Annotated in this window: 97 protein-coding genes and 3 pseudogenes; 28 read left to right on the forward strand and 72 right to left on the reverse strand. The window is 70.6% G+C overall.

Translation table 11 applies throughout. The features are described 5' to 3' along the window. Both GJQ66_RS08930 and GJQ66_RS14690 read right to left on the reverse strand, forming a co-directional pair. The coding region (locus tag GJQ66_RS08930; protein ID WP_368732827.1) for an IS3 family transposase at positions 1-407 on the reverse strand (407 nt) is incomplete at its 3' end. After that, positions 404-709, reverse strand: coding sequence for a transposase (locus GJQ66_RS14690; protein ID WP_230379493.1), 306 nt, complete (start codon positions 707-709; stop codon positions 404-406). The genes GJQ66_RS08930 and GJQ66_RS14690, both read right to left, overlap by 4 nt. A gap of 180 nt (positions 710-889) precedes the next feature. Here GJQ66_RS14690 and GJQ66_RS08940 point away from each other — a divergent pair, with 180 nt between their 5' ends. Continuing rightward, the gene (locus GJQ66_RS08940; protein WP_155048994.1) at positions 890-1,432 is read left to right on the forward strand and encodes a hypothetical protein; all 543 of its coding nucleotides are present in this window, start codon (positions 890-892) and stop codon (positions 1,430-1,432) included. Positions 1,433-1,568: 136 nt separating this feature from the next. On the opposite strand, the pseudogene GJQ66_RS08945 reads toward GJQ66_RS08940, so the two are convergent. The 5 genes and pseudogenes from GJQ66_RS08945 to GJQ66_RS08965 form a co-directional block, all read right to left on the reverse strand. Next, positions 1,569-1,859, reverse strand: a pseudogene (locus tag GJQ66_RS08945) (IS3 family transposase); the annotation flags it as partial. 4 nt (positions 1,860-1,863) lie between these two features. Then, a pseudogene (locus GJQ66_RS08950) lies at positions 1,864-3,063 on the reverse strand (IS30 family transposase). Between the two features lie 89 nt (positions 3,064-3,152). Beyond that, the gene (locus GJQ66_RS08955) at positions 3,153-3,923 is read right to left on the reverse strand and encodes a DDE-type integrase/transposase/recombinase (RefSeq protein ID WP_155048995.1); all 771 of its coding nucleotides are present in this window, start codon (positions 3,921-3,923) and stop codon (positions 3,153-3,155) included. Continuing rightward, entirely contained in the window at positions 3,920-4,228 is a 309-nt protein-coding gene (locus GJQ66_RS14100; RefSeq protein WP_230379494.1) for a transposase, read from the reverse strand. The genes GJQ66_RS08955 and GJQ66_RS14100 overlap by 4 nt, the downstream gene beginning before the upstream one ends. A gap of 387 nt (positions 4,229-4,615) precedes the next feature. Continuing rightward, positions 4,616-5,650, reverse strand: coding sequence for a hypothetical protein (locus tag GJQ66_RS08965; RefSeq protein ID WP_155048996.1), 1,035 nt, complete (start codon positions 5,648-5,650; stop codon positions 4,616-4,618). Positions 5,651-6,014: 364 nt separating this feature from the next. Between GJQ66_RS08965 and GJQ66_RS08970 the strand changes: the two genes are divergently transcribed. Further along, positions 6,015-6,458 (forward strand): hypothetical protein, encoded by a 444-nt coding sequence (locus tag GJQ66_RS08970; RefSeq protein ID WP_155048997.1) that lies wholly within the window; start codon positions 6,015-6,017, stop codon positions 6,456-6,458. Between the two features lie 365 nt (positions 6,459-6,823). On the opposite strand, the gene GJQ66_RS08975 is transcribed toward GJQ66_RS08970, so the two are convergent. The 3 genes from GJQ66_RS08975 to ychF form a co-directional block, all read right to left on the reverse strand. Then, the gene (locus GJQ66_RS08975; protein ID WP_368732828.1) at positions 6,824-7,081 is read right to left on the reverse strand and encodes a type II toxin-antitoxin system RelE/ParE family toxin; all 258 of its coding nucleotides are present in this window, start codon (positions 7,079-7,081) and stop codon (positions 6,824-6,826) included. Next, positions 7,078-7,320, reverse strand: coding sequence for a type II toxin-antitoxin system Phd/YefM family antitoxin (locus GJQ66_RS08980; RefSeq protein WP_155048998.1), 243 nt, complete (start codon positions 7,318-7,320; stop codon positions 7,078-7,080). The genes GJQ66_RS08975 and GJQ66_RS08980 overlap by 4 nt, the downstream gene beginning before the upstream one ends. Before the next feature lie 82 nt (positions 7,321-7,402). Beyond that, on the reverse strand, positions 7,403-8,476 hold the full coding sequence (gene ychF, locus GJQ66_RS08985) for a redox-regulated ATPase YchF (RefSeq protein ID WP_368732829.1): 1,074 nt from the start codon (positions 8,474-8,476) through the stop codon (positions 7,403-7,405). A gap of 73 nt (positions 8,477-8,549) precedes the next feature. On the opposite strand from ychF, the gene GJQ66_RS08990 reads away from it, so the two are divergent. Further along, complete coding sequence (locus tag GJQ66_RS08990; protein WP_155049000.1) at positions 8,550-9,773, forward strand: DNA recombination protein RmuC; 1,224 nt, start codon at positions 8,550-8,552, stop codon at positions 9,771-9,773. Here the strand turns inward: GJQ66_RS08990 and GJQ66_RS08995 are convergent. Both GJQ66_RS08995 and glpX read right to left on the reverse strand, forming a co-directional pair. Further along, positions 9,754-9,954, reverse strand: coding sequence for a UDP-N-acetylmuramyl pentapeptide phosphotransferase (locus GJQ66_RS08995; protein ID WP_155049001.1), 201 nt, complete (start codon positions 9,952-9,954; stop codon positions 9,754-9,756). The genes GJQ66_RS08990 and GJQ66_RS08995 overlap by 20 nt on opposite strands. A gap of 24 nt (positions 9,955-9,978) precedes the next feature. Beyond that, entirely contained in the window at positions 9,979-10,980 is a 1,002-nt protein-coding gene (gene glpX, locus GJQ66_RS09000) for a class II fructose-bisphosphatase (RefSeq protein WP_155049002.1), read from the reverse strand. A gap of 173 nt (positions 10,981-11,153) precedes the next feature. Between glpX and fbaA the strand changes: the two genes are divergently transcribed. After that, on the forward strand, positions 11,154-12,185 hold the full coding sequence (fbaA, locus tag GJQ66_RS09005; protein ID WP_155049003.1) for a class II fructose-bisphosphate aldolase: 1,032 nt from the start codon (positions 11,154-11,156) through the stop codon (positions 12,183-12,185). 63 nt (positions 12,186-12,248) lie between these two features. Here the strand turns inward: fbaA and GJQ66_RS09010 are convergent, their stop codons facing one another. Continuing rightward, positions 12,249-12,797 (reverse strand): DUF6264 family protein, encoded by a 549-nt coding sequence (locus GJQ66_RS09010; protein WP_155049004.1) that lies wholly within the window; start codon positions 12,795-12,797, stop codon positions 12,249-12,251. Then, on the reverse strand, positions 12,794-13,834 hold the full coding sequence (locus tag GJQ66_RS09015) for a 4-hydroxy-3-methylbut-2-enyl diphosphate reductase (RefSeq protein ID WP_155049005.1): 1,041 nt from the start codon (positions 13,832-13,834) through the stop codon (positions 12,794-12,796). The genes GJQ66_RS09010 and GJQ66_RS09015 overlap by 4 nt, the downstream gene beginning before the upstream one ends. A gap of 53 nt (positions 13,835-13,887) precedes the next feature. On the opposite strand from GJQ66_RS09015, the gene xseA reads away from it, so the two are divergent. Genes xseA through GJQ66_RS09040 form a run of 5 tightly spaced genes read left to right on the forward strand, consistent with a single transcriptional unit; the run spans position 13,888 to position 18,142 of the window. Further along, positions 13,888-15,180: an exodeoxyribonuclease VII large subunit gene (xseA, locus tag GJQ66_RS09020; protein WP_368732830.1), complete on the forward strand. Its 1,293-nt coding sequence runs from the start codon at positions 13,888-13,890 to the stop codon at positions 15,178-15,180. A gap of 1 nt (position 15,181) precedes the next feature. Continuing rightward, a complete protein-coding gene (locus GJQ66_RS09025; protein ID WP_155049006.1) occupies positions 15,182-15,421 on the forward strand; it encodes an exodeoxyribonuclease VII small subunit in 240 nt (79 codons plus the stop codon). Then, positions 15,421-16,071: a DUF4245 family protein gene (locus tag GJQ66_RS09030; RefSeq protein ID WP_155049007.1), complete on the forward strand. Its 651-nt coding sequence runs from the start codon at positions 15,421-15,423 to the stop codon at positions 16,069-16,071. The genes GJQ66_RS09025 and GJQ66_RS09030 overlap by 1 nt, the downstream gene beginning before the upstream one ends. After that, on the forward strand, positions 16,068-16,730 hold the full coding sequence (locus GJQ66_RS09035; RefSeq protein ID WP_155049008.1) for a carbonic anhydrase: 663 nt from the start codon (positions 16,068-16,070) through the stop codon (positions 16,728-16,730). The genes GJQ66_RS09030 and GJQ66_RS09035 overlap by 4 nt, the downstream gene beginning before the upstream one ends. Before the next feature lie 17 nt (positions 16,731-16,747). Then, positions 16,748-18,142 (forward strand): class II fumarate hydratase, encoded by a 1,395-nt coding sequence (locus GJQ66_RS09040; protein ID WP_368732831.1) that lies wholly within the window; start codon positions 16,748-16,750, stop codon positions 18,140-18,142. 58 nt (positions 18,143-18,200) lie between these two features. On the opposite strand, the gene GJQ66_RS09045 is transcribed toward GJQ66_RS09040, so the two are convergent. Both GJQ66_RS09045 and GJQ66_RS09050 read right to left on the reverse strand, forming a co-directional pair. After that, positions 18,201-19,478, reverse strand: a complete 1,278-nt coding sequence (locus tag GJQ66_RS09045; protein ID WP_368732847.1) for a PhoH family protein — start codon at positions 19,476-19,478, stop codon at positions 18,201-18,203. Positions 19,479-19,736: 258 nt separating this feature from the next. Next, complete coding sequence (locus GJQ66_RS09050) at positions 19,737-20,522, reverse strand: isoprenyl transferase (protein ID WP_368732848.1); 786 nt, start codon at positions 20,520-20,522, stop codon at positions 19,737-19,739. A 127-nt stretch (positions 20,523-20,649) separates the two neighbouring features. On the opposite strand from GJQ66_RS09050, the gene GJQ66_RS09055 reads away from it, so the two are divergent. Continuing rightward, positions 20,650-21,339, forward strand: a complete 690-nt coding sequence (locus GJQ66_RS09055; protein ID WP_155049070.1) for a hemolysin III family protein — start codon at positions 20,650-20,652, stop codon at positions 21,337-21,339. On the opposite strand, the gene GJQ66_RS09060 is transcribed toward GJQ66_RS09055, so the two are convergent. After that, positions 21,326-21,625, reverse strand: a complete 300-nt coding sequence (locus tag GJQ66_RS09060) for a hypothetical protein (RefSeq protein WP_155049010.1) — start codon at positions 21,623-21,625, stop codon at positions 21,326-21,328. The genes GJQ66_RS09055 and GJQ66_RS09060 overlap by 14 nt on opposite strands. A 73-nt stretch (positions 21,626-21,698) precedes the next feature. Between GJQ66_RS09060 and GJQ66_RS09065 the strand changes: the two genes are divergently transcribed. Both GJQ66_RS09065 and greA read left to right on the forward strand, forming a co-directional pair. After that, positions 21,699-22,094, forward strand: a complete 396-nt coding sequence (locus GJQ66_RS09065) for a DUF4307 domain-containing protein (RefSeq protein ID WP_155049011.1) — start codon at positions 21,699-21,701, stop codon at positions 22,092-22,094. Between the two features lie 52 nt (positions 22,095-22,146). Beyond that, entirely contained in the window at positions 22,147-22,632 is a 486-nt protein-coding gene (gene greA, locus GJQ66_RS09070) for a transcription elongation factor GreA (RefSeq protein WP_166317048.1), read from the forward strand. A gap of 54 nt (positions 22,633-22,686) precedes the next feature. Here greA and ilvA read toward each other — a convergent pair whose 3' ends face one another. From ilvA to trpD, 4 genes are all read right to left on the reverse strand, one after another. Beyond that, positions 22,687-23,922, reverse strand: coding sequence for a threonine ammonia-lyase (gene ilvA, locus GJQ66_RS09075; RefSeq protein WP_155049013.1), 1,236 nt, complete (start codon positions 23,920-23,922; stop codon positions 22,687-22,689). Continuing rightward, the gene (locus GJQ66_RS09080; protein ID WP_155049014.1) at positions 23,919-25,121 is read right to left on the reverse strand and encodes an AI-2E family transporter; all 1,203 of its coding nucleotides are present in this window, start codon (positions 25,119-25,121) and stop codon (positions 23,919-23,921) included. The genes ilvA and GJQ66_RS09080 overlap by 4 nt, the downstream gene beginning before the upstream one ends. Positions 25,122-25,157: 36 nt before the next feature. Further along, positions 25,158-25,724 carry a LemA family protein gene (locus GJQ66_RS09085; protein ID WP_155049015.1) on the reverse strand — a complete coding sequence of 189 codons (567 nt, stop codon included), beginning with the start codon at positions 25,722-25,724 and terminating at the stop codon, positions 25,158-25,160. Between the two features lie 73 nt (positions 25,725-25,797). Next, entirely contained in the window at positions 25,798-26,859 is a 1,062-nt protein-coding gene (gene trpD, locus GJQ66_RS09090; RefSeq protein WP_155049016.1) for an anthranilate phosphoribosyltransferase, read from the reverse strand. Between the two features lie 176 nt (positions 26,860-27,035). On the opposite strand from trpD, the gene GJQ66_RS09095 reads away from it, so the two are divergent. The 4 genes from GJQ66_RS09095 to GJQ66_RS09110 are packed head-to-tail and all read left to right on the forward strand — an operon-like array spanning position 27,036 to position 31,318. Then, positions 27,036-27,704: a heme-copper oxidase subunit III gene (locus GJQ66_RS09095; protein WP_155049017.1), complete on the forward strand. Its 669-nt coding sequence runs from the start codon at positions 27,036-27,038 to the stop codon at positions 27,702-27,704. 19 nt (positions 27,705-27,723) lie between these two features. Further along, positions 27,724-28,533: a cytochrome c gene (locus tag GJQ66_RS09100; protein ID WP_155049018.1), complete on the forward strand. Its 810-nt coding sequence runs from the start codon at positions 27,724-27,726 to the stop codon at positions 28,531-28,533. A gap of 35 nt (positions 28,534-28,568) precedes the next feature. After that, positions 28,569-29,624 (forward strand): ubiquinol-cytochrome c reductase iron-sulfur subunit, encoded by a 1,056-nt coding sequence (locus GJQ66_RS09105; RefSeq protein ID WP_155049019.1) that lies wholly within the window; start codon positions 28,569-28,571, stop codon positions 29,622-29,624. Continuing rightward, on the forward strand, positions 29,621-31,318 hold the full coding sequence (locus tag GJQ66_RS09110) for a ubiquinol-cytochrome c reductase cytochrome b subunit (protein ID WP_155049020.1): 1,698 nt from the start codon (positions 29,621-29,623) through the stop codon (positions 31,316-31,318). Before GJQ66_RS09105 ends, GJQ66_RS09110 begins: the two co-directional genes overlap by 4 nt. Before the next feature lie 795 nt (positions 31,319-32,113). Here GJQ66_RS09110 and GJQ66_RS09115 read toward each other — a convergent pair. From GJQ66_RS09115 to GJQ66_RS09135, 5 genes are all read right to left on the reverse strand, one after another. Next, positions 32,114-32,554: a cytochrome c oxidase subunit 4 gene (locus GJQ66_RS09115; RefSeq protein WP_155049021.1), complete on the reverse strand. Its 441-nt coding sequence runs from the start codon at positions 32,552-32,554 to the stop codon at positions 32,114-32,116. After that, complete coding sequence (gene ctaD / locus GJQ66_RS09120; RefSeq protein WP_155049022.1) at positions 32,555-34,264, reverse strand: cytochrome c oxidase subunit I; 1,710 nt, start codon at positions 34,262-34,264, stop codon at positions 32,555-32,557. A gap of 2 nt (positions 34,265-34,266) precedes the next feature. Continuing rightward, entirely contained in the window at positions 34,267-35,172 is a 906-nt protein-coding gene (gene coxB / locus GJQ66_RS09125; protein ID WP_166317018.1) for a cytochrome c oxidase subunit II, read from the reverse strand. Between the two features lie 149 nt (positions 35,173-35,321). Beyond that, positions 35,322-35,687, reverse strand: coding sequence for an iron-sulfur cluster insertion protein ErpA (gene erpA, locus GJQ66_RS09130; protein WP_155049023.1), 366 nt, complete (start codon positions 35,685-35,687; stop codon positions 35,322-35,324). Positions 35,688-35,769: 82 nt separating this feature from the next. Further along, positions 35,770-37,188: a dipeptidase gene (locus GJQ66_RS09135; protein ID WP_155049024.1), complete on the reverse strand. Its 1,419-nt coding sequence runs from the start codon at positions 37,186-37,188 to the stop codon at positions 35,770-35,772. Between the two features lie 49 nt (positions 37,189-37,237). On the opposite strand from GJQ66_RS09135, the gene GJQ66_RS09140 reads away from it, so the two are divergent. Continuing rightward, on the forward strand, positions 37,238-37,801 hold the full coding sequence (locus GJQ66_RS09140; protein WP_155049025.1) for a DUF3043 domain-containing protein: 564 nt from the start codon (positions 37,238-37,240) through the stop codon (positions 37,799-37,801). A gap of 63 nt (positions 37,802-37,864) precedes the next feature. Here GJQ66_RS09140 and GJQ66_RS09145 read toward each other — a convergent pair whose 3' ends face one another. The 24 genes from GJQ66_RS09145 to GJQ66_RS09260 form a co-directional block, all read right to left on the reverse strand. After that, complete coding sequence (locus GJQ66_RS09145; protein WP_155049026.1) at positions 37,865-38,884, reverse strand: quinone-dependent dihydroorotate dehydrogenase; 1,020 nt, start codon at positions 38,882-38,884, stop codon at positions 37,865-37,867. A gap of 4 nt (positions 38,885-38,888) precedes the next feature. Then, positions 38,889-39,350 carry a transcriptional regulator NrdR gene (gene nrdR / locus GJQ66_RS09150; protein WP_155049027.1) on the reverse strand — a complete coding sequence of 154 codons (462 nt, stop codon included), beginning with the start codon at positions 39,348-39,350 and terminating at the stop codon, positions 38,889-38,891. A 38-nt stretch (positions 39,351-39,388) separates the two neighbouring features. Next, positions 39,389-40,690: a histidinol dehydrogenase gene (gene hisD, locus GJQ66_RS09155; protein ID WP_155049028.1), complete on the reverse strand. Its 1,302-nt coding sequence runs from the start codon at positions 40,688-40,690 to the stop codon at positions 39,389-39,391. Positions 40,691-40,717: 27 nt separating this feature from the next. Continuing rightward, positions 40,718-41,953 (reverse strand): hypothetical protein, encoded by a 1,236-nt coding sequence (locus GJQ66_RS14695; protein WP_368732832.1) that lies wholly within the window; start codon positions 41,951-41,953, stop codon positions 40,718-40,720. 70 nt (positions 41,954-42,023) lie between these two features. After that, positions 42,024-45,536 (reverse strand): DNA polymerase III subunit alpha, encoded by a 3,513-nt coding sequence (gene dnaE / locus GJQ66_RS09165; RefSeq protein WP_155049029.1) that lies wholly within the window; start codon positions 45,534-45,536, stop codon positions 42,024-42,026. A 417-nt stretch (positions 45,537-45,953) separates the two neighbouring features. Next, positions 45,954-46,883: an RluA family pseudouridine synthase gene (locus GJQ66_RS09170; RefSeq protein ID WP_155049030.1), complete on the reverse strand. Its 930-nt coding sequence runs from the start codon at positions 46,881-46,883 to the stop codon at positions 45,954-45,956. Further along, positions 46,876-47,457, reverse strand: coding sequence for a signal peptidase II (locus tag GJQ66_RS09175; RefSeq protein ID WP_155049031.1), 582 nt, complete (start codon positions 47,455-47,457; stop codon positions 46,876-46,878). Before GJQ66_RS09175 ends, GJQ66_RS09170 begins: the two co-directional genes overlap by 8 nt. Continuing rightward, on the reverse strand, positions 47,447-48,043 hold the full coding sequence (locus GJQ66_RS09180) for a DivIVA domain-containing protein (RefSeq protein WP_155049032.1): 597 nt from the start codon (positions 48,041-48,043) through the stop codon (positions 47,447-47,449). The genes GJQ66_RS09175 and GJQ66_RS09180 overlap by 11 nt, the downstream gene beginning before the upstream one ends. Positions 48,044-48,081: 38 nt before the next feature. Continuing rightward, positions 48,082-48,387, reverse strand: coding sequence for a YggT family protein (locus GJQ66_RS09185; protein WP_166316985.1), 306 nt, complete (start codon positions 48,385-48,387; stop codon positions 48,082-48,084). A 73-nt stretch (positions 48,388-48,460) separates the two neighbouring features. Beyond that, positions 48,461-48,925 carry a cell division protein SepF gene (locus tag GJQ66_RS09190; protein WP_155049033.1) on the reverse strand — a complete coding sequence of 155 codons (465 nt, stop codon included), beginning with the start codon at positions 48,923-48,925 and terminating at the stop codon, positions 48,461-48,463. Positions 48,926-48,961: 36 nt separating this feature from the next. Beyond that, positions 48,962-49,645 (reverse strand): YggS family pyridoxal phosphate-dependent enzyme, encoded by a 684-nt coding sequence (locus GJQ66_RS09195; RefSeq protein WP_368732833.1) that lies wholly within the window; start codon positions 49,643-49,645, stop codon positions 48,962-48,964. Further along, positions 49,642-50,823: a cell division protein FtsZ gene (gene ftsZ, locus GJQ66_RS09200; RefSeq protein ID WP_155049034.1), complete on the reverse strand. Its 1,182-nt coding sequence runs from the start codon at positions 50,821-50,823 to the stop codon at positions 49,642-49,644. The genes GJQ66_RS09195 and ftsZ overlap by 4 nt, the downstream gene beginning before the upstream one ends. 167 nt (positions 50,824-50,990) lie before the next feature. Then, positions 50,991-51,902: an FtsQ-type POTRA domain-containing protein gene (locus tag GJQ66_RS09205; protein WP_155049035.1), complete on the reverse strand. Its 912-nt coding sequence runs from the start codon at positions 51,900-51,902 to the stop codon at positions 50,991-50,993. A 7-nt stretch (positions 51,903-51,909) separates the two neighbouring features. Further along, positions 51,910-53,316 (reverse strand): UDP-N-acetylmuramate--L-alanine ligase, encoded by a 1,407-nt coding sequence (murC, locus tag GJQ66_RS09210; protein ID WP_155049036.1) that lies wholly within the window; start codon positions 53,314-53,316, stop codon positions 51,910-51,912. Further along, positions 53,313-54,407: a glycosyltransferase gene (locus GJQ66_RS09215; protein ID WP_368732834.1), complete on the reverse strand. Its 1,095-nt coding sequence runs from the start codon at positions 54,405-54,407 to the stop codon at positions 53,313-53,315. Before GJQ66_RS09215 ends, murC begins: the two co-directional genes overlap by 4 nt. Beyond that, positions 54,404-55,633: a putative lipid II flippase FtsW gene (gene ftsW / locus GJQ66_RS09220; RefSeq protein ID WP_155049037.1), complete on the reverse strand. Its 1,230-nt coding sequence runs from the start codon at positions 55,631-55,633 to the stop codon at positions 54,404-54,406. Before ftsW ends, GJQ66_RS09215 begins: the two co-directional genes overlap by 4 nt. Then, positions 55,599-57,146, reverse strand: coding sequence for a UDP-N-acetylmuramoyl-L-alanine--D-glutamate ligase (gene murD, locus GJQ66_RS09225; protein WP_155049038.1), 1,548 nt, complete (start codon positions 57,144-57,146; stop codon positions 55,599-55,601). Before murD ends, ftsW begins: the two co-directional genes overlap by 35 nt. After that, entirely contained in the window at positions 57,143-58,255 is a 1,113-nt protein-coding gene (gene mraY, locus GJQ66_RS09230) for a phospho-N-acetylmuramoyl-pentapeptide-transferase (RefSeq protein WP_368732835.1), read from the reverse strand. Before mraY ends, murD begins: the two co-directional genes overlap by 4 nt. Continuing rightward, positions 58,252-59,667 carry a UDP-N-acetylmuramoyl-tripeptide--D-alanyl-D-alanine ligase gene (murF, locus tag GJQ66_RS09235; RefSeq protein WP_155049039.1) on the reverse strand — a complete coding sequence of 472 codons (1,416 nt, stop codon included), beginning with the start codon at positions 59,665-59,667 and terminating at the stop codon, positions 58,252-58,254. Before murF ends, mraY begins: the two co-directional genes overlap by 4 nt. Positions 59,668-59,697: 30 nt before the next feature. Beyond that, positions 59,698-61,491, reverse strand: coding sequence for a penicillin-binding protein 2 (locus GJQ66_RS09240; RefSeq protein ID WP_155049040.1), 1,794 nt, complete (start codon positions 61,489-61,491; stop codon positions 59,698-59,700). Between the two features lie 27 nt (positions 61,492-61,518). Then, the gene (locus GJQ66_RS09245) at positions 61,519-62,097 is read right to left on the reverse strand and encodes a hypothetical protein (RefSeq protein WP_155049041.1); all 579 of its coding nucleotides are present in this window, start codon (positions 62,095-62,097) and stop codon (positions 61,519-61,521) included. After that, positions 62,094-63,047, reverse strand: coding sequence for a 16S rRNA (cytosine(1402)-N(4))-methyltransferase RsmH (gene rsmH, locus GJQ66_RS09250; RefSeq protein WP_155049042.1), 954 nt, complete (start codon positions 63,045-63,047; stop codon positions 62,094-62,096). Before rsmH ends, GJQ66_RS09245 begins: the two co-directional genes overlap by 4 nt. A gap of 106 nt (positions 63,048-63,153) precedes the next feature. Next, positions 63,154-63,585 carry a division/cell wall cluster transcriptional repressor MraZ gene (gene mraZ / locus GJQ66_RS09255; protein WP_155049043.1) on the reverse strand — a complete coding sequence of 144 codons (432 nt, stop codon included), beginning with the start codon at positions 63,583-63,585 and terminating at the stop codon, positions 63,154-63,156. Between the two features lie 273 nt (positions 63,586-63,858). Continuing rightward, positions 63,859-64,248, reverse strand: a complete 390-nt coding sequence (locus GJQ66_RS09260; RefSeq protein WP_155049044.1) for a DUF3040 domain-containing protein — start codon at positions 64,246-64,248, stop codon at positions 63,859-63,861. 70 nt (positions 64,249-64,318) lie between these two features. On the opposite strand from GJQ66_RS09260, the gene GJQ66_RS09265 reads away from it, so the two are divergent. Continuing rightward, positions 64,319-65,419: a polyprenyl synthetase family protein gene (locus GJQ66_RS09265; protein ID WP_368732836.1), complete on the forward strand. Its 1,101-nt coding sequence runs from the start codon at positions 64,319-64,321 to the stop codon at positions 65,417-65,419. 6 nt (positions 65,420-65,425) lie between these two features. On the opposite strand, the gene GJQ66_RS09270 is transcribed toward GJQ66_RS09265, so the two are convergent. Next, positions 65,426-65,779, reverse strand: a complete 354-nt coding sequence (locus GJQ66_RS09270) for an Rv2175c family DNA-binding protein (RefSeq protein ID WP_368732837.1) — start codon at positions 65,777-65,779, stop codon at positions 65,426-65,428. A 149-nt stretch (positions 65,780-65,928) separates the two neighbouring features. Between GJQ66_RS09270 and GJQ66_RS09275 the strand changes: the two genes are divergently transcribed. From GJQ66_RS09275 to GJQ66_RS09290, 4 genes are all read left to right on the forward strand, one after another. After that, the gene (locus GJQ66_RS09275; protein ID WP_368732838.1) at positions 65,929-67,155 is read left to right on the forward strand and encodes a LysM peptidoglycan-binding domain-containing protein; all 1,227 of its coding nucleotides are present in this window, start codon (positions 65,929-65,931) and stop codon (positions 67,153-67,155) included. A 41-nt stretch (positions 67,156-67,196) separates the two neighbouring features. Then, positions 67,197-69,173, forward strand: a complete 1,977-nt coding sequence (pknB, locus tag GJQ66_RS09280) for a Stk1 family PASTA domain-containing Ser/Thr kinase (RefSeq protein ID WP_368732839.1) — start codon at positions 67,197-67,199, stop codon at positions 69,171-69,173. 111 nt (positions 69,174-69,284) lie between these two features. Next, positions 69,285-69,857 carry a TetR/AcrR family transcriptional regulator gene (locus tag GJQ66_RS09285; RefSeq protein ID WP_368732840.1) on the forward strand — a complete coding sequence of 191 codons (573 nt, stop codon included), beginning with the start codon at positions 69,285-69,287 and terminating at the stop codon, positions 69,855-69,857. A gap of 41 nt (positions 69,858-69,898) precedes the next feature. Beyond that, on the forward strand, positions 69,899-71,104 hold the full coding sequence (locus tag GJQ66_RS09290) for an MFS transporter (protein WP_155049046.1): 1,206 nt from the start codon (positions 69,899-69,901) through the stop codon (positions 71,102-71,104). Positions 71,105-71,166: 62 nt separating this feature from the next. Here the strand turns inward: GJQ66_RS09290 and GJQ66_RS09295 are convergent, their stop codons facing one another. Both GJQ66_RS09295 and GJQ66_RS09300 read right to left on the reverse strand, forming a co-directional pair. After that, positions 71,167-72,504, reverse strand: coding sequence for a class II 3-deoxy-7-phosphoheptulonate synthase (locus GJQ66_RS09295; RefSeq protein WP_155049047.1), 1,338 nt, complete (start codon positions 72,502-72,504; stop codon positions 71,167-71,169). Between the two features lie 40 nt (positions 72,505-72,544). Next, entirely contained in the window at positions 72,545-73,255 is a 711-nt protein-coding gene (locus GJQ66_RS09300; protein ID WP_368732841.1) for a lysophospholipid acyltransferase family protein, read from the reverse strand. 183 nt (positions 73,256-73,438) lie between these two features. On the opposite strand from GJQ66_RS09300, the gene GJQ66_RS09305 reads away from it, so the two are divergent. After that, entirely contained in the window at positions 73,439-75,268 is a 1,830-nt protein-coding gene (locus GJQ66_RS09305) for a long-chain fatty acid--CoA ligase (RefSeq protein ID WP_368732842.1), read from the forward strand. A gap of 57 nt (positions 75,269-75,325) precedes the next feature. On the opposite strand, the gene GJQ66_RS09310 is transcribed toward GJQ66_RS09305, so the two are convergent. From GJQ66_RS09310 to GJQ66_RS09320, 3 genes are all read right to left on the reverse strand, one after another. Beyond that, positions 75,326-75,817: a peptide deformylase gene (locus tag GJQ66_RS09310; protein ID WP_155049048.1), complete on the reverse strand. Its 492-nt coding sequence runs from the start codon at positions 75,815-75,817 to the stop codon at positions 75,326-75,328. After that, on the reverse strand, positions 75,814-77,532 hold the full coding sequence (locus GJQ66_RS15380) for an AAA family ATPase (RefSeq protein WP_368732843.1): 1,719 nt from the start codon (positions 77,530-77,532) through the stop codon (positions 75,814-75,816). Before GJQ66_RS15380 ends, GJQ66_RS09310 begins: the two co-directional genes overlap by 4 nt. Before the next feature lie 61 nt (positions 77,533-77,593). Next, positions 77,594-81,001 carry a pyruvate carboxylase gene (locus tag GJQ66_RS09320; RefSeq protein WP_155049049.1) on the reverse strand — a complete coding sequence of 1,136 codons (3,408 nt, stop codon included), beginning with the start codon at positions 80,999-81,001 and terminating at the stop codon, positions 77,594-77,596. An 84-nt stretch (positions 81,002-81,085) separates the two neighbouring features. Between GJQ66_RS09320 and GJQ66_RS09325 the strand changes: the two genes are divergently transcribed. Beyond that, a complete protein-coding gene (locus tag GJQ66_RS09325) occupies positions 81,086-81,901 on the forward strand; it encodes a ParA family protein (protein ID WP_368732844.1) in 816 nt (271 codons plus the stop codon). Positions 81,902-81,965: 64 nt separating this feature from the next. On the opposite strand, the gene GJQ66_RS09330 is transcribed toward GJQ66_RS09325, so the two are convergent. The 3 genes from GJQ66_RS09330 to GJQ66_RS09340 form a co-directional block, all read right to left on the reverse strand. Further along, the gene (locus GJQ66_RS09330; RefSeq protein WP_155049050.1) at positions 81,966-82,508 is read right to left on the reverse strand and encodes a MerR family transcriptional regulator; all 543 of its coding nucleotides are present in this window, start codon (positions 82,506-82,508) and stop codon (positions 81,966-81,968) included. A 118-nt stretch (positions 82,509-82,626) separates the two neighbouring features. Beyond that, positions 82,627-83,319 carry a MerR family transcriptional regulator gene (locus GJQ66_RS09335; RefSeq protein ID WP_155049051.1) on the reverse strand — a complete coding sequence of 231 codons (693 nt, stop codon included), beginning with the start codon at positions 83,317-83,319 and terminating at the stop codon, positions 82,627-82,629. Next, positions 83,319-83,792 (reverse strand): FHA domain-containing protein, encoded by a 474-nt coding sequence (locus GJQ66_RS09340; RefSeq protein WP_155049080.1) that lies wholly within the window; start codon positions 83,790-83,792, stop codon positions 83,319-83,321. Before GJQ66_RS09340 ends, GJQ66_RS09335 begins: the two co-directional genes overlap by 1 nt. A 139-nt stretch (positions 83,793-83,931) precedes the next feature. On the opposite strand from GJQ66_RS09340, the gene GJQ66_RS09345 reads away from it, so the two are divergent. Together GJQ66_RS09345 and lpdA are read left to right on the forward strand one after the other, a co-directional pair. After that, positions 83,932-84,660, forward strand: a complete 729-nt coding sequence (locus GJQ66_RS09345) for a copper resistance CopC family protein (protein WP_155049052.1) — start codon at positions 83,932-83,934, stop codon at positions 84,658-84,660. Between the two features lie 42 nt (positions 84,661-84,702). After that, positions 84,703-86,100 (forward strand): dihydrolipoyl dehydrogenase, encoded by a 1,398-nt coding sequence (gene lpdA / locus GJQ66_RS09350; protein WP_155049053.1) that lies wholly within the window; start codon positions 84,703-84,705, stop codon positions 86,098-86,100. Positions 86,101-86,165: 65 nt separating this feature from the next. On the opposite strand, the gene GJQ66_RS09355 is transcribed toward lpdA, so the two are convergent. The 9 genes from GJQ66_RS09355 to GJQ66_RS09395 form a co-directional block, all read right to left on the reverse strand. Further along, on the reverse strand, positions 86,166-86,765 hold the full coding sequence (locus GJQ66_RS09355) for a CYTH domain-containing protein (RefSeq protein ID WP_368732845.1): 600 nt from the start codon (positions 86,763-86,765) through the stop codon (positions 86,166-86,168). After that, positions 86,762-86,983 carry a response regulator gene (locus tag GJQ66_RS09360; RefSeq protein WP_155049055.1) on the reverse strand — a complete coding sequence of 74 codons (222 nt, stop codon included), beginning with the start codon at positions 86,981-86,983 and terminating at the stop codon, positions 86,762-86,764. Before GJQ66_RS09360 ends, GJQ66_RS09355 begins: the two co-directional genes overlap by 4 nt. Before the next feature lie 35 nt (positions 86,984-87,018). After that, on the reverse strand, positions 87,019-88,080 hold the full coding sequence (locus tag GJQ66_RS09365; protein ID WP_155049056.1) for a YihY/virulence factor BrkB family protein: 1,062 nt from the start codon (positions 88,078-88,080) through the stop codon (positions 87,019-87,021). Positions 88,081-88,105: 25 nt separating this feature from the next. Further along, entirely contained in the window at positions 88,106-88,573 is a 468-nt protein-coding gene (locus tag GJQ66_RS09370; RefSeq protein ID WP_155049057.1) for an A24 family peptidase, read from the reverse strand. 52 nt (positions 88,574-88,625) lie between these two features. Next, positions 88,626-89,102, reverse strand: a complete 477-nt coding sequence (gene smpB / locus GJQ66_RS09375; protein ID WP_155049058.1) for an SsrA-binding protein SmpB — start codon at positions 89,100-89,102, stop codon at positions 88,626-88,628. Positions 89,103-89,164: 62 nt separating this feature from the next. Then, entirely contained in the window at positions 89,165-90,076 is a 912-nt protein-coding gene (gene ftsX / locus GJQ66_RS09380; protein ID WP_155049059.1) for a permease-like cell division protein FtsX, read from the reverse strand. Beyond that, positions 90,073-91,062, reverse strand: a complete 990-nt coding sequence (ftsE, locus tag GJQ66_RS09385) for a cell division ATP-binding protein FtsE (protein WP_155049060.1) — start codon at positions 91,060-91,062, stop codon at positions 90,073-90,075. Before ftsE ends, ftsX begins: the two co-directional genes overlap by 4 nt. A gap of 28 nt (positions 91,063-91,090) precedes the next feature. After that, positions 91,091-92,761 carry an ABC transporter ATP-binding protein gene (locus GJQ66_RS09390; protein WP_155049061.1) on the reverse strand — a complete coding sequence of 557 codons (1,671 nt, stop codon included), beginning with the start codon at positions 92,759-92,761 and terminating at the stop codon, positions 91,091-91,093. After that, the gene (locus GJQ66_RS09395; RefSeq protein WP_155049062.1) at positions 92,758-94,422 is read right to left on the reverse strand and encodes an ATP-binding cassette domain-containing protein; all 1,665 of its coding nucleotides are present in this window, start codon (positions 94,420-94,422) and stop codon (positions 92,758-92,760) included. Before GJQ66_RS09395 ends, GJQ66_RS09390 begins: the two co-directional genes overlap by 4 nt. A gap of 99 nt (positions 94,423-94,521) precedes the next feature. Here GJQ66_RS09395 and GJQ66_RS09400 point away from each other — a divergent pair, with 99 nt between their 5' ends. Continuing rightward, positions 94,522-95,118 (forward strand): TetR/AcrR family transcriptional regulator, encoded by a 597-nt coding sequence (locus tag GJQ66_RS09400; protein ID WP_155049063.1) that lies wholly within the window; start codon positions 94,522-94,524, stop codon positions 95,116-95,118. A 20-nt stretch (positions 95,119-95,138) separates the two neighbouring features. Here the strand turns inward: GJQ66_RS09400 and pepN are convergent, their stop codons facing one another. Next, complete coding sequence (pepN, locus tag GJQ66_RS09405; protein WP_155049064.1) at positions 95,139-97,631, reverse strand: aminopeptidase N; 2,493 nt, start codon at positions 97,629-97,631, stop codon at positions 95,139-95,141. 68 nt (positions 97,632-97,699) lie between these two features. On the opposite strand from pepN, the gene GJQ66_RS09410 reads away from it, so the two are divergent. Continuing rightward, positions 97,700-99,286, forward strand: a complete 1,587-nt coding sequence (locus GJQ66_RS09410; RefSeq protein WP_155049065.1) for a cation:proton antiporter — start codon at positions 97,700-97,702, stop codon at positions 99,284-99,286. Between the two features lie 144 nt (positions 99,287-99,430). On the opposite strand, the gene GJQ66_RS09415 is transcribed toward GJQ66_RS09410, so the two are convergent. From GJQ66_RS09415 to GJQ66_RS14105, 3 genes and pseudogenes are all read right to left on the reverse strand, one after another. Next, positions 99,431-99,937 (reverse strand): flavin reductase family protein, encoded by a 507-nt coding sequence (locus GJQ66_RS09415; protein ID WP_155049066.1) that lies wholly within the window; start codon positions 99,935-99,937, stop codon positions 99,431-99,433. 39 nt (positions 99,938-99,976) lie between these two features. After that, on the reverse strand, positions 99,977-100,666 hold the full coding sequence (locus tag GJQ66_RS09420; protein WP_368732846.1) for a ThuA domain-containing protein: 690 nt from the start codon (positions 100,664-100,666) through the stop codon (positions 99,977-99,979). Then, positions 100,663-100,940, reverse strand: a pseudogene (locus GJQ66_RS14105) (hypothetical protein); the annotation flags it as partial. The gene GJQ66_RS09420 and the pseudogene GJQ66_RS14105, both read right to left, overlap by 4 nt.

Consider the following 100,940-nt stretch of genomic DNA (forward strand, 5'->3'; position numbering starts at 1 on the left):
TGCTCGGTGATGTCGGTCAGCCACACCCGGTTCGGCGCGTCAGCGCGGAACACGCGCTTCACGTGATCATCGAACACGGGCGGGCCAGCCTTCTTGCCCTTCCCTCGTCGGCGGCGCTGCGCAGACGAGAGAATCCCCGCCTGCGAGCACAGCTTCCACGCCGTCCGCCGGCTCATCCGCCACCCCGCTCGGCGGGCCTCGTCGGCGAGGTATCGGTATCCGAACCTCGGGTCCTCGTGGTGCGCATCATGCAGCGCGTTGATCCGATATGCGCGGAGCACGTCCGCATCCCGGACAGGGTCGCCTCTCCACCGGTAGTAGGGCTGGCGGGCGAGCTTGAGGACCCGGCACGACACCGTCACGGGAATCCCCGCGTCGGCGAGCTCAGATACGAGCGGGTACGTCATTTTGGGGAGCCACCGAGTTTCAGGTTCGCCTGCGACAGATACGCCGCCGCCCGCCTGAGGACCTCGTTCTCCTGCTCGAGGAGGCGGATCCGCTTCTTCAGCTCCCGCGCCTCAGCTGCGTCCGCCGCGGTCTGACCGGGACGGTTGCCTTCTTCGACATCGGCTTGGCGGAGCCAGTTCTGCAGGGTGGCTTCGCTGATGCCGAAGTCGGTGGCGATCTGTTTGATGTTGACGCCGCTCTCGCGGCGACGAGCGACCGCGACGACGTCCTCACGGAACTCTCTGGGATAGGGACCGGGCATGATGACATCCTCCCCGCCAGCGCCTCCCGGCACTAACGATCAGTTGTCACCAATCCGTTCCTCACGCCCATGTTCAAGTTCGAGACCGCGCATGTACGATGCAGTGGGTAAGCTGCGACAACTAATCGCCGACTACTGTTGTCGGCGTCTACAACCGCCGATCCGACGCAGGAGCTCACGATGCCGAGCCCAGTATTCACCGTGAAGAACGGGGCGTTCGACGATTTTCTGTCGGTGTACGATCCTACGACTCAGATCAAGACGAAGCTCTTGTTTCGAGCGTCAGGCAACCGGAATCCTGTCGAGAGGGCGAGGATCATGAACCGGCTTCTCGACGATGGGGCAGACCCGTCGGCAGAAGCCGAGTACGGCTCGACGCTTCTTGGCGTCCTCGAGGCAGAACATGATCCTATGGTCGACGGGCCGCTCCTGGAGAGGCTCATCGCTTATGGGGCGAACGTGAATTTCCTCGAGCGGAAGGGTGATAGGCCCATCGATTACGTTCGGAGGATGATGGGAGTTCGAGACGCCGACCGCTGGCCCTACTACAAAGCGATCTTCGAGTCCGGAACGCTGAATCTCGACCTGCCGAAGAACCCCCGCCACCCCGATGGACCGACGTACCGCGAATCCTTCGCGAACAGCACGGGTGCAGATCGGTTCCCCGTCCTGTATGCGTACTTCAACGCCTGGGCAACGCGGAACCCACGGCCCGCAACATGATCCCCAAGCCCCATGGATGACGCTGTGCGCCTGATCATCGATAACCAGGCAGAAGGTCCCACCGCAACGCCTCGCACGTGCGCAGTTCAACGGTTCACTCAGGGGACTGCCGCACGTTCAGGTGACAGTTGGGGTGTCAGGCCGCGAGGGCGACCAGGTTCATGATGGTCTCGTACTCGATGGGGGTCAATCGGCCCAGGCGGGCCTGCCGGCGACGGCGATGGTAAGTGCGCTCGATCCAGGTGATGATCGCGATGCGGCGCTCCTCTCTGGTCCGCCACCTCTTCCGGTCCAGGACGTTCTTCTGGAGCAGTGCGAAGAACGACTCCATCGCGGCGTGGTCCCCGGCGGCACCGACTTTCCTCATCGATCCGATGAGGTGATGACGGTTCAGAGCGTGCACGAACTTCCGTGCCCTGAACTGGGCGAGTTCAACCAGTCGATGCGACACCGGGCTGTTGAAGCGAGGATAGCTGCTCGGCGAACACCTCCGCCGGGGTGCGCCAGCCGAGGATCTTCCGGGGCCGGTTGTTGAGCGCGAGAGCGACCGCTTCGAGGTCCTCGGCCGACCACCGCGACAGGTCGGTGCCCTTCGGGAAGTACTGCCGCAACAGCCCGTTGGTGTTCTCGTTCGTCGGGCGCTGCCAGGGCGAGTGCGGGTCGGCGAAGAACACTCTCGTGCCGGTATCGAGGGTGAGCTGCGCATGCCCGGAGAGTTCCTTCCCACGATCCCAGGTGAGGGTCTGGCGCAACTGGACGGGCAGCGTGGTGAGCGACGCGGCCAGTGCGGCGTTCATCGCGAGAGCGCCGTAACCACCGAGCGCGGGCCCGTTCTTCACCACGGGCTGCTCGCCCCAGCCCTCCAGCCGGGGCAGTTGCACCAGCATCGTGGACCGGCTGGAACGCTCGATGAGCGTCCCGATCGCCGAGCGACCGGTGCCGATGATCAGGTCGCCCTCCCAGTGCCCGGGAACCGCGCGGTCGGCAGCCTCGGCGGGACGCTCGGAGAGCACGACGTCCGCGGTGACATGCCCCTGCGGCTTGTTCCGCGACCGTTCCCGCGGCTGACGCAGCGCTCGCCCGGTGCGCAGGCAGGCCACCAGCTCGCGCTTGAGCGCGCCGCGGCCCTCGATGAACAGCGACTGGTAGATCGCCTCGGGGCTGATGCGCATGGACTCATCATCGGGGAAGTCGATCTTCAGCCGGTGGGAGATCTGCTCCGGGCTCCATGCCAGCGACCAGCGCCTGTCCGCCCGATGCGGCTTGTTCAACCCCTTCCAGGGCGGCGGCGTCGGCCCTTCGACCGCGGTGCCGTCGGGCCGGCGCACCTTCCCCGCGAGACGGTCCTGCACGTACTCACGCATCGCGTCGTTCACGACCAGCTTCGCGACCTTCGGTCACTTCGCCGACTCCTGCGCCTTCCACTGCGCCACCAACGCCCGATACTCCGACTTCCCGCTCCTCGTCGCCGCGTTCCGCCGCAGCTCCCGGGAGATCGTTCCCGGATCCCGGCCCACCTCACGCGCGATCTCGCGCACGCCCTTGCCCTTCGCGCGCATGAGTGCGATCTCCTCGCGTTCTTCGAAGGACAGGTATCGGCCCGACGGTTCGGTCAGACTCAGCGGCGTCATGCCGCCAGCGTGGCGAAACCAGCGCATCCCGACCGGCACGGACACGCCCACCGCGATCGCAGCTTCCGCGGACGCGATGCCCGTCGCGATCAGCCGCCAGAACTGTCGCTGCACCGCCTTCGAGGGCGCAGGCCGTCCGGGCGAACGCATCGGCGGCCTGAGAGCCCGATCCGCGCGCCACTGCCGACGAACCCCCTCGGGCGCATCGCCGGTCTTCGCAACCCAGTCTTTCGTCGCCACCGCTCACCTCCGCTGTCAAGGTGTTGCGACGACCGATTGAACACGCCCTGAGATCCTCGGTCCGAGTGCACGATGCAATCGGCAGCGTCGCGACGCCTGGATATCGCGTTGTCCAGTGCGTTCACCGCGAGCCGAGCCTTCATCCGGTCGCTGATCGAGTAGCCGACGATCCGTCCGGAGAACACGTCCTTGATCGCGCAGAGGTAGAGCTTGCCCTCGTCGGTCCAATGCTCCGTGATGTCAGTCAGCCACAGCTCGTTGACGTCGTCGGCGGTGAGGTCCCGCTGGACCGGGTCATCGTGCACGGGCGGGCCCGGATGTTTGCCGTTCGTGCCGCGCTTCTTCCCGAACACCGACCACCACTGGTTGTCGCGGCAGATCCGCCACGCGGTTCGCTCGCTCATCCGCTGGCCGGCGGCTTCCGCTTCGCCGGCGAGGAACCGGTACCCGTACTCGGGATCATCGCGGTGGGCATCCAGCAGCGCGTTCGCCCGGTAGGCCTCGACCAGCTCAGCTCCGGTGACCTGCTGTTTCCGCCAGCGGTAGTAGGGTTGGCGGGAGAGCTTCAGGACCCGCAGGGACACCGCGACGGGGATCCCGTCGGAGGCGAGCTCGCTCACGAGCGGGTAGAACCTTTTCCCGGCAGGTTCGCCTGGGACAGGTAGGCAGCAGCGCGGCGGAGGACCTCGTTCTCCTGCTCCAGCAGCCGGATCTTCTTCCGAGCATCACGCAGTTCGGTCGACTCCTCCCGGGACGCACCGGGCCGGTTGCCGTCGTCGATGTCGGCTTGGCGGATCCACTTATGGAGCGTCATCTCGTGGACACCGAAGTCCTTCGCGATCTGCGCGAGAGTGACGCCGTCCTCGCGGGACCGGGCCACACGCACGACGTCCTCGCGGAACTCTCGGGGATAGGGAGCGGGCATGATGCACATCCTTCCAGGCCGCCCATCAGGCAAGCCAGATCAGATGTCACCTATCCGTGCGGCAGTCCCAAGCAAGGATCCGCTCGCGCGGCTCTCCGGCCGCGATCTTGTGCCTGAAGAACTCGCTCCAGAAGTCATCCAGGACCGGCAACTCGCTGTTAGTCATGACAGCAATCCTTCACCATCTCCCGCCCCCGCAAGCCAGGATCGACTGGACTCGCTCTCAACTCACATCCGGATCCGGCGCTTAGTTCTTCGCGAGGGTCACCCGGACGCGGGCCGGCTCCCAGTGCTGTTCTCGTACTCCACAGAGCGGAAGAGTCGTCACCCGAAAACATGAGTCGGGACTCTGCGAGAGTACGCCGGGAGTATCGTGACTCGGGCGACTCAGCTCTCAATGTCCTCAGAAGCGTAGACGTCGAGGTTGTGCCGGAGGTTCCGACCACTGCGAGGGGGGATCGGTGAGCCTGGAGTCTTCACCTTGACCGTTGTTCGAAGGTATGTCCATGTGTGGTGCGGGTATCCGGCAAGCCCGTGTTCGCTCACACGTTGGACATACGGGTATGCGTCCTTCGGCGTGGATTCGCGTACGGGTTTCATCTGTGCGGCGTCGACGACGTAGATGCGGCCTCCACCGAGAGCGACGAAGGTTGCTGCGATGGCGCGGGCGGCGCGAACGAGGTCGGGGTTCTCTACGTCGGCTGTGAGGAGCTGGGTGTCCGGATACCTGTGGAGCAGCCAGTGCTCGATCCGGTCGAGTGATTCGCGGGTGTTGTCGAGCGGGGCAATCTCGGGATACACGGTATCGAATGCGGCGAGCGCCGCAGGCTGCTCGGAAAGGAACGTACGAAGGGTCGGATTGGCGCGGGTGGGGTCGGGCAGTGCCATGGCGCGCCACCCGGAGGTTAGCTCGATCGGTCCGGTCTCACCGAAGCTGTCGAGGACTGCGGTGGCGAGTTCGCGGAAGTAGGTTCCGGTTCGGGTTCCAGCGGCGCCGAGGAGGGTGCTGTAGATGTTGATGGTGCCACCGGTGTCGAAGGACTCGGAGGAGTTCACGCGGATGAAGGGCAGGCCGGCGCCCTGGGCATCGGTTTCCCAGAGTTCTTCCCATTCCCAATGTCCGCCGCTGGTACGGAGGATCGTTTCGCCGAGGTAGCGGAAGACATCGAAGAAGAACGTGGTCGTTGCCGGGTCGTCGAGGTCGGACGGGGCTGTGATTCGTTCGAGGAACAGTCGTTCGACGACGTCGAGGGAGTCGATCGAGTAACGACGTGTGTCGGTGCGGGCGATTGCTTCGGCGGCGAAGGCCTCTGTGCGTTCGGCGAGGGTGTCCTCGAAGGCCCAGAAGTGACGTTCGGCGGCCTGCCGCGAGGGCTTGCGGCGGACGGCGATGAGGTCGGCGAGTTCGGGGGCGTCAGCCACTTCGGTCCTTCCAGGGTCGTGCTTCGGGCGAATCGTACACCATTACCCACGATACGGAACCCGAGGTTCTCTACCACGGCAACAATCGGATCGTGCCCTGCGTGCAGAACGGCCGCGTACGGCTTCCCGGCCACATGCCGCCGAGCAGCGCCTTCGGTGTTGATCGGCTGGGTCATCCTGCGCGCCAGGCTCCACCCGTGCGCATAGGCGATCTGAAATCTCACGCACCCTGATTCCCCGAATGGTTCTTCATGTCTATCCCAGCGTACTTGCGTGGCAGTATGGTCGTGTGAGCACCGCGTCGAGTACAGCCCGTGCACGTCGAGACCTCAGAACATGGACCCGCGGACTCGTGGCAACGTCAGTGGCAGCCGGACTCGTTGTGCTCCTCGTCCCCGCGATCACCAGCATCGCCTGGTGCGCTTACCACACCCTCGGATGCCACGAGGAGACCGACTCACTGCTCCTGTCGTCTCCGACGAGCCCGTTCGTTCTCTTCTGGCTGCTATGGATCCTCATCAGCGCACCGGGCATCTGGTTCCGCTCATGGGGGCGCACACTGTCGATCCTCATCGTCCTCCATGCCCTCCTCATCCTCGTCGCGGGATTCGGCCTGACGGGACTGTTCCTGGAGGAGAGCGGCACGCACCTGCGACCGCTCATGGTCGCAGCGACCATCCTCGGCAGCATCGCCGCGATGACGAGCGCGGTACTCGATCACCGCCGGATCAAGACCGAAAGATCCGCCACACGCGCGGCTCCACGGACCGAGAGGCTGACAGAACCTCCTGAGAGTCGACGAGCATGACTGCGTCACCGAATCTCTTCACCCTCGAAGGAGGTGTCGTCTCCTGCGTCGAGTATGACTTCCCCGCGTTATCCTCGCGACCGAGGACGGCTGGAACCTCACCATCGAGAGTGACTTGACGTTCTGCGCCGACGGCGCGGTCCTCCACACCCTCGACGAAGCTACGGATTGGCCGGTTGCACCGTGTGCGTCGCGCAAGATCGTGACTACGAAGCGTGGTCATTCATCGGGCCAGGCCATATGCTCGCCATGGCGCGCACTGGCTCCCGCGCAGTGCCGACTACACGTCGAACTGGAACACCACCAAGTTGCGGCTCGGTCAATGACGTCGGAAGCAGAAACTTCCGGCTCGACGCCGAGGGTCATCACGTTCGGTAGACGTCGCGTCGGTTACCGGCCGCGACGACCATGACGATGAGTTCGTCATCGTGGATCTCGTAGATGACTCGCCAGTTCCCGGTGCGAACACGCCAGGCGTCACGACCCGTGAGCTTCTTTGCGGCTGGCGGTCGAGGTTCGTCGGCGAGTATGGCAAGCACCGCAGTGACCCTCTCCTGCCCGTCCCGCGGGAGCTTGCGGATCTGCCGACGCGCAGCGGAGGAGATCCGGACGGTATATGTCACAGACCGAGCTCGCGGCGAAGCTCATCGAGCGTGACACTCTCGCCGCCCTCGCCCTTCGCGGCATCGTATGCCGCGATGTCCGCGAGCTCTTCGGCCGCCTCCAGGAGTCGATCGAGCGTGTCGGCATCCACGATCGCCCCCACTCGCCGATCATGGCGCGTGAGATACACGGGCTCGCTGTGCGCACGATCAATGAGACGGCCGAGCTGGTCGCGAGCCTTCGTTGCGGTGATCTCCATGGTTCGAGAGTACCTCGAAATGTACATTTTCGGGGGAACTTGATGGTCCAAGCCGAGGACGGCGCAACCGACCCTAGACAGCTCACACGTTGAAGCGGAACTCCACCACATCGCCGTCGGCCATGAGGTACTCCTTGCCCTCCATGCGGACCTTGCCGGCGGCCTTCGCCTCGGCCATGGATCCGTACTGGTCGAGATCGGAATACGAGACGATCTCGGCCTTGATGAAGCCGCGCTCGAAGTCGGTGTGGATGACGCCCGCGGCCTGCGGGGCCGTCCAACCCTGGCGAATCGTCCACGCGCGCGCCTCCTTCGGGCCCGCCGTGAGGTAAGTCTGCAGCCCCAGCGTCTCGAACCCGACGCGCGCGAGCTGGTCGAGGCCCGACTCCTCCTGCCCGAGCGACTGCAGCAGCTCGAGCGCCTCGCCGGCGTCCAGGCCGATGAGCTCCGACTCGACCTTCGCGTCGAGGAACACGGCCTTCGCGGGCGCGACGAGCGCGGCCAGCTCGGCCATCCGCGCCTCGTCCGTGAGCACGCCCTCGTCGACGTTGAACACGAACAGCGTCGGCTTCGAGGTCAGCAGGCCGAGCTCGCGGATCGGGGCCGTGTCGAAACCCGCCTGGAAGAGGGTCGTCCCCTCCTCGAGGATCGCCTGGGCGGCCTTCGCGGCCTCGAGGGTCGCGGGATCCGCCTTCTTGCCCTTGACCTCCTTCTCGAGGCGCGGCACGGCCTTCTCGAGCGTCTGCATGTCGGCGAGGATCAGCTCGGTGTTGATCGTCTCCATGTCGCTGGCGGGGTCGACCTTGCCGTCGACGTGCGTGACGTCGCCGTCCGTGAACCCGCGCACGACCTGCGCGATGGCGTCGGCCTCGCGGATGTTCGCGAGGAACTGATTGCCGAGGCCCTCGCCGTCGCTCGCGCCGCGCACGATGCCCGCGATGTCCACGAACGAGACGGGGGCGGGCAGTAGCTTCTGGGATCCGAAGATCTCGGCCAGGCGGTCCAGGCGCGGATCCGGCAGCTCGACGACGCCGACGTTCGGCTCGATCGTCGCGAACGGGTAGTTCGCCGCGAGCACGGTGTTCTTGGTCAGTGCGTTGAAGAGGGTGGACTTGCCCACGTTGGGGAGTCCCACGATGCCGATTGTCAGAGCCACGGGAGTCGATTCTACGCGGGCACACCCGGGAGCCGCGTCGACGAATGTCAGGGGTCCGCGCGAGAGTGGAGTCATGGACGCACTCACCGCCTTTCTCGTCATCGTCGCCCTCGCCGCCGGCGGGGCGATCGGCTGGTTCGCCCGGGGCTCGCGCGGGGGTGCGGCGGCCGACCTCGCGCGCGCCGAGGCGGAGGCTGGCGCGCTGCGCGACGCCCTCGCCCGGCAGGACGAGCGCGTCCGCGAGGCGGCCGAGCGCGATCGGGCCGAGCGCGCCGAACACGCGGAGCGGGCCCAGCGTGAGAGCGCCGTGCTGTCGGCGCTGGCGCCCGTGCGGGAGACGCTCACGCGGATGCAGCAGCGGGTCGACCAGATGGAGCGCGACAGGCAGGCGCAGTTCGGCCAGGTCGCGGAACAGCTCCGCGGGGCGCGGGAGGTCGACGAGCAGCTTCGCGCGACGACCGAGTCGCTGGCGGGCGCTCTCCGGTCCAACCAGGCGCGCGGCGTGTGGGGCGAGGCGCAGCTGCGCCGCATCGTGGAGCAGGCAGGGCTCATCCCCCGCGTCGACTTCGACGAGCAGGCATCGGTGGCCTCCGACGCGGGGCGCGGCCGGCCCGACATGCTCGTGCACCTGCCCGGCGGTACGTCGATCGCGGTCGACGCGAAGGCCCCGCTCGACGCATTCCTCGACGCCATGGCGATTCCCGAGACGGCCACGGGCGACGCGGGAGAACGGCGCCAGACACTGCTTCGGGCGCACGTGAAGGCGGTGCGCGCGCACGTGGACACGCTCGCGCGAAAGTCCTACTGGTCGGGCCTCGGCTCCAGCCCGGAATTCGTCGTCTGCTTCATCCCCAGCGAGTCGGTGCTGTCCGCCGCGCTCGCCGAGGATCCCGCGCTCCTCGAGCACGCCTTCGCGCAGCGCGTCGCGCTCGCGTCGCCCGTGAACCTCTGGGCCGTGCTCAAGACCGTCGCCTACGCGTGGACGCAGCAGGAGGTGTCCGAAGAGGCCAAGACGCTGTTCGACCTCGGCAACCAGCTCTACGACCGCATCGGATCCCTCGCCGGCCACGCCGACGGCATGCGCCGCGCGATCGAGCGCACGATCGACGCCTACAACGGGTTCGTGGGGTCGCTCGAGTCTCGCGTCCTCGTGACCGCGCGGCGGTTCCCCGGGATCGATGCGTCGAAGATCGAGCGCACCCAGACGCCGGCCGCGATCGACGCCCCCGTGCGCCGCATCTCGGCGCCGGAGCTCCTGGATGCGCGCGAAGGGAGGCTCAGCCCGGAATCAGATTGAGCGCCGCGAGCACGCCCGCCGAGACGAGGAGGAAGCCCACGATCGGCCACCACACGCTGGGCTCCGTGCCCTCGGGTCGGCGCACGCGGAACAGCACGTCGGGGCGGCGCGCCGGATCCTGCGCGTCGGCGACCACGGCGCGCGCGCCGGCGGACGGGGTCTTCTCCGAGGGCTGCGTCATACCCCTATTGTGACACCGCCTGGCTCACAGCCACTTCGACTCGAGGTGGTCGCTCGAAATCCGGCGCAACGTGCCCGAGTGACCGCGCAGGACGACACTCTCCGTGTAGAGGTACCCCTCCTTGCGCTTGACCCCGGCGACGAGCGCACCGTCGGTGACACCCGTGGCGACGAAGATCGTGTTGCGCCCCTTGACCATGTCGTCCGCCTCGAGAACGGCGTCCATCGGCAGGCCCGCGTCGATGCCCTGCTGGCGCTCGGCGTCGTCGCGCGGCCACATACGGCCCTGGATGTGGCCGCCGAGCGCCTTGATCGCGCACGCGGTCACGATGCCCTCGGGGCTGCCGCCGACGCCCACGCACATGTCGGTCCGCGCGTCGTGGCGGGCGGCGTTGATCCCGCCGGCGACGTCGCCGTCGCTCATGAGGCGCGTGCCGGCACCCGTGGCGCGAATATCGGCGATGAGCTGCTCGTGGCGCGGACGGTTCAGAACCGAGACCACCATCTCCTCGACCGGCTTGTCGAGCGCGGCCGCGAGCCGGCGGATGTTCTCGCCGATCGGCTGGCGAATGTCGACCACGCCGACGCCCGCGGGCCCCGTCACGATCTTGTCCATGTAGAACACGCTCGACGCGTCGAGCATCGTGCCGCGCTCCGACATCGCGATCACCGAGAGCGCGTTGTTCCGGCCCTCGGCGGTCAGGGTCGTCCCGTCGATCGGGTCGACCGCGATGTCGTAGGAGCGCCCGCGCCCGGTGCCGACGTGCTCGCCGTTGAAGAGCATGGGGGCGTTGTCCTTCTCGCCCTCACCGATGACGACCACGCCATCGAACTCGACGGTCGCGAGGAACGCGCGCATCGCGTCAACCGCCGCTCCATCGGCGAGCTCCTTCTGGCCGCGCCCGATGAACGGCGAGGAGCGGATCGCGGCCGCCTCCGTCGCGCGCACGAGCTCGAGCGCGATGTTCCGATCCGGCTGCAGCGGGATGAGGTCCTGGGGGTCATTGATCTCGTGATCGGCCGTCATGAAGCCGAGCGTAGTCCCACCCTGCGACAGCTCGGGGCGATTTTCGACCCGAGCGACGCGAAGAAATCGCGATTCTTGATTTCACGTTCAGAGACGCGCGCCGTGTTTCGCCGCCCTCCCGCACCCCATAGGCTGAAGGTGCTCTCACCCCTTAGATACGAAGGAGCCGTGTCATGCCGGTCGCAACCCCGGATCAGTACGCCGAGATGTTCTCGCGCGCGAAAGAGGGCGGCTTCGCCTTCCCCGCGATCAACGTCTCGAGCTCGCAGACGATCAACGCCGTCCTGCAGGGCCTGACGGATGCCGGCTCGGACGGCATCCTCCAGGTCACCACGGGCGGCGCCGACTACTTCGCGGGCCACACCGTCAAGGCGCGCGCCACCGGCGCGATCGCGATGGCGCGCTACGTGCGCGAGGTCGCGAAGAACTACCCCATCACGGTCGCGGTGCACACCGACCACTGCCCGAAGGACGCCCTCGACGGGTTCCTGCTCCCACTCCTCGCCGCGAGCGAGGAGGCCGTCAAGGCCGGCGGCGAGCCGATCTTCAACTCGCACATGTGGGACGGATCCGCCGTGCCGCTCGACGAGAACATCGAGATCGCCTCCCAGCTGCTCCCCCGCACCCACGCCATCGGCGCGATCCTCGAGATCGAGGTCGGCGTCGTCGGCGGCGAGGAGGACGGCGTCCAGCACGAGGGCTCCAACGACGCGCTCTACACGACCGTTGGCGACGTGACCAAGGCCGTCGAGGCGCTCGGCCTCGGCGAGAAGGGCAAGTACATCTCGGCCCTGACCTTCGGCAACGTGCATGGCGTCTACAAGCCCGGCGGCGTCAAGCTCCGCCCCGAGCTCCTCGGCGAGATCCAGGCGGGCATCGCCGAGAAGTTCGGCACGGGCGCCAAGCCGCTCGACCTCGTCTTCCACGGCGGATCCGGCTCCACGGACGAGGAGATCGCCACAGCCGTGGCGAACGGCGTCATCAAGATGAACATCGACACCGACACGCAGTACGCCTTCACGCGCTCGATCGCGGGCTACATGTTCGAGAACTACGAGGGCGTCCTCAAGGTGGACGGCGAGGTCGGCAACAAGAAGAAGTATGACCCGCGCGCCTGGGGCAAGGTCGCCGAGTCGGCCATGGCCGCTCGCGTCGTCGCCGCCACGCAGCAGCTCGGCTCGCACGGCCAGTCGATCTCCGCGTGATCTGACTCCCGGACGACGAAACGCCCCGTGCGCGCGCACGGGGCGTTTCGTCGTTCCCGGGGCCTACGCGCCCTGCATCTCCAGCAGCGCGTCGAGGACGCCGGGATCCTGTATCAGCGGGACCGAGACGATGAGCGTGCCGACGAACGTGAAGACGATGCCCGCGACCAGCGCGACCCACCAGGTCGAGCGCCCCGCCGCCCACCGGCGCCACACCCACCACGTCGTCGCACACCACCCCGCGAGCATGACGACGATCGACGCGACCCCCGCCATGCGCTGGCCCGCGTAGTCGGCGAGCTCCGCATCGATCTGCATGAGATCAAGGAGCTGCTGCGGATCCGTGAACATGCCGATCGCGCCGAGGGTGTTGATCAGGCCGTAGGCGAGCAGCGCGACCGTGAGCACCCGGTCGGCGAGGCGGGATCCGCCCTGCGGCGCGGAGGCCCGTGCGGGCCGCGCGCCCGCGGGCGCAGCCGGCGGAGCGTCGCGCGGGATGAGGGCGGGATCGATCGGCTCGGCCGGGACGCCGCCGCGGGCCGCGACCTCCGCGGGGCTCGCGTACTCGCCGTACCTCGGGCGCGGGCGCTCGGGGGCGGGTCCGTCGCTCACGCCGCGGCCCCGCGCCCGCCGCGCGGCCCGTCCCGGAGCTCCTTCGGCAGCGAGAAGATCAGGTCCTCCTCGGCCGTGCGCACCTCTTCGACGTCGCCGAATCCCGCCTGGGCGAGCTCGCGCATGAGCTCCTGCACGAGCACGTCCGGCACGCTCGCGCCGCTCGTGATCCCGATGGTGCGGACGCCCTCGAGCCACTCCTGCCGGACCTCGTCCGGGTAGTCGATGCGGTACGCCGCCTTCGCCCCGTACTGCAGGGCGACCTCTACGAGGCGCACGCTGTTGGAGGAGTTCGCGGATCCGACGACGATCACGAGGTCCGCGCCGACGGCGACCTTCTTGATCGCGACCTGACGGTTCTGCGTCGCGTAGCAGATGTCGTCCGAGGGCGGATCGTTGAGCTCGGGGAAGCGCGCGCGCAGCCGCTCGACGGTCTCCATCGTCTCGTCGACGGACAGCGTCGTCTGCGACAGCCAGACGAGCTTCGACGGGTCGTCGACCTCGACCGTGTCCGCCTCCTCCGGACTGTTGACGATCGTGACGTTGTCCGGCGCCTCGCCGGCCGTGCCCTCGACCTCCTCGTGGCCCTCGTGGCCGACGAGCAGGATCTGGTAGTCGTCCCGCGCGAACCGCACCGCCTCGCGGTGCACCTTCGTCACGAGGGGGCAGGTCGCGTCGATCGCGCGGAGCCCGCGGTCCTCGGCGGCTCCCACCACGGCCGGGGAGACGCCGTGCGCGCTGAAGACGACGTGCGCGCCCTCCGGCACGTCGTCGACCTCCTCCACGAAGATCGCTCCCTTGGCCTCCAGCTCGCGCACGACGTGAATGTTGTGGACGATCTGCTTGCGCACGTACACGGGCGCGCCGTAGCGATCGAGCGCCTTCTCGACTGTGATGACGGCGCGGTCGACGCCGGCGCAGTACCCGCGGGGGGCGGCGAGCAGGATCTTCCGGGTGCCCTCGACGGGCACCTCGCGCAGCGGCTCCCGGCGCACGGGGAGCCGGGGAATGGGCAGCGAGACGGCGGTAGCGCTCATACCCCCCAGACTACGTGGATTCGGGTGTCGGACCTCGGGCATACCCTGAATCCGTGACGTCCTTTCAGCCAGAGAACATCCCCGGCGAGGCCCCGCCGAGCGACGCGGTCTCGCCCCGCGACTCTGCGCCCGAGCAGCCCACGTCGGTCGCGCGCCTGAACCAGACCATCAAGGCGTCGATCGATCGGTGGGGATCCGTGTGGGTCGAGGGAGAGATCACACAGTGGAACCGCCGCGGCGCGAACGTCTTCGGCGGGCTGAAGGACCTGGCGAGCGACGCTCAGCTCGGCATCCAGCTGTGGTCGAGCGTGCTGCGCCGTCTGACCGACGACTTCCAGGTCGGCGACCACGTCGTCGCCTGCGTGAAGGCCGACTACTTCGTCAAGCGCGGGTCTCTCTCGTTCCAGGTCACCTCGCTCCGCCATGTCGGTCTCGGCGCGCAGCTCGAGCGCCTGGAGCGGCTGCGCCGCGCGCTGCAGGCCGAGGGGCTGTTCGACCCCGCGCGCAAGGCGCGCCTGCCGTTTCTCCCCGGGACGATCGGGCTCATCACGGGCGCCGAGTCCGACGCGGAGAAGGATGTCATCCGGAACGCGCAGCTGCGGTGGCCGCAGGTGGAGTTCCGGACGATCCACGCCGCGGTCCAGGGCGAGCGCAGCGTTCCCGAGATCGTCGCCGCGCTCACCACGCTCGACGCCGACCCCGACGTCGAGGTGATCATCATCGCGCGCGGCGGCGGAGACCCGCAGACCCTCCTCGGCTTCAGCGACGAGCGGCTCGTGCGCGCGGTCGCCGCGGCCCAGACGCCCGTCGTCAGCGCGATCGGGCATGAGAACGACCGGCCGCTGCTCGACGAGGTTGCCGACCTGCGCGCATCCACGCCCACCGATGCAGCCAAGCGCGTCGTGCCGGACGTCGGCGAGCAACGCGCACTCGTCGAGCAGCTGCGCTCGCGGCTCACCACGCGGCTCCAGCAGCAGGTCCAGCACGGGATCCAGCAGCTCGAGCAGATGCGCTCGCGCCCCGCGCTGCGCGACCCGGAGCGCCTCATCCGCGACCGCGCGCAGGACGTCTTCCTCGCCGTCTCGCGCGGGCGCGACACGGTGTCGCGCGCGCTGGACGCGGGTGAGCGGCGCGCGGGAGAGCTGCGGGCCTCGCTCCGTGCCCTGTCGCCGGCCGCGACGCTGTCGCGCGGTTACGCGATCGTGCAGGGCCCCGACGGCGCGATCCTGCGCGACGCGAGCGGCGCGCCGGCCGGGGCCGAGGTGACCGTGACGCTGGAGCGCGGTGCGTTCGCCGCCACTTCGCGCGGGGAAGCCGTGTCCGCGGCGCCCGCGCCGAAAAAGTAGGATGGATCCGATGACCGACTCCGCCCCCGCCGTCTCGTCCCTCTCCTTCGAGCAAGCGCGCGATGAACTTGTGCGCGTGGTCTCGGAGCTCGAACAGGGCGCGCCGACGCTTGAGCAGTCCCTCGCGCTCTGGGAGCGCGGCGAGGCTCTCGCCGGCCGCTGCGAAGAGTGGCTCCTGGGCGCCAAGCGCCGCCTCGACGACGCGCGCGCGAACGCCGAGCGCGACGAGCAGGCCGACTGATGGCCAAGGAGCCGCGCATCGCGGCGCACCTCGGTCGCCCCGAGACGCCCGAGGAGGAGGCCGCCCGCAAGGCCGAGAACTCCCGCCGGTATCGCCAGAGCCAGTCCTTTCGCAACCTCATCATCGCCCTCGCGGTGAGCCTGGGCATCGTGGCCGTCGTTTACTTCGGCGTCCCGCGGGGCGAGTTGGCCGAGGCTCCGGACGTCGACGTCGCCGCGATCGCGGCGCAGTCCGAGGAGCAGCTCGGGCGCGAGGTGCTCGTGCCCGACGCCCCCGCCGGGTGGGATCTCAACCTCGCCGAGGTCGAGGCCGGCGCGCCCGCGGTCTGGACCATCAACTACAACTCGATTCCCGACGAGCCGCGGTCCTTCGTGCGCCTCGCGCAGGCGTTCGACGCCGACGAGACGTGGGCCGCGCAGGCGCTCGGCGGATCCGCCCCCACGGGCAGCGTGACCATCGGGGGCGTGACGTGGGACGAGTACGAGATCTCCGACGCCGGTCAGACCGGCAACGTCACCTACGCCCTCGGCACCCAGGCCGGACCGGATCACGTGCTGATCTACGGCCGCGCGGACGCCGACACCGCCGGCGCGCTCGCGGAAGCGATCGCTCCGAATGTTTCCGAGCTCCAGGAGGAGAGCGCATCATGACCGACACCGCCATCACGCCCGCCGAGGCCTGGCAGCGCATGCTCGCCGGCAACGAGCGTTTCGTCGCCGGGAACCCGCAGCACCCGCACCAGGATGTCGAGCGGCGGCACGAGATCGCGGCGGCCCAGACGCCGACAGCGGCGCTGTTCGGCTGCAGCGACTCCCGCCTCTCGGCGGAGATCATCTTCGACATGGGCCTCGGCGACCTGTTCGTCGTGCGTAACGCGGGCCAGGTCACGGGCGAGTCGATCATGGGCTCGCTCGAGTACGCGGTCGAGGTGCTGAAGGTCCCGCTGATCGTCGTGCTCGGGCACGACGAGTGCGGCGCCGTCGGCGCGGCCATCGAAAGCCTGCGTCCCGACGCCCCCATGCTGCCGTCGGCCATTTGGCGCCAGGTGTCCCCCATCGTCCAGGCCGTGCGGCGTGCACGGCAGGAGCAGGTCACCGCCGGCGAGGACGCCGAGGAGATCAACGCGTGGCGCGTGGGCCAGCTGCACCTGCGCGACACCATCACGTCGATCCTGCACTCGTCCGAGCTCATCAGCGACGCCGTCGCGAGCGGACGCCTCGGGATTGTCGGGGCCAACTATCGCCTGGCGGAGGGCACGGCCGTGCCCGACGTGCTGGTCGGCGTCGCGGAAACCGCCGCGGCCGAGTGAACGAAGGAGTTTTCGAAGTGACCGACACCGAGTACCGCATCGAGCACGACACGATGGGCGAGGTGCGCGTTCCGAAGAACGCGCTGTACCGCGCGCAGACGCAGCGAGCCGTCGAGAACTTCCCGATCTCCGGGTCGGGGCTGGAGTCGCGCCAGATCGCGGCGCTCGCGCGCATCAAGAAGGCCGCGGCGCTCGCGAACAAGGAGCTCGGCACGCTCGACGGGGAGATCGCGGACGCGATCGCCTGGGCCGCCGACCAGGTCGTCACGGGCCGGTACGACGACCAGTTCCCGGTCGACACCTACCAGACCGGATCCGGGACCTCCTCGAACATGAACATGAACGAGGTGCTCTCGTCGCTCGCGACCGAGAAGCTCGGCGCGGACGTGCACCCGAACGACCACGTCAACGCCTCGCAGTCCTCCAATGACGTGTTCCCGACTTCGGTGCACGTGGCGGCGACCGAGGCCCTCATCACGGACCTCGTCCCCGCGCTCGACCACCTGGCGCGCGCGTTCGAGCGCAAGGCCGAGGAATGGAAGTCCGTCGTCAAGTCGGGTCGCACCCACCTCATGGACGCGACGCCCGTGACGCTCGGACAGGAGTTCGGCGGATACGCGCGCCAGATGCGCCTGGGCATCGAGCGCGTCGAGGCGACGCTCCCGCGCGTCGCCGAGGTTCCCCAGGGCGGCACGGCCGTCGGCACGGGCATCAACACCCCGCTCGGCTTCCCCCAGAAGGTCATCGCGAACCTCGTCGCCGAGACCGGCCTGCCCCTGACGGAGGCCGTCGACCACTTCGAGGCACAGGCGAACCGGGACGGGCTCGTCGAGGCGTCTGGCGCGCTGCGGACGATCGCGGTGTCGCTGACGAAGATCAACAACGACCTCCGCTGGATGGGTTCGGGCCCCAACACGGGCCTGGGCGAGCTCCACCTGCCCGACCTGCAGCCGGGCTCCTCGATCATGCCGGGCAAGGTCAACCCGGTCATCCCCGAGGCGACGCTCATGGTCTGCGCGCGCGTGATCGGCAACGACCAGACCATCACGATCGCGGGCGCCTCGGGCGCGTTCGAGCTCAACGTCGCGATCCCCGTCATGGGCACCGCGCTGCTCGAGTCGATCCGCCTGCTCGCGAACGTGAGCCGCGTCCTCGCCGACAAGACCATCGACGGCCTGACGGTGAACCACGAGCGCGTGACGGCGCTCGCCGGCATGAGCCCGTCGATCGTCACGCCGCTGAACAAGCTCATCGGCTACGAGGCCGCCGCGAAGATCGCGAAGCACTCGGTCGCGCAGGGCATTACCGTCCGCGAGGCCGTCATCGACCTCGGATACGTCGCGCGCGGCGAGCTGACCGAGGAGCAGCTCGACGAGAAGCTCGACCTGCTCTCGATGACCCACCCGGGCTGATCCCGGGACGACACACGGGGCGCGCGACCTGGTCGCGCGCCCCGTGTGTCGTCTTCCGTCAGCTGAGCTCGTCGCCCTCGAGCAGGCTCGTCACGAGCGCCGCGATCTCGGAGCGCTCGGACCGGGTGAGCGTGACGTGCCCGAACAGCGCCTGGCCCTTGAGCGTCTCGATGACGCTCGCCACGCCGTCGTGCCGTCCGACGCGCAGGTTGTCGCGCTGCTGCACGTCGTGCGTGAGCACCACCTTCGAGTTCTGGCCGATGCGGCTGAGCACGGTGAGGAGGACGTTGCGCTCGAGCGACTGGGCCTCGTCGACGATGACGAAGGCATCGTGCAACGAGCGTCCGCGGATGTGCGTGAGCGGCAGGACCTCCAGGAGCCCCCGCTCGACGACCTCCTCCAGCACGTTGTCCGACACGACGGATCCGAGCGTGTCGAACACCGCCTGCCCCCACGGGTTCATCTTCTCGGCCTGGTCGCCCGGCAGATAGCCGAGCTCCTGCCCGCCGACCGCGAACAGCGGGCGGAACACGAGGATCCGCTTCTGCTGCTGCCGCTCGAGCACCGCCTCCAGGCCCGCGCACAGCGCGAGCGCCGACTTTCCGGTCCCCGCGCGCCCGCCGAGCGAGACGATGCCCACCTCGGGGTCGAGGAGCAGGTCGATCGCGATGCGCTGCTCGGCCGAGCGCCCGTGCAGGCCGAAGACGTCGCGGTCGCCGCGGACGAGGCGGAAGGAGCCGTCCGCGTCGGCCACCCGGCCGAGGGCGGATCCGCGCTCCGAGGAGATCACGAGGCCCGTGTTGACGGGGAGCCCCCGCGCGTCGTCGTGCATCGCGACCTCGGCCTCGTAAAGGTCGGCCATGTCGTCGCCCGAGACCGCGAGCGACGCGATGCCCGTCCATCCCGAGTCGACCGCCTGCTCGGCGAGATACTCCTCTGCCTGGATCCCGAGCGACGCGGCCTTGACGCGCATGGGCATGTCCTTCGACACGATCGTCACGTGCTGGCCGTCGGCCGCCAGGTGCGCCGCGACCGCGAGGATCCGCGCATCGTTGTCGCCCTGGCGCATGCCGCTCGGGAGCACCTGCGGATCCGTGTTGTTGAGCTCGACGCGCACGGTGCCGCCGTTCGCCGTCGGCACCGGAAAGTCCAGCCGGCCGTGCTCGACGCGCAGGTCGTCGAGGAGCCGCAGGGCCTGACGCGCGAAGTAGCCGATCTCCGGGTCGTGCCGCTTGCCCTCGAGCTCGGTGATCACGACGACGGGGATGACGACGGAATGCTCGGCGAATCGGAACAGCGCGCGCGGGTCGCTGAGCAGGACCGACGTGTCGAGCACGTAGGTCCAGAGGTCCGTGCGGGCGTCCGCCGGGGCGGAACGTGCGCGTCGGGTGGAATTCGTGGTGGCTGCAGTCACGGCCCACTCCCCTCAGCCGGGCTCTCGCCCGGTCCCTCGAGTCGACCTGTGGGCCACGAGTCGCGATCCAGAAGGCCGACCCGATCGGGCGCTCTGCCCGATGCCCTGACGGTAAATCACACCCGTGTGATTCGGAAGGGTCCTCAGCCGGATTTCACACGGCGTTCACGAACCGAGGCGCTACTTGCCGAAGCGGCGATCGCGGGAGCCGTAGTCGCGGATCGCGCGGAGGAAATCGACCTCGCGCAGGTCGGGGCCGAGCGCCTCGACGAAGTAGAACTCGCTGTGCGCGCTCTGCCACAGGAGAAAGTCGCTGAGGCGCTGCTCCCCCGAGGTGCGGATCACGAGGTCCGGATCCTTCTGGCCGCGCGTGTAGAGGTGCTCGCCGATCACGTCCGGCGTGAGGCTCGCCGCGAGCTCCTCGAGGGATCCGCCCCGCGCGTCGTGCTTCGCGATGATCTGCCGCACGGCGTCGACGATCTCGTTGCGGCCGCCGTACCCCACCGCGAGATTCACGTGCAGGCCGGTGTTCTCCTCCGTCCGCGACTCGGCGTCGCGGAGCGCGGCGAGGAGGAAATCGGGCAGCAGGTCGTCGCGGCCGACGTGCTGCACGCGCCAGTCGCCGCGGCGCGACAGCCGGCCCGCGAGGCCCGCGATAATCTCGATCAGGTCGGCGAGCTCGGCGGAATCGCGCTTGACGACGTTGTCCCCCGACAGGAGGTACAGCGTGACGACCTCGACGCCGAGATCGTCGCACCAGCCGAGGAAGTCGACCATCTTGGCCGCGCCCGCGCGGTGCCCGTGCGCGGGGGTTTCAAAGCCCAGCTGGCGCGCCCACCGGCGATTGCCGTCGATCATCATCGCCACGTGGTGAGGCACCCGTGCCGCGTCGATCTGACGGCGCAGGCGCGACGCGTAGAGGCGATAGAGGGGGCCCCTCCCCTCATTCGACCGCGAGCTCGTCACCACACCACGACGATACCGCGGTCGCTCCCGCACGCCGCATGTGTCGCTCCGGGCATACGCGGCGGCGTACGCTCGGCGGATGAGCCCGCGCGAGACGCCAGAGCCCACGACCGACGACGGCGCGCCCATGCCGCACCTTCCGCTGATCGAAGCGGATGCGACCCTTCCCTCCGAGGTCAAGCCCTCGTGGCGAGGCTGGATTCACGCGGGAACCTCCCCCGTCGCGTTGGCCGCCGGCATCGTGCTCATCGCCCTGGCGGACGGGACGGCCGCCAAGTGGGCATCGGCCGTGTTCATGGTGTCGTCCCTGATGCTCTTCGGAAACTCCGCCGTCTACCACCGGTTCAACTGGGGCCCGACGACGAAGGCCGTGCTCAAGCGGATCGACCACGCCAACATCCTGCTCCTGATCGCCGGGACGTACACGCCGATCGCCGTGCTGGCGCTCCCGCCCGAGAAGGGCGTGATCCTCCTGGTGGCGGTCTGGGGCGGGGCCGTGCTCGGGATCCTCTTCCGCGTGCTCTGGATCGGGGCGCCGCGATGGCTCTACGTCGCCCTCTATCTCGCGCTCGGGTGGGCGGCGGTCATGTACATGCCGGATCTGTTCCGCGCCAGCGTCCCGATGATGATCCTCGTGGTGATCGGCGGGGTTCTCTATTCCGCGGGCGCCGTGGTCTACGCCCTGAAGCGCCCGAACCCCTGGCCGAACCACTTCGGCTTCCACGAGATCTTCCACGTCTGCACCGTCCTGGCCTTCCTCTGCCACTGGACGGCGGCGCTCCTGATCGCGCTCGAGCCGGCGTTTAACGCGGGGTAGGCCCCCCGTCCCCGTTCGGCCGTTCCTCGTCGGGCGCGGATTCCGCGGGCCGCTCCGCCCGGGCGGCCGCCTCCTCGGCGTCCAGCATCTGCGTGACCTCTTCGCGGTACCGCACGCGACGCACGCGACGCAGCATATCGATCACGAGCAACACCACGGCGACGACGACGAGGACGACGATGAGGAAGCCCAGCGGGCCCGGCGTGACGAGGTCGGGATCGACGGTCTGCGTCGGAACGGGCGTCTCCTCGAGTCCCGTGAGAACGAGGGTGGTGAGGGCGCGCATCGACGGCTCCTGGGGTCACGACGGGTAATCTGGAACCTCCCCAGCCTATTCCTCCGACACCTGAGAGGCGCACGTGACGACCACCGCGGAGCTCGACGACCGATACGGCCGAACCGCGAGCGGATCCCGTCGGCGCGCGTGGTGGGTGGGGGGCATCGCCGCGATCGTCCTGGCAGTGGCGTATCTCGGGTGGACCGCGTACGCCGCGAACGCCCGCGCCGTGGACGTGGACGATCTCGGATTCGAGGTCACGGGATCCGGCGAGGTCGCCGTGTCCTTCCGCGTCACCTCGGCGGGCGACGAGCCGGTCGTGTGCGTCCTCGAGGCCCTCGACGAAAGCTTCGGCACGGTCGGGTGGCGCGTCGTCGAGCTCCCCGCCACGGGCGCCATCTCGGGGGACCACACCGAGACCGTGCGCACCGTCGCGGAGGCGACGACGGGATTCGTCAACTCCTGCACGCTCCGGTAGATTCTGTCGGATACCGATTCTCGGATCCCTCGATCTGCAAAAGGAGATCACCGTGTCGAACGAGACCTCGCCCTTCCTCACCCAGGAGGCCTACGATCGGCTCGCCGCCGAGCACGAGCGCCTCTCGACCGTCGGCCGCGAGGAGATCGCCAAGCGCATCGAGGCGGCGCGCGAAGAGGGGGACCTGCGCGAGAACGGCGGCTACCACGCCGCAAAGGACGAGCAGGGCAAGCAGGAGGCGCGGATCCGCCAGCTCGCCGCGATCCTCAAGGACGCGCAGATCAGCGAGGCCCCCGAGGCCGACGGCACCGTCGCCCCGGGCACCGTGATCACGGCGCGCATCCTCGGCGACGAGGAGAAGTTCCTCCTGGGGAGCCGGGAGATCGCGGGCGGCACCGAGCTCGACGTCTACAGCGAGCAGAGCCCTCTCGGATCCGCCATCATCGGCATGAAGGAGGGCGACACGGGCTCCTACACCGCGCCGAACGGCAAGGAGATCCCGGTCGAGATCGTCAAGGTCGAGACCTTCACGGGCTGAGACCCGCCCACGAGAAACGGCCCCGCCTCGGCGGAGCCGTTTCTCGTTGTCCGATCAGTCCGGGACGATCTCGGGCCGGAACCCGCCGCCGCGGAGCGCTTCAAGCACGAGCGTGCGGTGCTCCTCGCCGCGCGTTTCGACCGAGATCTGCAGCACGACCTCGCTGATCTGCATGCCCTGCCCGTGCCGGGTGTGCAGGACCTCGATCACGTTGGCGCCCGTCTGGGCGAGCAGCTCGGAGACCTGGACGAGCTGACCCGGGCGGTCGGGCAACGGGATCCGGATCGTCATGTAGCGGCCCGCCGCGGCAAGGCCGTGCGAGACGACGCGCTGCAGGAGCAGCGGGTCGATGTTGCCCCCGGAGAGGATGACGGCCGTCTTGCCCTGCGCGCGGACCTTGCCCGCGAGGATCGCCGCGACGCCGACCGCACCGGCCGGCTCGACGACCTGCTTCGCGCGTTCGAGGAGGGAGAGCAGCGCGCGGGCGATGTCATCGTCGCTGACGGTCACGACCTCGTCGACCAGCTCGTGGATCAGCTGGAAGGGCAGATCGCCGGGTCGCGCAACGAGGATCCCGTCCGCGATCGTCGGCTGCGTCGTGACGGACACGGGCGCTCCGGCCTCGAGCGAGGGCGGGTAGGCGGCGGCGTTTTCCGCCTGGACGCCGATGATCCGGATGTCCCGGCCCTCCGCGCGGGCCTTGGCCTTGGCCGCCGCGGCTACGCCCGAGATGAGCCCTCCCCCGCCGATCCCCGTGATGATCGTCTCGACGTCGGGCGCCTGTTCGAGCAGCTCCAGCCCGAGCGTTCCCTGGCCGACGATGATGTCGCGGTGATCGAAGGGGTGGATGAGCACCGCTCCCTCGCGCTCGGCGTGCTCGGCCGCGAGCCGCAACCCGACCTCGACCGTCGCCCCCTCGAGCACCACCTCGGCCCCGTACCCGCGCGTCGCGAGGAGCTTCGGCACCGGCACGCCGAGCGGCATGTAAATCGTGGCGGGGATCCCGAGCTGCTGCGCGGCCAACGCCACGCCCTGCGCGTGGTTGCCCGCCGATGCCGCGACGACCCCGCGCGAGCGCTCCTCGGCCGTCAGGCGCGAGAGGCGGTGCGTGGCCCCGCGCACCTTGAAGGACCCGGTGCGCTGAAGGTTCTCCAGCTTGAGGATCACCTCCTCGCCGAGCACCTCGCTCAGATGCTGCGACGCCTGAATCGGCGTCCGCTCGATCACGGGCGCGAGGCCGCGCGCGGCCTCGGCGAACTCCTCGAGCGACGGCATCTCGACATCGGTCATGCGTTCTCCTCCTCGCCTCGCCCGATCTTCCTGGGCTCGGTTCTCCAGATCAAATCCTGCTCGGGCAGGTCTCCCGAGTGCCACGACCGCGACGACAGCGTCACGGCGACGACGTTGACGAACGCCGCGAGCGGAACGGCGAACAGCGCGCCCGCGATGCCTCCCGCCATGGATCCGGCCATCACGACGAGCACGACCGCGAGCGGGTGCACGCGCACCGCCGCGCCCATGATGAGCGGCTGCAGCACGTGGCTCTCGAGCTGCTGGACCGCGAGCACGACCGCGAGCATCGCGATCGCGATGAGGGGGCCGTTGTAGACCAGGGCGATGAGCACGGCCAGAGCGCCCGACACGATCGCGCCGACGAAGGGCACGAACGACGCCAGGAAGACCACGACGCCAATGGGGATGGCGAGCGGGACGCCGAGGAGGGCGGCGCCGAGGCCGATCCCGAGGCCGTCGATCGACGCGACGAAGATCTGCGTGCGGGCGTAGTTCATCAACGTCGCCCACCCGTTGCGCGCCGCCGCGTCCACCGCGTCACGGGCGCGCGACGGGAAAAGCCGGACCGTCCATCGCCAGATGCCCTCCCCGTCCGTGAGGAGGCAGACCAGCGTGAAGGCCGCGAGGAGGGCCCCCGCGGCTACATGACCGACGGTGGTCCCGACCGACCACGCCCCGGTCAGCAGCACGTGGCTCTGCTCGCGCAAGAAGTCCGCCGCGAACCCCAGGATCTCCTCCACCTGATCCGCCGGGAGGATCCCCGTCTGCAGCACCCACTCCTGGAACTGTGCCCAGCGCTCGGCGCCCCGAGCCTGGACCTCCTCCGCCTGTTCCCGCACCTGCCACACGACCAGCCAGACCAAACCCGTGATGAGGCCGAGGGTCGTCACGAGAGAGACAACGATCGCCACGGCTCGCGGCACGCGCCGGCGGAGCATCCACGAGAATCCGGGCCACAGCAGCGCCGCGAGGAGCACCGCGATCAGGACGGGCACGACGAGGAGGGTGAACTCGATCACGAGCCACACGATGAGCGCGACGACGCCCGCCACCACGAGCAGGCGCCACCCGTAGGCCGCGGCAATCTGCAGGCCGCGTGGGACGGTGTCCGTCACGGTCTCCTCGATGCGCGCCCGGTCCCGCTGCGGTGCGGTGCGGCGGCCGAACGGGCCGCGCCTCCGGGCGTTTACGCTCATTCCTGGGAGTCTATTCCCCGCGCGCCCGCGCGCGTGTCAGAACTGGACGCGCGGAGGCTGCCGCACGGCCGACGCGTGGGGCGCCTCGAAGAACTCGCGCTCGGACGCGCCGACTCCTCCGGCGAACATGCGCGCGGGGAAATGGCGGATCTTGACGTTCACCTCTCGCGCGCCGCCGTTATAGGAGCGGCGCGCGGACTGCACGTCGTTCTCCGCGTCCACGAGTTCCCGCGAGAGCGCGAGGAATCCCGTGTCGGACTGGAGCGCCGGATACCCCTCCGCCACAGCCATGAGGCTCGCGACCGACGCCTGCAGGTGCTGATCCGCAGCGCCGGCCGCGGTCGGCCCGCTCGCCGCGAGCACCTCGCCGCGGGCGCGCGACGCGTTCTCGAACACGGCCTTCTCGTGATCCGCGTGCGCGCGCACTGCGTCGATGGCCTGCGGCACGAGCTCCGCCCGGCGCGCGAGGGCGGCCTCGACGACCTCCCACTGCTCCTGGACGCGGGCCTCGAGAGCCGCGAGCGAGCGATAGGACGCCCAGAGGTACACGCCGGCGACGACAACGACCGCGACCGCGATCAGGACAGGAACGAACCATTCCATGTGTGAGAACTCCCGTGTTTGACCGCACCCATCGTACGTGCGCGGCGGACCACGCAGCCTGAGGACGGAGCGATCAGCCAGCGACGGCGCGCGTGCTCGCCGACACCCACGCCTCGAGCTTCGCCGTGGCGCGACCGTCATCCACGGCCGCCGCGGCCTCCTCGAGCGCCTCGCGCAGGCGAGCGATGAGATTGCGATCAGCCTGCGTCGGGTCCTGCGACAGCCGATACGCGACGATGCCGGCCGCTGCGTTCAGGAGCACGACGTCTCGGACGGGACCGCTCTCGCCCCCCAGCGTGCGACGCAGGGTCGCCGCGTTGTCTGCGGGGGTTCCCCCCAGGAGATCCTCGATCGTCGCGGTGGGGAGTCCGACGTCGCGCGGGTGGACGTCGAACTCATGCATGTCGCCGTTAAAGATCTGCCAGATGCGGCTGTATCCGGTCGTCGTCAGCTCATCGAGGCCGTCCTCTCCGCGGAAGACGAGCGCCGTCGCCCCGCGGGTTCGGAACACGCCCGTGATGATCGGCACGGTCGCGGCCGAGGCCACGCCGACCGCGTTCGCCTCGGCGCGGGCGGGGTTCACGAGCGGGCCAAGGAAGTTGAACACGGTGGGCACGCCGAGCTCCGCGCGCACGGGCGCCGCGTGCTTGAACCCCGGGTGGAAGGCCGCGGCCCAGGCGAACGTGATGCCCGCCTCGTCGAGGACCCCCGCGACGCGATCCGGGGAGAGCCGCAGGTCGATCCCGAGCTCGCTCAGCACGTCCGAGGACCCGGCGCGCGAGCTGACCGCGCGGTTGCCGTGCTTGACCACGGGAATGCCGGTGGCCGCGACAATGATCGACGCGGTCGACGAGATGTTGACCGTCCCGTAGCGGTCGCCGCCGGTTCCCACAATGTCGAGCACGTCCGGATCCACCGGGAGCGGCACCGCGGCATCCAGGATCGCGTCGCGAAAGCCGATCACCTCCTCCACCGATTCGCCCTTGGCGCGCAGGGCCGTCAGGAGGCCGCCAAGCTGCGCAGGCGAGGCGTCGCCAGACATGACCTGTCGCATGGCCCACTCCGCCTGTGAGACGGTCAGGTCGTCTCCGGCGACGACGGTGGTGAGGATGTCGGGCCAGCGGAACTGCGTCATGGTGCCGATGGTAGGGGATCGACCGGGATGTCGACACGGCGTAGAAATTCGACCGCGGCCCTCGCCTCCCCGCCGCCGAATCCGCTTCTCGCTCTACGACCTGCACTTTCTCACCCGAGCTCTGGGCGATTCACGGGAAGCGCATATGCGAGGTAAGGGCCGCCTCACACGCGAAGATGCAAAAATCCCCGCTCGGTATCGGCAATAATGGTTGGGTGACGACCCCAGCTACGTATGCCCCCGCACCCAGAACGGTGAAGCGCCCCGATCCTGTCAGCGTCGGCACGATCGTGTGGCTCGGCTCCGAGGTGATGTTCTTCGCGGGCCTCTTCGCGATCTACTTCACGCTCCGCAGCACCTCCCCCGGGCTGTGGGAAGAGCAGACGTCCGCGCTCAACATCCCGTTCGCCTTCATCAACACCGTGATCCTGGTGCTGTCCTCGGTGACGTGCCAGTTCGGCGTGTGGGCGGCCGAGCGCCTCCAGCCCTACAACGTCAAGGGGCGCGGCTGGCGCAGCATCGGCATGGTCCCGTGGTTCTGGATCACCTTCGCGCTCGGCGCGGTCTTCGTGTCCGGGCAGGTGTGGGAGTACGCCCAGCTGGTCCACCACGGCGTCACGCTCTCCGGCGATTCCTATGGCTCGGCGTTCTACCTCACCACGGGCTTCCACGCCCTCCACGTGACCGGCGGCCTCGTGGCATTCCTGCTCACGATCGGACGCGCGTTCGCCGTGAGGAAGTTCACCTTCAAGGAGGCCCGGACGGCGATCGTTGTGTCCTACTACTGGCACTTCGTCGACGTCGTCTGGATCGCCCTGTTCGCCGTCATCTACTTCCTGCAGTAAGAGCGGAGCACTACGCAACATGTCTCGAGTGAAGAAAACGCGCCGCTCCCAGGGCCGTCGCAGCCCGTTCGCCGCAGCCGCGCTGATCGCCGTCGGTCTCCTCATGACCGGCGGTCTCTACGCGGGCGCCACCGCCGCCGTCGCGTCGACCGGTGAGTCGGCCCAGACGACGAGCGCGAGCGTCGACGTCGAGGACGGCGAGAAGCTGTTCCAGGCGAACTGTGCCACGTGCCACGGCCTCAACCTCGAGGGCACCGACAACGGCCCCGCCCTCACGGGCGTCGGCGCGCTCGCCGTCGAGTTCCAGGTCTCCACGGGCCGCATGCCCATGCAGATGCAGGGCCCGCAGGCCGATCAGAAGCCCGTGCAGTTCACGGAGGACCAGATCCTCTCGATGGCCGAGTACGTGCAGTCCGTCGCCCCGGGCCCGGACTTCCCGAGCGAGGAGGTCCTCGACGGTGAGGGCGACGTGTCGCGCGGCGCGGAGTTGTTCCGCATCAACTGCGCCATGTGCCACAACGTCGCCGCCGCGGGCGGTGCGCTCACCGAGGGCAAGTTCGCCCCGGACATCCAGGACACCTCCGCGCTGCACATCTACGCCGCGATGGTGACCGGCCCCCAGAACATGCCCGTGTTCAACAACATGAACCTCACGGAAGAGGACAAGCGCGACATCATCTCGGCGCTCCTCTACCAGCAGGAGGCCCAGGCACCCGGCGGATTCACGCTCGGCTCGCTCGGCCCCGTGTCCGAGGGTCTGTTCATCTGGATCTTCGGTATCGGCGGACTCATCGCCGTCGCCGTCTGGATTACGGCGAAGTCGAACTGAGCATGGCGAACGACGAGGACGTGACAAGGAGCACGATGGCACACGACGATTCGACGGGTGTGGAGAAGGCGCAGCAGCCCTCTTCCGGCCTGGCCGTCGCGATCGACGACCCGGTGAAGAACCCGGGCCTCCCGCCGCACCGGGAGCGCATCACCGACAAGGATCCGAAGGCGGCGCGCCGCGCCGAGCGGACGATCTACACCCTCTTCTACATCTCGGTGGCCGCCAGCATCTGGGCCGTCGCGGCGTACATGCTCTTCCCCATCGAGGACATGGAGTTCTCCTCGATCCGGAACAACAACCTCTACATCGGGCTCGGCATCGCGTTCGCGCTCCTCGCCATCGGCGTGGGCGCGATCCACTGGTCGAAGTCGATCATGAGCGACAAGGAGCACGTCGAGGAGCGTCACCCGACGCGCGGGACCGTCGAGACGCGCGAGGGCGCGACCGACGTGTTCCGGCAGGCGAATGAGGAGTCGGGCTTCGGGCGTCGCAAGATGATCCGGAACTCGCTGTTCGCCGCGCTGGCCGCCTCCATCCTCCCCGGCATCACGCTGTTCCGTGGCCTCGCGCCGAACGACGGCAACGACCCCGTGGAGCTCCTCAAGCACACGATGTGGGCCGAGGGCGAGCACCTCACGCGCGACCCCGAGGGCACGCGCATCAAGGCCTCCGACGTGACGCTCGGATCCGCGTTCCACGTGATTCCCGAGTCGCTCGCGGGCCTCAGCCACCACGACGGCTACCTCAACGAGAAGGCCAAGGCGATGGTGCTCATGGTGCGCATGCGCCCCGAGCAGCTGACCGAGAGCGAAGAGCGCAAGGACTGGTCGTACGACGGCATCGTGGCCTACTCGAAGGTCTGCACGCACGTCGGCTGCCCCGTCGCGCTGTACGAGCAGCACACGCACCACCTGCTGTGCCCGTGCCACCAGTCGCAGTTCGACGTGTCGGACGAGGCCAAGGTCGTGTTCGGGCCGGCGTCGCGCCCGCTGCCGCAGCTGCCGATCACGGTGGACGACGAGGGTTACCTCGTCGCGCAGAGCGACTTCACCGAGCCCGTCGGCCCGACCTTCTGGGAGATCCATTGAGCACCGCCACCGCTACAGAAGAGAAGAAGGCGCCGCTGGGCGGGCGGTTCGTCGGCGCGACCGCGAACTATCTGGACGAGCGCACGAGCCTCTCGGGCCTCGTCAAGGCACTCGGCCGCAAGGTCTTCCCCGACCACTGGTCGTTCATGCTCGGCGAGATCGCCCTGTGGTCGTTCGTCGTCGTCCTGATTTCGGGAACCTTCCTGACGTTCTTCTTCCAGGCCTCGATGGTCGAGACCTACTACTACGGCGCGTACGAGCCCATGCGCGGCATCGCGATGTCGGCCGCCATGGAGTCGACGCTGCACATCAGCTTCGACCTGCGCGGTGGCCTCCTCGTGCGGCAGCTGCACCACTGGGCCGCGCTGACCTTCGTCGCCGGAATCGGCGTGCACATGCTGCGCGTGTTCTTCACGGGCGCGTTCCGTAAGCCCCGCGAGCTCAACTGGGTGGTCGGCTTCGTGCTGTTCGTCCTCGCCATGGCCGAGGGCTTCACGGGCTACTCGCTCCCGGACGACGTGCTCTCGGGCAACGGCCTACGCATCATCGACGGCATGATCAAGGGCATCCCGGTGATCGGGCCGTGGACCTCGTACCTGCTCTTCGGCGGCGAGTTCCCGGGCGACGCGATCGTGGGCCGGCTGTACACGCTGCACATCCTCATTCTCCCGCTGCTCGTCATCGCGCTGATCGCCGTGCACCTCGTGCTCATGATCGTCAACAAGCACACGCAGTTCGCGGGCCCCGGCCGCACGAACAACAACGTCGTGGGCTACCCGATGATGCCCGTGTACATGTCCAAGATGGGTGGGTTCTTCTTCATCGTCTTCGGCGCGCTCGTCCTGATCGCCGCGACGGTGCAGATCAACCCGATCTGGGGCTACGGACCCTACGACCCCTCCCCCGTCTCGGCGGGAACCCAGCCCGACTGGTACATCGGCTTCGCCGACGGCGCCCTGCGCCTCGCCCCGTCGCACTGGGACGTCAACATCGGCCCGTACGTGGCTCCCATGGGCGTGCTCGTGCCGCTCCTCGTGCTCGTGCTGTTCATCGTCATCGTGGCGATCTACCCGTTCATCGAGGCGTGGGTCACGGGCGACAAGCGCGAGCACCACATCGCGCAGCGTCCGCGCAACGCGGCGACGCGCACCGCGATCGGCGCGGCGGGCGTGTGGTTCTACGCCACGCTGTGGGCCGCCGCTTCCTCGGACCTCATCGCGACGCACTTCCGCCTCACGATGGAGGGCGTCATCCACATGCTGCAGGCCGGGCTCATCCTCGGCACGGTGGTGGTGTACTTCATCACGAAGCGCATCTGCATCGCCCTGCAGAAGAAGGATCGCGAGATCGCGCTGCACGGCTACGAGTCGGGCCGCATCGTGCGCCTCCCGGGCGGCGAGTACCAGGAGGTTCACAAGCCGGTCGACGCGTACGAGCGCTGGAAGCTCGTCGCCGACGAGACGTACGAGCCGCTGATCGCGCGCCCGAACGCGGACGGTCGGATCACCGGGGGCCAGAAGTTCCGCGCGGCACTGTCGCGCTGGTTCTTCGAGGACCGCCTGCAGCCGCTCACCAACGCCGAGTACGAGGCGGCGCTGCACCACCAGCAGCACACGCTCGCCGACCACGGCCAGCCGCCGGCGCTCGACGGCCACGGTCACGTGATCGACGAGGACGGCGAGAAGTCACACTAACCTCGGTCAGGAAATGCCCCCGGACGACGCGTCCGGGGGCATTTTCGTGTGCCGGCGCCGCGACCCGCGCGGACGTGGAGGGAGCCCCCTCCCCCGCCCCGGGCGCGCCGGCGGCCGCGGAACGCCCACGGCGCCGGTGTGGTGGGCGACGCGGTGCAGCTGAGCGACGCGAACGGTGACGACGCTGACGTCGCGCACGTGTGCGCCCGGCAGCGTCGCTCCCCGCCCGAGTCGCGCACATGCACCCGGATCGACGCTCGAGGCACGCATATGAGCGACCCGAAGGAGGATCACCCGCTCCACGTCGCTCACATCCACCCGGATCCGCACTCCCGTCGCAGTAATGAGCGACCGCAACGCCGCGCGCGCCTCCCTCTTCCGACGAAGGCGGGCCGACATGTGTGCCAGCCTGCCCGTCCTCGCGTCGCCTGAGGCCCTGTCCGAGCGCGAACGGCGCTCCCTGAGCGTCTGCCGGCTATGTCCGAGCGCGAGCGGGCCTGCCAGAGCGCCTGCGGGCCCGCCACCGCGCGTCCGCGGGCCTGCCAGCGCATCTGCGGGGGCCTCACGAGCGCCAGCGGGCGCCCAGCCGCAGCCCAACGCGTCCTCGCCCCTTCTGCAGCCCTCCCCCAATCGCCCGCGCGCTCCCCGACGGCGCGCTCCCCGACATCTCGGACGGGATGCGGATCCCTGGATCCTGACGTCGCCCCGCTCGCGCGGCGCCTGCAGGCGCGCTGGGCGCACGAAAAAGGGGCCAGGCACGAATGTGTGCCTGGCCCCTTTCTCGCGCGGTGCGGGTCAGCGGGCGAAGTTCCCGCGGTAGTACTCGTACACCCAGCCCACGAGGCCGACGATCAGGAGACCTGCCGCCACGGGAATGAGGAAGTGCGCCGTTGCCAGCGAGATCATACCGACCGCGGGCGCCGCGGCCAGCACGAGCGGCCACCAGGACCAGGGGCTGAACTCGCCCTGCTCCATCTCGCCGTCGTCGATGTCGGCGTCCAGCCGGTCCTCCGGGAGCTCGACGCCGTGCTGCGCCTTGTAGAGCCGGTGGATGAAGAAGGAGATCATGCCGGACATGAACACGAGGAACAGCAGCGCGGCGGAGCCGACCCACTCGATCCCGTCATACCAGGCGCCGGTCTCCCCGTGCGCGATGATGTTCCACGCCGTGTAGACCGCGAAGCAGAGGAAGAAGAATCCAGTGAGGAGCCACCAGATACCGATCTGAGACTTCATTTACTTCGTGCCTCCCTGCGACGCGGGCACGGGGGCCTTCGTCGGGTCGTAGTCGTCGAGCGACTCCGGGTGGTTCAGGTCGAACGCGGGGCGCTCCGAACGGATCCGCGGGATCGACGAGAAGTTGTGGCGCGGCGGCGGGCAGCTCGTCGCCCACTCGAGCGATCCGCCGTAGCCCCAGGGGTCGTTGACCGTGACCTTCGGCGCCTTGCGGGCCGTGATCCACACGTTCAGGAAGAACGGGATCATTGACGACGCGAGGACGATCGATCCGATCGTCGAGAGCTGGTTCTCCCACTGCCAATTATCCGCCGGCGAGTAGTCCGCGTAGCGGCGCACCATGCCGTCGACGCCCAGCCAGTGCTGGATGAGGAACGTCATGTGGAAACCGATGAACAGAAGCCAGAAGTGCACGTAGCCGAGGCGCTCGTTGAGCATCTTCCCCGTCCACTTCGGCCACCAGAAGTAGAAGCCCGCGAACATCGCGAACACGACCGTGCCGAAGACGACGTAGTGGAAGTGCGCGACGACGAAGTACGAGTCGCTCAGGTGGAAGTCAAGCGGCGGCGCGGAGAGGATGACGCCCGTGAGGCCACCGAACACGAAGGACACGAGGAAGCCGAGCGAGAACAGCATCGGCGTCTCGAAGGTGATGGATCCGCGCCAGAGCGTTCCGATCCAGTTGAAGATCTTCACGCCCGTGGGCACCGCGATCAGCATCGTCATGAGCGCGAAGAACGGCAGCAACACGCTGCCCGTGACGTACATGTGGTGCGCCCAGACCGACACCGACAGCGCGGCGATCGCGATCGTCGCGTAGACGAGGGTCTTGTATCCGAAGATCGGCTTGCGGCTGAAGGCCGGGAAGATCTCCGAGACGATGCCGAAGAACGGCAACGCGATGATGTACACCTCGGGGTGTCCGAAGAACCAGAACAGGTGCTGCCAGAGGAGCACGCCACCGTTGGCCGGGTCGTACACGTGGGATCCGAAGATGCGGTCGCTCGCGGCCGCCAGCATCGCCGCGGCGAGCACGGGGAAGGCGATGAGGATGAGCAGGCTCGTGATGAGCGTGTTCCAGGTGAAGATCGGCATGCGCCACATCGTCATGCCGGGGGCGCGCATCGTGATGATCGTCGTGATGAAGTTCACGGCGCCGAAGATCGTGCCGAAGCCCGACAGGCCGAGGCCGACCATCCAGAGGTGACCGCCGACGCCGGGCGAGAACGAGGCGTTCGCGAGCGGCTGGTACGCGAACCACCCGAAGGAGGCGGCGCCCTGCGGGGTGAGGAAGCCGGCGACGGCGATCAGCGAACCGAAGATAAACAGCCACAGCGCGAACGCGTTCAGGCGCGGGAACGCGACGTCCGGCGCGCCGATCTGCAGCGGCAGCAGCGCGTTCGCGAAGCCCGCGAAGAGCGGCGTCGCGAACATCAGCAGCATGATCGTGCCGTGCATCGTGAACAGCTGGTTGTACTGCTCCTTGGTCGGCACGATCTGCATGCCGGGAGCGAACAGCTCGGCGCGGATGATGAGGGCCATCACGCCGCCGAGGAGGAAGAAGATCAGCGAGGCGATGAGGTACATGTACCCGATCGTCTTGTGGTCGGTGGACGTGATCCACCGCACGATGATGTTGCCCTTCTCCGCCGTGCGCGACCCGCTCAGGAGAGCGGCCTGGCGCGGAGGGAGCGTTGCCGTGGCGGTCATGCTCAGTGTCCTTCCTCGGCCGCGTCCTGCGACCCATCCGTGCCCGGGCTGTTCTGTAGGCGGTCGTACGCGTCGTTCACGTCTCCCGTGCTGCCCGCGGCCTCGAGGTCGGCGACGTACTGCTCATACTCGGCCTCGCTGACGACCTCGACGTTGAAGAGCATCATCGAGTGGTACTCGCCGCACAGCTCGGCGCACTTGCCGGCGTACGTGCCCTCACGCGTCGGGATGAACGACCACGAGTTGTCGTGGCCGATGTACATGTCCTTCTTGTACAGGAAGTCGATGATCCAGAACGAGTGGATCACGTCGCGCGACTGCAGGTCGATCGTGACCTTCTTGTCGACCGGGAGGACGAGCGTCGGCAGCTCCTCCTGGTTGATCGAGCCGTCGGCCGCGGGCTGGGCCTGAACGCCCATCGTGTAAACCGTCTCGTCGCCGGGAGCGGCCTCGTTGTACTGGAAGTCCCAGGACCACTGCTTCGCGATCGCGGTGATGGACACCTCGACCTCGTCGTCGGCCCAGGGCTTTTCGATCGCGGTCTGCTCGCGGGCGGTGAACGCGAACAGGCCGATCACGAGGATCATCGGCACCGAGGTGAAGAAGATCTCGATCGGCATGTTGTAGCGCATCTGCACCGGCAGACCCGTCTGCCCCTTGCGGCGACGGTAAACGATCATCGCCCAGAGCATCAGGCCCCACGTGATGAGACCGACGACGAGCGCCACGATCCACGAGCCGACCCAGAGGGACGCGATGCCCTCGGTCTGGTTCGTCGTCGGAGTGCCCGAGCTGTCGAAGCCCGGGAGGTATCCGTGAAGCTCTGTGGGAGTGCACCCGGAAAGGGCGGCGGCAGCCGCGGCGATCACGGGGACCGCGGCCCAGCGGATTCGGCGTTTCGACGGCACGAATTCACCTTTCGAACATGGATGTGGCTTCCTCCATCCTATGGCAAGCGCACACCGCGTTCATGCCACCCTCCCAGCGAGCCGCGCCGCGCCCCCGCACGCAAAAGCGCCCCATGCCGCGCGGGCACGGGGCGCTTTTCTCGCGCTGATCAGTGGAAGCTGTCGCCGCAGGCACAGCTGCCGGACGCGTTCGGGTTGTCGATCGTGAATCCCTGCTCCGAGATCGTGTCCTTGAAGTCGATCGACGCGCCGTCGAGATACGGCACGGACATATTGTCGACGATGACCTCGACGCCCTCGAAGTCGACGGTCTCGTCGCCCTCCAGGTAGCGCTCGTCGAAGTAGAGCTGGTAGATCAGGCCCGAGCAACCCCCGGGCTGCACGGCGACGCGCAGGCGCAGATCGTCGCGGCCCTCCTGCTCCAGCAGGCTCTTCACCTTTGCCGCGGCGGCGTCGGTGAGGCTCACGCCGTGGGCGTTGTCGGTCGCCTCGGCGGTCATGGTGGTGTCCGTCATCGCAGAACTCCTCTCCGTTGTTCTCACCGCGCTCGCGGCGTCTGCATTCAATTGTATCGGCGCGCCGGGCGCGCGGTCTCCGTTACGGCGCGGATCGCTCGTTGAGGCGCGCGAGCAGCAGCGCCTCGGAGCGGATCGCGTGCCGGAAGGTGTCGATGTGCAGAGACTCGTTGGGGCTGTGGGCGCGCGAGTGCGGGTCCTCGACGCCTGTCACGAGCACCTGCGCGCCCGCGAACCGCTCGACGAGATCGGAGATGAAGGGGATGGATCCGCCCACCCCGTAGTCGACGGACGGCACGCCGTACCCGTCGGCGAGCGCGCGCCGAGCCTCGCTGATCGCCCACCCGTCGGTGTCGACGAGGACGCTGTCACCGAGGTCGATCTCGCTGAACTCGAGCTGCGCGCCGAAGGGCGCATGGGCACGCAGGTGGCGCTCGATCGCCGCATACGCCTCGGCCGAGCTCTGCCCCGGCGCGACGCGGCAGCTCAGAACCACCGTCACCTCAGGCGAGAGGGTATTACTCGCGGACGCGACGGGGGTGAAGTCGATGCCCGTCACGGTGACGGTCGGCTTGTTCCAGATGCGGCTGAGGATCGTACCGTCGCCCACGGGAGACACGCCATCGAGGAGGCCGGTCTCGGAGCGCAGTTGCGCCTCGTCGTAGGCGGGCGTCGGCGCGTCGCGCACGGCCAGCCCGTCGACCGCGACGGATCCGTTCTCGTCCCACATCGTGCCGAGCAGCCGGATCGTCGCCATCATGGCGTCGGGGACGGCGCCGCCGAACATCCCGGAGTGCGACGCGTGCTCGAGGGTGCGGACGGTGAGATGGAAGTGGGCGTTGCCGCGCAGCGACACCGTGACGGCCGGGGTGTTCGCGTCCCAGTTTCCGGAATCGGCCACGACGATCACGTCGGAGCGCATCTCGTCCGCATGGGCCTCGAGGAAGGGCACGAAGGAGCGGGATCCGTACTCCTCCTCCCCCTCGACGAACAGCACGATGCCGAGGTCGAGGTCGTCGCCCACCGTCTCCGCGAGCGCGCGGAGGGAGGCGATGTGGGTCATGACGCCCGCCTTATCGTCGGCGGCGCCGCGAGCGTAGATCCGGCCGTCGCGCACGGTCGGCTCGAACGGGGGCGTCTCCCACAGGGCCTCGTCCCCCGGGGGCTGCACGTCGTGGTGGGCGTACAGCATCACCGTGGGGCGCCCGGCGCGCGCGGGGCGCACGGCGAGAACGGCCGGCTGCCCGAGCTCGCCGTCGCCGTCCGCCACCGGCGCGCGGGCGACCTCCACGCGGGAGAACAGGCCCGTGTCCTCGGCCAGCTGGGCGATCCGGTGCGCGCTCTTCTCCAGCTGCGAGGCGTCGAACGCGGGCCAGGCGATGCCGGGGATCCGCACGAGCTCGCCGAGCGAGGCGACAGCCGCCGGGAATCCCCCGTCGACGGACCGGACAATCGCCTCGTCGGTATCGGACAGGTCACGAGAAGCGGGCTCGGAAGTCATGCGGGTAATCTTAGGTGGATACCCGTGTCCCCACTCCCGAGGTTCCCTCATGGCCAAGAACGCTGCATCCGCCGACGACGCGCCCGTCGAGGCCCCGACCGGTAAGGGGCGGCCCACGCCGTCGCGCGCCGAGCAGGAGGCCAAGCGCCTGCGCCCGCTCGTGCCGAACACGAAGGAGGCCAAGCGCGCCGCCCGCGCCGATATGCGATCCCGGCAGGAGCGCGCGCGGGTGGGCATGGCGAACGGCGAGGACCGTTACCTCGGGCCCCGCGACAAGGGGCCGCAGCGCCGGTTCGCGCGCGACTGGGTCGACGCGGGGTGGCACCTCGGCGAGTTCCTCATGCCGATGATGGTCGTCGTCATCGTCCTGACCTTCATCCCCTCGACCATCACGCAGACCTGGTCGTTCCTCGCGCTCTGGGCCTACATCCTCTTCGTCGTGGCGGACATGATCTTCCTGGCCTCCCGCGTGAAGAAACGGGCCGCGGAGAAGTTCGGCGCCGACAAGCGCGAGAAGGGCCTCGGGATGTACGCCGCGATGCGCTCCGTGCAGATGCGGATGATGCGCATGCCCAAGCCGCAGGTGCGCCGCGGCGAGTACCCCGCGCTCTGAACCTGATCACGCACGAAGCGGGCGGCGCCTCTCGGAGGCGCCGCCCGCTTCGTGCGTGAGTCGTCAGGCGGCCAGGGCGCGGTTGATCTCGCGCGCCCAGAGCGGCCCGCGGTAGATGAATCCGGTGTAGCCCTGCACGAGCGTCGCGCCCGCGTCCAGCCGCTCGCGGACGTCGGCGCCCGTCTCGACGCCGCCGACCGAGATCACGCAGAAGGACGGATCCGGCGCGGCCTCGCGCACGAGGCGCAGCACCTCGAGCGAGCGGGCCTTCACGGGCCGTCCCGACACGCCGCCGGCCCCCATGCGCTCCACCTCGCCCTGCGGTGTCGCAAGCCCCTCGCGGGAGATCGTCGTGTTCGTCGCGACGAGGCCGTCCAGCCCGAGGTTGACGGCGAGGTGCGCGATCGCGGCGACCTCGTCGTCCGGCAGGTCCGGAGCGATCTTCACGAGCAGCGGGGTGCCGCCCGAGGCATCCCGCACCGCCTCGAGCAGGGGGCGCAGCGTCTCGACGGCCTGGAGCCCGCGCAGGCCCGGGGTGTTCGGCGAGGAGACGTTGACGGCGAGGTAGTCCGCCACGGGCGCGAGCGCCCGCGCGCTGCGCACGTAATCCGCCGTGGCATCCTCGACCGCGACGACCCGGCTCTTGCCGATGTTCGCGCCCACGACGGCGCCTCGACGACGCAGCCGCGCGATGCGGCGCGCCGCCGCGCGCGCCCCCTCGTTGTTGAACCCCATGCGGTTCAGGAGACCCCGATCGGCGACGAGGCGGAAGAGCCGGGGACGCTCGTTGCCGGGCTGCGGGATCGCCGTCACGGTCCCGATCTCGACATGACCGAACCCGAGCGCGTCGAGGCCGCGCACGCCCACCGCGTTCTTGTCGAAACCCGCCGCGACGCCGAACGGCGTGGGGAAGGTCCGCCCGAGGGCGGTGGTCTCGAGACACGAATCCGGCGCGGCAAAGCGGCGGACGACGGGGGCGATCGGCCGCGATCCGAGGACGCGGATGGCGGTCATTCCGAGGTCGTGCGCGAGTTCCGGATCCATGCGCCGGAAGACGCTGCGGAACACGAGGTCGTAGAGCATCGGGTCACTCCCCCTGGGTGCGGTGGTCGGCGCGGAGGTCCGCGATGGCGGCCTCGAAGTCCTCGAGGGACGCGAACGCCTGGTAGACGCTCGCGAAACGCAGGTAGGCGACCTCGTCGAGCTCGCGGAGCGGGCCGAGAATCGCGACGCCGATGTCGCCCGCCTCGAAGGTGCTCTGACCGGTTTGGCGCAACGCCTCCTCGACCTTCTGCGCGAGCAGCGCGAGGTCGTCGTCGGTCACGGGCCGCCCCTGGCACGCCTTGCGCGCGCCGGAGATGACCTTGTCGCGCGAGAACGGCTCGACCGCGCCGGAGCGCTTGACGACGTTGAGGCTCGCGGTCTCGACCGTCGAGAAGCGCCCGCCGCACTCGGGACACTGGCGGCGACGGCGGATCGACAGCCCGTCGTCGCTCGTTCGGGAGTCGATGACGCGGGAGTCAGGATGGCGGCAGAAGGGGCAATGCATAGCGGAACGAGCCTACTCGGAGCGCCGCGAGATCCCCGTCACGCGAAGCGCGCGGTGATCGCCTCGCCATGTCCGGGAAGGTCCTCCGCGTTCGCGAGGGCCACGATCCGGTCGGCCACGACGCCGAGGGCGTCCCGGTCGTATCGGACCACCTGCTGCGGCCGGAGGAACGTGTAGGCGCCGAGCCCCGAACCGTACCGAGACTGGCCGCCCGTCGGCAGGACGTGGTTGCTGCCGGCCATGTAGTCGCCGAGGCTCACGGGCGAGGCGGCACCGACGAACACCGCCCCGGCGTTCGTGTAGCGCGCCGCCGCCGCATCGGCGTCGGCGAGGTGCAGCTCGAGGTGCTCGGGGCCATAGGCGTTGCTGACGCGCTCCATGTCGCTCGCCGAGTCGACGAGGACGATCGCGGACTGGGGACCCGCGAGGGCCGCGGCCACGCGCTCGGCGTGGCGCGTGCGCGGGGCGAGGTCGGCCAGGGCGCGCGCGACCGAATTCGCGATCTCCTCCGAGGTCGTCACGAGCACGGATGCCGCCTGCTCATCGTGTTCCGCCTGGCTGATGAGGTCGTACGCGACCAGCCGCGGATCCGCGGTCTCGTCCGCCACGATGAGGATTTCGGTCGCACCGGCCTCCGCGTCGGTGCCCACCAGGCCGGCGACGACCCGCTTGGCCGCCGCAACGAAGTTGTTGCCGGGCCCCGTGACGACGTCGACGGGCGCGAGGGACAGCGCCGGCACGCCGTGGGCCAGCGCGCCGATCGCGCCCGCGCCACCCATGGCGTATACCTCGTCGACACCGAGGAGCCCGGCGACCGCGAGGATCGTCGGGTGCACGCGGCCGCCCTGGTCGGCCTGCGGCGGCGAGGCCAGCGCGAGCGACGCGACGCCGGCCACCTGCGCCGGGACGACGTTCATGACGACGCTCGACGGGTAGACCGCCTTGCCGCCAGGAATGTACACGCCCGCGCGCCCGACGGGTTGCCAGCGCTGGTCGACGACCGCCCCCGGCCCGAGCCGTGTGGAACGCGGATCCGGAACTTGCGCCGCCGACGCCTCGCGCACGCGCGCGATCGCCTCGTCAAGCGCGGCGCGCACGTCGGGCTGCAGGCTTGCGAGCGCCTCGTCGATGTGCGCGCGCGGTACGCGCACGTCGTGACCGGCGACGCCGTCGAAGCGCTCGGCCTGCTCGCGGAGGGCGGCCTCGCCGCGGTCACGCACGTCCGCGACGATCCGCTCGGCCGCGTCGCGGGCCGCCGCGAGCGCCTCCGTGGCGCGCGGAACCGCGTCGAGGAGGTCGCGCGCGGAGAGCGTTCGGGAGCGCAGGTCAATCGTGCGCATGGGTGTCGCCGTCCTTCGAAGAGTCGATCAGCCGCGGGTGACGCCGCTGGTGTCGTGTAGGTATCCGATGCGGCCGTCGTCATGGCGGACGACGAAGTATGCGCCGCGGTCCTCGAGCACGAGGGCCCAGGCGGTCGGGCCGATCCGGAAGCTCGGGTTCCCCGCGACGTCGTGCACGTCGCGCTCCACGGGGACGAGGGCCCAGAAGGGCTGGTCCGCGGGCGCAGGCTCGGCCGCGAGAGGCCCATCGAAGACCGCCGTCGCGGCGTTGTCCTGCCACGCCGCGGCCTGCTCGGGCGCCGCCTGCTCGTCGACCGTCTGCTCCGGGGCCGCGGCCTCGGGCACCGCCTGTGCGGAAGCCGGCTGTTCGGGCACCGCCTGCGTGGCGGACTCGTGCTCGGGGGCGGGCACGCCTGCCGATGCGCCCTCAGCGCCCTCCCGCGGCGCGGTCGCCTGCGGGACGGCCGCCACGGGCTGCGAAGCCGCGGTGTCGGTCGGTGCGGGCGCCGCCGCCGGGGTGTACCCGGGCCATCCCTGCTCGGACGGCGACGCGTACGGGTGCGCGGCCTGCGGAGACGACTGCGTGGCGTGCGCACCCGGCTCCTCGGCGGAGGCGGGCGCGGGGTGCTGCTGCCAGGCCGACGGGATCGGCTGCGGGCGCGGCGTGCGCAGGAGAGGCCGGACCGGGCGCGCGGTCGCGTGGGCCGGGACCTCGTCGCGCTCCGCGAAGTCCTCGCGGAACGGCGGCAGGAAGCGGCCGAACACGGTCAGCGCGATGCCCGCGAGCGCGACGAGGGAAGCGATCCAGACGACGGCGCCGAGCATGGCGCCGAGCTGGACCCACGTGATCCCGAGGTTCAGCCAGACGTAGGCGGACACGGCGAAGGCGACCGAGGCGAACTGATCGATGCCGAGCGCGCCGACGTTGCGGAAACCCTTGACGAACCGGCGCAGGCCGATGAGGACCACCGCCGCCACGGGGAATCCGACCGCGCCGACCCAGCTGATGCCGAAGCTCCAGATCGGCGCGTACACGCCGCGCCCGAAACCGCTGATCTGCACGACCGACACGAACGACAGCACGAACAGGACCAGCCCGAGGCTGAGCAGGATCCATTCGCGCAACGTGAACGGCCCGAGGCCCTGCTGCGCGTTGTGCGGCGGCTCCTCGAGGGGCGTGTCGACGGTCATCTGCTGCACGAAGCGCGGCTGCTGCTCGCCCTGCGAGAAGGCGCCGGGCTGCGGCGCGTTGGCATCAGTCACTGTGGGATCCTCTCCGTCGCGCCGGGCGCGATCCGTCCGTCCGCAATTCTACGTGGGCCGCGCCCCGCGCTCATCCGAGACACTGCGGACCAAGGAGCGCCTTGAGGTCGCCGAAGAGCTCGGCGGAGACCCGCACGGGAATCGGCACTTCGAAGACCTTCGCCTGCCGCCCCCGGTGCATCTTCAGCCGCACCTCGGTGTCGCCGCCGTGCCGGCGGAGAATCTCGGACAGGTCGCCGACGACGCGCTCGGTGGCGCGCTGCTCGGGGAGCATGACGGTGAGCGGCCCGCTCGCCACGGACGTCGCGATATCGGGCGCGAACGCGGCCTGCGCGTGCAGATTCAGACCGTCATCGCGGCGCGAGACCCGCCCGCGGACGACGAGGATCGAGTCCTGCGTGAGGATCGGCTGAAACTCCGTGTACGTCTTGCCCATGAACATCACGGTGACCTCGGCCTCGAAGTCCTCGACCGTGATCATGCCGTACGGGTTTCCGCTCGACTTCGCGACGCGGTGCTGGGCCGTCGTCACGAGGCCCGCGATCGTGACCTGGTCGCCGTCCTCGAGATCCTCCGAGTTCACCAGGTCGTTGATCGTCATCGAGCGGTGCTTCGCGAGCGGCACCTCGAGCCCCGCGAGCGGGTGATCCGACACATACAGCCCGAGCATGTCGCGCTCGAACGCCAGGAGGTCCTTTTTCGTCCACTCAGGGCGCTCCGGCACCTTCTGCACGGCCTCCGGTTCGTCCCACAGGCTGTCGAAGTCGAAGCCGATCGCGCCGCCCGCGGCGTTCCGCTTGTCGGTCACGGCCTGCTCGACGGCCTGCTCGTGGATCTCGACGAGCGCGCGACGGGTGGATCCCATGGTGTCGAAGGCGCCGGCCTTCACGAGCGACTCGATCGTGCGCTTGTTCGTGACGTGCAGGGGCACGCGCGCGAGGAAGTCGTGGAACGACGTGTACGGGCCGTCCGACCGCGACGCGACGATGCCGTCGACCACGTTGTGGCCAACGTTGCGGACCGCCCCGAGCCCGAAGCGGATGTCCTCGGCGACAGCGGCGAAGAACTCGATCGACTCCGACACGTCGGGCGGCAGCACCTTGATGCCCATGCGTCGGCACTCGTTGAGGTACATGGCGAGCTTGTCCCGCGAGTCGCCGACCGATGTCAGCAGCGCGGCCATGTACTCGGCCGGATAGTGCGCCTTGAGGTACGCGGTCCAGTACGACACGACCCCGTACGCCGCGGAGTGCGCCTTGTTGAACGCGTAGTCCGAGAACGGCAGGAGGATCTCCCACAGCGCCTTGACCGCGCCCTCGGAGAAGCCGCGCTCCATCATGCCGCCGCTGAAGCCGACGTACTGCTTGTCGAGCTCGGACTTCTTCTTCTTGCCCATCGCGCGGCGCAGGATGTCGGCCTGGCCCAGGCTGAACCCGGCGACCCGCTGCGCGATCGCCATGACCTGCTCCTGATAGATGATCAGGCCGTAGGTCGTGTCGAGGATGTCCTGCAGCGGCTCCTCGAGCTCGGGGTGGATCGGGGTAATGGCCTGCTCGCCGTTCTTGCGCAGCGCGTAGTTCGTGTGCGAGTTGGCGCCCATGGGGCCCGGCCGGTACAACGCGATGACGGCCGAGATGTCTTCGAAGTTGTCGGGCTTCATGAGGCGCAGGAGCGACCGCATCGGACCGCCGTCGAGCTGGAACACACCCAGCGTATCGCCGCGGGCGAGGAGGTCGTACGCCTTCCTGTCGTCGAGCTGGAGCTGCTCCAGGTCGATCTCGACGCCCTTGTTCATGCGGACGTTCTCGAGCGCGTCGGAGATGATCGTGAGGTTGCGCAGCCCCAGGAAGTCCATCTTGATGAGCCCGAGCGACTCGCAGGCGGGGTAGTCGAACTGCGTGACGATCTGCCCGTCCTGCTCCCGCTTCATGATCGGGATGATGTCGATGAGCGGGTCGCTCGACATGATGACACCCGCCGCGTGCACGCCCCACTGACGCTTGAGCCCCTCCAGCCCCACGGCACGGTCGAAGACGGTGCGCGCCTCCGGATCCGTCTCGATCACGGAGCGGAACTCGCTCGCCTCCTTGTACCGCGCGTGCGACGGGTCAAACATCCCGTCGAGGGGCATGTCCTTCCCCATCACGGCCGGCGGCATCGCCTTCGTCAGCCGCTCCCCCATGCTGAACGGGAACCCGAGCACGCGGCCTGCGTCCTTGAGCGCCTGCTTCGACTTGATGGTGCCGTAGGTGACGATCTGCGCGACGCGTTCGTCGCCGTACTTCTCCGTCACGTAGTCGATGACCTCGCCGCGGCGGCGGTCGTCGAAGTCGACATCGAAGTCGGGCATCGAGACGCGGTCCGGGTTGAGGAACCGCTCGAAGATCAGGCCGTGCTCGAGCGGATCCAGGTCCGTGATGCGCATCGCGTACGCGACCATCGACCCCGCGCCGGACCCGCGGCCGGGGCCCACACGAATACCGTTGTTCTTGGACCAGTTGATGAAGTCCGCGACCACGAGGAAGTAGCCCGGGAACTTCATCTGCGTGATGATGCCAATCTCGTACTCCGCGCGCTGGCGCACGGCGTCGGGGATCCCGCCCGGATAGCGGTAGTGCAGCCCGGCCTCGACCTCCTTGACGAACCAGCTCTCCTCGGTCTCGCCCTCGGGCACGGGGAAGCGCGGCATGTAGTTCGCCGACGTGTCGAACTCGATCTCGCACCGCTCGGCGATGAGGAGCGTGTTGTCGCACGCCTCGGGGTGGTCGCGAAACAGCTGCCGCATCTCGGCCGCGGGCTTGATGTAGTAGCCGTCACCGTCGAACTTGAAGCGGTTCGGGTCATCGAGGGTCGACCCCGACTGCACGCACAGAAGCGCCTCGTGCGCGTTGGCGTCGTGCTGATGGGTGTAGTGCGAGTCGTTCGTGCCGACGAGCGGGATCTGCAGGTCCTTCGCGAGCTTCAGCAGGTCGCCCATCACGCGGCGCTCGATGTCGAGGCCGTGATCCATGATCTCGGCGAAGTAGTTCTCCTTGCCGAAGATGTCCTGGAACTCGGCGGCGGCCTGCCGCGCCTCGTTGTACTGGCCGAGGCGCAGGCGCGTCTGCACCTCGCCCGAGGGGCAGCCCGTGGTCGCGATGATGCCCTTGCCGTAGGTCTGCAGGAGCTCGCGGTCCATGCGCGGCTTGAAGTAGTACCCCTCGAGGGAGGCAAGCGAGCTCAGCCGAAAGAGGTTGTGCATGCCGGCGGTGTTCTCCGCCCACATCGTCATGTGGGTGTATGCACCGGATCCGGACACGTCGTCGCGCTTCTGCTCGGCCGTGCCCCACGCGATGCGCGTCTTGTCGGAGCGGTGCGTCCCGGGGGTGACGTAGGCCTCGAGGCCGATGATCGGCTTGATCCCCTGCGCCTTCGCCGCCTTGTAGAACTCGAACGAGGCGTAGTTGTTGCCGTGGTCGGTGACGGCGATGGCGGGCATCTCCATCTCGGCCGCCGCCTTCGTCATGTCCGCGAGCTTCGCGGCCCCGTCGAGCATCGAGTACTCGCTGTGGACGTGGAGGTGCACGAAGGAGTCGGAGGCCATGCTCCTCAGTCTAATTTCCGTCGCCGGGGAGCGCCCCAGGCGCGCACGCGAAGTCGCCGGCGAAGCGATCACCGACGGAGCGCCGCCAGCGAAGCGCTCACGCGCCGCGTGCCACCAGCGAAGCGATCACGAGCCATGTGCCATGTGCCATGTGCCATGTGCCATGTGCGAAGCGATCACGGGCCGTGTGCCGCAGGCATCGGGACTGGCGGGAGCGCGGGTCGCGAAGCAGCCGCGCGGGGGACTGCGGCGCACGGCCCGTGATCGCGTAGCAAGCAAGCGTCCGACGCGCGCGCCGCGTAGCGAGGAACCTCCGACGCGCGGGTCGCGAAGCAGCCGCGCGGGGGGACTGCGACGCACGGCCCGTGATCGCGTAGCAAGCAAGCGTCCGACGCGCGCGTCGCGAAGCGAAGAACCTCAGACGCGCGCGTCGCGCAACAACTCGAGCGCGTGCGCGAGGTCGGCCGGGTAGGGCGAGACGAACTCGACCCACTCCCCCGTCGCCGGGTGCTCGAAGGCGAGCCGATGCGCGTGCAGCCACTGGCGCGTCAGCCCCAGTCGCCCCGCGAGCGTCGGATCCGAGCCGTAGAGCGAATCCCCCACGCACGGATGCCGGTGCGCGGCCATGTGCACGCGGATCTGGTGGGTGCGCCCCGTCTCCAGGTGGACCTCGACGAGAGACGCGCGGGGGAAGGCCTCGATGAGCTCGTAGTGGGTGACGGCGTCCTTGCCGTCCGGCGTGACGGCGAACTTCCAGGAGTGGCTCGGGTGACGACCGATCGGGGCGTCGATTGTGCCCACGACCGGATCCGGGAGCCCCTGGACGACTGTGTGGTAGACCTTATCGACCGTGCGGTCCTTGAACGCGCGCTTGAGGAGCGTGTAGGCGAGCTCGGTCTTCGCGACGACCATGAGCCCGCTCGTGCCGACGTCGAGGCGGTGCACGATGCCCTGACGCTCGGCGGCGCCGCTGGTCGAGAGTTCGATGCCCGCGGCGAGGAGCGCGCCCGGGACCGTCGGACCCTCCCATCCGACCGACGGGTGCGCCGCGACGCCGGCCGGCTTGTCGACGACGACCAGGTGGTCGTCCTGGTACACGATGCCCAGTCCGGGAACGTCGACGGCGACGACGGTCGGCTCGGCCCTCTCGGACCATTCCACGTCGATCCACGAGCCGGCGCTGACGCGGTCGGACTTGCCGGCCGCGCGGCCGTCGACGAGCACGCCGCCCGCCGCGGCGACCTCGGCCGCAAAAGTGCGGGAGAACCCCAGCATGCGGGCCAGCGCCTGGTCGACCCGGGCTCCCTCGAGCGCGTCCGGGACCGGGACGCGCCGAGACTCACGCATCGTCGCCCTCGGCCGCCTCGTTCTTGCGGGCCCGGGAGCCGTCAAACTCGACGCCGACGAGAACGAGGACCGCGACGGAGATCATGCCGCCGACGATGAAGATGTCGGCGACGTTGTAGATCGCGGGGTTGGTCCAGAACCACATCCACGGGGTGAGGATGAAGTCGACGACGTGTCCCACGGGAAAGCCGGGATCCCGCACGAGGCGGTCCGTGAGGTTTCCGAGGACGCCCCCGAGGAGGAGGCCGAGGACCGCGACCCACAGCCGCGAGCGCACGCGCGTCACGACGAGGAAGACGATGCCCGCGGCGACGACGCCGAGCGCGATCGTGAAGACCCAGGTCACGCCCTCGCCGAGCGAGAACGCGGCACCGGGATTAAAGACGAGCAGCCATTGCAGCGCGTTTCCGAGTGCCGCGACCGGCTCGCCTTCCGTGAGCGTGGCGAGCGCCCATTGCTTGCTCACCTGGTCGGCGGCCAGCACCAGCGCCGCGAGAATCGCGACGATGGCGCCAGCCGCCGGGGCGCGGAGCGGGCGCCGGGCCCGCGGCTGCGCGTCGGTGTCAGAGGCCAATGCTCGACACGGGCGTGTTGCCCGAGCCCGACTCCGGCGCGTCGAGGTCGGCGAGCTTCTGCTCGAAGTAGCCGCGCAGCTGCTGGCGGTAGTCGCGCTCGAACTGGCGCAGCTCCGTGATCCGGCCCTCGAGCGTCTTGCGCTCCGTGTCGAGCTTCTGCGAGATCTCGCGCTGCTTCGCCTCGGCGGCGGAGACGATGCCGGCGGCCTTCATCTCGGCGTCGTCGACGAGCTTCTTCGCCGTCGCCTGTCCCTCCGCGACGTGCTCGTCGTGCAGACGCTCCGCGCGGGCGATGATGCCAGCCGCGTTCGACGCGGTGCTCGTGACGCCCTCGGACGGCGCCTCGGTCGGCTCGGCGGCGGGCTCCTCGGCCTTCGGGGCCTCCGTCACGACCGGGGCGGCCTCGGCAGCGCCAGACTCGAGCTCGGCGACGCGCGCCTTGAGCTGCTCGTTCTCCTCGATCGTCTTCCGCCACTCGACGACGATCTCGTCCAGGAAGTCGTCGACCTCGTCGGGGTCGAAGCCCTCCTTGAAGCGGACGTGCTGGAACTGCTTGGTAACGACGTCTTCCGGCGTCAGTGCCATGTTGTGGCCCCTCTTTCGATGGTGGACATCATGATAATTCAGTACATCACCGCGATGACCCGCAAGATGGACATCGCGATGAAACACAAGAGCATGGTGATCGCGAATCCGAGATCGATCGCGATGGCGCCGATGCGCAACGGCGGAATGTGGCGGCGGAAGAAGCGGATCGGCGGATCCGTCAGCGTGTAGACGATCTCGCAGACGATGAGCATCCCTCCGCGCGGGCGCCACTCCCGATTGAACATCGGGATGTACTCGAGGATGAGGCGCGCGAACAGCACCACGACGTACAGAGACAGGACGAGGTGCAGGATCGACGCGACGAACCCGATGACAGCCACGAGAATTTAGCCTACGCGAGAAGGCCCGGCGACGCCGAACGGCACCCCGGGCCCGACGAGCGAAATCTCGACCTCAGCTGCCGAAGGCGGCGTCGTCGGCGGGCGCGATCCCGCCGTCACCCGAGACGGCGATGTTCTCGGGGCTGAGGAGGAAGACCTTGCTGGTCACGCGCTCGATGCGCCCGTAGAGGCCCATTGACAGGCCGCTCGCGAAGTCGATCAGGCGCCGGGCGTCGGCGTCCGACATCTGCGAGACGTTGATGATCACCGGCAGGCCATCGCGGAAGTGCTCGGCGATCGGCTGCGCGTCGCGGTACTGCTTCGGGTGCACCGTCACGATCTCGTTGACGGATCCCGCCGCGGGCTGGCGCACGACCGTGGGGCGACGCAGCGGCGTCACGGGCGCCGGCTTGTCTTCATCGTGGCTCTCCTCGTGGTGAGCGGTGCGGGACGGGGCCTGGGCCGCAGGCTCGTCGACGTATTCCTCTTCGTCGGCGAGGCCGAGGTAGACCATCGTCTTCTTGAGCGGGTTCGCCATGGCGTCCTCCGGTTGGGTGCTCGTCTTGTGTGAAGGCTAATCCTGCGGCGGCCTCGGGCCCGTGATTGCGGTACCGATTCTGAGGTGTGTCGCGCCGCACGCGATGGCCTCGTCGAAGTCCTGCGACATTCCCGCGGACACCCACGTCGCCGCAGGCTCGATGCCCCGCACGCGCGCGGCGTATCCGGCGAGCCGGTCAAACGCCCGCGCAGGCTCTTCCCCCAGCGGGGCGACCGCCATGACGCCGCGGAGCCGGAGGGTGTCCGCCCCGGCGATGCGCTCGGCGAGCGCGTCGAGCCCCTGCGGATCCACGCCGCCGCGATTCGGATCCGCGGTCAGGTTGATCTGGACCAGGGCGTCGAGCGCCGCGTCGTCCTCGCCCGCGCGATCGAGCGCGTCGACCAGGCGCTCGCGGTCGACCGAGTGCACGACGCGCGCGGCCCGGCGGACGGCCCGCGCCTTCTTGGTCTGCACCTGCCCGACGAAGTGCCAGGTGAGCCCCGCGAGGTCGGCTGTCTCGGCCGTCTTGGCGGTCAGCTCCTGCTGGCGATTCTCCGCGACGTCGCGCACCCCGAGGCCGGAAAGCTCCCGGACGAGCGACGCGGGATGAAACTTCGTCACCACGATGCGCGTGAGATCCCGCGGATCGCGCCCCGCGCGCGCCGCGGACGCCGCGATGGCGGCGTCCGCGGCGGCGAGGCGCTCGGCGACCGTGGTCACTTCAGGAATTCGGGGATGTCGATGTCGTCGTCGTCCCCGTACGCGCCCGACTCGGCGAGAGCGGGGGTCGCGGGAACCGACGGGGCCTGGGGCTCCGGACGGCTGTCCTCGGCCGGGGCAGCACCGTCCGTGGCCTCGGCCGCCGGGGCCACGTGATCGCCGGGGAGCGACGGGCGCGCCGCCTGCTCCGACCGACCGCCGAAGGACGGAATCTCGGCGCGCGGCTGCGGCTCGCCGCCGTCGAAGCCGGCGGCGACGACCGTCACGCGCACCTCGTCGCCCAGCGTGTCGTCGATGACCGTTCCGAAGATGATGTTCGCCTCGGGGTGCGCGGCCTCCTGCACCAGGCGAGCCGCGTCGTTGATCTCGAAGATGCCGAGGTTGGATCCGCCCTGGATCGACAGGAGCACGCCGTGCGCGCCCTCGATCGAGGCCTCGAGGAGCGGGGACTCGACGGCAAGCTCGGCGGCCTTGATCGCGCGGTCGGCGCCGCGCGCGGATCCGATGCCCATGAGCGCGGACCCCGCACCCTGCATGACGCTCTTGACGTCGGCGAAGTCGAGGTTGATGAGGCCGGGCGTGGTGATGAGATCGGTGATGCCCTGGACACCTGCGAGGAGGACCTGGTCGGCGGTCGCAAAGGCCTCGACCATCGAGATACCGCGGTCGCTGATCTCCAGGAGACGGTCGTTGGGCACGACGATGAGCGTGTCGACCTCCTCCTTGAGCACCTGCACGCCCTGCTCGGCCTGCTGCTGGCGGCGACGACCCTCGAAGGAGAACGGCTTCGTGACCACGCCGATCGTGAGCGCGCCGATCGACTTCGCGATCCGCGCCACCACGGGCGCGCCGCCGGTGCCCGTGCCGCCTCCCTCGCCCGCCGTCACGAACACCATGTCCGCGCCCGCGAGGGCCTGCTCGATCTCCTCCGCGTGGTCCTCGGCCGCGCGGCGCCCCACCTCGGGGTCGGCGCCGGCGCCGAGGCCGCGGGTCAGGTCGCGCCCGACGTCGAGCTTGATGTCGGCGTCGCTCATCAGCAGCGCCTGCGCGTCGGTGTTGATCGCGATGAACTCGACGCCGCGCAGCCCGAGCTCGATCATGCGGTTGACGGCGTTGACGCCACCACCGCCGACGCCGACCACCTTGATGACGGCGAGGTAGTTCTGGTTCTGGCTCATGCTGCCTCCATCGACGGGACCTGGCTGCAACCGGCAAAGTCGAAACCTTAAACCTCAACTACAGGGTTAAAGTATTCACCGGCATATATCTGCTCGTCCTCGACGGTACGTGCCGCGCGCCCGACTCCCGCGAGGCGCGCCGCGGCGTGTCGGTGAAATCGCGCGGATCAGCTGACGACCAGAACGCCGGCCGACGACACGTCGTACGTCGACACGTCGGCGGGGGGCGACGACGCCATCCCGGCCTCGAGCACCTTCACTTTTTCGGCGGTGTCTCCCGAGCTCCCCCACACGACCGTCACGCCGCCGCCGTCCGGCAGGTCGAATGACACGTCCTCGGGGCTCGTGGCGCGGATCCGCGTCACGCGCTCGGCCAGGTCCGCCGGCAGGGCGCGCAGGACCTGTCCCACGGCGGCGAAGGCGTCGGAGGCGACGCCGCCCTCGACCTCCGCGATCGGGAGCCCCTCCGGCGCCTCGTCGCTCGTCGTCAGCGGGACGCCGGCGGCGTCGACCGTGGTGAACCCGGCGTCGGAGGCGACGACCGCGACGGGCGTGCGCTCGACGATCCGGACGACGAGCTCGTGCGGGGGCAGCGACTCGACGGTGTACGTCTCGATCCGGGGGAAGGCGAGCAGCGCGGCGCGGATCTCGCTGTGGTCCACGAGCGGGAGAGGCCTGCCCACCTGATCGGACAGGGCCTCCGCGACGTCGTCCGCGGAAACGGTGTCCGCCCCCGCGACGCGGATGTCCTCGACCGCGAACAGCGGGCTGTATGCGGCGCCGAACGTTCCCACGACCAGCGCCGCGAACGCGCCGAGCGACACGATCCACGTCAGGCGCCGCCGGCGCGCGCGCACCGTGAAGCGGCGCACCTCCGAGCGCTCCGCGTTCTTCGCCCGGCGGTCGGCGAACCAGAGGCGGACGCGCTCGGCCCAGCGCGCGCCGAACGGCGGGGAACCGGCCCCCCGCGCGTCGTCGATCCCCTCGTGTGCGCGGGCGGTGTCCTCCGCGCCGGCACGCGGGAGCGGATCCGGGACCTCGCGCCGCTCGGACGGCGGGAGCGGACCGGGGCGCTTCACGCGCGGCTCACTCGGCGGCGTCGCCGCCGCGCTCGAGCGCGGCGAGCACCTGCGGGATGATCCGGTAGACGTCGCCGCAGCCGAGCGTGACGACGTAGTCGCCCTCGCGCGCGATATCGGCGACGCGGGACGCCGCCGCATCCCAGTCCGGCACGTAGGACACCCCCGCCCGGTCCCGGAACGCCTGCTCGACGAGCGCGCCGGTCACGCCGGGGATCGGGTCCTCGCGCGCGCCGTAGACGTCGAGCACGACCGTGTGGTCGGCGCGATCCTCGAGGACGCGGGCGAACTCGCCGGACATCAGGCGCGTTCGGGAGTACGTGTGCGGCTGGTGCACGGCGATGATCCGTCCGGATCCGACGACCGTGCGCGCGGCGGACAGCGCGGCGTCGACCTCGGTCGGGTGGTGCGCGTAGTCGTCGAAGACGCTGACGCCGCGACGCACGCCGTGCAGCTCGAAGCGGCGCACCGTGCCGCCGAACCCGGCGACGGCGCGCGCGGACTCCGCGAGGGGGTGCCCGAGTGACAGGAGTACCGCGACGGCGCCCGCGGCGTTGAGCGCGTTGTGATGCCCCGGCACGCGCAGCGTCACGTCGACCCGTTCGCCGCCGGCGTGGAGGGCGAACGAGACGGGCCCCGAGGCTGCGACGTCGGAGACGCGCACGTCGGCGTCCGCGGACTCTCCGAAGGTGACCACGTTCGCGTGGGTCAGCTGCGCGCGGACGCGCCTGGCCCCCGCGTCGTCGGACGAAATGACCACGGCCTCACGCGCCGCATCGGCGAATCGCACGAACGCGGCGTCGAACGCCTCGTGCGAGCCGTAGTGGTCCAGGTGGTCCGCGTCGACGTTCGTGATGAGCGCGACGGAGGTGTCGTAGAGGAGGAACGTGCCGTCCGACTCGTCGGCCTCGACGACGAAGAGGTCGTCCGCCCCCGCGCGGCTCGAGACGCCGTACTGCTGGATCACGCCGCCGTTGACGAAACTCGGATCGGTGCCCAGACCGGCGAGACCGGTCACGATCATGCCCGTCGACGTCGTCTTGCCGTGGGCTCCGGCGACGGAGACCAGGCGGCGCCCCGCGATGAGGTACTTCAGCGCCTGCGACCGATGCAGCACGGGGATCCCGCGCTCCTTCGCCGCGAGGAACTCGGGGTTCTCGGGCCAGATCGCACCGGTGTAGACGACCGCGTCGACGTCGCCGAGGTGCGCGGCGTCGTGTCCGATCGCCACGCGCGCGCCGAGGTCCGCGAGGTCGCGCGTGTTCTGGCTCTCGGAGCGGTCCGAGCCGGACACGGGAATGCCCGCCTGCAGGAACATGCGCGCCAGCCCCGAGATGCCGGATCCGCCGATCCCGATGAAGTGGACGGATCCGATCGTCTCGGGGATCGGAACGGTGAGATCGGGAGCGATCATGGGCGGGAGTTCTCCCCTCGCGCGGAAAGCGCCTTGTCGAGGTGGGCGATGACGTTCTCGGTGCCGCGGCGGGTTCCCGCGCCCTCGGCGGAGCGCGCCATCTGCGCGATGGCGTCGCGGTCGCCGAGGAGCGGCACCAGCTCGTCGCGGACGTAGGCCGGGGTGAAGGCGCCGTCCTCGACGAGCCGCGCGGCGCCGGCCGCGACCGCCGACGCGGCGTTGAGGCGCTGCTCGCCGTTGCCGACGGGATAGGGCACATACACGGCGGGGATGCCGAGCGCCGAGACCTCGGAGACCGTCGAGGCGCCGGAGCGCGCGACGATGAGGTCGGCGAGCGCGAACGCGAGGTCCATGCGGTCGACGTAGCGCCGCAGGACATACCCGGGAACGCCCGGGTCGGCGAGGTCACTGCGCTCCCCCGTGACGTGGAGGATCTGCCAGCCCGCGTCCCGCACGTCGCGCCAGGACTGCCCGAGGGTGTCGTTGAGGCGGCGCGCCCCGAGGGATCCCCCGAAGACCAGGAGGACGGGGCGCTCGGCGTCGAGGCCGAAATGCGCCGCGGCCTCGGCGCGGCGAGCCGCGCGGTCGAGGCCGACGATCTCGGGGCGCAGCGGCATCCCGACGACCTCCGCCCCGCGGATCCGGGTGCCGGGGAACGCGACGCCCACGGCGGACGCCGACCGCGCGCCTAGGACGTTCGCGAGCCCGGGCCGGGCGTTCGCCTCGTGGACCACCGCGGGGATCCCCGCGCGGTGGGCCGCGACGTAAGCGGGCGCCGCGGCGTAGCCGCCGACGCCGAGCACGACGTCGACGCCGCGGTCCGCGAGGTAGCCGCGCGCGGTGCGCACCGCCCGCGCGAAGCGCGCCGGGAAGCGCAGGGCGGCGCCGTTCGGGCGGCGCGGGAACGGGACCTTGGGAACGACGAGCAGCTCGTATCCGCGCTCCGGCACGAGGCGGGACTCGAGGCCCTCCGCCGTGCCGAGGATGAGCACCTCGTCGTCGGGTCGGCGCGCCCGGAGGCCGTCCGCCACGGCGAGCATGGGGTTCACGTGCCCGGCGGTTCCGCCACCGGCGAGGAGGTACGTCGTCACCGGACGATCTTACGCCGGAGCGGCGCCGGCACGGCTCCGACGGGCCGGGCCCCGTCCGGGAGGGTGCGCGCGAGGCTCAGCAGGATTCCCGAGGCGAGCAGGACCGCGATGAGGGAGGATCCGCCCGCCGAGAGGAACGGCAGAGGCACGCCGAGCGCGGGGAAGATCCGCAGGACGACGCCGATGTTGACGAGCGCCTGGCCGATGATCCAGACGCCGATGCCGCCGGCCGCGACGCGCGCGAACAGGTCGTCGGTGCGGCGCACGATGCGGAACGTGCCGACCGCGAGGACCGCGAACAGCGCGAGGACGACGACGCAGCCGAGGAGCCCGAGCTCCTCGCCGACGATCGCGAAGATGTAGTCGTCGGCCGCGGCGGGCAGCCAGTTGTACTTCTCCTTCGAGTTGCCGAGCCCGAGGCCGAGGAGGCCGCCGCCAGCCAGCCCCCACATCGCGTGCAGCGGCTGATAGCAGGTCCCGAGGTAGTCGTCCAGGCAGTCCTGGTCGAGCACGCTCATGATGCGCGTGAGGCGGTTGGTGCTGGTGAGCGCCATGAAACCGACCGCCAGCACGCCGCCCAGGATGAGCGGGAGGAGCATGCGCAGCCGGACGCCCGCGAAAAACATCGCGCCCAGGACGATGAGCGCCATGATCATGACGGTGCCGAGGTCCTCGCCAGCGAGGACCGTCCCCATGGCGAGGAGGGCCACGGGAAGCAGCGGGATCGCGACCTGCCAGAAGCTGTCGAGGCGGTCGCGCTTGCGGTACAGCACCAGCGCCATCCAGAGAGCGAGGGCGAGCTTCAGAAACTCGGACGGCTGCACCGTGACGGCGCCGAGGTCCAGCCAGTTGCGGTTGCCGCCGAACTCGAAGCCGAGCGGCGTGAACACCAGCAGCTGCAGGACCAGCCCGATGACGAGGCCGGGCCAAGCGAGCCGGCGAAGCCAGGCGACCGGCAGGCGGCTCACGATGAGCATGAGCGGGATCCCCACGGCGGCGTACACGAGGTGCCCCATGCCGTCGTTAAAGGGGCTGCCCGTCTCCGCGATCGACTCGACCGTCGTCGCCGAGAAAATCATGACGACGCCGAAGACCGTGAGGAACAGCACGGACGAGAGGATCAGGAGGAACTCGACCGACAGCGGTCCGATCGCGCGCCCCAGGGAGACGCGCGCGCGCATGGCGGGGGTGTCAGTCGCCCGCGGGGGCCGCGCCGTCGAGGTCATCCGGCCTTCCCCTCTCGATCCGGTCCCGCACCGCCTCCTGGAACCTGTCCCCGCGTTCGCCGTAGCTCGCGAACTGGTCGAAGGAGGCCGCCGCCGGTGCGAGCAGGACGGCGCCGCCCGATGCCGCGGCCTCCGCCGCGCGATCCACGGCGCGCCTCATCACGGAATCAGTCTGAGCGTCGTCGACCTCGATCACGGGAACGTCCGGCGCGTGTCGCGCGAACGCCTCGACGACCGGGGACCGGTCGACGCCGATGACGACCGCCGCGGACACCGATGCTCCGCGCTCGGCGATCAGCGCGTCGATGTCCACGCCCTTGAACAGCCCGCCGACGATCCACACGCACCCCGGGTACGCCGTGAGCGAGGCGATGGCCGCGTGCGGGTTGGTCGCCTTCGAGTCGTCGACCCACAACACGCCCCCCGCCTGCGCGACGAGCTGCGCGCGGTGCGGATCCAGGGCGAAGGTCGCGAGCGCCCGGCGGATCGCGGCGGGCTCGGCGCCCACGGCGCGCGCGAGCGCGGCGGCGGCGAGGACGTTCTGAACGACGTGAGGCGCGGAGAGCCCGCGGGCGCCCAGCTCCTCGAGGGTGACGAGCTCCGCCGCCGACGTCCGGCGGTTCTCGACGAACGCGCGGTCGGCGAGGATCCCGTCCACGACGCCCACGTCGCTCGGCCCGGGCACGCCGAGGTCGAATCCGACGGCGCGCGCGCCCTCGGTGACGTCCGCCTCCTCGACCATCCGGCGCGTGGCGACATCCGCCTTGTTGTACACACAGGCGATGCGCGTGTAGCGATAGACCACCGCCTTCGCGTCGCGGTAGGCGGCGAAGGACCCGTGCCACTCGAGGTGGTCGTCGGCGAGGTTGAGGCAGGTCGCGGCGGCGGGGACGGGCGCCCCGACGCCGTCCGACAGCCCGAGGTACCAGAGCTGGTGGCTCGACAGCTCGACGACGAAGACATCGAACCCGGCCGGATCCCGCACCGCGTCGAGCACGGGAACGCCGATGTTGCCGCACGGCGCGGCGCGCAGCCCCGCCTCGACGAGCATCGTGGCCGCGAGGCGCGTCGTCGTCGTCTTGCCGTTGGTCCCCGTCACGAGGATCCACTCGGCGGGCGTGCCGTCGGCGCGCACGACCTTGTCGCGCACGCGCCACGCCAGCTCGATGTCGCCCCACAGCGCGATCCCCCGCTCGCGCACCCAGCGGATCACGGGGTGAGCCGGCGAGAACCCCGGCGACGCCACGACGACCTCGGGTGCGAAGCGGACGAGCTCCTCGGGTGCCTCGTCGAGCGACCCCTCGTGGAGCCGAGCCCCGATGACGGGCAGCAGCCCCGCGTACTCCTCGGGCGCCTGCTCCGTCACGACGAGCACGTCCGCGCCGAGTTCGGCGAGCGTGTCCGCGACGGAGAACCCGGTCGCCGCGAGTCCCAGGACGGCGACCCTCAGACCCGCCCAGTCCGACCGCCAGCTCGTGAGCGAGTCGAGTCGCGTGGTCACATCATCGGTCATACGCGCGAGAGCCATTCGATGTAGAGCAGGCCGACGCCCGTGACGGCGAAGAGGCCCGCGATGATCCAGAAGCGCACGACGATCGTCGTCTCCGGCCACCCGCGCAGCTCGAAGTGATGGTGCACGGGGCTCATGAGGAACAGGCGGCGCCCGCCCGTGATCTTGAAGTAGATCCGCTGCAGGATCACGGATCCGCTCGCCATGACGAACAGGCCTGCGATCAGCACGCCGAGAAGCTCGGTGCGGGTCAGGATCGCCATGGCGGCCACGACGCCGCCGATCGCCATCGACCCGACGTCACCCATGAAGATCTTCGCGCGCGGGGCGTTCCACCAGAGGAAGCCGACGAGCGCGCCCGCGAACGACGCCGACACGATCGCGAGGTCGAGCGGGTCGCGGACCTGATAGCAGGCGGCGAGGTTATCGGGCGCCGTGCCGACGCCCGCGCACGCCTGGTTGAACTGCCAGAACGCGATAAGGCTGTACGCGCCAACGACGAAGATCCCGGCGCCGGCGGCCAGCCCGTCCAGCCCGTCGGTGAGGTTAACGGAGTTCGAGAAGCCCGTGCCGAGGAGCGACAGCCACGCGAGGTAGAGCAGCCACCCGAGCACGGGCGTCAGCGCCATGAACGAGAGCACGTCGATGTCGCGGATGAACGACACGTACGGGCTGCCCGGGGTCTGCTCCGCGCTGTTGGGGAAGTTCAGGGCGACGACGCCGAAGGGGACCATGACGATGATCTGCCCGGCGATCTTCTTCCAGCCCGACAGGCCGGCGTAGTGCTGCATCTTGACCTTCATGTAGTCGTCGATGAAGCCCACGGTGCCAAAGCCGAGCATCGCCCACAGGACGAGCCAGCCCGACAGCGTCGGGGGGTTACCGCCCGCGAAGGTGCCGGCGAGATACCCCACGATCGTGCCGAGGATGAAGATGACGCCGCCCATCGTGAGCGTGCCGCGCTTCGTCTCGTGCTTGGGCGCGTTGAAGCCCTCGCCGTCCGTGCGGATGACCTGCCCCCACCCCCACGTCCGGAAGAGCCGGAAGAAGACGGGGGTCAGGATCAGCGTGAACGCGAGCGAGATCGCCGCCGCTGCCAGTAGTGATCTCACGCGAACAATTCTCCCAGACGGTCGCCGAGGAACCTCAGGCCCGCGGCGTTGGACGACTTGACGAGCACGCGATCGCCGTCGACGAGCTCATCGGCGAGGTACGCGAAGGCCTCGTCCGCGGTCTCGAAGAACACGGCCTCGTCGCTCCAGGACCCCTCGGCGATGGCCGCCAGGTAAAGCGGGCGCGCCTCGCGGCCGACGACGACGATGCGCGGGATCCGCAGGCGCACGGCGAGCAGCCCGATCTTCTGGTGTTCCTCGACGTCGAGCTCGCCCAGCTCACTCATCGCGCCGAGCACCGCCACCATGCGCTCGCCCGGCTGGGCGATCTCGGCGAGCGTGCGCAGGGCGGCCTGCATCGCGTCGGGGCTGGCGTTGTATGCGTCGTTGATGATCCGCACGCGCTCGGATCCCAGGGGCTGCATGCGCCACCTTTCGGCGAGCGCGACGGACTCCAGGCGCGCGACGGCCGCCGCGGGCGCGACGCCGAGCGCGACGGCCGCGGTCAGCGCCGCCTGCGCGTTCGACACGTGATGCGCGCCGAGGACCTGCAGGTGCATGTCGAACCGCTCACCGTCCACGACGAGCCGCGTGTCGGTGCCGTGCGGCGTGACGCGCACGTCCTCGGCGCGGACGTCCGCGTCCTCGCCGCGGCCGAACCACCGCACGCTCAGGCCGCGCTCGGCGGCCGCCGGTGCCATCGCCGCGACGCGCGGATCGTCGGCGTTGAGGACGGCCACGCCGCCGGGGCGCGCGGCCTCGACGAGCTCGCGCTTGGCGACCGCCGTCTGCTCGATTCCGCCGAAGCCGCCGGCGTGGGAGAGCCCCACCATGAGCTCGATCACGACGTCAGGCGTCACGAGCCCCGCGAGCCGGGCGATCTGACCCGGCGCGTCGGCGCCGAACTCGCAAACGAGGAAGCGGGTCGTCTCCGTAACGCGGAGCATCGTCAGCGGGGCGCCGACCGCGTTGTTGAAGCTCGCCACGGGCGCGACGGTCTCGTCCTCGTCCTCGAGGATCCGCGCCAGCATGTTCTTCGTCGTCGTCTTGCCGTTGGATCCGGTGATCCCCGCGACCCGCAGGTGGCCCAGGGCGCGCACGCGGCCGACGACCTCGCGGGCGAGGTCGGCGAGGGCCCGCACCACGTCCGGCACGACGACCTGGGAGCACTCCGCCTCGGGCACGACGCGCTCGACGATCGCGAGCGCCGCCCCGGCGGACGCCGCGGTCGCGACGAAGAGATGACCGTCCGTGACCTCCCCCGGCTTGGCGGCGAAGATGTCGCCCGGTCCGACGAGGCGCGAGTCGGTGTCGACGGCGCCGGACACGCGCGAGGCGGGCGTGTCCGCGCCCACGAGGTGCAGCTCGCCGTCAACGGCGGCCGCGATCTCGGAGAGTGAAAGAGCGATCATAACGTGCTGGTCCTTCGCGCGAGACGCGCGTCAATCCGTGAACTGGGGAAGCGGCTCGAAGGGCTCGTCCGACGGCGGGACGCGGTACGTCTTGAGCACCTGCGTCATGGCCTTCTGGAACGCCGGGGCCGTGGCCGCAGACGACGTTACTCTACGCGGCTCGTCGAGGCTCACCATGACGATGTACTGAGGATCGTCCGCCGGGGCCATACCGACGAGGCTCGTGAAGTAGACGCCGCTCTTATATCCGCCGTTGCCATCCGACTTCTGCGCCGTTCCCGTCTTCGCGGCGATGCGGTAGCCCGGCACCTGGATGAGGTCGGACACCGAGCCCGCGTTGGCCACGTTCTCGAGGATGTCGACGGTCGTGTCGGCCGCGTCCTCGCTGACGACCCGCTGCTCGTCGGGGAGGTCGGGAGAGGTCACGGTGCCGTCGGCCGCGGTGCACGAGTCGACGATGCTCAGCGGAATCCGCACGCCGCCGTTCGCGAGCGTCTGGTAGGCACTGACGACCTGCGGCATCGTGACCGTGTAGCCCTGACCGAAGGTGGTCGCGTAGTAGGTCTGGTTGTCCCACTCTTCGGACGGGCGCAGCACGCCCGTGCCCTCGCCGAGGAAGTCGATCGACGTCTTCTCCCCCACGCCGAACGCCTTCAGGTAGTCGTAGCGCGTCTCGGCGGGCACGAGGGATCCGATCTTCGACAGCGCGACGTTCGACGAGTCGACCATCGCGCCCGTCAGCGTGTAGTGGAAGACCCCGTGCGCGTAGGAGTCGCCGACGGCGGCGCCGTTGTCGAACTCTTCGTATCCCGACGCATCGACGGGAGTGAGCGGCGTCGCCGCCCCCTGGTCCAAGACCGTCGCCGTCGTAATCGCCTTGAACGTGGATCCCGGCTCGAAGGTCCGGGTGAACACGGACGCGCCGCGCTCGGAGGCGTCGACCGCCTGCGGATCGTTCGGGTCGAGCGTCGGATAGTCCACCGCGGCCTTGACCTCGCCGGTCTCCACCTCGACGACCATGATCGACCCCGCCTGCGCCCGCTGCGCCTCGACCTCCTCCTTGAGCATCTGCAGGAGATACCAGCTGAGGTCGGTGTCGATCGTGAGCTGGAGGGTGCCGCCGTCCGTTGCCGGCGTCTCGACCGTGGTCCCGGGGATCCGCACGCCGCGATCGCCCGAGGTCTGATACTGCACCGACCCGTCGGTCGACGCGAGGCAGGCGTCCTGCATGAGCTCGTACCCCGCGAGCGGCTCCTCGTCCGTGCTCGTGAAGCCGACGAGGTTTCCGGCGACGGCGCCGTTCGGATAGGTGCGGGACTTCTGCTGCTCGAACGTCAGCATGGGCGCGTCGAGCTCCAGGAGCGCGCGATACTGCTCCGTCGTGATGCCGCTCTCCACCCGCGCGTACCGAGAGTCAGGGTTGGCCGCCAGCGCGTCGTCGACGACCTGTTCGACCTCCGCGCCCGTCATGCCGAGGACGTCGCCGATGCGCTCGGCGAGGTGCCCCCACGTCTCGACGTACTTCTCGCCGGCCTCGTCGTAGCGGGTGACGTCGTCCGCGACGGCGGGATCGACGTTCATGTGGTAGCGGACGGTGCTGCTCGCGAGCACCTGGCCCTCGGAGTCGACGATCGAGCCGCGCACACCGAGGATCGTGTCGGTGCTGACAAAGTTCGCCGTCTTGTACGAGTCGTCGATCAGCTCCTGCGCTCGGACGACCTGGATGTCGAACAGGCGCACGACGAACGCGATCAGCACGATCAGCACGACGACGGCCGCGATGCTCGTGCGGCGCCGCGCCGTGTGGCTGACCGGAGTGTTCATCGCGATCCTCGTCTCGGGAAGAAAGGGCTAGTGCGTGGTCGGGACGGGCAGGCCGTCTTCGAGCGGCGGAGCGACGGGCGTCTCCTCCGCCGCGGCGTTCTCCGCGCCCCCGCCGCCGAGGGTGGCCCCGCGGTCGGTCACGAGCGGCGTGTCGGCGATGAGCGCGTTGGCCGCGGCGTTGCCCGACTGGACGTTCACGGTCGACTGATCGCCCGCGGGCGCGCCGGATCCCGTGATCGCGGCGTCACTCAGGCGCAGGTAGCTCGGGGAGGAATCGATCACCATTCCCAGCGCCGAGGCATTCGCGGCGAGGTACTGCGGCGAGGCCAGGCCCGCCACGTCGTCCGCGAGCTCCTGCCGATCGAGCGTCAGCTGGCGCTGCTGTTGCTCGAGCCCCGCGAGCTCGTAACTGCCCTGCGCCGTGAGGATAGAGACGCCGAGCTGGGCGGCCGCGATGAGCACGGCTCCCGTGACCGCGACCGCGGCGTACGCGACGCGCGGGCGCCGCCGCCTCTCGGCCCGCGGCACGGCGCGCAGACCGCGCTCGGGCGCCTCCGGCCGCGGGCGGTGCGGCTGCGGCAGGAGGTCGGCGTGTGCGATGCTCATCGGTCCTCCCGGATGCGTTCGATGGCGCGCAGGCGCACGGGCAGCGCGCGCGGGTTGGCCTGCGCCTCGGCCTCACCCGCGCGCTCCGCGCCGCGGACAAGGAGACGAAATCGCGGCTGGTGCTCCGGGAGCTCGACGGGGAGGCCGGGAGGGGCGGACGACGCCGTCGCCTCCGCAAAGAGGCGCTTGATGAAGCGATCCTCGAGCGACTGATAGCTCATCACGACGAGCCGCCCACCCACCGTGAGCGCGTCCAGAGCCGCCGGGATCGCGCGCTCGAGGGCCTCGAGCTCGCCGTTGACCTCGATGCGGAGCGCCTGGAAGACGCGCTTGGCGGGGTGCCCCGCGTTCTTCAGCGCGGCGGGAGTGGCGCCCTGGAGGATGTCGACGAGATCCCCCGATCGCGCGATGGATCCGTTCTGCCGCGCCGCGACGATCGCGCGGGCGTATCGTCCCGCCAGTTTCTCCTCGCCGTATCGCTCGAAGATGCGCCGCAGGTCGCCCTCGCCGTAGGTCGCGAGGACGTCCGCGGCGGTGCGGCCAGCGGATTGGTCCATCCGCATGTCGAGCGGTGCGTCCTGCGCGTACGCGAAGCCGCGGTCCGCCTCGTCGAGCTGCAGCGAGGACACCCCCAGGTCGTAGAGGATCCCGTCGGCGCGCGCGATCTCGGCCTGATCGAGCGCCGCGCGGATCCCGTCGTACACGGTGTGCACGAGGTGCACGCGGTCCCCGAAGGGGGCCAGTCGCGCGCCCGCCAGCCCCAGCGCCTGGGTATCGCGATCCATCCCGACTAGGACCGCGTTCGGGTGGCGGGAGAGGACGGCCTCGGCGTGGCCGCCCATGCCGAGGGTGCCGTCGACGTAGACGGCGCCGTCGCGCTCGAGCGCGGGGGCAAGCAGCTCGAGGCAGCGCTCGAGCAGCACGGGGATGTGAATGTCGCGGGGATCCATAGGTCGTCCGTGGCCCGCCTGGACCCGGGAATCCGGATCCCCATCCGCGCGACCTGTCACCGGGGAAGTGACGACAGGGTCGCGGCTGGGAGTCCGGGTCACCGGATCAGAACAGTCCCGGAATCACCTCCTCCTGCATCTCGGCGTACGTGTCCTCGTTGCCCGCGAGGTACGCGTTCCAGGCGGTCGCGTCCCAAATCTCCGCGTGGGCGCCCACGCCCGTGACGACGAGCTCCTTGCTGAGCCCGGCGTACTGGCGAAGGTGCTGCGGCAGGGTGATGCGGTTCTGACCGTCGGGCGCCTCGGCGCTCGCGCCGGAGAGGAACATGCGCAGGAAGTCGCGGGCCTGCTTGTTGCTGAGGGGAGCTTGGCGGATCCGCTCGTGCACCTGTTCGAACTCCGACGTCGAAAAGACGTAGAGACACCGTTCCTGACCGCGGGTGACGACGACGCCACCGGCGAGCTCCTCGCGGAACTTCGCCGGCAGGATGACGCGGCCTTTGTCGTCGAGCTTCGGTGTGTGCGTGCCCAGCAACATCGGCCATTCACCCCCCTGACGTGATCGGCCCTCCGCGAGGTGTGCCCCACATTACTCCACTTTCCCCCACATACCAGAGAAAATCTGCTCTCAGACCGTCATATCGTGCGTCTCAGGCCCGGAATCCTGCGGCGGAGTCCGGGTGGAGGAGGGTGGAGGCCAGACGCGCGCCCCGGGCGACCCCGGCGTGTCGCGGGGCGCGCGGGGCCGCGTGCGCGCACAAAAAAGCGCCGCCCCCATTCGGGGGCGGCGCGGGAAGGCTCGAGGCCGGGATCAGCCCTGCTGGCGGCGATCCCATCGGTCGTTCATCTTGTCCATGAAGGATCCGCCCGAGGACGGCGAGGACTGCGGCGCGGGCCGGGCTCGATCGCCCCCCGAGGACGCCGCGGAGCCGCGCCCCGGTGCGAGCGCGAGAATCACTCCGCCGACCATCGCGGCAAACCCGAGGACCCCGACGATGACGCCGACGACGACCGCGACGTTCCACAGCGCGATGCCAGCGAGGATCGCGGCGAGACCCGCGAGCACGAGAAGTGCGCCGATCAGCATGTTGCGGTAACTAAACCCGCGCGAGGCGCCGGCATGCACGACGTCGGCGTCGGTGTGCATGAGCTGGCGCTCCATCTCATCGAGAAGTCGCTGCTCCTGCTCGGAGAGTGGCATCGGGAAAACCCCCTCGGGTGGAAAGACCGTGCTTCATTCTATCGCCTGCGCAGGCACCTAGGCTAGGCGTGTGCCGTTCGCTCACGACATCATCACAGACATCTCGGAGCGCGTCGAAAAGTTCGCGCGTGCACGAGTGCGCGAGGCCCTCGCCGACGAGGTGTTCGCTGGCTCCGGCGCGACGGATCCCGCCGCGTCGCTCCTGCTCGAGACCGCCGCGGCCGCGCTGACGGGGGGCAAGCGGCTGCGCGCGCGATTTGCGCTGCTCGGGTGGCGTGCCGCGACCGCGCGAGAGGAGCCGAACGCGGCCGCGCTGAGCCTGGGCGCCGCGCTCGAGATCTTCCAGGCGGCGGCCCTCGTGCACGACGACATCGTCGACAACTCGGACACCCGCCGCGGCCACCCGTCGACATGGCGCGCGCTGGAGGCCGCGCACCGCGAGCGCGGCTGGGTCGGCGACAGCGAGGCCTTCGGCCGGTCCGGAGCGATCCTCCTCGGCGACCTGCTCCTCGGGTGGAGCGACGACCTCTTCGAGGAGGCGACGGCGGGCGCCGCCGAGCGCCGCGCGACCCGCGCCGTCTATCAGCGCATGCGACGCGACGTCATCCTGGGGCAGTTCCTCGACGTCTCCGAGGAGGCGGCGTGGGTGCGCACGCCCGACGCCGAGCACGCGGAGCGCGCGATGCGCATCGCCGTCCTCAAGTCGGCGCGCTACAGCGTCGCGCAACCCCTCGAGCTCGGCGCGACGCTCGGCGGCGCGTCCGACGCCGTGCGCCGCGGCCTGGCCGAGGTGGGCGCCCCGCTCGGCCTCGCCTTTCAACTGCGCGACGACATCCTCGGCGTGTTCGGGGATCCGTCGGTCACGGGAAAGCCCGCGGGCGACGACCTGCGGGAGGGCAAGCGCACGCTCCTCGTCGCGTATGCCCGCGAGGGCATGGACCCGGCGGAGCGGAGCCGCTTCGATGCGCGCATCGGCGCCGCGGACCTCGCGCCCGAGGACGTCCGGGCGCTGCAGGACCTCGTCCGTACCACCGGCGCGCTCGAACGCGCCGAGGCCCTGATCTCGGATCGCGCGGACGCCGCGCGCACCGCGATCGGGAGCGAGGAGCTTGCCGGCGTCGCGGGCGACCTGGAGCGTCTCGTCGAGGCGACGACGCGGCGCGAGACGTAGCTCGCGTCAGGCGAGGGTCTGCGCGACGCGCCGGACCTCGGCCTTCCGTCCCGCGAGAAGCGACTCGATGGGAGCGTGCCCGAGCGACTCCTCGAGGGTAAACAGCCAGACGACGATCTCGTCGTCGGTAAAGCCGACATCGCCGAGCACGATCACCGTGCCGCGCAGCGACGGCAACACGCGGCCGCCGTCGACGAAAGCCGCGGGGACGCGCAGCACGCCGTCGCGGCGCAACGCCACGAGCGCGCGCTCGTCCAGCAGGCGGCGCACCCGCCCGGGGGCCTCGCCGATCCGCTCGCCCACCTCGGGGAGCGTCAGCCAGTCGAGGGCGTCCAGAACCGTGTCGTTGTCATCAGCCACAGGGCGATTCTCCCACGGTCTCCCCGGGTCCTCGGATCCCACCCGTCACAAAAACCACAATGGGTAACTTCAGTTGACACCGTTATCCATCCGTGACAGCGTGACAATCCGCCGATGTGTGTGATCGGCCGATCCGGAGGGGGATCTTCGTGGGACGACGCAACCGCATTCTGACCGCCGCGCCCGTCGCCGTGACGGGCGCCGTGGCGCTCGCCCTCGGCGCGACGCCCGTCGTCGCCGCCGATCAGGCGCCCGAGCGACCGACCACGGACCGCCGCGGCCTCGACCGCGCCCTCGGCACCATCGCGAACCGCCCCGCCGAGACGCCGGACGTCGCGCACACCGCGCGGACATCGCCGACCTACGTCGTCCGCGCCGGGGACACGGTCACGGGGATCGCGATCCGTCACGGGCTCCGCACGGTCGACGTGCTCACCTGGAACGACCTGAGCTGGTCCAGCACGATCTTCCCCGGCCAGGAACTGACGCTCCGCCCGCCGAGCGGGGGCGGCGCCGTCGCCGCGGCCGCCACGTCGGAGAGCGCGACGCCGGCTCGCTCCGCGCGCGCCGCGTCGAGCTACACCGTGCGCGCCGGCGACACGCTCTGGGCGATCGCGCAGGAACAGGGCGTCTCGGTCGCGGCGCTGACCTCCGCCAACGCGCTCGGCCGATCCGCCGTGATCTTCCCCGGCCAGCGGCTCGACGTCCCCGGGGCGGAAACCTCGGCACCGGGCGGCACCGTCGCCGCCGAGCGGGGCGAGGCCTCCTCCAGTGCCCAATCCCACACCGTGCGCGCCGGCGACACCCTGTGGTCGATCGCGCGCGACGCGGGGCTGACCGTGGGCGCCCTCCTCGACCTCAACGATCTGACGTCCGCCGCGATCATCTACCCCGGTCAGGACCTCGTCCTGACCGCACCGCCCGAGGCGCGGGAGACGACGTCCATCTACGACAACCCGGACCACGACCTGTCCGCGACGCTTACGGCGCCCCAGGCCGAGAACGCCGCCCTCATCATCGGCATCGGCCGCGAGCTCGGCGTCGGCGACCGCGGCATCGCCATCGCGCTCGCGACGGCCATGGTCGAGTCCGGCCTGCGCAACGTCGACTACGGGGACCGCGACTCGCGGGGTCTCTTCCAGCAGCGCCCGAGCGCGGGGTGGGGCGCTGCCGACCAGCTCGTCGACCGTGGCTACGCGACCCGCGCCTTCTTCACCGGCGCGCCGGACGGATCCACCCGCGGCCTCCTCGACCTGGCCGGGTGGCAGGACATGGGCTTCGGCGAGGCGGCGCAGGCGGTTCAGATCTCGGCCCACCCCGGGCGGTACGACCGGTGGCGCGTCGCGGCGTACGGCTGGCTCGCGCAGCACGGGTGAGCCTTCCGGGCCGGGGCCCGTTCAGTCCCTAGAATCAATTCGTGTCTTCTCGTCCGCCGGCTGATCCCCTCCTGGGGCGGCTTGTCGACGGCCGATACCGCGTCCGCGGGCGCATCGCCCGCGGCGGCATGGCGACCGTGTACCTCGCGACCGATCTCCGCCTGGAGCGACGCGTGGCGCTCAAGGTCATGCACCATCACCTGAGCGACGACGACCGCTTTCAGAGCCGCTTCATCCAGGAGGCGCGGGCCGCCGCCCGGCTGAGCGACCCGCACGTCGTGAGCGTGTTCGATCAGGGCCAGGACGGCGAGATCGCCTACCTCGTCATGGAGTATCTCGCGGGCATCACCCTCCGCGACCTCCTCGCGGAACAGACGCGACTGTCGCTCTCCCAGACGATCACGATCATGGACGCCGTGCTGTCGGGCCTCGCCTCGGCGCATCGCGCGGGGTTCATTCACCGCGACGTCAAACCCGAGAACGTCCTCCTCGCGGAGGACGGCCGCGTGAAGATCGGCGACTTCGGGCTCGCCCGCGCCACAAGCGCCAACACGGCGACCGGGCAGCAGCTGCTCGGAACGATCGCGTACCTCGCCCCCGAGCTCGTCACCCAGGGATCCGCCGACGCGCGCACCGACATCTACGCGCTCGGCATCATGCTGTACGAGATGCTCACGGGCGCGCAGCCCTACACGGGCGAGCAGCCGATGCAGATCGCGTATCAGCACGCCACCGAGCAGGTGCCGCGCCCCAGCATCCGCAATCCCGAGGTGCCCGAGCCGCTCGACGAGCTCGTCCTGTGGGCGACCGAGCGCGAACCCGACGAACGCCCGGCCGACGCGCAGGAGATGCTCGACCGACTTCGCGAGATCGAGCACCAGATCGGCGTGCACCCTCTCCCCACCCGGGGGCGTCTCGCCGCGCGCGCCGCAGAGGATCTCCTGGGCGAGAACGCGACGAAACTTCTCGCGCCGGAGGACGACGAGCCCGGCGCCACCGCCATCCTCGCCCCGACCCTCGCCGTTCCCGGGCCCACCGCGAGCGATCAGAACGCCGAGCGATTACGAGTCCGAACCCGCCGGCGGACCGTGCGCGGCTGGTGGGCCGCGATCATCGTCCTCTTTCTCGCGCTCGCCGCGGGAGGGACGGGGTGGTGGTTCGGGTCCGGGCCCGGGTCGATGATCGTCGTGCCCTCGTTCGCCGAGGACGCGACCTTCGACGATGCCGCGGCAGCCCTCACGGCCCTCGAGCTCGTCCCGGCGGAGGAGTCCGAGACGAGCATCGATGTACCAGCGGGACGGATCCTCGACGTCACACCCGCGAGCGGCACGCCCGTCTATCCCGGACAGCGCGTGACGATCGTCACCTCGCTCGGCCCCGCCGCCGTCGAGGTGGAGTCGCTGCGCGGCCTCCCCCAGGACGAGGCCGCCGACCTCGCCGAGGAACAGCGCCTCCGGGTCGCCGACGACGTGTCCGAACGGTTCGACTCCGCCGAGGCCGGAACGGTGCTCGCGGCGCGCGTGTCGCCGCGCGGGTCCGGCGACCCCTATGCGTGCGGCGACGGGTGCTCCGCGCACGAGGGCGACGCGATCGCGTTCACGGTCTCCGCCGGCGCCGTCCCCGACGTCGAGAACGTCACCGTGGCCGAGGCGCGCGATCGCTTGGAGGACGTCGGGCTCGTCGTCGCGGACGCCACGGAGCAGCGCTACAGCGACGCCATCGAGGAGGGCCGCGTCATCGCGCTCGTGGATCCGGGCGAGCAGGCGCTCTCCCCGGGCGACACGGTGACGCTCATCGAATCGCTGGGTCCGGAGCCGTTCCCGGTCCCGGACGTCGTCGGTCTCACGCGCGACGAGGCGATCGCGGCGCTCGAGAATGCGGGCTTCGTCGCCGACCATTCCGCGCTCTGGAGCGTCTTCCCGAACGGCCTCACGACGGTGACCGGAACCGACCCCGGACCGGAGAGCATGCACCCCCTCGGGACCGAGATCTACCTGCAGATCTCCGCGACCGGCTGACCCGTCGGGTGTACGTTCGTACGCATCAACGATAGCATCGGCGCATGCGATCCGCTTGGCACCCTCCCTGCCCTGGCGCGGCCCGTTGCCCACGCGTCGCGACGAAGGGTGGTGAGGGCCATCGCTGAGGACGCCGCCGACGGGGCCCGCACGCGCCGGCACGACCCCGATCGGCGCACGCGGATCCTGCTCGCCTGCCTCGACGTCATCGCCGACGTGGGCGTCGCGGGCGTGTCGCACCGCCGCGTCGCGCGGGCGGCCGACGTGCCGCTGGGCTCCATGACCTATCACTTCGCGGGCAAGGACGAGCTCCTCTTCGACGCCCTCGCGCACTTCGCCGAGGAGATCAGCGATCGCTTCGAGCGGCGGATGCGCGCCGCCGCCGACGCGGACGCCGCGCGCCGCGCGGTCGCCGACATCATCCGCGAGGACGTGTTCAGCGACGGCCGCGAACTCGTCCTCACCCACGAGCTCTACACGCTGGCCGCGCGGGATCCGCGCTACCGCCAGCTGACCTCCGCCTGGATGACCCGCAGCCGAGCGGCGCTCGAGCGTCACTTCGATCCGCTGACCGCGCGCCTGATGGACGCGGCGATCGAGGGGCTGTCCATCCACCGCGCGCTCGACGCGGTGCAGCGCGACCCGGACGACATCGCCCAGGCCATCGCGCGCATCGCCGGCTGAATTCCACTCCCCTCCCCCTTTCACGAACGGACAACGCGCCCATGCGTCCCACACCGCCGCCGCGTTCGATCGGCCGCGCCCGAGCCGCCGTCTCGGCGCTGTTCCTTACGAACGGCGCGCTGTACGCGAACATCCTGCCGCGCTACCCCGAGATCAAACAGGCGCTCGGGCTCGACAACGCCGAGTACGGCTTCGCCGTCATTGCCTTCCCCGTCGGCGCGATCGTCGCGGGCCTCGGGGCGGCCTGGGCCATCCGGCGCCTCGGCTCGGCGCGGGCCGCCGTGTTCAGCACGATCCTCACGGCGCTCGGAGTGCTGGCCGCAGGCCTCGCCCCGAACGTGTGGGTATTCGTCGCGTTCCTGCTGGTCGGCGGCGCCTGCGACGCGATCACCGACGTCGCGCAAAATGCACACGGACTCCGGGTTCAGCGCGCCCTGGGCCGCTCCATCCTCAACTCGTTCCACGCCGTGTGGTCGGTGGGCGCGGTGCTCGGCGGGGCGATGGCCGCCGGCGCCATCGCTGTGGGCCTGCCGATCGGGGTGCACCTCGCGATCTCGGGGGCGATCTTCTCCGTCGTCGCGCTCGTCGCCCTGCGGTATTGCCTGCCGGGGCCGGATCGCGACCCGGCCCCGGACGCACACGCCGCCGCGCCCTCCGGCGCGGAGATCGCGCGACGCGTGCCCGCCCGCATCATCCTCACGCTCATCGCGCTCGTCGTCATCGCGATGGCGGGCAGCGTCGTCGAGGACGCGGGCTTCACGTGGGCGGCGCTCTATCTGACGTCCCTCGGGGCGCCCGGCGCGATCGCCGCGATCGGGCTCATCGCCCTCGTCGGCGCCCAGTTCATCGGCCGCCTGGTGGGAGACCGGCTCGTGGACAGATTCGGTCAGCGCGCCGTCGCACGGGCGGGCGGCGTCCTCGTCGTCGTCGGCATGGGGGTCGCGCTCGCGTTCGGGACGGTCGCCGCAAGCATCGTCGGGTTCGCCGCGGCCGGCGTCGGAATCGCGACCCTCGTCCCCGCGGCGATGCACGCGGCCGACGAGCTCCCCGGCCTCCGCCACGGCACCGGCCTCACCGTGGTCTCGTGGCTCATGCGCCTGGGTTTCTTGGCGTCGCCGCCCGCGGTGGGACTCATCGCCAACGCCACGGACCTGCGCACGGCGCTCGCGATCGTCCCATGCGCCGGCCTCGCGGTGATTGTGCTCGCGGGCGTGCTCGATGGCCGCCGCGAGACCCCCCGCCGCTGACAAGGCGGGCGCCGCCCCGGACCGAACACGCGGTTCGATCCGGGGCGGCGCCGGGCAGGGGGTTAGCGCTTCTCGAGCTCCTCGGCCACAAGGAACGCCAGCTCGAGCGACTGCATGTGGTTGAGGCGCGGGTCGCACAGCGACTCGTAGCGCGTCGCGAGCGTCGCCTCGTCGATCTGCTCGGATCCGCCGAGGCACTCGGTCACGTCGTCGCCCGTGAGCTCGACGTGGATCCCGCCGGGGTGCGTCCCCGCGGCGCGGTGCGCCTCGAAGAACCCGCGCACCTCGTCGACCACGTCGTCGAAACGACGCGTCTTGTAGCCCGTCGGCGTCGAGAAGCCGTTGCCGTGCATGGGGTCGGTGACCCACAGCGGCGTGGCGCCCGAGTCGCGCACAGCCTCGAGCAGGGGCGGCAGGGCGTCGCGGATCGCGTCGGCGCCCATGCGGGTGATAAACGTCAGGCGGCCCGGCTCGCGCTCGGGGTCGAGCTTGTCGATGAGCGCGAGCGCCGTTTCCGGCGTCGTCGACGGGCCCAGTTTCACGCCGATCGGGTTGCGCACCTTCGAGAAGAAGTCCACGTGCGCGCCGTCGAGCTCGCGCGTGCGCTCGCCGATCCAGATGAAGTGCGCCGAGGTGTCGTAGACGCCGCCCGTGCGCGAGTCCACGCGCGTCAGCGGGCGCTCGTAGTCCATGAGGAGGCCCTCGTGGCCCGTGTAGAAGTCCACGCGCTTCAGCTCGTCGAAGTCAGCTCCCGCCGCCTCCATGAACTTGATCGCCCGGTCGATCTCCGTCGCCATCTGCTCGTAGCGCTTGTTGGCGGGGTTCTCCGCGAAGCCCTTGTTCCAGGAGTGAACCTCGCGCAGGTCGGCGAACCCGCCCTGCGTGAAGGCGCGGATAAGGTTCAGGGTGCTCGCGGCGGTGTGGTAAGCCTGGAGGAGGCGCCGCGGATCCGCCGTGCGCGACTCCTCGGTGAAGTCGAACCCGTTGACGATCTCGCCGCGGAAGGCCGGGAGCGTCACGTCGCCGCGCGTCTCGGTGTCCTTCGAACGCGGCTTGGCGAACTGGCCCGCCATGCGGCCCATCTTCACGATCGGCATGGACGCGCCGTAGGTGAGGACGACGGCCATCTGGAGCACGGTCTTGATGCGGTTGCGGATCTTGTCGGCCGTCGCGCCCGCGAAGGTCTCGGCGCAGTCCCCGCCCTGCAGGAGGAACGCCCGACCCGCAGCCGCCTCGCCGAGGCGATAGCGCATCTCGTCGACCTCGCCCGCGAACACGAGCGGGGGCAACGTCGCCAGCTCGGAGGACACCAGCTCTACCGCGGCCGCGTCGGGCCAGGAGGGCTGCTGCTTGATCGGGAGGTCGCGCCAGGCGTCCAGCGCGTCGGAGGAGTGCTGCATGCCCCCAGCCTAGCGGCCGCCACGCGCGCGCCGCGCGCGGTCAGGAGAAGGAGCTGGCGGCGGCCGCGCCCCGCTCCTCCGCTCGCGCGCGGTGGGCCGAGGCGTAGTCGTCGACGTACTCCTGCCCGCCCAGCTGCTGAAGGGCGACCATGATCTCGTCGGTGACGCTGCGGAGCACAAAACGATCGTCCTCGAGCCCCTCATATCGGGAGAAGTCGAGCGGCTCGCCGATGATCATGCCCACCCGCATGATCCGGGGAACCGTGGCGCCGATCGGCATCATCGTGTCGGTGTCGACCATCACCACGGGGATCACGGGCACCTTCGCCACGAGCGCCATGCGTGCCAGCCCCGTGCGCCCCTTGTACAGGCGCCCGTCCGGGCTGCGGGTGCCCTCGGGATAGATGCCAAGGAGGTCGCCGCGCCCGATCACCTGGAGTGCCGTGTTGAGCGCCGCCTCGGATGCGGATCCGCCCGATCTGTCGATGGGGATCTGCCCCGTGCCCTTCATGAACCACTTCGTGGCCCACCCCTTCAGCCCGCGGCCCGTGAAGTACTCGGCCTTCGCGAGGAACGACATCGGTCGATCGATCATGAGCGGCAGGAAGATCGAGTCCATGACCGAGAGGTGATTCGACGTCAGAATCGCTGCCCCCTGGGAGGGGATGTGGTCGGCGCCCGTGATCCAGGGGCGGAAGATCGCCTTCAGCACCGGACCGATCACCAGGTACTTGAGGATCCAATAGATCACAGCGCGCGCTCCAGGGGGTCGGGGACGGCGACGAGTCTAGCCCGCGCGGGCGCATGACACGGCGCTTGTCGTGCGGACACAATTCGTCACGACGCCCGCGCGCTCCGGCAATAGACTCGATGCAAGCCCAGGCGTGCGCACTACCCGAGACGCACCCACCCGACCGGTATCAAAGGAGCTGCCGTGATCGAGTTCTCCGCCGATCTGATCGTGCCGACCGACCCCAGCCGCAACGTGTCCGACCTGCTCGCGGACCGCGCTCGCGAGACCCCGCACAAGGCGCTGTTCGGGATCCCCGAGGAAGACCGATGGCGCGACGTATCCGCGCGCGAGTTCGAGAACGAGGTCATCCGCCTCGCGAAGGGCTTCGTCGCCGCGGGGGTGCGCCCGGGCGACAAGGTCGGGTTCCTCGCGCGCACCACCTACGAGTGGACCCTCGTGGACTTCGCGCTGCACTACGCCGGCGCCATCATGGTGCCCGTCTACGAGACCAGCTCGCCCGAGCAGATCCAGTGGATCCTGTCCGACTCCGGCGCCGTCGCCCTCCTCGTCGAGACCGCCGAGCACGACCAGCGCGTGGCCGAGGTGCGCGATCGCCTTCCGCTGCTCGACCTTTACTGGCGCATGGACGAGGGGGCTCTCGCGGACCTCATCGCCCAGGGTGCCGGGGTCGAGGACGACGAGATCGAGCGCCGCCGCCACCTCGCGCGCGGCGACGACGTCGCCACCATCATCTACACGTCGGGATCGACCGGGCGCCCGAAGGGGTGCGTCCTGACCCACAGCAACTTCGTGGACACGGCCCAGAACGCGGCGCGTTCCCTCGCCGAGATCATCAACCAGCCGGGAGCCTCGACCGTCCTGTTCATCACGACGGCCCACGTCTTCGCGCGTTTCATGTCGGTTCTCTACATCCACGGCGGCGTGCGCACGGGCCACGAACCGAACACGAAGAACCTCGTGAAGACCCTCGGCTCCTTCCGCCCGACCCTCCTCCTCGCGGTCCCGCGGGTGTTCGAGAAGGTGTACAACTCCGCCGAGCAGAAGACGGAGGCCGAGGGCAAGGGGGCGATCTTCCGGCGCGCGGCCAAGGTGGCGGTCGAGCACGCCCGGCGCGAGCAGGAGGGCGAGCGGATCGGTCCGCTGCTCGCGGCGCAGTTCCGCCTCTTCGACAAGCTCGTCTACGGCAAGCTGCGCGACCTCATGGGCGGGCGCGTCACCTACGCCGTCTCTGGATCCGCCCCGCTCGGGCCGCGCCTGGGCTACTTCTTCCGCGGGCTCGGGATCAAGATCCTCGAGGGCTACGGCCTCACGGAGACGACGGCGCCCGCGAGCGTGAACCTCCCCGATCGCATCAAGGTCGGCACGGTCGGGCCGCCGCTCCCGGGCGTCGGCGTCCGCATCGCGGACGACGGCGAGATCCAGGTGCGCGGCGTCAACGTCTTCCGCGAGTACTGGCGCAACCCGGAGGCAACCGAGGAGGCTTTCGACGGATCCTGGTTCCGCACCGGCGACCTCGGCTCGCTCGACGACGACGGCTACCTCGCGATCACGGGGCGCAAGAAGGAGATCATCGTCACGGCCGGCGGCAAGAACGTCGCGCCGACGGTGCTGGAGGACCCGATCCGCGCGAACCCCATCGTGGGGCAGGTCGTGGTCGTCGGCGACCAGAAGCCGTTCATCTCTGCGCTCGTCACGCTCGACCCCGAGATGCTGCCCGCGTGGCTCGCGACCCACGGGGAGTCGTCCGACCTCACGCTGGAGCAGGCCACCCGATCCGCGGCGGTGCAGGCGGAGGTGCAGCGGGCGATCGACGAGGCGAACACGCGGGTCTCCCGTGCGGAGTCGATCCGCGCCTTCCGGATCCTGCCGACCGAATGGACCGAGGCGACGGGGCACCTCACGCCGAAGCTCTCGATCAAGCGCGCGGTGATCGTGTCCGACTTCGCCGAGGAGATCGCCGACATCTATTCGGGCCCGAAGGACGTGACCGCGACGGTCGCGATTGGCTGAGGGCAGAGAGTGAGGGGCGGGCGCCGTGGCGCCCGCCCCTCATCGCATTCGGTCCGGTTAGAACCAGTCGCTCTCGCGCACCTCGCGCATCGCGATCCGCCGCGTGTCCTTCGGCAGGCGCTGGAGGTAGACCATGCCGTCGAGGTGGTCGGTCTCGTGCTGGAGCATCTGCGCGAACAGGCCTTCGCCCTCGAGGACGATGGGGCGCCCGTCGACGTCGATTCCCTCGACCCGGGCGTACGGGTGGCGCAGGGCGTCGTGCCAGAGGCCGGGGACCGAGAGGCACCCCTCCCCCGTCGGAGCCGGCTCGCCGCGCACCTCGACGACGCGCGGGTTCAGGATCGCGCCGACGCGCCCGTCGACGTTGTAGCTGAAGGCGCGCAGCCCCACGCCGATCTGCGGCGCGGCCACGCCCGCACGTCCCGGCACGCGGACCGTCTCGATGAGGTCGTCGACGAGCGCGCGCACGCCCTCATCGATCTCCCCGATCTCGGCACAGGCCGTGCGCAGCACCGGGTCGCCGTAGAGGCGAATCTCCCGCACCGTCATGCGGTGCGCACCCCCTCGACCACGAGGGCGGCGAGCTCGCGCGCCGCCTCGCGCGTTCCCCGATCGAGCTCGTGGAACGCGATCGCGCTTCCCGTCGCCAGTCGCGCGTCGTACGGCAGGTGCACGACGTGGCGCACGCGGCTGCGGAAGTGCGCATCGAGTTCCTCGATGCGCACGAGGGGCGCGCCCCGGCTGTCCTGGTTGAGGACGACGATCGCCGCGTGCGCCTTGTCGGCGTGCCCGTTGGCCTCGAGCCACGTGAGCGTCTCGGACGCCAGGCGGGCCTCGTCGACGCTGAGGCCCGAGACGATGACGAGCTGGTCGGCCATTTCGAGCGTCGCGCCCATCACGGAGTGGACGATGCCCGTGCCCGTGTCGGTGAGCACGATCGAGTAGTAGTGCTCGGCGATCTCCGCGACACTGCGGTAGTCGGCGTCGCTGAAGGCGTCGGCGACGTGCGGATCCGCGTCCGAGGCGAGGACGTCGAGGCGCGTGGCGTCGCGCGTGACGTGCGCGGAAATGTCGCCGAACCCGCGGATCCCGTCGTGCCCGCGCACAAGGTCGCGCACCGTCTTGCCCGCCGAGCTCGGGGCGATGCGCTCCGCGAGCGTGCCGCGGTCGGGGTTCGCGTCGACCGCGACGACGCGATCCTCGCGCGCGTCGGCAAGCGCCATACCCACGAGGGCCGTCACGGTCGTCTTGCCGACGCCGCCCTTCCGACTCAGCACGGGGACGAAGCGCGCGGATCCGCCGAGCGGCGCCGCGATGCGCGCCGTGAGCTCCTTGCGGGCGCGGGTGCGCTTGCTGTCGCCGAGGTTGATGACCCCACGCGTCGCGGAGTAGACGATGCGGCGCCACGGGTCCTGCGGCTCGGGGCGGCGGATCGCGCCGGTCTCCAGGAGGCGGTCGGCCGTGAGAACGTCGCTCGACTCGCGCGCGGCCGAGGCCCCGACGTCGCCCGCGCGGCGCGCGGGCGGGGTGATGAACGACGCGCGCGGAGGGCGGGAGGCCTCGACAACGGCCGCGGCGGCCTCGTCAGAGACGGCCGCGGCGACGGGCGCGGGCTCGCGGACGGCCACGGCGGACGCGGCGACAGCATCGGACGGGGCATCCCCGGCGGGGTCGCCCGCGACGTCGGCGGCCGCCTCCGCGGAAGCCTCCGAGCCGGACGGGTCCGGCGCCGCGCCCGCGTCCTCGGTCCCGTCGCCGCCCGCGCTCTCCGCCGCGGGCTCGGTGTCCTCGGCCTCCTCGCCGTCGACGCTCTCGGCCGACGGCTCGTCGCGCTCGGGCTCGGTCTCGTCAAGCTCGGGCTCTTCACCGTCGGTCGCGGCCGCGTCACGCTCGGGCTCGTCGCGCTCGGAATCGTCTTTCCCAACCTCGTCGGAGGAGGCGTCATCTTCGGCGACCTCGTCGAACGCGGACTCGTGATCCGCGGACTCCTGATCCGCCGACTCGTCCTCGGCGGGCTCGTCGTCGTCGCCGTCCTCGTCGAGCTCCGCGATCGCGACCTCGTCGGTCGCGGCGTGCGCATCGTGCGGGAGCTCGTCGGCGAGCACGTCGTCGTCGAGATCGTCCTCGTCGCGATACCCGGCCGGGAGCGACACGCGCACGTGCGACGTCCCGCCGAGGTCAAGGGACGTGGTCTCGACGCTGGCGCCGTCGAGCACGCCGTTGTCGTCGTGTCCGTCGGGAGACGGATTGCTCTGTGCTGCCACGAAAAGCTCCTGAATCACCGGGGCGCGGGGCCCGCGGCGGGTGTCTCCCGCCCCGGAGATGCTACTCGGCGGGCGCGATGACGACCAAAAGGTCGCCGGCGTCGACGGACGAGGTCGGCGCGATCGCGACGCGCTCGACGACCCCGGAGATGGTCGCGCCGACGGCGGCCTCCATCTTCATCGCCTCGATCGACGCGACCGCGGCACCCTGTTCGACGACGTCGCCGGGGGCCACCTTCAGGGTCACGACGCCGGAGAATGGCGCGCTCACGTGGCCCGGGCGGGCGGGATCCGCCTTCTCCGCCTCGTGCACCTCGACGTCGATCGAGCGATCGCGCACCTCCACGGGGCGCAGCTGCCCGTTCAGCGTCGTCATGACGGATCTCATGCCCTTGTCGTCGGCGTCGCCGATCGACTCGAGGCCGACGTAGAGCTCGACGCCCTTCTCCAGCTCGACGATGTGCTCGGCGCCCGGCTCCAGGCCGTACAGGTAGTCGCGCGTGTCGAGCACGGACAGGTCTCCGTATGCGCGCGCCGTGTCCTCCCACACCGCGGTCGGCTGCGGGAACAACAACCGGTTGAGAGCCACGCGGCGCTCGTGGCCGGCGGCGGCGAGCGCGCGCGCATCCTCCGCGCCGAGGGGCGTCACCCCGACGCGCACGTCGCGACCGGCCAGGACCTTCGATCGGAACGGCTCCGGCCACCCACCCGGAAGCTCGCCGAGCTCGCCCGCCATGAACCGGACAACCGAGTCGGGCACGTCGAAGCGTTCCGGGTGCTCCTCGAACTCGGCGGGGTCGGCGCGGACCGCGGCGAGGTGGAGCGCGAGGTCCCCGACCACCTTCGACGAGGGGGTCACCTTGGGGATCCGCCCGAGCATGCGATCGGCCGCCGCGTACATATCCTCGATGCGCTCGAAGTCGCCCGCGAGTCCGAGAGCGATCGCCTGCTGGCGCAGGTTGGAGAGCTGGCCGCCCGGGATCTCGTGCGTGTACACGCGCCCGGTCGGGCCCGCGAGCCCGGACTCGAACGGCCGATACACCCGCCGGACGGCCTCCCAATACGGCTCGAGGTCGGCGACCGCCGAGAGGTCGAGGCCCGTGTCCCGCGCGGTGTGCGCGAGGGCCGCGACGACCGACGAGAGCGAGGGCTGGCTCGTCGTCCCGGCCATGGGCGCGGCCGCGGCATCGACCGCGTCGGCGCCGGCCGCGCTCGCGGCAAGCAGGGTGCCGAGCTGCCCGCCCGCCGTGTCGTGCGTGTGCACGTGCACGGGGAGGTCGAACTCGCGCCGGAGCGCCGTCACCAGCCGCGCCGCCGCCGCGGGGCGCAGGAGACCCGCCATGTCCTTGATCGCCAGCACGTGCGCGCCCGCGCCGACGATCCGCTCGGCGAGCCGGAGGTAGTAGTCGAGCGTGTAGAGCGGCTCCGACGGATCCGCGAGGTCGCCCGTGTAGCACAGGGCCACCTCGGCGAGTGTGGATCCGGTCGCGCGCACGGCGTCGATCGCCGGTCGCATCTGCTCCACGTCGTTCAGCGCGTCGAAGATGCGGAAGATGTCCACGCCGGTCGCGGCGGCCTCCTCGACGAACGCGTCCGTGACCTCCGTCGGATACGGCGTGTACCCGACGGTGTTACGCCCGCGCAGCAGCATCTGGATCGCGACATTCGGGAGCGCGTCCCGCAGGCTCGCGAGGCGATCCCACGGGTCCTCGCCGAGGAACCGGAGCGCGACGTCGTAGGTGGCGCCGCCCCACGCCTCGACCGAGAACAGCTGCGGCTCGAGGCGCGCCACGTGCGGCGCGACGGCGAGCAGGTCGCGTGTGCGCACCCGGGTCGCGAGCAGGGATTGGTGCGCGTCGCGGAACGTCGTCTCCGTCACGGCGAGGGGCTTCTGCGCCCGTAGCGCGGCCGCGAACCCCTCGGGCCCGAGCTCCGCGAGGCGTTGGCGACTCCCCGCGGGCGCGGGAGCCTCGAGGTCGATCGGCGGCAGCTTCTTTCGCGGGTCGCCGAGCGCGGGCCGAGGGCCGTGGGGCTGGTTGACGGTCTGCTCGACCATCCACCGCAGGAGCTTCGTGCCGCGGTCCTTCGACACGCGTCCGCGCAGCAGCTCGGGTCGCTCGTCGATGAAGGACGTCGAGAGGTCGCCGGCGACGAAGGCGGGATCGTCGAGCACCGCGCGGAGGAACGGAATGTTCGTCGCGACGCCGCGGATCCGGAATTCCGCGAGGGCGCGCCGCGCGCGGGCGACGGCGGAGGGGAAGTCTCGCCCGCGCACGGTGAGCTTGGCGAGCATGGAGTCAAAGTGCGGGGACACCTGCGAGCCGGCGGCGGTCGTCCCGCCGTCGATGCGGATCCCTGCCCCGCCCGGTGAGCGGTACGTCGTGATCCGCCCCGTGTCGGGCCGGAACCCGGCCGCCGGGTCCTCGGTCGTGATGCGCGTCTGCATCGCCTGACCGTGCAGCCGGATCGCGTCCTGTTCCAGCCCGAGCTCGCCCAGGCTCTCGCCCGCCGCGATGCGCATCTGCGCCTGGACGAGGTCGACGTCGGTGACCTCCTCCGTGACGGTGTGCTCGACCTGGATCCGCGGGTTCATCTCGATGAAGACCACCTCGCCGGCGCGCGGGCCCGCTGTCTCGAGCAGGAACTCCACGGTGCCGGCGTTCACGTAGCCAATCGATTCGGCGAAGGCGACGGCGTGGCGATGGAGCGCGGCCGCGATCTCGGGCGCGAGATTCGGCGCGGGCGCCAGCTCGATGACCTTCTGGTGGCGCCGCTGCACGGAGCAGTCGCGCTCGAATAGGTGGACCGTGGATCCGTGCGCGTCCGCCAGGACCTGCACCTCGATATGCCGCGGCCGCAGAACGGCCTGCTCGAGAAACATGCGCGCGTCGCCGAAGGCGCTGCCCGCCTCGCGCATGGCCTCCTCGAGCGCGCCCGCGAGCTGCGCGGGCTCCTCGACGCGCCGCATGCCGCGCCCGCCGCCGCCCGCGACCGCCTTGGCGAACAGGGGGAAGCCGATCTCGTCCGCCTGCGCGACAAGCCACGCGACGTCGTCGCTCGCCTCGGTGGATCGGAGGACGGGCACGCCCGCCGCGATCGCGTTCTCCTTCGCCGTCACCTTGTTCCCGGCCATCTCCAGCACGCGCGCAGGCGGCCCGATGAACGCGATGCCGTGCTCGGCCGCGCGCGAGGCGAGGTCGGGATTCTCGGAGAGGAACCCGTACCCGGGGTAGATCGCATCGGCCCCGGCCTCGACCGCGACGCGCACGATCTCGTCGACGTCCAGGTAGGCGCGGACCGGGTGTCCCTCCTCCCCGATCTGATACGCCTCGTCGGCCTTCAGCCGATGCAGCGAATTTCTGTCCTCGACCGGAAAGACGGCCACCGTCCGGGCACCGAGCTCGTAGGCGGCGCGGAAGGCGCGAATCGCGATCTCCCCGCGGTTGGCGACCAGAACCTTCGAGAACATGAGCCTCCCTCGGCTGCGGGATTTCCCGCCGATTAATCGGCGGGCCCGGATGGCTCACAGCCTAGAGGACGGTAGCGTAGGCGTGTGCACGTACTCAGCGTCAGTTCACTGAAGGGCGGCGTCGGCAAGACGACGGTGACCCTGGGCCTCGCGTCGGCCGCGTTCGCGCGCGGCATTCGGACGCTCATCGTCGACCTCGACCCGCAGTCGGATGTCTCTACGGGCCTCGACGTCAACACGGCCGGGCGGCTGAACGTCGCCGACGTGCTCGAGAACCCCAAGGAGAAGACGGTCCGGCAGGCGATCGCCTCGAGCGGGTGGACCAAGGTCCACCCCGGCACGATCGACATCATGCTCGGCAGCCCGTCGGCCATCAACTACGACGGGCCCCACCCCTCGGTGCGCGATGTCTGGAAGATGGAGGAGGCGCTCGCGATGCTCGAGGACGAGTACGACCTCGTCCTCATCGACTGCGCCCCCTCCCTTAACGCGCTCACCCGCACGGCGTGGGCGGCGAGCGACCGCGTCGCGGTCGTCACAGAGCCGGGCCTGTTCTCGGTCGCCGCAGCCGACCGCGCGCTCCGCGCGATCGAGGAGATCCGCCGCGGCCTCTCCTCCCGTCTCCAGCCGCTCGGCATCATCGTCAACCGGGTGCGCCCGCAGTCGGTTGAGCACCAGTTCCGCATCAAGGAGCTGCGCGACATGTTCGGCGACCTCGTGCTCGAGCCGCAGCTCCCCGAGCGCACCTCGCTCCAGCAGGCCCAGGGCGCCGCGAAGCCCCTGCACGTGTGGCCGGGCGAGAGCGCTCAGGAGCTCGCGGCCGACTTCGACCGCCTCCTCGATCGGATCGTGGAGGCCGGACACGTGACCGTGCCGGAGAACGGCCCGCAGGCGGGATAACCGACCGCGTACGCGAAGAGGGGGCGCCCCGCGGGGCGCCCCCTCTTCGCGTACGCGACGCGTCTTAGGCGGTCTTCTTCGCGCGACGGGCGGCGAGCTCGTCGACGGGGTCGGGGGCGGTGGGGTCGAACTCCACCAGCGTGGACTCGACCTCGCGCAGGACCTTGCCGACGGCGATGCCAAACACGCCCTGCCCGCGGCTGACCAGATCGATCACCTCGTCGTTCGAGGTGCACAGGTACACCGACGCCCCGTCGCTCATGAGTGTCGTTCCCGCGAGATCGCGGATCCCCGCCGCGCGGAGCTGCTCGACCGCGACGCGGATCTGCTGCAGGGAGATCCCCGTGTCGAGCAGCCGCTTGACGAGCTTGAGCACGAGGATGTCGCGGAAACCATAGAGGCGCTGCGAGCCGGATCCCTGCGCTCCGCGAATCGTCGGAAGGACGAGTTCGGTCCGGGCCCAATAGTCGAGCTGGCGGTAGGTGATTCCCGCCGCCTTGGCGGCGACCGCGCCGCGGTACCCCATCTCGGGGTCAAGCTTCGGCAGGCCGTCGGTGAAGAGAAGATCGACGGCGAAGCCGCCCTGATCGGGGTATCCCGCGCTCATCGTCTTCCTCTCTTCGGGGTCTCCCCCACAGTACGGCGCACCCGGTGCGCCATCAACGACATCCGCGCCCGAACCGGCGGCGTGTCTCGCAAGCGTTATGAATCGTGACCCCGCGCCGTCACTCGGGCAGGATCCGCCCGAGCGCCTGTCGCACCAGGATCCCGCGCACCTCATCGAGGCGCTGGGCGAGCTGCGGCGCGAGCTCCTGGGCGCGGGCGCGCGACGGCGTGTCCGCCCGCCGCAGCAGCGGCGCGAGCGCCACCTCGATGAGGGCGGCCTCGCGCTCGGCGCTCTGGCGCATCGCGCGCACGTGGCGCGGGTCGATGCCGTGATGATCGAGCGCCACGAGCGATCGCATGATTCCCAGCGCATCGGCGTCGTAGCTCGCCGCGGGCTCGATGAGCCCCAGGCTGAACGCGTCGTTGAGCAGCTGCGCGGGGGCGCCGGCGGCCTGCAGGAGCTCGTCCCGCGTATAGCGCGCTCCCGGGACCGGCCCGATGCTCTCGGGCAGATCGGGGGTGCGACCGGCGTCGAGGTCATCGAGCGCCGCACGAATCACGGTCAGCGGCATGTAGTGATCCCGCTGCAGCGTCAGCGCGAGGCGCAACCGCTCCAGGTCGGACGGCGAGAACTTGCGATAGCCCGCGGTCGTGCGCTGCGGCGAGACGATGCCCTGCACCTCGAGGAAGCGCAGCTTGCTCGAAGTGAGCTTCGGAAAATCGCGCTGGAGCTTCGAGAGCACCTGCCCAATCGACAGGAGCGGGCCGTCCGCCCTCGCGGCCGCCGCCCTGCCCGCGGCCGCGGCCGCCATCAGTGCGCCGTCGCCTGCAGATCGCGCGGCGAGCTGAAGAAGTTCGTGCGGAACTTCCCGATGCGCACCTCGTCGCCATTCGCGAGCGCCGCCCGATCGACGCGCTCGCCATTGACGTACGTGCCGTTGAGGGAGCGCTGGTCGACGAGCTCGAAGCCCGCCCGCGAACGCGTGATCTCGGCGTGCCGGCGCGAGACCGTGACGTCGTCGAAGAAGATCCCCGCGTTGGGGTGACGGCCGACCGTGGTCGACTCGGAATCGAGCAAATACCGCGCGCCCGCTCCGGGGCCCGAACGGACGAGGAGCAAGGCGGCGCCGGAGGGGAGCGCCGCGACCGCGTCGAGCTCCGCCTGCGTCAACTCGCCCTGGAAGGGGACAAACGACAGGTCGGCGTCGTGGCCAAACGTCTGCGTGTGATCGCCCGTGCCGTCGTTCCCGCCGACACGGGGGATGTGCCGCGTCATCGTGTGCATCGACTCATTCTGCTGGGACACGCGCTCTCCTTCCGTTCCGGCCAGCTTAACCGATCCGTGACCTTTCCCGCGCGGCGATTCGCCCACAAACTGACGCGCCTCACGGAGGGCCCGCGGACCGGGGGCGTACGGTATCGGCGTGACTGATCGCACGCACTCGACCCCCCGTTCCCGCACCGCCGTTCTCCTCGCGATTGGGCTGTCCGCTCTCCTGGCGCCGCTCGCCGCGGCCACGGCCGCCTCGGCGCACTCCACGCTGGAGGAGACCAGCCCCGCGTCCGAGTCCGTCGTGTCCGAGCTCCCGGCCGAGGTCTCCCTCACGTTCAGCGACGACCTCACCCCGCCCGCATCGCCCGGCGACGGCACCACCGACATCGCCGTCTTCGACGCCACGTGCGAGGACGCGGGGCTGCTCATCGCGGATCCGGGCCGCGCCGACACCCGGGACTGCCGCGACTACGCCGACGGCGCCCCCGTCGTATCGGGGCGCACCGCGACGCAGGCGCTCGACCCCGAGGGAGCGCCCGCGGGCGAGTACACGGTCGTGTGGCGCGTGCTCTACGGCGACGGTCACGCCGACAGCCAGCTCTTCACGTTCGAGGCGACCTCGGCGTGGGCCCCCGCCGCGACGCCGTCCGCCTCGGAAACGGCCGCGCCGTCCGAGACCACGTCGCCCGCCGAGTCCGCCCAGCCGTCGGAGACGCCGTCGGCGACGACCTCCCTCTCAGAGAGCCCGACTCCCGAGGCTGCCGCGCCGGAGGAGGACGCGAGCGCCGGCATCGTGATCGCGATCGTCGCCGGCGTCGTGGTCCTGGCGCTGATCGCCCTTGTCGTCTGGCTGATCGTCCGCTCGCGCCGCGCCTCGTAAGTCGCGCGATCGGTCTGCCCACAACCGATTAGGCTGAGAACCATGCCTCACTACGACGTCGTCATCCTCGGCGCGGGCCCCGGCGGTTACGTCGCGGCCGTTCGCAGCGCCCAGCTCGGACTGAACACCGCGATCATCGAAGAGAAGTACTGGGGCGGTGTCTGCCTCAACGTGGGGTGCATCCCCTCGAAGTCCCTCCTCAAGAACGCGGAGGTGGCTCACACCTTCACCCACAAGGCCGACTTCTTCGGCATGTCCGGCGAGGTCTCCTTCGACTTCGGCGCGGCGTTCGACCGCAGCCGCAAGGTCGCGGAGACGCACGTCAAGGGCATCCACTTCCTGATGAAGAAGAACAAGGTGACGGAGTACTCCGGTCGCGGCACCTTCGTGGACGCCAAGACCATCGAGGTCGCCGGATCCGACGGCGGCACCGAGCGCATCACGGCCGACAACGTGATCATCTCTACGGGATCCGTCGTCCGCTCGCTCCCGGGCATCGCGCTCAGCGAGAACGTCGTGAGCTACGAGGAGCAGATCCTCTCCCGCGACCTGCCCCGCTCGATCGTCATCGTCGGCGCTGGCGCGATCGGCATGGAGTTCGCGTACGTCCTGTCGAACTACGGCGTGAAAGTCACGATCGTCGAGTTCGCCGATCGCGTGCTCCCGAACGAGGACCCGGACGTCTCGAAGGAGATCGCCCGTCAGTACAAGAAGCTCGGCATCGACATCCTGACGTCGACGGGCGTGACGTCGGCCGACGACAACGGCCAGAGCGTGCACGTCACGTACAAGAAGCAGGACGGCACGGCGGGTGAGCTGGACGCCGACAAGGTCCTCATGTCCGTCGGCTTCGCGCCGCGCATCGAGGGCTACGGGCTCGACAAGACGGGCGTGGCGCTCACAGACCGCGGCGCAATCGCGATCGACGACAACATGCGCACGAACGTCGACGGCGTCTACGCGATCGGCGACGTCACCGCGAAGCTGCAGCTCGCCCACGTCGCCGAGGCGCAGGGCGTCGTGGCGGCGGAGACGATCGCGGGGGCCGAGACGCAGACGCTGGGCGACTACCGCATGATGCCGCGCGCGACGTTCTGCTCGCCGCAGGTCGCGAGCTTCGGCCTCACCGAGGCGCAGGCCCGCGCGGAGGGACACGAGATCACGGTCTCGAAGTTCCCCTTCAGCGCCAACGGCAAGGCCAACGGCCTCGGCGAGCCGGTCGGCTTCGTCAAGCTCATCGCCGACGCGGAGCACCTTGAGCTTCTCGGCGCGCACATGGTCGGCCCGGACGTCTCGGAGCTGCTTCCCGAGCTCACTCTGGCGCAGAAGTGGGACCTGACGGCTCTCGAGGCCGCCCGTAACGTCCACACGCACCCGACGCTGTCGGAGGCGCTGCAGGAGGGCTTCCACGGCCTCGCGGGTCACATGATCAACATGTGACAACGCGCAGAAACGACGGCCGGCCCGGATCCTCGCGATCCGGGCCGGCCGTCGTTTCTGCGCGCCTAAGCCCCGAGGGCGCGGGCGAGCTTCGAGGCGCTCGAGGGCGCCGTCGCGCCGGCGGCCAGCGCGACGCGCTCGACCTCGGCGAAGAACGCGTCTCGGTCGCCGGGAGCGGCGGGTCCGAGCTCGATCTCCCACTCGCACCACGCGCGCCGGGCCCCCGAGCGCTCGTCGGTCGTCTCGACTCGGTCGTCCACGAATTCGGCGAGAATGCCGCCGTCCGCGCCGCGCAGCTCGTACGCGACGCGGTCGTTCACGATGCGCGCCAGCGGAGCGAGGTTGGATCCGTCCGTGAGGGTCGCCAGCTCCGCCAGGGCCTCCGGCGGCACCCCGTCGGCGAGCGGCCAGTGCAGCTCGACGCGCCCCCCGTCCACGAGCGGTCCCTTGATGTGCCACCCCGCGTCGGGGCCGCCCGTGCGGCGGCGCAACGCGTAGCCGGCGCGCGCGAGATCCGCGCTCGGGGTGTCCAGGTAGGTCGCGTCGAGGTGTCGCTTCTCCCCCGCCGAGACACTGGCGACCCCGGGAATCGTGGACCAGTCCGGGACGGGCGTTCCGGGATCCACGTCGAACTTTCGCTCGATCTCGATCGTGCGGGAACTCACCGGTCGTCGCCGTCCGGCACGAGGTCGTTCTCCTCTTCCACGTACCAGAACTGCGCTTCCGTGGGACCGTCGTCGGGCCCGGTGTTGCTCAGCTCGCCGGCGCGCTGATAGACCAGCTGGCCCGCCGAATAGGGCACGATCAGTCGCGTCTCATCGATGTCGTCCAGGGGAATGACCTGCCCGTCGAGCGGGCCGCGGTGCAGTCGTGCGATTGCCATGACCTCACTGTACGCCGCGGCCGGCGCCCGCGGGATCAGCGCGCCGCGTCGTGATGCTCGAGCTTCTCCTCGCGCTCGGCCATGCGCTCGCGTTCCTCGCGCTCGGCGTGCCGCGCGACCTGCAGCGCCTCCTCAGCGACGCGCACGTCGCGCTCGGCCGAGCGCACCGCCCGCTGCTTGAGGGTCTCGGCGCCGTAGCGCGATCCGACCCGATTGTGGCTCTCCTCGACCGTCACCACGATGTAGGTCGACGCGATGAGCGTGACCTGCGCCGAGAAGTTGAACCACAGCAGCAGGGCGATGAGCGACGCGAACGACGTGAGGAGCGGGTTGTTGTCGGCGCCCCCGACGAACAGGCCCGAGAGCTGCTGCAAGACGACGAGACCGATCCCGCCGAGGACCGCCCCGGGAAGGATGGTTCTGAACGAGGCGCGCACGCCCGAGAGGAGGACGAAGAGCCAGGCGATCATGACGGCGTTGATGAGGAATGCCACGACGAGAACCCCGAGGCGCGTGAAGAACTCGCTCAGCCCGCCGCCCGTGAGGCCCAGCCAGCCCAGCAGGGTGTCGATGAAGGCGCTGCCGACGAGCGATATGACCGCCGAGGCGACCACGAGCACGCCGATCGAGAGGGCGAACAGGAGGTCGCGGATACGGAGCAGCCACGCCGCGTCGTTCTCGTGACGCGTGCCGGCGATCATGCGGAGCGACATCCGGAGGTTTCCGACGGCGCTGATGAGCGCCCAGAGGAGCGCGAACGTTCCGATGATTCCCGCGATCGTGACCTCGGATCCGGCGGAGCTGAGCTGCGATACGTCGATCACGCCATCGGTGTCGTCCGTCTTCAACAGGCCCGGCACCATCTGGGACACCGACTCGACGAGCGCGTCCCACAGGTCGCTGCGCGAAGACAGCCACATCGAGGCGAGCGAGAAACCCAGGAGGACCGCCGCGAACACCGCGAACAGCGCGCGGAAGGTGATCGCGGCGGCGAGGAGGCCGCCCCGGTGGTCGTTGTACATGAGCACCGCGCGCACGATGCGCAGACGCAGGACCCACGCGATCGCTTCGGTCACGGCATTCCAGAGCTTGGCCATGGCCGCCACGCTATCGCGCGCGCGGTCAGGTCGCGATCAGGCCCGCGGCGGCACCGAGGATCATGCTCGGACCAAAGGGCACACGCTCCTCGCGCCCGGCCCGCCGTGCGAGGAGTAACACCCCAGCCCACGCGCCCGCGATCACGAACGCGAGGGCACCGCCGAGGACGAACGCGGCCCAGCCCTCCCACGCGAGCAGGATGCCGACGGGAACCGCGAACTTCACGTCGCCGCCGCCGACCCCGCCGCGCGAGGCGGCGCGGAGCCCGAGGTAGAAGGCGCCCAGGGCCACCCCGCCCGCGACCGCGCGCCCGAGGATCGCCGCGTCGCCCGCCCACGCCGCTCCCGCCGCCGCCGCGGCCACGAGTCCCGCCGCCAGCGGTGCCACGATCGCGTTGGGCAACCGGTGGTGGTGGATGTCGATGTGCGCGAGAACGGCGCCCACGCCGAAGAAGGCGACCTGCACGGCGCCGGCGAGGAGGGCGGGTTCCATGCGCACCACGCTAGCGACGCGGCGCGGGGTGGCATGTGTGCCTGTGGATCTCCTAGTCGCCGAGACGGTTGCGGGTCCGCATGGCGCGTTCGGCCTCGCGCTTGTCCTGGCGCTCTCGCAGCGTCTGGCGCTTGTCGAACTGGGTCTTGCCCTTCGCGACGCCGATCTCGACCTTGGCCCTGCCGTCCACGAAGTACAGCTTGAGCGGGACCAGGGTGTAGCCGCCCACGGCGACCTTCTGGCCGATCTTCGTGATCTCGTCCTTGTGCAGCAGGAGCTTGCGCTGCCGCTTGGCCGCGTGGTTCGTCCACGTGCCCTGCGAGTACTGCGGGATGTTCACCTGGTCGAGCCAGGCCTCGCCCTTGTCGACGAATGCGTAGCCGTCCGTAAGGTTCGCGTGCCCCGCGCGGAGGGACTTGACCTCGGTGCCGGTCAGGACGATGCCCGCCTCGTAGGTCTTCTCGATCGTGTACTCGTGGCGCGCGCGACGGTTCAGCGCGACGACCTTCTCGCCCTTTTCGCGTGGCATGCGCTCGTCCCCTCGATGTGCGGCCAGTGAACAGCCTTCTATCCTATGGCACGGCCGGGTGCCTATTCGCGCAACCAGCGGCGGATCGCCACGCCGGCCGACAGCGCGGCGAGCACGACGCCGAGGCCCACGACGATTGGGACGACGAGCCACGCGTCCGCGAGGTCGATCCACGGGATGGCGCCCGCCTCGCGGGCGAGGTACTCCTGCACTCCGAATCGCACAGCGACCAAGACCGTGGCGCTCGCGAGCGCCGCACCGAGGAACGCGGCGAGCACGCCCTCCAACACGAACGGCGTCTGGATGGTGCCGTTGGAGGCCCCGACCAGGCGCATGATCCCCACCTCGCGCCGCCGCGCGAACGCGGACAGGCGGATCGTCGTCGAGATCAGCAGGACCGCCGAGACGAGCATGAGCACGGCGATGCCGACCGCGATGTACGTCGCGATGGTGAGCGTCGAGAACAGCGGATCCAGATACTCGAGCTGGTCCGCAACCTCCTCGACCCCCTGCTCGCCGGCGAAGGACTCGCGGATGACGGCGGTCTCGTCGGGGTTGACGAGGTTGATGTGGAAGACGGCGCTCGTCTGGTCGACCGTCAACAGGCCCGCGAGGTCCTCGTCGAACGCCTCGACGAGCGCGTCGTGCGCCTCCTGCTGCGATTCGAACTCGACGCTCTCGATCATCGGCGACAGCGTCGACCCCTCGAGCCGGTCGCGCACCTCGTCGATCTGCTCGTCCGTCGCGACGCCGTCGACGCAGGTGTCGACCGTCGAGATCGACGAGCACATGTAGACGTCGACCTGCGCACGGTCCGTGAAGTAATCGTTCGTCTTGGCGATCTGTGCCTGCATGAGGACGGCCGCGCCGACGAAGGTGAGCGAGACGAAGGTCACGAGGACGACGGATACCACCATCGACGCGTTCCGGCGCAGGCCCTGGAACGCCTCGGAGAGGATCAGCGAGGGGTTCATGAGGTCGGCCCCACTTCGTTGTCGTCGCCGTCGCGCAGGCCGAGCTTGTCTGCCATCCCGAGCTCGTCCACGTCGACCGCGACGTGCGGAATCGACGTCGTCCGCGGCGGCTCCTCAGCGGCAAGCGGCGCCGGATCCGTCTCGCGCGCCTCGGGCGGGTCCGTCCTGTCGCTCGCCGGGCCGGGGCCCGCCGTGGCGGCGGGCGTCTCGGACACCTCGCGCTGGAGTTCGAGCGCCGCGGTCAGTGCCGCGAGCGCCGATGCGCCCTTCTCGGCCTCGGGGCGCAGCATGCTGATGACAGAGGTGTCGCCGTAGGATCCGCGACGCTCATCGCGGCGGAGCTGGCCCTGCGAGAGCTCGATCACGCGGCGCTGCATCTTGTCGACGACGACGGCCTCGTGCGTGGCCATGACAACCGTGGTGCCCGCCGCGTTGATCGCCTCGAGCACGCGCATGATCTCCACGGACGTCGCCGGGTCGAGGTTTCCGGTGGGCTCGTCCGCGAGCACGATCTGCGGCCGGTTCACGATGGCCCGCGCGATCGCGACGCGCTGTTGTTCTCCGCCCGAGAGCTCATGCGGCATCCGGCCGCCCATGCCCGCGAGCCCGACGCGCTCGAGCGCCTCGGGCACGGCGCTGCGCACGAAGCTGCGCGAGCGGCCGATGACCTGGAGCGCGAACGCGATGTTCTGCGCGACGGTCTTCGACGGCAGGAGCCGGAAGTCCTGGAACACGGATCCGATGTTGCGCCGGAAGTAGGGGGTGCGGCGGTCGCTCAGACGGGCTGTGTCGCGCCCGAGCACCAGCACGCGCCCGGAGCTCGGCACGCCCTCGCGCAGCATGAGGCGAAGGCACGACGACTTCCCGGAGCCGGAGGCGCCCACGAGGAAGACGAACTCGCCGCGCTCGACCTCGAAATCGACGCTGTCCAGCGCCGGACGGGAGGTGCCGCGGTATCGCTTGGTGACGTTCTCGAACCGGATCATGACCCCACGAGAGTACGCGGCGCGCGCGTCACGATCGGAAACGACACGGCGCCTCGTGCTCGGGGTGCCCTGTGAGATCCGCGCAGGCGGGGAGCTCGACGACGTGCGCGACGCCCCGGATCGCCTCCGCCCGGTGCGCAACGAGGACGAGCGTCGTGTCGCCGCGGCGCGCGATGCCCTCCTGGACGGCGCGCTGCGTCTCGGGATCCTGGTGACTCGTCGACTCGTCGAGGACGAGGATCCGCGGTCGGCGGGCGAGCGCGCGGGCGATGGCAAGCCGCTGGCGCTGACCGCCCGAGAGGTTCAGGGCGTCCTCCCCGAGGCGCGCGGCGAGGCCCTCGGCGTGCGCCCGGATGTCGCCCGCGAGCGCGGCGTCCTCGAGCGCCCGCCACGCCTCGGCCTCGGTGAGCGCCGGGTTGCCGAGCCGGAGGTTGTCGAGGACGGACCCCGCCACGAACACCGGGCGCTGCTCGACGAGCGTCACCGCGGCACGAAGGTCGGCGAGCGCCACGTCGCGCACGTCGACAAGGCGCCCGTCGCCCACGAGCACGACGCGTCCGACCGAGGGATCCCGGCGCCGCACGATGAGGGAGACGAGCGTCGATTTCCCGGCTCCGGAGGGTCCGACGATCGCGACGGCGTCACCGGCCGCGACATCGAGGTCCGTGGGATCCAGCAGGCGCCGTCCGCCCGGCGGAGCGACGCTCGCGCCCTCCACCCGGAGCCCGAGCGGACCCGACGGGACCGCCGCGGGCCGCGGGGGATCGGCGACCGAGGGGGTGCGGTCGAACGCCGCGAGGTATCGCCGCGCGGAGGCCAACGCGGCCGGCAGCGACCGCGCGAGGCCCGCGAGGGCGCCCACCGCCGGGGCCGCCCCGAGGACCGCCACCGCCGCCACGACGTGGGAGCCGAGTGTCGGCGGCGTCGCGAGGGCGAGGATCCCGATGGCCGCCGCGAACGGCCACGCGAGGCCGACGCCCGCGCGCAGGGCGCTCGCCCGCCCCGAGGACCCCGCCGCGCGCGCGAGCTCCTCCTCCAGCCCGGCGAGGCGCGCCATGCGCGCATTCTCGGCTCCCAGCGTGCGGAGGTCGACCGCCGCGTCGGCGTCCGCGGCGAGGTGGTCCGCGATCCGCGCGCGCACGGCCGCCTCCGCCCGCGCCGCGCGGACCGTCCGCGGCGCGCCGAGGAACGGGACGACGAGCGCGCCGAGCGCGAACGCGGCGCCGGCGACGGCCGCGGCCGGGGCTCCCGCCGCCGCGGCGACGCCGGCCACCACGATCGCCGGGACGAGGACGGCCGCCGCGGCCGGAACGAGCGTGTGGGCGAAGAACACCTCGATCCGATCGATGTCACGCGTCGCGATCGTCGTGAGGTCCGCGGACGCCTCCTCGTCGTCCGCCGAGAGCGGCGCAACGGCGTCGAACACCTCGACGCGCATGCGGGCGAGCAATTCGAACGCCGCGCGGTGGCCCAGGTAGTGCTCGAGGTACCGGGTCGAGCCCTGCAGGAGCGCGATCGCGACGAGGAGCCCGAGGAGCCCGAAGATCGGCCATCCGCGCCCACCCGCCGCCGCCACCATCGCGATGGCCGGCACGGCGAGCATCGCCGTGCCCGCGAGGAGGGAGGCGGCGCGCGCGAAAAAGGAGCCGACCAGCAGCGGCCAGACGGGAGCGGCCAGGCGCAGGAGTCGGCGGATCATGCGCGCTCCTCCGCCCCGACGACCGCCACGATCCGCCCGCCCGCGACGCGCGCGACGCGATCCGCCCGTTGTGCCTCGTCGGGCCGGTGCGTCACGAGGATGACGGCGCGATCCCCAGCGAGACGGCGCAGCGTGTCGACGACGACGCGCGAGGCCGCCGGATCCAGGTGGGCCGTCGGCTCGTCGGCGACAAGGACCGGGCGCTCCGTCAGCACGGCCCGCGCGATCGCGATGCGTTGTGCCTGCCCGCCCGAGACGCCGCGCGCGTGCTCTCCGACGGGCGTGCCGAGGCCGCCAGAGAGCTCGCTCGCGTCGAGTCCCGCCGCGGCGAGCGCGGCCCACATCCGTCCATCGCCCGCGCCCGGTCGGGCGAGCTGGAGGTTCTCGCGCACGGTGCCGGGAACGAGGACGGGGCGCTGCGGGATGTACGCGACCGAGGCGCGCAGCCCCTCCGCGGAGGCGTGCTCGCTGCCGATGCGGATCCCGCGGGACGGCACGAGGCCGGCGAGCGCCAGCGCGAGCGTGGACTTGCCCGCGCCGGACTCGCCCACGAGCGCCGTGAGCCCCCGCGCGGGAATCGCAAGTTCCGCCTGGTCAACGACCCGCACGCCGCCGCGCTCGACGACGGCGCCCGAGAGCGTGAGGAGCGCGTCCGACGCGGCCTCGCCGTCCACGGCGCCGGCGTCCGCGCGGCGCGCCGCGCCCGCCGACGGCGCGGGCTCTCCCGCCGGATCCTGCGGGGTCGCGAGGGCGCCGCGGATCCGCTCCCCCGCCGCGCGACCCGCGAGCCCCACATAGAAGGAGCGGCCGAGGCGGTCCACCGGCTCGCGCAGCAGCCCCGCGATCACGAGGAGGGCCGCGGCCTGGCCGAGGGAGAGGGCGCCCGATGCCACTCCCCACGCGCCCGCACACCCGACGGCGGACAGCGCGAGCACGCCGAAGATCGCGTCGGTCACGAGAATGACGAGCTGATTGCGGCGCAGCAGCGCCATCACCTCGCCGCGCAGGGCGCCGGAGCGCCGCACGAGCGCCGCGCGGCGCTCCGCCGTCGCGTCGAGCAGCCGCAGGGTCTCTCGCGCGCGCATCGACTCAAGGAACAGACCCGCCAGCCCCGCCGCGACGCGGCGATACCGACCGCTCGAGGCCCGGAATCGCGCGAGGAAGCCCGCGATGAGGACCGGGGCGAGGGCGACGAGGACCGCGAGCCCGCCCGCGAGCGGCCACGAGACGCCGGCTCCGAGGACCACGAGCACCACGGCGGGCACGACCGCCCCCGCGACGAGGGGGCCGAGGAAGTCGGCCCGGTAGTGCGCGTAGCGCTCGACCTCCCCGGTCGCGCGGTCGACGCGCACGCCGGCGGGTTCCGCGCCGTCGAGCGGATCCGCCAGCGCCCGCCGCGCCACCTTCTGGCGCCACTCCGCCTCGATCGCGGGGCGGGCGCGCGCCGGCACCAGCGCCTCCGCGGCCGCCGCGCACGCGGCCACGACCAGCGCGCCGAGGGCCGCGGCCCACCACACGCGCGGGTCTGCTCCGGCCGCGAGCGCATCCACGCCGGCGCCGAGGGCGAGCGCGCACGCGGACAGCGCGGCGGCGCGCACGGCCGCACAGAAGACGATGGCCCACCCGGAAAGCGGCACATCGGCGAGAAGCCTCGGAAGCATAGGCCTCCCATTGTCCTCCCGTCCCTGGGACGTCCCCTCAGATTGCGCTCCGAGGCGCCGCGGATCCGCGGCGGCGCACCGGTGAGGCACACTGTCAGGATGAGCATTTCCGCGTCTCAGGGATCCGACGACCCCCGCGCCGTGCGCACGCGGGCGCGACTGGCGGACGCGCTCGTGCGGCTGCTCTCGCGCGAGGACCTCGCGAGCATCGGCGTCGCCGAACTGTGCCGCGAGGCCGGGGTGCACCGCACCACCTTCTACGGCCACTACGCGAGCGTCGGGGATCTCGCGGCCGACGTGTTCGCCTCGATGCTCGACGAGGTGAGCGCCATCGACGTCGCGCCGGGGACGTCGCTCGCCGAGCTCGCTCGCGTCTACGCGGACGGCACCGTCGCGATCCTGACCGCCGTCGCCCGCGAGCGCGGTGCGATCCGCTCCCTCCTCGACTCCGCCGTGTCCCTCGGCTTTCGCAAGCGCCTACGCGAGCACCTCGTGCGGCGCGCGGACATCGCGATCGAGAACATGCGCCACGGCGGGATCGACCTCCCCGCGGACACCCGCGTCGAGGCGGCGGTGATCGCCGGCGGCGTCGTCAGCGCGATCGAGCTCTGGGCGAGCCTCGACGATGCCCACCCGGCCGCCTTCGCCGACCGGATCGTCGCGAACATGCCGCGGTGGTGGCCCACCGCGGGCTGATCCCGGGCGGGCCGCGGCGCTCACTGCACCGAGCGCACGAATAGCGAGCGCGCGAGGTGGTCGCGCTCCTCGCGCACGAGGCGGACGAGCGCCCCCGGCGCGTCGGCGTTGTCCTCCAGCCACCCGTCGACCGCCTCGAGCGTCTCCGCGTGCGGGAACAGCCCGCGCACGAGCCGCCGCGCGATCTCGATCGACCGCGACTCCCACACGGGACGGATCCGCGCGAAGTAGTCCGCGTCGAGGTCGGCCACGAGGTCGCGGCGGCCGCCGGAACGCACGCCCGCGATCGTCGCGGCGAGGGCGTCGTTGGTCAGGGCCTGGTCCTCCCACGCGGCCACCCAGCCCGCCCGGCGCACGGGCTCCTCGGGTCGCGAGGCGCGCGCCCGGCGCGCCGCCGTGTGCCCGGACATCGTGTCGTCGCGCGCGAGCTCGCGCGCGATCTCCTCCTCGCCGGCGTGCCCGGTCGCCGCGAGGGCCTGGAGGAGGATCCAGCGTAGGTCGGCGTCCAGCACGAGATCGGCCGGTGCGGGGGTATCGCCCGACAGGAAAGCCCGAATCTCGGACGCGCGGGCGTCGTCGAAGGCGGCCGCGCGGCCGAACGCGCGGGCCCACGCGAGCTGCGCGTCGCTTCCGGGCGCCGCACCCCAGAGCGCGTCCCACGTCGTCTCGAGCCACGCGCCGCGCGCGTCGGCGCGGCGGTCGTCGGCGACGAAGTCCTCGACCGCGACCGCCGCGTTCTGGAGGGCGCCGGCGAGCAGGGCCGGGTTGTCCTCCCGCGGGGCGTGCCGGCGGACCACGTCCAGGTAGGCCGCCGCCGCGTACTCGCCGTCGCGCGTGGCGTTCCACAGCGCCGACCAGACGAGGCCGCGCGCGAGCGAATCCTCGATCGTCGACAGGCCGCGCTCGGCCGCCTGGATCGAGGGCCCGTCGAGGCGCACCTTGGCGTAGGTGAGATCACCCGCGTTCGGAAGCACGAGCGCGGCGGGTCCCAGCTCGATCGCCGCGCGCGCGGCGTCCGTGTCGACGTCGATCGCCTCTCCGGCGACCAGTCGGTCCGCGTCCCACACGTACGTCCCGACGCGCAGGCGGTGCGGCCGCGGGTCCTCCACCGCGAGCCAGGCGTCTTCGCCTTCCCGCTCGACGCGGATGGTGGAGACCCCCGTCGTCTTCAGCCACGCGTCCGCCCACGCGCCCATGTCGCGCCCCGAGGCGCGCTCGAGCGCGGCCAGGAGGTCCGCCAGCGTCGTGTTCCCGTAGGCGTGGTCGGCGAAGTAGGCGTGCGCCGCGGCGAAGAACGCCTCCTCCCCCACGTACGCAACGAGCTGTTTGAGGACAGAGGCGCCCTTGGCGTAGGTGATGCCGTCGAAGTTCAGCTTGGCGGCCTCGAGGTCGGGGATGTCGGCGACGATCGGGTGCGTCGTTGGCAGCTGATCGGCCTCGTACGCCCAGGCCTTGCGCCGGTTCGCGAACGACGTCCAGGCCTCGGTGAAGCGCGTCGCGGCGACCGAGGCGTGGGACCCCATGTAGTCCGCAAACGACTCCTTCAGCCACAGATCGTCCCACCACCGCATCGTCACGAGGTCGCCGAACCACATGTGCGCCATCTCGTGGAGGATCGTGTTCGCGCGCGCCTCGTGCTGCGCCTGGGTCGCGGCGCCGCGGAAAACATACGCCTCCGTGAACGTCACGAGCCCCGGGTTCTCCATCGCGCCGAGGTTGTACTCCGGCACGAACACCTGGTCGTAGCTGCCCCACGGGTAGTCGATGTCGAACGCTGCGGTGAAGAAATCCAGGCCCTGGCGGGTGATCTTCAGGATCTCGTCGGCGTCGAAGTACTCCGCGAGCGACGCGCGGCAGTACGCCCCGAGCGGGACCCGCCCCGAGGATCCGGTCCACTCGCCCGTCACGCGGTGGTACGGCCCCGCCGCGACCGCGGTGATGTAGGACGAGATCGGGCGGGTCTCGGAAAACTCGACCGTCTGCGTGCGCCCGCCTCCCGACGTCACGACCGGCCGACCGTTCGACAGCACGTGCCAGCCCGACGGGGCCGTCACGACGAAGGTGTAGGTCGCCTTCATGTCGGGCTGTTCGAACGCGGCCATCACGCGCCGCGCGTCGGCGGGCTCGTACTGCGTGTAGAGGTAGGTCTGGCCGTCGGCCGGATCCACGAATCGGTGCAGCCCCTCGCCGGAGCGGTTGTATCGCCCCACCGCCTCGATGCGCACCTCGTTCTCGGGGCCGAGCCCCGTCAGGCGCACGCGCGCCCCGTCCCACAGCACGGGGTGGTCGGCGCCGTTGACCACCACGCGGTCGACGCTCTCGCCGAGGAAATCCACCCACGTCGATTCCTCGATCGCGTCGAATCGCAGGGTCGTCGTCGTCGCGAACCCGGTCGCGTCGGCGTCCGGCGCGTTCGAGAGGTCGAGCTCGACGCGAACGGCGCGCAGGCGGATCGCGGCCGAGCGCGCGGCCGTCTCCTCGCGGGTGAGGTTGGCGGAGGTGTGCGTACTCATCCCCCCATCGTAGGAAAGGCCCGCCACCGCCGGAACGTGCGGATCCGCCGCGTCACTAGAATCCGGATATGTTCACGACGACCGCGGCCATCCACCTGGCCGTCGCGTTCGCGCTCGGGCTGGGCGCGGTCCTCGTGCGCCTGCCCCCGCTCGTCGGTTTCCTCGCCGCGGGCTTCGTCCTCGGCGCCGCGGGCGTCGAGGACCTGCCGCTGGTCAGCGAAGCGGCGGATCTCGGGGTCACGCTCCTGCTGTTCGGGATCGGGCTGAAGCTCGACGTGCGGACCCTCGTGCGCAAGGAGGTGTGGCTCACCAACGGCGCGCACATGCTCGTGTCGACCGCGCTGGGAGCGGGCCTGCTCGGACTGGCCTCGACGCTCGGCATGTCACTCCTCGACGGGACGAACGCCGTCACGTGGGCGCTGATCGGCTTCGGGCTCTCGTTCTCGTCCACGGTGTTCGTCGTGAAGGTGCTCGACGACCGGTCGGACATCACGGCGACGTACGGCCGCATCGCCGTCGGCGTTCTCGTCATGCAGGACATCGCCGCCGTCGCCTTCCTCACGATCGCGGGCGGGGATGTGCCGTCGCCGTGGGCGTTCGCGCTCGTCGGGCTCGTGCCGCTCGCCTGGGTGTTTCGGAGGGTCTGGGATCTCATCGACGCCCCCGACCTGCAGGTGCTCTACGGCATCGTCCTCGCCCTCGTGCCGGGCTACGCGCTCTTCGAGGCGGTCGGGCTGAAGGGCGACCTCGGTGCGCTCATCGTCGGCGCGCTCCTCGCCGGGCACCCGGTGGCGAGCGACGTCGCGCACAGGCTCCTCAGCGTCAAGGAACTGTTGCTCGTCGCGTTCTTCCTCGACATCGGCCTGAGCGGCGTCCCGACCGGGGCCGACCTCGCGATGGCGGGAGTCCTCCTCGTCCTCCTCCCGGTGCAGACGGTGGCGTACGTGCTCCTGCTCTGGGCGATGCGCCTGCGCCACCGGACCTCGTGGCTGACGGCGCTCACGATGGCCAACTTCTCCGAGTTCGGCCTGATCATCGCCGTCACGGGCGCCGCGTCGGGGCTCGTGCCCGAGCGCTGGGTCACGGTGATGGCCGTCGCCGTGGCCGCGAGTTTCGTCCTCTCGGCCATCGTCAACGCCCGCGGCGTGCGGATCGCGGAACGCCTCGCCGCGCTGATGCCCGCGCAGGATCCCGCGCGCCTCCACCCCGAGGATCGCCCGCTCGACGTCGGGCATGCCTCCGCGCTCGTGCTGGGGATGGGGCGGGTGGGGCGCGCTGCCTTCACGCGCCTGCGCGACGAGCACGGCATCGCGGCGCTCGGGATCGAGCACGACGCGACGCGCGTCGAGGCGCTCCGCGCGGACGGACTCGACGTGCTCCTCGCCGACGCCACGGACTCCGACTTCTGGGCGCGCGTCAGCCGGTCGGACCGCATCGAGATCGCGATCCTCGCCATGCCGTTCCACACGTCGAACATGGAAGCGCTCGACATGCTGCGGGCGAGCGGGTTCACGGGCCGCGTCGCGGCCCTCGCCCGCTATGACCGCGACGCGGCCGAGCTGGCCGAGCGCGGCGCGAACGCCGTGTTCCATCTCTACGGCAGCGCCGGCACGGCCCTCGCCGACGAGACGATCGCCGACCGCGACGGGCTCTGACTACCGGGCCATCCGCCCCGCTCTCCCGCACAACGCAGTCAAAACGCACACCGGCCGACGAACGATCGCGGATCCGGGCCCATGGCACCGAAAATTGACTGCGTTGTGTTGGCGCGGGCGGGCAGGTGCTGACGCCGCGGCGGCCTACAGGGCGCGGGCGTCGCCGCGGGAGAAGAACTGGCGGTCGGCGTACAGCAGGGCATCGCCGGCCGCCGCATCGCGCTCGAGCGACGCCACCTGCGCGACGACGAGAACGGATCCGCCGACGCTGAGCGTGTCGAGGATCCGCACGTTCAGGCGCGCGCGGGCGCCCGCGAGCCGCGGCGCTCCGTCTGCGTCGAAGGACCAGCCCTGTCCCGGCGCGAAGCGCTCACCGCCCGTGAACGAGAACTGGGTCGCGACCGCCGCGTGCTCGGGCGCGAGGAAGTGGACCTGCAGCTCGTCGGCGCGGAGCAACGCGCCCGCCGTCCCCGTCGCGCGGGTCACGGAAAAGGAGATCGCCGTCGGGTCGACCGCGACGGATGCCACCGACGAGGCGGTGAGCCCCACGGGCCCCTCGGGGGTGAGCGCCGTGATGATCGTGACGGCGGCGGGGTGTTCGCGGAAGACGGCCTTGAAGTCGCCCGCGAGGGCATCGAGGGATTCCTGCATACTCCGACCGTAATCCGCCGCCAGCGCCCCGGCGCCGTTTCATGACGCTGTGTGGCGCGGATCCGCCCCCGCCGCCCACAGCGCGGCGCTCACGAGGAAGCGGCGATGACCCCCGGATTGCATCGCGCGCCCATCGTGCCCGAGGGTCGACACGACGGATCTCCCAGGATTCCGCTCAAGCGCCCACGCGGCGGGCTCGGCCCTGCCGTCGACGTCGCTCGTGAGGAGGATCCGCGCGCCGGCGTCGATGTCGAGGCCCGCGTAGCGCTCGTCGTACGCGCGCACCTCGCGGATCCCCGCCGTCGCGGGATAGCCCGGCTCGGCGACGACGAACCGCGCGTCCCCGATCGGGGGATGGCCGGATCGCCCGACGACCCACCCGCCGCCGATCGCCCGGCGCCAGTCCGGATAGTCGCGCAGCGAGGAGACTGCCGCGTGGACGGCGAGCACGCCGATCCCCCGCCGCAGGGCCGCGCCGAGGCCCGCGCTCGCCGCCGGGTCGGCCCCGCGGCGCGCCTCGTCCCCGCGCCAGGGATCGCCCGCGCACACCACCAGCAGGTCCGCGCCGTCGAGGCCCGCGAGCGCGACATCCACGTCCTCACGGACGTCGACGCCGCACCCCGCCTCCACGAGCCAGGCGGCGAGCGCCCGCGCGACCTCGCCGAACGGGTGCCACGGGTCCGCGTATCGCCCCGTGCCCACGGCGACGACGACGCGCGGCCCGCTCACGCCGGCACCCCGACCGGGCGCAGTACCGGCGCCAGCGCGTGACGCGATCCCGCCCAGGCGACGTAGAGGCACGCGGAGGCGGTGATGCCGACCGCGAGGGCGGGCGCCGCGACGAACACCGCGGCCTGCGTGCCGGCTACGGCCAGCGTCGCGGGCGAGAACGGCCAGCGTCGCACGGCGACGGCCGCCGACACGGCCGCGAGGCGGGCGAGCGGCGTACGCGGCGCCTCCGCGAGCGCGGCGAGCGCGGCGAGATTGACGCGGTCGGCATCAC

This window comes from Microbacterium sp. ZXX196, from assembly GCF_009709595.1.
Lineage (GTDB): Bacteria > Actinomycetota > Actinomycetes > Actinomycetales > Microbacteriaceae > Microbacterium > Microbacterium excoecariae.

Coding starts and splice junctions, on each gene's coding strand:
- GJQ66_RS09170 (WP_155049030.1), bottom strand. CDS start 46,883: ATGCGTGAGTCTCGGCGCGTCCCGGTCCCGGACGCGCTCGAGGGAGCC.
- GJQ66_RS09015 (WP_155049005.1), bottom strand. CDS start 13,834: ATGAGCGCTACCGCCGTCTCGCTGCCCATTCCCCGGCTCCCCGTGCGC.
- GJQ66_RS09145 (WP_155049026.1), bottom strand. CDS start 38,884: ATGCTCTACGACCTCGTGTTCCGCAGCGTCTTCCGGCGCATGGATCCG.
- GJQ66_RS09135 (WP_155049024.1), bottom strand. CDS start 37,188: ATGACTTCCGAGCCCGCTTCTCGTGACCTGTCCGATACCGACGAGGCG.
- GJQ66_RS09245 (WP_155049041.1), bottom strand. CDS start 62,097: ATGAGCATCGCACACGCCGACCTCCTGCCGCAGCCGCACCGCCCGCGG.
- GJQ66_RS09115 (WP_155049021.1), bottom strand. CDS start 32,554: ATGAAGTCTCAGATCGGTATCTGGTGGCTCCTCACTGGATTCTTCTTC.
- ftsX (WP_155049059.1), bottom strand. CDS start 90,076: ATGAACCCCTCGCTGATCCTCTCCGAGGCGTTCCAGGGCCTGCGCCGG.
- GJQ66_RS14690 (WP_230379493.1), bottom strand. CDS start 709: ATGCCCGGTCCCTATCCCAGAGAGTTCCGTGAGGACGTCGTCGCGGTC.
- GJQ66_RS08940 (WP_155048994.1), top strand. CDS start 890: ATGCCGAGCCCAGTATTCACCGTGAAGAACGGGGCGTTCGACGATTTT.
- GJQ66_RS09340 (WP_155049080.1), bottom strand. CDS start 83,792: ATGCACACGATGACGCGGCACATCCCCCGTGTCGGCGGGAACGACGGC.
- pepN (WP_155049064.1), bottom strand. CDS start 97,631: ATGAGTACGCACACCTCCGCCAACCTCACCCGCGAGGAGACGGCCGCG.
- GJQ66_RS09140 (WP_155049025.1), top strand. CDS start 37,238: ATGGCCAAGAACGCTGCATCCGCCGACGACGCGCCCGTCGAGGCCCCG.
- GJQ66_RS09415 (WP_155049066.1), bottom strand. CDS start 99,937: ATGCAGGAATCCCTCGATGCCCTCGCGGGCGACTTCAAGGCCGTCTTC.
- GJQ66_RS09335 (WP_155049051.1), bottom strand. CDS start 83,319: ATGGCGGCCGCGGCCGCGGGCAGGGCGGCGGCCGCGAGGGCGGACGGC.
- GJQ66_RS09025 (WP_155049006.1), top strand. CDS start 15,182: ATGGATCCGATGACCGACTCCGCCCCCGCCGTCTCGTCCCTCTCCTTC.
- ilvA (WP_155049013.1), bottom strand. CDS start 23,922: ATGACCGATGTCGAGATGCCGTCGCTCGAGGAGTTCGCCGAGGCCGCG.
- GJQ66_RS09085 (WP_155049015.1), bottom strand. CDS start 25,724: ATGGAATGGTTCGTTCCTGTCCTGATCGCGGTCGCGGTCGTTGTCGTC.
- GJQ66_RS09240 (WP_155049040.1), bottom strand. CDS start 61,491: ATGAACACTCCGGTCAGCCACACGGCGCGGCGCCGCACGAGCATCGCG.
- GJQ66_RS09320 (WP_155049049.1), bottom strand. CDS start 81,001: ATGTTCTCGAAGGTTCTGGTCGCCAACCGCGGGGAGATCGCGATTCGC.
- fbaA (WP_155049003.1), top strand. CDS start 11,154: ATGCCGGTCGCAACCCCGGATCAGTACGCCGAGATGTTCTCGCGCGCG.
- GJQ66_RS09080 (WP_155049014.1), bottom strand. CDS start 25,121: ATGAGCGTAAACGCCCGGAGGCGCGGCCCGTTCGGCCGCCGCACCGCA.
- rsmH (WP_155049042.1), bottom strand. CDS start 63,047: ATGGATCCCCGCGACATTCACATCCCCGTGCTGCTCGAGCGCTGCCTC.
- ctaD (WP_155049022.1), bottom strand. CDS start 34,264: ATGACCGCCACGGCAACGCTCCCTCCGCGCCAGGCCGCTCTCCTGAGC.
- GJQ66_RS09330 (WP_155049050.1), bottom strand. CDS start 82,508: ATGAGCGCGGGATACCCCGATCAGGGCGGCTTCGCCGTCGATCTTCTC.
- murC (WP_155049036.1), bottom strand. CDS start 53,316: ATGATCGCTCCCGATCTCACCGTTCCGATCCCCGAGACGATCGGATCC.
- GJQ66_RS08980 (WP_155048998.1), bottom strand. CDS start 7,320: ATGGAGATCACCGCAACGAAGGCTCGCGACCAGCTCGGCCGTCTCATT.
- nrdR (WP_155049027.1), bottom strand. CDS start 39,350: ATGCATTGCCCCTTCTGCCGCCATCCTGACTCCCGCGTCATCGACTCC.
- smpB (WP_155049058.1), bottom strand. CDS start 89,102: ATGCCACGCGAAAAGGGCGAGAAGGTCGTCGCGCTGAACCGTCGCGCG.
- ftsZ (WP_155049034.1), bottom strand. CDS start 50,823: ATGAGCCAGAACCAGAACTACCTCGCCGTCATCAAGGTGGTCGGCGTC.
- mraZ (WP_155049043.1), bottom strand. CDS start 63,585: ATGTTGCTGGGCACGCACACACCGAAGCTCGACGACAAAGGCCGCGTC.
- GJQ66_RS09260 (WP_155049044.1), bottom strand. CDS start 64,248: ATGCCACTCTCCGAGCAGGAGCAGCGACTTCTCGATGAGATGGAGCGC.
- GJQ66_RS08995 (WP_155049001.1), bottom strand. CDS start 9,954: ATGACGCAGCCCTCGGAGAAGACCCCGTCCGCCGGCGCGCGCGCCGTG.
- GJQ66_RS09310 (WP_155049048.1), bottom strand. CDS start 75,817: ATGACGGTGCGGGAGATTCGCCTCTACGGCGACCCGGTGCTGCGCACG.
- GJQ66_RS09035 (WP_155049008.1), top strand. CDS start 16,068: ATGACCGACACCGCCATCACGCCCGCCGAGGCCTGGCAGCGCATGCTC.
- GJQ66_RS09190 (WP_155049033.1), bottom strand. CDS start 48,925: ATGGCGAACCCGCTCAAGAAGACGATGGTCTACCTCGGCCTCGCCGAC.
- GJQ66_RS14100 (WP_230379494.1), bottom strand. CDS start 4,228: ATGCCCGCTCCCTATCCCCGAGAGTTCCGCGAGGACGTCGTGCGTGTG.
- GJQ66_RS09395 (WP_155049062.1), bottom strand. CDS start 94,422: ATGCTTCCGAGGCTTCTCGCCGATGTGCCGCTTTCCGGGTGGGCCATC.
- GJQ66_RS09410 (WP_155049065.1), top strand. CDS start 97,700: ATGTTCACGACGACCGCGGCCATCCACCTGGCCGTCGCGTTCGCGCTC.
- GJQ66_RS09370 (WP_155049057.1), bottom strand. CDS start 88,573: ATGGAACCCGCCCTCCTCGCCGGCGCCGTGCAGGTCGCCTTCTTCGGC.
- hisD (WP_155049028.1), bottom strand. CDS start 40,690: ATGCGCACGATTGACCTGCGCTCCCGAACGCTCTCCGCGCGCGACCTC.
- GJQ66_RS09365 (WP_155049056.1), bottom strand. CDS start 88,080: ATGGCCAAGCTCTGGAATGCCGTGACCGAAGCGATCGCGTGGGTCCTG.
- trpD (WP_155049016.1), bottom strand. CDS start 26,859: ATGACGCAGTTCCGCTGGCCCGACATCCTCACCACCGTCGTCGCCGGA.
- GJQ66_RS09360 (WP_155049055.1), bottom strand. CDS start 86,983: ATGGCAATCGCACGACTGCACCGCGGCCCGCTCGACGGGCAGGTCATT.
- GJQ66_RS09030 (WP_155049007.1), top strand. CDS start 15,421: ATGGCCAAGGAGCCGCGCATCGCGGCGCACCTCGGTCGCCCCGAGACG.
- ftsE (WP_155049060.1), bottom strand. CDS start 91,062: ATGATCCGGTTCGAGAACGTCACCAAGCGATACCGCGGCACCTCCCGT.
- GJQ66_RS09100 (WP_155049018.1), top strand. CDS start 27,724: ATGTCTCGAGTGAAGAAAACGCGCCGCTCCCAGGGCCGTCGCAGCCCG.
- dnaE (WP_155049029.1), bottom strand. CDS start 45,536: ATGGCCTCCGACTCCTTCGTGCACCTCCACGTCCACAGCGAGTACTCG.
- glpX (WP_155049002.1), bottom strand. CDS start 10,980: ATGACGGCCGATCACGAGATCAATGACCCCCAGGACCTCATCCCGCTG.
- GJQ66_RS09180 (WP_155049032.1), bottom strand. CDS start 48,043: ATGGCACTGACGCCGGAAGACGTCGTTACCAAGCAGTTCCAGCACGTC.
- GJQ66_RS09060 (WP_155049010.1), bottom strand. CDS start 21,625: ATGCGCGCCCTCACCACCCTCGTTCTCACGGGACTCGAGGAGACGCCC.
- lpdA (WP_155049053.1), top strand. CDS start 84,703: ATGCCTCACTACGACGTCGTCATCCTCGGCGCGGGCCCCGGCGGTTAC.
- GJQ66_RS09390 (WP_155049061.1), bottom strand. CDS start 92,761: ATGATCCGCCGACTCCTGCGCCTGGCCGCTCCCGTCTGGCCGCTGCTG.
- GJQ66_RS08990 (WP_155049000.1), top strand. CDS start 8,550: ATGGACGCACTCACCGCCTTTCTCGTCATCGTCGCCCTCGCCGCCGGC.
- GJQ66_RS09105 (WP_155049019.1), top strand. CDS start 28,569: ATGGCACACGACGATTCGACGGGTGTGGAGAAGGCGCAGCAGCCCTCT.
- murD (WP_155049038.1), bottom strand. CDS start 57,146: ATGACCGATGATGTGACCACGCGACTCGACTCGCTCACGAGCTGGCGG.
- ftsW (WP_155049037.1), bottom strand. CDS start 55,633: ATGACCTCGACGGCGCGGCCCCCGCGGGCGACTGACACCCCCGCCATG.
- erpA (WP_155049023.1), bottom strand. CDS start 35,687: ATGACGGACACCACCATGACCGCCGAGGCGACCGACAACGCCCACGGC.
- GJQ66_RS09295 (WP_155049047.1), bottom strand. CDS start 72,504: ATGCAGCACTCCTCCGACGCGCTGGACGCCTGGCGCGACCTCCCGATC.
- GJQ66_RS09055 (WP_155049070.1), top strand. CDS start 20,650: ATGCCGCACCTTCCGCTGATCGAAGCGGATGCGACCCTTCCCTCCGAG.
- GJQ66_RS09290 (WP_155049046.1), top strand. CDS start 69,899: ATGCGTCCCACACCGCCGCCGCGTTCGATCGGCCGCGCCCGAGCCGCC.
- murF (WP_155049039.1), bottom strand. CDS start 59,667: ATGATCGCTCTTTCACTCTCCGAGATCGCGGCCGCCGTTGACGGCGAG.
- GJQ66_RS09095 (WP_155049017.1), top strand. CDS start 27,036: ATGCAAAAATCCCCGCTCGGTATCGGCAATAATGGTTGGGTGACGACC.
- GJQ66_RS09400 (WP_155049063.1), top strand. CDS start 94,522: ATGAGCATTTCCGCGTCTCAGGGATCCGACGACCCCCGCGCCGTGCGC.